This window comes from Bellilinea caldifistulae (genome assembly GCF_001306055.1).
GTDB lineage: Bacteria > Chloroflexota > Anaerolineae > Anaerolineales > Anaerolineaceae > Bellilinea > Bellilinea caldifistulae.
This window is the reverse complement of the sequence record NZ_LGHJ01000010.1, coordinates 1-115,343: the sequence shown is the minus strand read 5'-3', so window position 1 is coordinate 115,343 and position 115,343 is coordinate 1. Positions and strand designations below refer to the sequence as shown.

The 115,343-nt window shown below is 53.2% G+C and carries 108 protein-coding genes, 1 tRNA gene and 1 other annotated feature (1 of these 110 running past the window's edge); of the genes, 52 read left to right on the top strand and 57 right to left on the bottom strand.

The window, feature by feature from the left end; translation table 11 throughout:
- Positions 1–79 carry the beginning of a preprotein translocase subunit SecG gene (gene secG / locus AC812_RS04200; RefSeq protein WP_061914708.1) on the bottom strand. Its footprint begins 146 nt before the window's first position, so only the first 79 of its 225 coding nucleotides appear in the window; its start codon is at positions 77–79; its stop codon lies beyond the left edge, outside the window.
- 65 nt (positions 80–144) lie between these two features.
- Here secG and AC812_RS04195 point away from each other — a divergent pair, with 65 nt between their 5' ends.
- Positions 145–1,272: a CehA/McbA family metallohydrolase gene (locus AC812_RS04195; RefSeq protein WP_061914705.1), complete on the top strand. Its 1,128-nt coding sequence runs from the start codon at positions 145–147 to the stop codon at positions 1,270–1,272.
- The gene (locus AC812_RS04190; protein ID WP_061914702.1) at positions 1,242–1,739 is read left to right on the top strand and encodes a YbaK/EbsC family protein; all 498 of its coding nucleotides are present in this window, start codon (positions 1,242–1,244) and stop codon (positions 1,737–1,739) included. The genes AC812_RS04195 and AC812_RS04190 overlap by 31 nt, the downstream gene beginning before the upstream one ends.
- Here AC812_RS04190 and AC812_RS04185 read toward each other — a convergent pair.
- Both AC812_RS04185 and AC812_RS04180 read right to left on the bottom strand, forming a co-directional pair.
- Positions 1,736–3,187, bottom strand: coding sequence for an RtcB family protein (locus AC812_RS04185; RefSeq protein WP_061914699.1), 1,452 nt, complete (start codon positions 3,185–3,187; stop codon positions 1,736–1,738). The genes AC812_RS04190 and AC812_RS04185 overlap by 4 nt on opposite strands.
- Positions 3,188–3,198: 11 nt before the next feature.
- Positions 3,199–3,606, bottom strand: coding sequence for an archease (locus AC812_RS04180; RefSeq protein WP_061914697.1), 408 nt, complete (start codon positions 3,604–3,606; stop codon positions 3,199–3,201).
- Between the two features lie 34 nt (positions 3,607–3,640).
- Here AC812_RS04180 and AC812_RS04175 point away from each other — a divergent pair, with 34 nt between their 5' ends.
- The 4 genes from AC812_RS04175 to AC812_RS04160 are packed head-to-tail and all read left to right on the top strand — an operon-like array spanning position 3,641 to position 8,367.
- Positions 3,641–4,405: an FHA domain-containing protein gene (locus tag AC812_RS04175; RefSeq protein ID WP_061914694.1), complete on the top strand. Its 765-nt coding sequence runs from the start codon at positions 3,641–3,643 to the stop codon at positions 4,403–4,405.
- Positions 4,371–4,850, top strand: a complete 480-nt coding sequence (locus tag AC812_RS04170) for an FHA domain-containing protein (protein ID WP_061914691.1) — start codon at positions 4,371–4,373, stop codon at positions 4,848–4,850. The genes AC812_RS04175 and AC812_RS04170 overlap by 35 nt, the downstream gene beginning before the upstream one ends.
- A 17-nt stretch (positions 4,851–4,867) precedes the next feature.
- Positions 4,868–5,737, top strand: a complete 870-nt coding sequence (mtnP, locus tag AC812_RS04165) for an S-methyl-5'-thioadenosine phosphorylase (RefSeq protein WP_061914688.1) — start codon at positions 4,868–4,870, stop codon at positions 5,735–5,737.
- Positions 5,734–8,367 carry an FtsW/RodA/SpoVE family cell cycle protein gene (locus tag AC812_RS04160; protein ID WP_061914685.1) on the top strand — a complete coding sequence of 878 codons (2,634 nt, stop codon included), beginning with the start codon at positions 5,734–5,736 and terminating at the stop codon, positions 8,365–8,367. Before mtnP ends, AC812_RS04160 begins: the two co-directional genes overlap by 4 nt.
- Here the strand turns inward: AC812_RS04160 and AC812_RS04155 are convergent.
- On the bottom strand, positions 8,357–9,268 hold the full coding sequence (locus AC812_RS04155) for a TIGR01777 family oxidoreductase (protein ID WP_061914682.1): 912 nt from the start codon (positions 9,266–9,268) through the stop codon (positions 8,357–8,359). The two genes, AC812_RS04160 and AC812_RS04155, sit on opposite strands and share 11 nt — an antisense overlap.
- Before the next feature lie 105 nt (positions 9,269–9,373).
- Here AC812_RS04155 and AC812_RS04150 point away from each other — a divergent pair, with 105 nt between their 5' ends.
- Positions 9,374–9,877, top strand: coding sequence for an HNH endonuclease (locus AC812_RS04150; RefSeq protein ID WP_061914679.1), 504 nt, complete (start codon positions 9,374–9,376; stop codon positions 9,875–9,877).
- A 1-nt stretch (position 9,878) separates the two neighbouring features.
- Here AC812_RS04150 and AC812_RS04145 read toward each other — a convergent pair whose 3' ends face one another.
- The 11 genes from AC812_RS04145 to AC812_RS04095 form a co-directional block, all read right to left on the bottom strand.
- Positions 9,879–10,643 carry an MBL fold metallo-hydrolase gene (locus AC812_RS04145; protein WP_061914676.1) on the bottom strand — a complete coding sequence of 255 codons (765 nt, stop codon included), beginning with the start codon at positions 10,641–10,643 and terminating at the stop codon, positions 9,879–9,881.
- Positions 10,644–10,680: 37 nt separating this feature from the next.
- On the bottom strand, positions 10,681–12,096 hold the full coding sequence (locus tag AC812_RS04140; RefSeq protein ID WP_061914671.1) for a stage II sporulation protein M: 1,416 nt from the start codon (positions 12,094–12,096) through the stop codon (positions 10,681–10,683).
- Positions 12,083–13,027 carry an ABC transporter ATP-binding protein gene (locus AC812_RS04135; RefSeq protein WP_201797700.1) on the bottom strand — a complete coding sequence of 315 codons (945 nt, stop codon included), beginning with the start codon at positions 13,025–13,027 and terminating at the stop codon, positions 12,083–12,085. Before AC812_RS04135 ends, AC812_RS04140 begins: the two co-directional genes overlap by 14 nt.
- A gap of 34 nt (positions 13,028–13,061) precedes the next feature.
- Positions 13,062–13,880, bottom strand: a complete 819-nt coding sequence (gene lgt, locus AC812_RS04130) for a prolipoprotein diacylglyceryl transferase (protein ID WP_082148988.1) — start codon at positions 13,878–13,880, stop codon at positions 13,062–13,064.
- A 23-nt stretch (positions 13,881–13,903) separates the two neighbouring features.
- On the bottom strand, positions 13,904–14,536 hold the full coding sequence (locus AC812_RS04125) for a CDP-alcohol phosphatidyltransferase family protein (protein WP_061914662.1): 633 nt from the start codon (positions 14,534–14,536) through the stop codon (positions 13,904–13,906).
- 108 nt (positions 14,537–14,644) lie between these two features.
- Positions 14,645–16,798 (bottom strand): DNA translocase FtsK, encoded by a 2,154-nt coding sequence (locus AC812_RS04120; protein ID WP_061914659.1) that lies wholly within the window; start codon positions 16,796–16,798, stop codon positions 14,645–14,647.
- Complete coding sequence (locus AC812_RS04115) at positions 16,795–17,745, bottom strand: 30S ribosomal protein S1 (RefSeq protein ID WP_061914656.1); 951 nt, start codon at positions 17,743–17,745, stop codon at positions 16,795–16,797. The genes AC812_RS04120 and AC812_RS04115 overlap by 4 nt, the downstream gene beginning before the upstream one ends.
- A gap of 53 nt (positions 17,746–17,798) precedes the next feature.
- Entirely contained in the window at positions 17,799–19,694 is a 1,896-nt protein-coding gene (locus tag AC812_RS04110; RefSeq protein WP_061914653.1) for a histidine kinase N-terminal 7TM domain-containing protein, read from the bottom strand.
- Between the two features lie 19 nt (positions 19,695–19,713).
- Entirely contained in the window at positions 19,714–20,253 is a 540-nt protein-coding gene (locus AC812_RS04105; protein ID WP_061914650.1) for a GNAT family N-acetyltransferase, read from the bottom strand.
- A gap of 10 nt (positions 20,254–20,263) precedes the next feature.
- Positions 20,264–20,965 carry a hypothetical protein gene (locus AC812_RS04100; RefSeq protein ID WP_061914647.1) on the bottom strand — a complete coding sequence of 234 codons (702 nt, stop codon included), beginning with the start codon at positions 20,963–20,965 and terminating at the stop codon, positions 20,264–20,266.
- 46 nt (positions 20,966–21,011) lie between these two features.
- Positions 21,012–21,854 carry a purine-nucleoside phosphorylase gene (locus AC812_RS04095; RefSeq protein ID WP_061914644.1) on the bottom strand — a complete coding sequence of 281 codons (843 nt, stop codon included), beginning with the start codon at positions 21,852–21,854 and terminating at the stop codon, positions 21,012–21,014.
- Positions 21,855–22,087: 233 nt separating this feature from the next.
- On the opposite strand from AC812_RS04095, the gene AC812_RS04090 reads away from it, so the two are divergent.
- Entirely contained in the window at positions 22,088–23,647 is a 1,560-nt protein-coding gene (locus AC812_RS04090; RefSeq protein WP_061914641.1) for a GGDEF domain-containing protein, read from the top strand.
- Here the strand turns inward: AC812_RS04090 and ltaE are convergent.
- Genes ltaE through lspA form a run of 3 tightly spaced genes read right to left on the bottom strand, consistent with a single transcriptional unit; the run spans position 23,644 to position 26,171 of the window.
- Positions 23,644–24,684 (bottom strand): low-specificity L-threonine aldolase, encoded by a 1,041-nt coding sequence (gene ltaE, locus AC812_RS04085; protein WP_061914638.1) that lies wholly within the window; start codon positions 24,682–24,684, stop codon positions 23,644–23,646. The genes AC812_RS04090 and ltaE overlap by 4 nt on opposite strands.
- 22 nt (positions 24,685–24,706) lie before the next feature.
- Positions 24,707–25,630 carry an RluA family pseudouridine synthase gene (locus tag AC812_RS04080; RefSeq protein WP_061914636.1) on the bottom strand — a complete coding sequence of 308 codons (924 nt, stop codon included), beginning with the start codon at positions 25,628–25,630 and terminating at the stop codon, positions 24,707–24,709.
- Positions 25,623–26,171, bottom strand: coding sequence for a signal peptidase II (gene lspA, locus AC812_RS04075; protein ID WP_061914633.1), 549 nt, complete (start codon positions 26,169–26,171; stop codon positions 25,623–25,625). The genes AC812_RS04080 and lspA overlap by 8 nt, the downstream gene beginning before the upstream one ends.
- Positions 26,172–26,268: 97 nt before the next feature.
- Between lspA and thpR the strand changes: the two genes are divergently transcribed.
- The 3 genes from thpR (at position 26,269) to AC812_RS04060 (ending at position 28,977) form a co-directional block, all read left to right on the top strand.
- Positions 26,269–26,847, top strand: a complete 579-nt coding sequence (gene thpR / locus AC812_RS04070; RefSeq protein WP_082148986.1) for an RNA 2',3'-cyclic phosphodiesterase — start codon at positions 26,269–26,271, stop codon at positions 26,845–26,847.
- 32 nt (positions 26,848–26,879) lie between these two features.
- Positions 26,880–27,224: a ribosome silencing factor gene (gene rsfS, locus AC812_RS04065; protein ID WP_336595953.1), complete on the top strand. Its 345-nt coding sequence runs from the start codon at positions 26,880–26,882 to the stop codon at positions 27,222–27,224.
- A 67-nt stretch (positions 27,225–27,291) separates the two neighbouring features.
- Positions 27,292–28,977: a hypothetical protein gene (locus tag AC812_RS04060; protein ID WP_061914625.1), complete on the top strand. Its 1,686-nt coding sequence runs from the start codon at positions 27,292–27,294 to the stop codon at positions 28,975–28,977.
- Here the strand turns inward: AC812_RS04060 and AC812_RS04055 are convergent.
- From AC812_RS04055 to AC812_RS03995, 13 genes are all read right to left on the bottom strand, one after another.
- Positions 28,964–30,388 carry a sodium:solute symporter family protein gene (locus AC812_RS04055; protein ID WP_061914622.1) on the bottom strand — a complete coding sequence of 475 codons (1,425 nt, stop codon included), beginning with the start codon at positions 30,386–30,388 and terminating at the stop codon, positions 28,964–28,966. The genes AC812_RS04060 and AC812_RS04055 overlap by 14 nt on opposite strands.
- Positions 30,385–30,594, bottom strand: coding sequence for a hypothetical protein (locus AC812_RS04050; RefSeq protein WP_061914619.1), 210 nt, complete (start codon positions 30,592–30,594; stop codon positions 30,385–30,387). Before AC812_RS04050 ends, AC812_RS04055 begins: the two co-directional genes overlap by 4 nt.
- A 12-nt stretch (positions 30,595–30,606) precedes the next feature.
- Complete coding sequence (locus tag AC812_RS17090) at positions 30,607–32,397, bottom strand: heme o synthase (protein ID WP_169787256.1); 1,791 nt, start codon at positions 32,395–32,397, stop codon at positions 30,607–30,609.
- Positions 32,387–33,199, bottom strand: coding sequence for an SURF1 family protein (locus AC812_RS04040; RefSeq protein ID WP_061914615.1), 813 nt, complete (start codon positions 33,197–33,199; stop codon positions 32,387–32,389). Before AC812_RS04040 ends, AC812_RS17090 begins: the two co-directional genes overlap by 11 nt.
- Positions 33,200–33,205: 6 nt before the next feature.
- Positions 33,206–33,727 carry a hypothetical protein gene (locus AC812_RS04035; RefSeq protein WP_061914612.1) on the bottom strand — a complete coding sequence of 174 codons (522 nt, stop codon included), beginning with the start codon at positions 33,725–33,727 and terminating at the stop codon, positions 33,206–33,208.
- 1 nt (position 33,728) lies between these two features.
- Positions 33,729–34,328, bottom strand: coding sequence for an SCO family protein (locus tag AC812_RS04030; RefSeq protein ID WP_061914609.1), 600 nt, complete (start codon positions 34,326–34,328; stop codon positions 33,729–33,731).
- Between the two features lie 19 nt (positions 34,329–34,347).
- Positions 34,348–34,917: a cytochrome c oxidase subunit 3 gene (locus AC812_RS04025; protein WP_061914606.1), complete on the bottom strand. Its 570-nt coding sequence runs from the start codon at positions 34,915–34,917 to the stop codon at positions 34,348–34,350.
- On the bottom strand, positions 34,918–35,121 hold the full coding sequence (locus tag AC812_RS04020) for a cytochrome C oxidase subunit IV family protein (protein WP_061914603.1): 204 nt from the start codon (positions 35,119–35,121) through the stop codon (positions 34,918–34,920).
- Positions 35,122–35,132: 11 nt separating this feature from the next.
- On the bottom strand, positions 35,133–36,980 hold the full coding sequence (locus AC812_RS04015) for a cytochrome c oxidase subunit I (RefSeq protein ID WP_061914600.1): 1,848 nt from the start codon (positions 36,978–36,980) through the stop codon (positions 35,133–35,135).
- A 21-nt stretch (positions 36,981–37,001) separates the two neighbouring features.
- The gene (coxB, locus tag AC812_RS04010) at positions 37,002–38,420 is read right to left on the bottom strand and encodes a cytochrome c oxidase subunit II (RefSeq protein WP_061914597.1); all 1,419 of its coding nucleotides are present in this window, start codon (positions 38,418–38,420) and stop codon (positions 37,002–37,004) included.
- A 134-nt stretch (positions 38,421–38,554) separates the two neighbouring features.
- Positions 38,555–39,211 carry a response regulator gene (locus AC812_RS04005; protein ID WP_061914594.1) on the bottom strand — a complete coding sequence of 219 codons (657 nt, stop codon included), beginning with the start codon at positions 39,209–39,211 and terminating at the stop codon, positions 38,555–38,557.
- Entirely contained in the window at positions 39,208–41,016 is a 1,809-nt protein-coding gene (locus AC812_RS04000) for a sensor histidine kinase (protein ID WP_061914591.1), read from the bottom strand. Before AC812_RS04000 ends, AC812_RS04005 begins: the two co-directional genes overlap by 4 nt.
- Before the next feature lie 146 nt (positions 41,017–41,162).
- Positions 41,163–41,585 carry a c-type cytochrome gene (locus tag AC812_RS03995; protein WP_061914588.1) on the bottom strand — a complete coding sequence of 141 codons (423 nt, stop codon included), beginning with the start codon at positions 41,583–41,585 and terminating at the stop codon, positions 41,163–41,165.
- A gap of 370 nt (positions 41,586–41,955) precedes the next feature.
- On the opposite strand from AC812_RS03995, the gene AC812_RS03990 reads away from it, so the two are divergent.
- From AC812_RS03990 to AC812_RS03975, 4 genes are all read left to right on the top strand, one after another.
- On the top strand, positions 41,956–42,921 hold the full coding sequence (locus tag AC812_RS03990) for an ABC transporter ATP-binding protein (protein ID WP_061914585.1): 966 nt from the start codon (positions 41,956–41,958) through the stop codon (positions 42,919–42,921).
- On the top strand, positions 42,911–43,738 hold the full coding sequence (locus AC812_RS03985) for an ABC transporter permease subunit (protein ID WP_062158799.1): 828 nt from the start codon (positions 42,911–42,913) through the stop codon (positions 43,736–43,738). Before AC812_RS03990 ends, AC812_RS03985 begins: the two co-directional genes overlap by 11 nt.
- Before the next feature lie 78 nt (positions 43,739–43,816).
- The gene (locus tag AC812_RS03980; protein ID WP_061914579.1) at positions 43,817–44,473 is read left to right on the top strand and encodes a carbon-nitrogen hydrolase family protein; all 657 of its coding nucleotides are present in this window, start codon (positions 43,817–43,819) and stop codon (positions 44,471–44,473) included.
- A 112-nt stretch (positions 44,474–44,585) separates the two neighbouring features.
- Positions 44,586–46,007 carry a LysM peptidoglycan-binding domain-containing protein gene (locus AC812_RS03975; RefSeq protein WP_061914576.1) on the top strand — a complete coding sequence of 474 codons (1,422 nt, stop codon included), beginning with the start codon at positions 44,586–44,588 and terminating at the stop codon, positions 46,005–46,007.
- Between the two features lie 135 nt (positions 46,008–46,142).
- Here the strand turns inward: AC812_RS03975 and AC812_RS17085 are convergent, their stop codons facing one another.
- Positions 46,143–46,346, bottom strand: a complete 204-nt coding sequence (locus tag AC812_RS17085) for a TraR/DksA C4-type zinc finger protein (RefSeq protein WP_082148983.1) — start codon at positions 46,344–46,346, stop codon at positions 46,143–46,145.
- A gap of 351 nt (positions 46,347–46,697) precedes the next feature.
- Between AC812_RS17085 and AC812_RS03970 the strand changes: the two genes are divergently transcribed.
- The 4 genes from AC812_RS03970 (at position 46,698) to AC812_RS03955 (ending at position 49,346) form a co-directional block, all read left to right on the top strand.
- Entirely contained in the window at positions 46,698–47,450 is a 753-nt protein-coding gene (locus tag AC812_RS03970; protein ID WP_061914574.1) for an ATP-binding cassette domain-containing protein, read from the top strand.
- A gap of 20 nt (positions 47,451–47,470) precedes the next feature.
- Entirely contained in the window at positions 47,471–48,460 is a 990-nt protein-coding gene (locus AC812_RS03965; protein ID WP_061914571.1) for a SufB/SufD family protein, read from the top strand.
- A gap of 102 nt (positions 48,461–48,562) precedes the next feature.
- Positions 48,563–48,961, top strand: coding sequence for a YlbF/YmcA family competence regulator (locus AC812_RS03960; protein ID WP_061914568.1), 399 nt, complete (start codon positions 48,563–48,565; stop codon positions 48,959–48,961).
- On the top strand, positions 48,894–49,346 hold the full coding sequence (locus AC812_RS03955; RefSeq protein ID WP_082148982.1) for a YlbF/YmcA family competence regulator: 453 nt from the start codon (positions 48,894–48,896) through the stop codon (positions 49,344–49,346). Before AC812_RS03960 ends, AC812_RS03955 begins: the two co-directional genes overlap by 68 nt.
- A gap of 380 nt (positions 49,347–49,726) precedes the next feature.
- Here AC812_RS03955 and AC812_RS03950 read toward each other — a convergent pair.
- Positions 49,727–49,798: transfer RNA gene (locus AC812_RS03950), tRNA-Lys, on the bottom strand.
- Between the two features lie 156 nt (positions 49,799–49,954).
- Between AC812_RS03950 and AC812_RS03945 the strand changes: the two genes are divergently transcribed.
- The 8 genes from AC812_RS03945 to AC812_RS17775 all read left to right on the top strand — a co-directional run bounded on the left by AC812_RS03945 (position 49,955) and on the right by AC812_RS17775 (position 60,209).
- Positions 49,955–51,529 carry an ABC transporter ATP-binding protein gene (locus tag AC812_RS03945; RefSeq protein ID WP_061914563.1) on the top strand — a complete coding sequence of 525 codons (1,575 nt, stop codon included), beginning with the start codon at positions 49,955–49,957 and terminating at the stop codon, positions 51,527–51,529.
- A complete protein-coding gene (locus AC812_RS03940) occupies positions 51,526–52,815 on the top strand; it encodes an ABC transporter permease (protein WP_061914560.1) in 1,290 nt (429 codons plus the stop codon). The genes AC812_RS03945 and AC812_RS03940 overlap by 4 nt, the downstream gene beginning before the upstream one ends.
- Before the next feature lie 6 nt (positions 52,816–52,821).
- Positions 52,822–54,099 (top strand): ABC transporter permease, encoded by a 1,278-nt coding sequence (locus AC812_RS03935; RefSeq protein WP_061914557.1) that lies wholly within the window; start codon positions 52,822–52,824, stop codon positions 54,097–54,099.
- A 167-nt stretch (positions 54,100–54,266) separates the two neighbouring features.
- Positions 54,267–55,172, top strand: coding sequence for an ABC transporter ATP-binding protein (locus AC812_RS03930; protein ID WP_061914554.1), 906 nt, complete (start codon positions 54,267–54,269; stop codon positions 55,170–55,172).
- Positions 55,169–56,371 (top strand): ABC transporter permease, encoded by a 1,203-nt coding sequence (locus AC812_RS03925; RefSeq protein ID WP_061914551.1) that lies wholly within the window; start codon positions 55,169–55,171, stop codon positions 56,369–56,371. Before AC812_RS03930 ends, AC812_RS03925 begins: the two co-directional genes overlap by 4 nt.
- 18 nt (positions 56,372–56,389) lie before the next feature.
- The gene (locus AC812_RS03920) at positions 56,390–57,619 is read left to right on the top strand and encodes an ABC transporter permease (RefSeq protein ID WP_061914548.1); all 1,230 of its coding nucleotides are present in this window, start codon (positions 56,390–56,392) and stop codon (positions 57,617–57,619) included.
- Positions 57,620–57,840: 221 nt separating this feature from the next.
- Positions 57,841–59,115 (top strand): transcription termination factor Rho, encoded by a 1,275-nt coding sequence (gene rho, locus AC812_RS03915; protein ID WP_061914545.1) that lies wholly within the window; start codon positions 57,841–57,843, stop codon positions 59,113–59,115.
- Complete coding sequence (locus AC812_RS17775; RefSeq protein WP_061914543.1) at positions 59,112–60,209, top strand: M23 family metallopeptidase; 1,098 nt, start codon at positions 59,112–59,114, stop codon at positions 60,207–60,209. Before rho ends, AC812_RS17775 begins: the two co-directional genes overlap by 4 nt.
- Before the next feature lie 3 nt (positions 60,210–60,212).
- Here AC812_RS17775 and priA read toward each other — a convergent pair whose 3' ends face one another.
- Positions 60,213–62,732 (bottom strand): replication restart helicase PriA, encoded by a 2,520-nt coding sequence (priA, locus tag AC812_RS03905; protein ID WP_061914540.1) that lies wholly within the window; start codon positions 62,730–62,732, stop codon positions 60,213–60,215.
- Positions 62,733–62,735: 3 nt separating this feature from the next.
- Positions 62,736–63,581: an AmmeMemoRadiSam system protein B gene (gene amrB, locus AC812_RS03900; RefSeq protein ID WP_061914537.1), complete on the bottom strand. Its 846-nt coding sequence runs from the start codon at positions 63,579–63,581 to the stop codon at positions 62,736–62,738.
- Between the two features lie 122 nt (positions 63,582–63,703).
- On the opposite strand from amrB, the gene AC812_RS03895 reads away from it, so the two are divergent.
- From AC812_RS03895 to uvrC, 4 genes are read left to right on the top strand one after another with little or no spacing between them, the layout of a single operon-like run.
- Positions 63,704–64,771 carry a prohibitin family protein gene (locus tag AC812_RS03895; protein ID WP_061914534.1) on the top strand — a complete coding sequence of 356 codons (1,068 nt, stop codon included), beginning with the start codon at positions 63,704–63,706 and terminating at the stop codon, positions 64,769–64,771.
- A gap of 24 nt (positions 64,772–64,795) precedes the next feature.
- Positions 64,796–65,866 carry a selenide, water dikinase SelD gene (gene selD / locus AC812_RS03890; RefSeq protein WP_082148980.1) on the top strand — a complete coding sequence of 357 codons (1,071 nt, stop codon included), beginning with the start codon at positions 64,796–64,798 and terminating at the stop codon, positions 65,864–65,866.
- Positions 65,838–67,502, top strand: coding sequence for a gamma-glutamyltransferase family protein (locus AC812_RS03885; protein ID WP_236839239.1), 1,665 nt, complete (start codon positions 65,838–65,840; stop codon positions 67,500–67,502). The genes selD and AC812_RS03885 overlap by 29 nt, the downstream gene beginning before the upstream one ends.
- Before the next feature lie 17 nt (positions 67,503–67,519).
- Positions 67,520–69,385, top strand: a complete 1,866-nt coding sequence (gene uvrC / locus AC812_RS03880) for an excinuclease ABC subunit UvrC (protein WP_061914528.1) — start codon at positions 67,520–67,522, stop codon at positions 69,383–69,385.
- A 12-nt stretch (positions 69,386–69,397) separates the two neighbouring features.
- Here uvrC and AC812_RS03875 read toward each other — a convergent pair whose 3' ends face one another.
- Positions 69,398–70,426 (bottom strand): lysylphosphatidylglycerol synthase transmembrane domain-containing protein, encoded by a 1,029-nt coding sequence (locus AC812_RS03875; protein WP_169787255.1) that lies wholly within the window; start codon positions 70,424–70,426, stop codon positions 69,398–69,400.
- Between the two features lie 155 nt (positions 70,427–70,581).
- On the opposite strand from AC812_RS03875, the gene AC812_RS03870 reads away from it, so the two are divergent.
- The 5 genes from AC812_RS03870 (at position 70,582) to AC812_RS03850 (ending at position 77,115) form a co-directional block, all read left to right on the top strand.
- On the top strand, positions 70,582–71,424 hold the full coding sequence (locus tag AC812_RS03870; RefSeq protein ID WP_061914522.1) for a basic amino acid ABC transporter substrate-binding protein: 843 nt from the start codon (positions 70,582–70,584) through the stop codon (positions 71,422–71,424).
- 123 nt (positions 71,425–71,547) lie between these two features.
- Positions 71,548–72,351 (top strand): amino acid ABC transporter permease, encoded by an 804-nt coding sequence (locus AC812_RS03865; RefSeq protein WP_061914519.1) that lies wholly within the window; start codon positions 71,548–71,550, stop codon positions 72,349–72,351.
- A 5-nt stretch (positions 72,352–72,356) separates the two neighbouring features.
- Entirely contained in the window at positions 72,357–73,094 is a 738-nt protein-coding gene (locus tag AC812_RS03860; protein ID WP_061914516.1) for an amino acid ABC transporter ATP-binding protein, read from the top strand.
- A 135-nt stretch (positions 73,095–73,229) separates the two neighbouring features.
- A complete protein-coding gene (locus AC812_RS03855) occupies positions 73,230–76,160 on the top strand; it encodes a hypothetical protein (RefSeq protein ID WP_145962526.1) in 2,931 nt (976 codons plus the stop codon).
- Between the two features lie 97 nt (positions 76,161–76,257).
- A complete protein-coding gene (locus AC812_RS03850) occupies positions 76,258–77,115 on the top strand; it encodes an MBL fold metallo-hydrolase (protein WP_061914510.1) in 858 nt (285 codons plus the stop codon).
- 3 nt (positions 77,116–77,118) lie between these two features.
- Here AC812_RS03850 and AC812_RS03845 read toward each other — a convergent pair whose 3' ends face one another.
- Genes AC812_RS03845 through AC812_RS03835 form a run of 3 tightly spaced genes read right to left on the bottom strand, consistent with a single transcriptional unit; the run spans position 77,119 to position 79,128 of the window.
- Entirely contained in the window at positions 77,119–77,859 is a 741-nt protein-coding gene (locus AC812_RS03845) for a glycerol-3-phosphate acyltransferase (RefSeq protein WP_061914507.1), read from the bottom strand.
- 42 nt (positions 77,860–77,901) lie between these two features.
- Positions 77,902–78,312, bottom strand: a complete 411-nt coding sequence (locus AC812_RS03840) for a M67 family metallopeptidase (RefSeq protein ID WP_061914504.1) — start codon at positions 78,310–78,312, stop codon at positions 77,902–77,904.
- Positions 78,313–79,128, bottom strand: a complete 816-nt coding sequence (locus tag AC812_RS03835; protein ID WP_061914501.1) for a DUF5656 family protein — start codon at positions 79,126–79,128, stop codon at positions 78,313–78,315. It lies immediately after the preceding gene.
- Between the two features lie 84 nt (positions 79,129–79,212).
- Here AC812_RS03835 and AC812_RS03830 point away from each other — a divergent pair, with 84 nt between their 5' ends.
- The 3 genes from AC812_RS03830 (at position 79,213) to AC812_RS03820 (ending at position 83,327) form a co-directional block, all read left to right on the top strand.
- Positions 79,213–80,193: a hypothetical protein gene (locus AC812_RS03830; protein WP_145962525.1), complete on the top strand. Its 981-nt coding sequence runs from the start codon at positions 79,213–79,215 to the stop codon at positions 80,191–80,193.
- 69 nt (positions 80,194–80,262) lie between these two features.
- On the top strand, positions 80,263–82,185 hold the full coding sequence (gyrB, locus tag AC812_RS03825) for a DNA topoisomerase (ATP-hydrolyzing) subunit B (RefSeq protein WP_082148977.1): 1,923 nt from the start codon (positions 80,263–80,265) through the stop codon (positions 82,183–82,185).
- A gap of 38 nt (positions 82,186–82,223) precedes the next feature.
- A complete protein-coding gene (locus AC812_RS03820) occupies positions 82,224–83,327 on the top strand; it encodes an Ldh family oxidoreductase (RefSeq protein WP_061914493.1) in 1,104 nt (367 codons plus the stop codon).
- A gap of 6 nt (positions 83,328–83,333) precedes the next feature.
- On the opposite strand, the gene AC812_RS03815 is transcribed toward AC812_RS03820, so the two are convergent.
- Together AC812_RS03815 and AC812_RS03810 are read right to left on the bottom strand one after the other, a co-directional pair.
- The gene (locus AC812_RS03815) at positions 83,334–84,941 is read right to left on the bottom strand and encodes a glycoside hydrolase family 13 protein (RefSeq protein WP_061914489.1); all 1,608 of its coding nucleotides are present in this window, start codon (positions 84,939–84,941) and stop codon (positions 83,334–83,336) included.
- Positions 84,942–84,978: 37 nt separating this feature from the next.
- Positions 84,979–85,830 (bottom strand): alpha/beta fold hydrolase, encoded by an 852-nt coding sequence (locus tag AC812_RS03810; RefSeq protein ID WP_061914486.1) that lies wholly within the window; start codon positions 85,828–85,830, stop codon positions 84,979–84,981.
- A gap of 209 nt (positions 85,831–86,039) precedes the next feature.
- Here AC812_RS03810 and nusA point away from each other — a divergent pair, with 209 nt between their 5' ends.
- The 8 genes from nusA to AC812_RS03770 all read left to right on the top strand — a co-directional run bounded on the left by nusA (position 86,040) and on the right by AC812_RS03770 (position 95,023).
- Positions 86,040–87,980: a transcription termination factor NusA gene (nusA, locus tag AC812_RS17080; RefSeq protein WP_082148976.1), complete on the top strand. Its 1,941-nt coding sequence runs from the start codon at positions 86,040–86,042 to the stop codon at positions 87,978–87,980.
- Positions 87,981–88,010: 30 nt separating this feature from the next.
- Positions 88,011–88,310 (top strand): RNase P modulator RnpM, encoded by a 300-nt coding sequence (gene rnpM, locus AC812_RS03800; protein ID WP_061914483.1) that lies wholly within the window; start codon positions 88,011–88,013, stop codon positions 88,308–88,310.
- Positions 88,311–88,472: 162 nt separating this feature from the next.
- A complete protein-coding gene (gene infB / locus AC812_RS03795) occupies positions 88,473–90,257 on the top strand; it encodes a translation initiation factor IF-2 (RefSeq protein WP_061914481.1) in 1,785 nt (594 codons plus the stop codon).
- A gap of 35 nt (positions 90,258–90,292) precedes the next feature.
- Positions 90,293–90,694: a 30S ribosome-binding factor RbfA gene (gene rbfA / locus AC812_RS03790; protein WP_082148975.1), complete on the top strand. Its 402-nt coding sequence runs from the start codon at positions 90,293–90,295 to the stop codon at positions 90,692–90,694.
- Complete coding sequence (locus AC812_RS03785) at positions 90,681–91,652, top strand: DHH family phosphoesterase (protein ID WP_061914476.1); 972 nt, start codon at positions 90,681–90,683, stop codon at positions 91,650–91,652. The genes rbfA and AC812_RS03785 overlap by 14 nt, the downstream gene beginning before the upstream one ends.
- A 39-nt stretch (positions 91,653–91,691) precedes the next feature.
- Entirely contained in the window at positions 91,692–92,597 is a 906-nt protein-coding gene (gene truB / locus AC812_RS03780; protein WP_061914473.1) for a tRNA pseudouridine(55) synthase TruB, read from the top strand.
- A gap of 67 nt (positions 92,598–92,664) precedes the next feature.
- Positions 92,665–93,594: a bifunctional riboflavin kinase/FAD synthetase gene (locus AC812_RS03775; RefSeq protein ID WP_061914470.1), complete on the top strand. Its 930-nt coding sequence runs from the start codon at positions 92,665–92,667 to the stop codon at positions 93,592–93,594.
- On the top strand, positions 93,584–95,023 hold the full coding sequence (locus AC812_RS03770) for an FAD-dependent thymidylate synthase (RefSeq protein ID WP_061914468.1): 1,440 nt from the start codon (positions 93,584–93,586) through the stop codon (positions 95,021–95,023). The genes AC812_RS03775 and AC812_RS03770 overlap by 11 nt, the downstream gene beginning before the upstream one ends.
- A 1-nt stretch (position 95,024) precedes the next feature.
- On the opposite strand, the gene AC812_RS03765 is transcribed toward AC812_RS03770, so the two are convergent.
- Positions 95,025–95,642, bottom strand: coding sequence for a thioredoxin family protein (locus tag AC812_RS03765; RefSeq protein ID WP_061914465.1), 618 nt, complete (start codon positions 95,640–95,642; stop codon positions 95,025–95,027).
- Between the two features lie 91 nt (positions 95,643–95,733).
- On the opposite strand from AC812_RS03765, the gene AC812_RS03760 reads away from it, so the two are divergent.
- Positions 95,734–96,234, top strand: coding sequence for a ClbS/DfsB family four-helix bundle protein (locus tag AC812_RS03760; RefSeq protein ID WP_061914460.1), 501 nt, complete (start codon positions 95,734–95,736; stop codon positions 96,232–96,234).
- Positions 96,235–96,238: 4 nt separating this feature from the next.
- Here AC812_RS03760 and AC812_RS03755 read toward each other — a convergent pair whose 3' ends face one another.
- On the bottom strand, positions 96,239–96,850 hold the full coding sequence (locus tag AC812_RS03755) for an inorganic pyrophosphatase (protein WP_061914838.1): 612 nt from the start codon (positions 96,848–96,850) through the stop codon (positions 96,239–96,241).
- 112 nt (positions 96,851–96,962) lie between these two features.
- Positions 96,963–97,257 (top strand) — a binding site (T-box leader).
- 47 nt (positions 97,258–97,304) lie between these two features.
- On the opposite strand from AC812_RS03755, the gene trpS reads away from it, so the two are divergent.
- Together trpS and AC812_RS03745 are read left to right on the top strand one after the other, a co-directional pair.
- Positions 97,305–98,354, top strand: a complete 1,050-nt coding sequence (gene trpS, locus AC812_RS03750) for a tryptophan--tRNA ligase (RefSeq protein WP_082148973.1) — start codon at positions 97,305–97,307, stop codon at positions 98,352–98,354.
- 36 nt (positions 98,355–98,390) lie between these two features.
- The gene (locus tag AC812_RS03745; protein WP_061914457.1) at positions 98,391–99,770 is read left to right on the top strand and encodes a TrpB-like pyridoxal phosphate-dependent enzyme; all 1,380 of its coding nucleotides are present in this window, start codon (positions 98,391–98,393) and stop codon (positions 99,768–99,770) included.
- Positions 99,771–99,844: 74 nt separating this feature from the next.
- On the opposite strand, the gene AC812_RS17465 is transcribed toward AC812_RS03745, so the two are convergent.
- From AC812_RS17465 to AC812_RS03685, 13 genes are all read right to left on the bottom strand, one after another.
- Positions 99,845–100,012 carry a hypothetical protein gene (locus AC812_RS17465; protein ID WP_157235403.1) on the bottom strand — a complete coding sequence of 56 codons (168 nt, stop codon included), beginning with the start codon at positions 100,010–100,012 and terminating at the stop codon, positions 99,845–99,847.
- Positions 100,013–100,024: 12 nt separating this feature from the next.
- Positions 100,025–100,723, bottom strand: coding sequence for a cytochrome c biogenesis protein (locus AC812_RS03740; protein ID WP_061914452.1), 699 nt, complete (start codon positions 100,721–100,723; stop codon positions 100,025–100,027).
- Positions 100,724–100,751: 28 nt separating this feature from the next.
- On the bottom strand, positions 100,752–101,435 hold the full coding sequence (locus tag AC812_RS03735; RefSeq protein ID WP_061914449.1) for a heme exporter protein CcmB: 684 nt from the start codon (positions 101,433–101,435) through the stop codon (positions 100,752–100,754).
- A complete protein-coding gene (gene ccmA, locus AC812_RS03730) occupies positions 101,432–102,166 on the bottom strand; it encodes a heme ABC exporter ATP-binding protein CcmA (protein ID WP_061914446.1) in 735 nt (244 codons plus the stop codon). Before ccmA ends, AC812_RS03735 begins: the two co-directional genes overlap by 4 nt.
- 6 nt (positions 102,167–102,172) lie before the next feature.
- Positions 102,173–104,038: a c-type cytochrome gene (locus AC812_RS03725; RefSeq protein WP_061914443.1), complete on the bottom strand. Its 1,866-nt coding sequence runs from the start codon at positions 104,036–104,038 to the stop codon at positions 102,173–102,175.
- Positions 104,039–104,052: 14 nt separating this feature from the next.
- Positions 104,053–104,598 (bottom strand): zinc ribbon domain-containing protein, encoded by a 546-nt coding sequence (locus AC812_RS03720; protein WP_061914441.1) that lies wholly within the window; start codon positions 104,596–104,598, stop codon positions 104,053–104,055.
- A gap of 26 nt (positions 104,599–104,624) precedes the next feature.
- Positions 104,625–105,191, bottom strand: a complete 567-nt coding sequence (locus AC812_RS03715) for a TlpA family protein disulfide reductase (RefSeq protein ID WP_061914437.1) — start codon at positions 105,189–105,191, stop codon at positions 104,625–104,627.
- Between the two features lie 38 nt (positions 105,192–105,229).
- Positions 105,230–105,754, bottom strand: a complete 525-nt coding sequence (locus tag AC812_RS03710; protein ID WP_169787254.1) for a cytochrome c-type biogenesis protein — start codon at positions 105,752–105,754, stop codon at positions 105,230–105,232.
- 5 nt (positions 105,755–105,759) lie between these two features.
- Positions 105,760–107,826: a heme lyase CcmF/NrfE family subunit gene (locus AC812_RS03705; RefSeq protein ID WP_061914430.1), complete on the bottom strand. Its 2,067-nt coding sequence runs from the start codon at positions 107,824–107,826 to the stop codon at positions 105,760–105,762.
- Between the two features lie 95 nt (positions 107,827–107,921).
- Complete coding sequence (locus tag AC812_RS03700) at positions 107,922–108,440, bottom strand: cytochrome c maturation protein CcmE (RefSeq protein ID WP_061914427.1); 519 nt, start codon at positions 108,438–108,440, stop codon at positions 107,922–107,924.
- A gap of 213 nt (positions 108,441–108,653) precedes the next feature.
- Positions 108,654–109,349: a 5'-methylthioadenosine/S-adenosylhomocysteine nucleosidase family protein gene (locus tag AC812_RS03695; protein WP_061914425.1), complete on the bottom strand. Its 696-nt coding sequence runs from the start codon at positions 109,347–109,349 to the stop codon at positions 108,654–108,656.
- 2 nt (positions 109,350–109,351) lie between these two features.
- A complete protein-coding gene (locus AC812_RS03690; protein WP_061914423.1) occupies positions 109,352–110,590 on the bottom strand; it encodes an MGDG synthase family glycosyltransferase in 1,239 nt (412 codons plus the stop codon).
- Positions 110,587–111,111 carry a CinA family protein gene (locus AC812_RS03685; protein WP_061914421.1) on the bottom strand — a complete coding sequence of 175 codons (525 nt, stop codon included), beginning with the start codon at positions 111,109–111,111 and terminating at the stop codon, positions 110,587–110,589. The genes AC812_RS03690 and AC812_RS03685 overlap by 4 nt, the downstream gene beginning before the upstream one ends.
- A gap of 67 nt (positions 111,112–111,178) precedes the next feature.
- On the opposite strand from AC812_RS03685, the gene AC812_RS03680 reads away from it, so the two are divergent.
- Both AC812_RS03680 and AC812_RS03675 read left to right on the top strand, forming a co-directional pair.
- Positions 111,179–112,507 (top strand): glycoside hydrolase family 1 protein, encoded by a 1,329-nt coding sequence (locus tag AC812_RS03680; protein ID WP_061914419.1) that lies wholly within the window; start codon positions 111,179–111,181, stop codon positions 112,505–112,507.
- Between the two features lie 3 nt (positions 112,508–112,510).
- On the top strand, positions 112,511–114,508 hold the full coding sequence (locus AC812_RS03675) for a chloride channel protein (RefSeq protein ID WP_061914417.1): 1,998 nt from the start codon (positions 112,511–112,513) through the stop codon (positions 114,506–114,508).
- A 466-nt stretch (positions 114,509–114,974) separates the two neighbouring features.
- On the opposite strand, the gene AC812_RS03670 is transcribed toward AC812_RS03675, so the two are convergent.
- The coding region (locus AC812_RS03670; protein ID WP_062158777.1) for a transposase at positions 114,975–115,343 on the bottom strand (369 nt) is incomplete at its 5' end.

Below are 115,343 nucleotides of genomic sequence, written 5' to 3'. Positions count from 1 at the left end.
CACCTTTGTTTTGAAAGATCACGCTCGCAATCAACGCGATTGAGATTATAATCAAAGCAATGTCAATGTAATTTACCACGCTCGTTCCTCCTTAATCTTGAACGACCCGATTATACCGTTTCAGGGTGGAAATCGTCAACCATCATGCACGAACTGGTCACCAATCTACACATGCACACGCGTTATTCGGATGGCAGCGGTCTTCACGCGGATATTGCCCGGGCTGCCCTCGAAACGGGTTTAGATGTGGTCATCGTAACCGATCACAACGTACTGGTCAATGGCTTTGAAGGCTATCACCGAAAGAACGGGAAAACCCTGTTGATGCTGATTGGCGAAGAAGTTCACGATCAAGCCCGCCTGCCGCAAAAATCGCACCTGATGGTGCTGGGCTGCAACCGCGAAATGGCCCGTTTCGCAGACGACCCCCAGCGCCTGATTGACCGCATCCGTGAAAACGGCGGGCTTTCCTTCATCGCTCACCCCCGCGACCCGGCGCTAACACTCTTCCACGAGGATGACATCTCCTGGGAGGACTGGCAGGTAACCGGTTATACCGGTCTTGAACTATGGAATGGGTTGAGTGAACTCAAAACTCATATCAAAAATTGGGCGGATGCTATTTTTTATGGCTTTTTCCCCCAATACCTCGCACACGGACCTCACCCGGAGGTATTGGCGCGCTGGGATGATCTGCTGGCACAGGGCCAAAAGGTTGTTGCAATTGGCGGCTCGGATGCGCACGCGCTGAATATTCGGGTTGGGCCAATTCGCAAAACGATTTACCCATATGAATTTCACTTCCGCGCCATCAACACTCACCTCCTCACACCCCATCCACTCAGCGGTGATTTGACCGCCGACCGCAAAATGATTTATCAAGCATTTCAACAAGGGCATTGTTTTATAGGATACGACCTGCCGGCTTCGACGCGGGGTTTCCGATTTACCGCTCAGGGAAAAAATGGCAGGGCGATCATGGGTGATGAATTGATGATGGACAGCGCTATCACGCTCCAAATCAAATTACCGCTGAAGAGTGAGTGCAACTTGTTGAAAGACGGAAAAGTCATCAAGACCTGGACAACCCACGAGGTTTGCACCCATATCACACGTGAGCCGGGGGTTTACCGGGTGGAGTGCTACCTCAACTATCTGGGTAAGCGGCGCGGATGGATTTTCAGCAACCCGATTTACCTGCGCCCGCCACGTTGGCGTACCGTCCCATTCAAGGGGTCACAATGGTCACAAACAACGTTACCCGCCTTCTAACCGCTAAAAAAATCCCCTTTGAAGCCTTTGAATTACCCAATCAAAAAATCAGCGGGATGGAGACCGCCCGATTATTAGGCGTTGACCCGCAATGGATTTACAAAACGATTGTCGTCACCCGAGAAAAAGGCGGCAAGCCTATCCTGGCAGTCATTCCCGCCCCCCATCAAGTTGACTTAAAGGCACTGGCAGCCTTCATCGGGGAGAAAAAATTAAAACTCCCTACTCAGCGCGAAGCCGAGCAGCTGACCGGCTTACAGGCTGGTGGCATTTCACCACTGGCTTTACTGCAGCGTGGTTTTCTGGTAGTCCTGGATGAGGCCGCCCTGCAGCATGAGAAAATTCACATTTCCGGCGGACAGCGCGGGTTGAATATCCGTCTGCCGGTAAAAGCCCTGATTGAATTGACCCGTGCCCGAACCGCCCCCATCAGCACACCCGTCTCGGAAGGCACCGATCAGGATTAGCCCTTGATGACAATTACCGGACGCAGCCGGGCAACTTTTCGGGCAATCCCTGCCCCGCTGACGGTTTCGACCACCTCATCCACATCCTTGTAGGCCATTGGGGCTTCTTCTGCCAGACCGGACATCGAGCCAGCCCGCACGTGAATACCGGACTGTTCTAATTCATTCCGCAACCGCTCGCCACGAAAATCTTTTTTCGCCTTATTGCGGCTGAGCACTCTCCCTGCCCCATGACAGGTTGAGCCCCACGAACGCGCCATGCTGTCTTCCGTTCCAATGAGCACCCAGGAAGCCGTACCCATGCTGCCCGGTACCAATACCGGCTGGCCGATGGGTTTGTAGGCATCCGGCAGTTCCGGGTGACCCGGCCCAAATGCGCGGGTAGCCCCTTTGCGATGCACACAAACTTTCAATTTCCGGCCATTCACTTCATGAGTCTCCACCTTGCCCATGTTGTGGGCAATGTCGTACACCTGATGTAACTGCCAGCGCAGACCGCTTCCGGCAAACACCTCCTCAAAGGCACGCCGGGCGTGGTAAGCCAGTATCTGACGGTTGCAAAATGCGTAATTTGCCGCCGAGCGCATGGCAGCCAGATAATTTTGACCCTCCGGGCTATCTAACGGCGCGCAAACCAGTTCGCGGTCGGGTAGCTGAATGCCATACCGCCTCACGGCCGATTGCAAGTCCTGCACATAATCCGTACAGATTTGATGGCCAAACCCGCGCGAACCGCAGTGAATCATCAGGGCCAACATACCTTCCTGCAAACCCATTGCCGCGGCAGCCTCTCCGTCAAAAATTTGATCAACCACATCCACCTCGATGAAGTGATTGCCCGCTCCAAGCGTTCCCAGCTGAGCCATGCCGCGCTGTTTTGCACGCTGACTGACCTTAGCCGGATCAGCCCCTTCCAGGCAGCCGTTTTCCTCGGTACGGCGTAAGTCTTCCTCACTGGCCATGCCCTTTTTCAACGCCCAGCGCGCTCCCTGACGGCAGACCGCATCCAGTTCGGCAGTGGTCAGATGGATGGATCCCTCACTGCCCACACCACTGGGACAATAATGATTGAGCGCATTGGCCAGATCATCCAAACGTTCTTCGGCTGCTTCTAAAGGAATAGTCGAAGCCAGCAAACGCACGCCGCAGTTGATGTCATAACCAATTGCCCCCGGTGAAATGACTCCGTTTGGGTAACGGGTTGCCGCAACTCCCCCAATTGGAAACCCATACCCCTGATGCATGTCCGGCATGACCACCACCGGTTCAACTACTCCCGGCAGGGTTGCTGCATTAATCGCCTGTTCAATGGATAAATCTTGCAATGCGGCTTCCAGCAGCCGCCGGGTAACAAACAACCGCACGGCTACGCGCATATCTTGCCGATACGACTTTGGAATCTCCCACTCATAATCGCTGATTTTGTTCAGGTCTTGTATTCGAATCATGGCGCACCTCGCTACACATCAAACACCAATCGGGCTTCCAATCCCTCTGCGCTATGTTGCACGACGAGATTGTGAAAGGTGACTGCCTTGATCGGTTTTTCGATGCTGCGGATTGGTTTGCCCCACAATTCGGCATCCAACCTGTTGCCATTTAATTTTAAGGGAAAATCCTCGAACCCGATTCGGTCAATTTCCAGATAGAACAGGATTTCATTCAAAAAAGCAACCAGCAAACTTTCATCGTCCTCGGCGGTCAGTTGAAGATCAACCCGCCGAATGGGTTGGCCTTCTAACTTCAATCCCATCAGGGTGTTCATCCCCATCGCAGCCTGCCGGAACAGCTCGGCCCGGTCGGGCGCCCAAACCCTCAATGCCCAATCTGCAGTATGTTGAAGTTCCTCAAATCCCGCTTTATTCATCTTCTTCCCTCGACTGGTCTTATAATTATAAAGTATGAAATCACGCCTTGATGAAATCGAATCCCGTCTGAAAGATCTGATCGAAAACCGGCTTGCGGCATTGACCTGGCGCAGGGAGCACCCCAATCTTGCGGTTCAAATCGTCGAAGCTTTGCGTGAACAACTGCTGGTAGAAAATCAGGATAACCAGCCCTTGCCAAATGTACTGGTATTTGCCATGCACCCACAAGAAGCAGCCACATGGCAAAACAACCCCGACTGGCTGAACTGGTTGAACCAGGCCTTGCTCGAAACCGTGCGTGAAGCAGGCGCATCCTTTGCTGCACCGCCCGTGATTCAGGTGGTCGGCGACCCACGCCAACCACCCGGCAAACCCCGCATCACCGCTGCCTATCAGGATACCCTGCCGGGTTCCACGGCTGTCTTGCACCTCCCAGTCGAAAGCGAAGCCGATCCTTCCACATTCGCCAGCCGGGCTTACTTGATTCTGCATGGCAGCCGGTTTTTCCCCTTGGATCAACCGGTCATCAACATCGGCAGGCGCAGTGATAACCAGCTGGTCATCGAAGACCTGCGGGTTTCTCGCACACATGCTCAAATTCGCCGCACGAAAAATCAGACCCTCCTTTTCGATCTCAACTCATCCGGAGGGACTTTTGTCAATGGTAAGCGCATCACCCAGACCACTCTTTTCCCGGGTGATGTCATCTCTTTGGCCGGTTTCACTCTGATTTATGGCGAAGATGGCGGAGAATCCACCTCCGTTGGCGGTACATCCCCTGCCCAACCTCCAGTATAATGCCAGCATGAGCGGTATTCTGGTTCTCATCCTTCGCATCCTTTTTACCCTTGCGTTATATGCTTTCTTGTACTGGGCGTTCAGCGTGATCTGGCGCGACTTGCGCGGAAGAACGCAGGAACTTACCCACGAAAGCATCCCCGCCTTATTGATCACCCCGCTTGATGGGCCAGCCGAGGAAGTAACCCGTTTTCAGACCAGTGAGGTCATTCTGGGACGCGATCCGCTTTGCCACCTGAGTGTGCCAGATGAAACAGTTTCTGCCCGTCATGCCCGTTTTACCTATCAACAAAACCAGTGGTGGGTTGAGGATTTGAATTCGACCAACGGGAGTTACCTGAACGGCGAGCGCTTGACTGCCCGGGCAGTGCTCGTTCCCGGTGACGAACTGCGCTGCGGTCAGCTCACTTTCCGAATTGAAATGGAACCAAAAAAATCCAATTGAAGCAAAGGGAGATTAGCATGAGTCAACAAGCCATTTTGGGAATCATCGGCGGCTCCGGCCTGTATCATTTTGAAGGGCTGGAAGATGTTCAATCGGTTGAAGTCACCACGCCTTTTGGCAAACCCAGCGCACCGATCCTGCTTGGCAGTCTGGAAGGCACACGGGTTGCGTTTCTCGCCCGCCACGGGATTGGCCATCACATTCTCCCATCAGAAGTGAATTACCGCGCCAACATCTACGCCCTGAAACAGATGGGGGTGCGTTTTGTGGTCGGCGTCAGCGCCTGCGGATCACTGCGCCACGATTACAAACCCGGCAATTTCGTTATTCCCGATCAGGTGATTGACTTCACCCGTGACCGTAAACGTTCATTTTTCGGAGAGGGATTGGTCGCTCACATCAGCACAGCAGACCCGTATTGTGCCAGTCTCTCCCGTCAGCTGTATGAAGCTGCTCTCAGCACCGGCGTTGAAACTCATCAGGGCGGGACGTTCATCACCATTGAAGGCCCGCGGTTTTCAACCCGCGCCGAATCGCATCTCTTCCGGGCGTGGGGCATTTCGATCATCGGCATGACCACCTGTCCGGAGATCTTTCTGGCACGCGAAGCGGAAATGTGCTACGCCAGCCTGGCGCACATTACGGATTATGATGTCTGGCATCTGGCTGAAGAACCGGTCAATGTCGAAATGGTCATCCGCACTCTCTCCCAAAATACTGCAGCAGCCCAACAGGCCATTCGCACGCTGGCAGCCCGATTGGATGAAAATACCGATTGCGAATGTAGCCGCGCACTGGAAAAAGCGCTGATCACCGATCCCGCTCGCATCCCGCCGGAAACCCGCCAAAAACTGGCCTTGCTGGTGGATAAATACCTCAAACCGTGAACTTTCTCTTCCCTCCGGCTGCCACTTTGCAAAATTCACTGGAGCGCCGGCTGATGGGGATTTCTGCGCTGGCGGTAACTCTCTCCAGCCTGATTCTGACCCTCTCCCCCGCCGTCAGATTGCACACTTTTCAGGTAGGGTACCGCTGGCTGCACTGGATTGGCTGGGCAGGCTGGCTGGTGCTGTTCAGTCTGGCTTACCGCCTTCTCAATCGCCAGTTTGAAGAACACGATCCGTATCTTTTGCCCCTCACCAGCTTGTTGAGTGGTTGGGGATTGGTCACCATTTACCGGTTGGATGAATCTCTGGGCTATCGCCAAACCCTCTGGCTGAGTGTTGGAATCATCTTGCTGATTCTGATCAGTCGCTACCCGCGAGTATTCATCTGGCTGCGGCGTTACAAATATCTCTGGTTGACAATTGGCCTGCTGCTGACCGGTTTAACTTTTTTACTGGGTACATACCCGGCAGGCGAAGGTCCGCGCTTGTGGCTGGGATGTTGCGGGTTGTATTTCCAGCCTTCCGAGCCATTAAAACTGCTGCTGGTGGTTTATCTGGCTGCCTATCTGGCTGAGCGGATTCCTTTTCACTTTCGGCTGCCCGAACTCCTCGCCCCCACCTTAATCATGACCGCCTCGGCAGCCCTGATGCTGGTCCTTCAGCGTGATCTGGGTGCTGCAACCCTGATTTTAGGGATTTATACTTTTGTGATCTTTCTGGCTTCCGGACGGAGAAGGATTTTGATCATCAGCGGTTTGTTCTTGCTGGCAGCCGCACTTGCCGGAACGCTGGTCTTTGACGTTATCCGCCTGCGCATCGAAACCTGGCTGAACCCCTGGGCAGACCCGGTCAACCGCTCTTTTCAGGTTGTGCAATCATTGATCTCGGTTGCTGCCGGCCGATTGCTGGGTACGGGAATCGGGCTTGGCAGTCCCGGGCTGGTACCGGTCGCTCACTCCGATTTCATTGCCGCGGCAATCGCCGAAGAAACTGGTTTGGCGGGGATTCTGGGATTAATCGCACTGTTTGCCCTTCTGACCTACCGCTGTATTGGTATTTCACTTGCGGCGCGCACCACCTTCCAGCGCTTCTTGTCGGCAGGCATCGGGATTTACTTCGCCATTCAGGCTATTTTGATTATGGGAGGCAACCTGCGCCTTCTACCCCTCACCGGGGTTACCCTGCCATTCGTTTCCTACGGCGGCTCATCGCTGGTTACCAGTTTCATTGCCGTGGGAATGCTGCTTTGGGCCAGCCAGCCGCACACCCAGCCGCCGTTGCCGATCCAACAGCCGCGCGCTTACACCTGGGTTACTGCTCTCTTCCTGGCAGGTTTTGCCGCACTTGCCGCCATCGCTGGCTGGTGGAGTATCGTCCGTGCGGATAACTTACTGGCCCGCCCCGATAACAACCGCTGGATGGTCAATTTACGCTTTGTCCCGCGGGGTGATCTGCTCGACCGGCGCAGCGAGAGGATTGCCACCACAACCGGTGAACGCGGTAGTCTTGACCGTGTGCTGCTCTACCCGCCTTTGGGAAACACGATTGGCTACATCAATCCTCGCTTCGGAAAGGCCGGGCTGGAAGCCTCCCTCGATGGTTACCTGAGCGGACTGCAGGGCAACCCCGCTTCGCGCATCTGGCTGGCAGAACTGATGTACTCCCAGCCACCCGACGGACTGGACGTGCGCCTCAGTCTCGATTTGGAATTACAGCGGGTTGCGGACGGTCTGATGGAAAATCACCGCGGCGCAGTTGTTTTACTAAACGCCCGCAGCGGCGAGATCCTGACAATTGCCTCTCACCCTTCCTACGACCCCAATCAGCTCGATGACCGCTACCTTGAATGGCTCAACAATCCGGCTGCACCTTTTGTCAACCGCGCTACGCAGGGTCAGTATCCCACGGCAACGATTGTGGGACCGTTCCTGTATGCCTACTTAAGCGAAAAAGGCAGTCTCCCGGTCTTGCCGCTCAACCTTTCTTATATTCACGACAATCAGATGCTGACATGCGCCCGTCCGCCGCGGACACCGCTCAGCCTGGAAACGGCTATTGAAGTCGGCTGTCCGGCGGCCCTGGTAGAAATGAGCCGCTCGATAAGCACTGCCCAAATGCGTGAACTTTTCACCGCTCTGGGTTTCTTTAGCGCGCCGGAAATCCGGCTGGATGTTGCCCCCCCTTCTCAGGCAGATCAATTGACCAGCAGCCGATTGGCAAGTATTGGGAAAAGCGCGGTCAAAGTAACTCCTTTACAAATGGCACAGGCCGCCGCCGCATTGACCAACAACGGTTCCCGTCCCAGTCCACGCCTTGCCGTATCGGTGGAAACTCCTCATCAGGGGCGGGTCATTTTACCCTCCGGCAGCCCGGTGGTAGTTTTTGGGAATGAACAGTCCGTCTCGGCTGCAGTCAATCGCCTTGCTTCTCAGGATTTTCCTATCTGGCAGGCTGTTTCGGCCCAGCAATACGACTCGACCACCTACACATGGTTTATCGGCGGAACACTCCCCCAATGGGGCGGGACACCCCTGGCGGTTGCCATCGTATTGGAAGAAAACAACCCTCAACTGGCGCAAACCATCGGCGAAACCCTGCTGCAAAATGCTCTTCAGCCGCTCAAACCTTGACCAGTAAATCCCGCAGTGCAGCTTCATGCTCCGAAAATCGAAAAGGATAACCCGCCTCAATCAGCCGTTTGGGGATGGCTCGTTGACCTTCCAGCACCAGTTTACTCATCTCGCCCAGGAGCAGTTTCAACGCAAAGGCAGGCACCGGCAGCCAGTAAGGCCGGCGTAAAATACGCGCCAGAGTTTTCCCAAAGGTGGCATTTTGAACCGGTTGGGGGGCACTCAAGTTGAAAACCCCGGCAAGATTTGGATTTTCAACCAGAAAATCCACCGCTCCGACCACATCCGCCATGTGAATCCACGGCAGCCATTGCTTACCACTGCCCAATGGCCCTCCAACAAACAGGCGGAATGGCAAAAGCAAACGGTTCAACACCTCCGCTCCCTCAGCCAGCACCACACCGGTGCGCAGAACAATCCGACGCACACCCATGAACTCGGCCTCGCGGGTTGAATCTTCCCAATCCACACACAAACCCGCCAGAAAATCCTTACCCGGCGGACTGGATTCATCCAGCACCTGCTCACCGCCATCCCCGTAATAACCAACCGCCGATGACTGCACCAGCACACCGGGTTTTCGCACAGCCTGACGCATGGCTTCAATTAACGCCTTACCGGATTGGATGCGGCTGGTGTAAAAACGTTGTTTGCGCTGCTCTGTCCAGCGCCCCGCTCCAAGGTTCTCTCCGGTCAGGTTGATGACCACATCCATTTCATTCATCAGGTCGCCCCACCCCTTGGCTGATTGGGCATCCCACTCTACTCCTTTAGCACCCGCCGGTAAGACCGCTGCCGATCCGCGCCGACTGAGGATGTAAACTTCCTGCCCCTTTTCCAAATAATGACGGGCCAAAGCAGAGCCAATCAGACCGGAACCGCCCGCAATCAGGATTTTCACCGTTCACCTCCGAAAACGTATCTTTGTACAATATTAACACTTCTTAACCCATTTCTCATAGCGATTGTAGAAAGGTAGTGCTATAATTTTGCAGGTGAGGTCGCAATGGCGGATAATGTGCTGGTACTCAACGCCAATTTCGAGCCAATCAATGTCTGCGACTTACGCCGTGCGGTTGGTTTGATTTTGACACATAAAGCATCCATGGTGATGAATGGACGGGGGGAGATTCACACCGCTGGATCGTCCTTCCCACGCCCCTCGATCATCCGCCTGCAACACATGGTGCATCGTCCGCGCCCCAAGGTAAAGCTGACCCGCCGCGAGGTGTTCCGCCGTGATAATTACACCTGCCAGTATTGCGGTAAGCGTGCAGGTGACCTGACCATTGACCATGTCATCCCGCGCCATTTAGGCGGTCAGCACATCTGGACGAATGTCGTTACCGCCTGTCCGCAATGCAATCACCGCAAAGGCGGCCGCACGCTGGCCGAAGCCGGCATGCAGTTACTCCGTCCGCCTGCTGAACCGCCTGCTTCTGCCCTGTATATTTTCGGTCGCCACCTGACGGAATATACCGAATGGGAGCCTTTCCTGCTCGGCTGGTGATTTAATCACCCTTTGTCAGGTCAATTCCCATAAAGTCTTCACAAACAAAAACGGAACCCCCAAAGACGCTCCGCGCTTCACGGATGAGTTCCTCTTTGGTCACATTGGCAGGATAGTGAATCAGGTACAGACTTTTCACGCCGGCTTTTTGGGCAACTTCCCCCGCCTGGCGCGCCGAAGAATGGCCAATCGAATGCCCGGCCGATTCGTGAATCAACACATCCGCTTTCTTCGCCAGCCTGACAACTGCCTCATAAGGTTCGGTATCGCTCGAATAGACGACTGTCTTATGGATATCCGTGAAGGTAATCCGTATACCAATGGTGGGCAGCAGATGCTTAACCGGCGAGGAGATAATTTCCAGACCATTCATTTCGAGAAGGGCCGCACCTTCTACCTCCGGTATAATGCGGTATTCGAGCGGGAAAAATCCCGGCCAGCTGCGCCAGTCATATAAGTCCATCATGGCTTGCAGGCGAGTAAGGGTGTGTTCCAGGCCGTAAATATACAGCGGTTTTGTACGCCCCAAAAGCCATAAATCCATCAAGAACAGCGGGGCACCTGAAACATGATCGGGATGGAAATGAGTCAAAATCAAATGATGGATCTGTTCCAGATTGACCCCTCCGCGCTGCAGGTGCACAATTGGATTGGCAGCGCAGTCCACCAGAATTGCTTCGTGTTCATGGCGGATGAGCAGATGGGTATTCTCCCGACCGATAGCGGGAATGGCGTTTGCGGTACCCAGAAAAACAATTTGATCCATGCGTTTGCCCTTCCAGAAAGAATGATTCGCAGGTAAATCAGCCAAATAAGCGTAAGATCATCAGCGGCGTAATCCAGGATTCGATCACGGCTGCCAAAAGCAGCAAAGGCACAACCAATCCAACCATCACCTGCATCCAACCGGCAATCGCCATCAAAAATACTTCACCCACCGTCTTGTCCTTCATCGGGGTGGCCAGTAAAAAGCCAATTCTCAACACCGCCGCCGTTGAAAGCAGGATTGCCGGTACCTCGACAATTCCGTGAGGCACCACTCCCGAAAGGATGATTTGAGCGGCAGGCAATTGATTAATTTCCATAATCCGGGTGAAATACCCCAACAAACCAAGGGTTGCAAACAGAGGTAGTGTGCCCAATACCCCGAAAGAAAACAAGCCCAACAACAGTCCAATCACCAACGCGCGCACATTCTGGAAAAAGATTTGCTGAACGCTCCCAATTCCACCTACCGGCAGGTTGAAGCCCAATTCGCGAACGCGTTGCTGAAAATCTCCCTCCGGCAAGATCAAAAGAAAACGGTCGGCTTGCTGGGCGCCCAGAATAATCACAATCACGGCCAGCAAGACGGCAGCCAGTAAGCTACCGCGCAGATCAAGGAGAGTCTTACCCAGCACATTCCGGTACCAATCCAAGACATTGCGAGCCCCACCGTGAAAACTACCCCACAAGATCCGCCAGATCCAACGGATATTGAGCACATCAATCTCTCTACCCAGCAGTTCTTCGCGCTGAAAATGCGCCAGCCCAATCCGAATGAGAAGCACCGCCAAAACCAGCAGCCCAAACACAATCCACCACAACGAAAGCGTATCCCGTCCCCAGAACATCACCACCGCTTCGGCTTGAATCAGCAGCGCCATGGGGATGATGATAAAACTGGCAAGCAGGTTGGCAGCCCGCACCGAAGTCGCCTGGGTGGAAACCACCACCGCCCCACTGACCATCACCACCGCCTGGGTAATCGTCAGGACGATGATTTGGAGCAGGGTTTCTGCATCCGGCAACGGGATGCGGTTGATGAGCAACCCACTAATGTAGACCGACATACCCAGAAAACTGCCCACCAGCGGCGGCACCGTTGAAGAGAGTAATTTACCCAGATATAGCTGCCAGTCAGCCAGCGGAGAAGTTAAGAGGGGTTCAATGCTGCCACGTTCTTTTTCTCCGACAAAACTTTCCAACGCAATCACCAGCGAAACACTGATCGGGAAAAAGCCCGTAATCAGCAACAGAAATGGGATCAAGCGTTCACCAACCAGTCCTGCTCCATATTGATTGACAAAATTAAGCAGCTGACGCGCCGTGAAATTCATCAAGAACGGGAAGAACAGGGTCAGAAACACAATCGGGAAGATGATCCGCCAGTCGCGGAATTGATCGCGTACCTCTCGCTGAGCAATAATCAATGCTGGGCGAATGTCAATTGCTTCCATTGCCGTTTTCCTCATGCAGGCTGACAGCCCTCAAATACGCCTCTTCCAGGCTGCGTGGCACAGGCGCGCAGGAAAGTACCGGTAATTGTTGGTCCAGCAACCGTTTCAGCAGCAGCGGAATTTTTTCTTCCGGCTGATCAATCCGAAAAACATAACGGCCGTTTTCCTGCCTGCTCACCACAACCCCCAACGGCAGGACTTCAGGAGGAACGCCCGCCCCATTCCGCAGGGTGATTTCGTACTCTTCCGGTCCGAGAAGCAACTGCTTAAGCCGCTCCGGCACATCATTCAAGATAATCCGGCCGCGGCGGATAATGGCAATCTGATCGGCGAGCATTTCAGCCTCGGCCAGATTGTGGGTGCAAAGAATCACCGCCCGCTGGTCCGAACGCAGAGCACGGATGGCATCCCGCACAATTCTGGCACTCTCCGGATCCATGGCCGAGGTTGGCTCATCCAGCAGGAGCACTGGCGGGTTGTGCAGTAAGGCGCGCACCAGAGCCAGCTTTTGGCGCATTCCTTTGGAGTATTCCCCCAGTTTCTTTTTACGCGCCTCCCCCAATCCAAATTGCTCCAACAATTCCCTCTTGCGGCGCTCGATCAACGAATCCGGCATTCGGTAAAGGCGTCCATAAAAAGTCAGGTATTCATCGGCATTCATACGGCTGTAAAGACCGTGATGTTCCGTCAAAACGCCCACCGATGAGCGCACCTTTTCGGCTTCTTCAACCACATCATAACCGGCAATTCTGGCAATTCCGCTGGTAGGGCGCAGCACCGAGGTTAACATGCGCACGGTCGTCGTTTTACCGGCGCCATTTGGCCCCAATAAGGCCAAAACTTGCCCGGCCTGCACATCCAGATTGATCCCCTGCACAGCCACAAAATCGGCAAAGTGCTTGGTCAAATTTTCTGCGTAAATCATCTTCATCCCCTCAAACCCGCTCAATCCACAAAAAAAACCGCTATCCGCTGACAGTTTGGGGAGAGTTACTGCCTTTACGATGCCGCCAAAACAGCCCCACTGCCGAACTGATCGCAATCACTGCCATTAATGTTTGATTGACATTCAAACCTGCCAACGGAGAAGGGTCCAAGCGTAAAAATTCGAGGAAAAATCGCCCAACCGGGTAAATAATCAGGTAAAGTAAAAAGATGTCACCCTTCTTCAGGCGGTCGCTGAATTTTCGCCCTGCCCACAGCAGGAACGCCATATTGAGCAGGTTATAAATTGACTCATACAAAAACAAGGGGTGGTAGTAGGCTACATCCTTGAACTCAGGCAGGCGGTGAATCGGGTCAATGAAAATTGCCCAGGGGAGATTGGTCGGTGCGCCGTACAATTCCTGATTGACAAAGTTACCCCACCGCCCAATTGCCTGCGCCAGCGCTAAACCGGGGGCAATGATATCCGTCCACTCAGCAAAACTCAATCCCTTTTTACGGCAGTAGAGGTACAATGCCAATGCGCCGCCCATCACAGCGCCGGGAATGCCAAGCCCGCCGTTCCAGATTGCAATCGCATCCAGAGGGTGGGTCAGATAGTACCAGGTTGTAATACCGCGTTCAACCATCGAAGCCGGCGGTGTTAAGATGTGCCAGAGACGCGCACCAACTACGCCGGCGATTAACAACCACGGCAGCATATCCCATACCAAATCGGGGTTCAAATTTCGCTGCTTGACCTGGCGGGCGGACAACCATGCCGCCATGATCGCCCCGAACATAATAATGACACCGTACAAATGGATGGTTATCGGGCCTATACTAAAACTATTCGGCATCCTCTTTACACCTCATTAAGAAATCATACCTTTGGCAAATCTTCTTCTTTGCGGCTTTGCTGATATACCAGCCATAACCGCTGTAAAGCAGTAAAGTTTCCCAATACTGCCAGAATCCACAACGCCAGTAACGGCTGACCGAGAATGAGCAACGGGATGAGAACCAGAAACCGCTCCACACGGGTCAATAACCCGCCTTTGACAACAAACCGGGCTGCCTCAGCGCGCGCTTTGACATAGGAAACCATCAATGATCCGCCAGCCGCTGCATAACCCAAAAAAACCGGCAGCCATTCATTTTGCTGCAGATAATAAAACACCAGACCGCCAATTAAGATAATCTCTGCAAAGCGGTCAACCACCGAGTCAAGTACACCCCCAAATCGGGTAGGGTTTCCGATGAGACGCGCCATCGTGCCATCTAACGCATCCAACGGCGCCATGATCAGCACCACCACCCCGCCCCAAAAAAATTGTCCGCGCGCCAGGAAAACTGCCGAAACACCTATTCCCACCAGCCCCAGGAGGGTAACCCAATTCGGAGTCAACCCCAACCGTATGAGAAAAGCCCCAATGGGGTCAAGCACTCCCTTGAAACGAGCGCGCAAGAAGTCGGTAAAAGTTCCTTTTTGGGGTTGTTTTTCTGTCCGAACCACACTTCACCATGATAAAAGTGGTTGCTGTTGCGGAATTGTTCCGCAACCATTCTGGTTTGTATCCTATCTTACCTGATGCAAACTGTCAAGCAATCCCCCGCCCAAAGATTAATCATCATCCTCAGCAGGATCATCATCCAACGGGTCAATTAACACCTCGCGGTCTTTTCCGCCCCCTTGTGCCGGTCCAACAATTCCTCTTTCCTCCAATTCATCCAGCAGACGGGCAGCACGTGGAAATCCAATCCTCAAGCGGCGCTGCAACAAACTGGCACTGGCTCGTTGAGTACGGCGTACCAGTTCAATGGCTTTTTCAATTAAATCATCCCCGTCGTCATCTTGATTGACCAGATCCTCCCACGGGGCTGTCTGCTCGACCTGATCGGTTAATCTTTCCTGCCAGAAAGCAATCACCCGTTCGATTTCTTGATCCTGCAGCAAAACGCCCTGCGCCCGCAAGGGTGTGCCGGCTTCCGGATTGAGAAAAAGCATGTCCCCCCTGCCAAGCAGCGACTCAGCCCCATTGACGTCCAGAATGACCCGCGAGTCGATGGACGAGGCTACACTGAATGCCACTCTTGCTGGAAAATTGGCTTTAATCAAGCCGGTGACCACGTCCGTGCTCGGGCGCTGGGTAGCAATAACCAGATGAATGCCCGTTGCCCGTGCCATTTGGGCGAGCCTGACCAGACTGTGCTCGGTCTGATCAGGGGCTGACATCATTAAATCAGCCAATTCGTCAATCAGCACTACGATACGCGGAAGGGGCATCATTCCGCGTCGCTCGGCCTTACGGTTGTAGGCGGTTAAATCACGGGCTGCACTGGCTTCAAACAAGCGGTAACGCTGTTCCATCTCAACCAGTGTCCAGCGCAGCACCGCCAGCATCCGCTCGATTTCGGTTTCCACCTTGCCCAATAGGTGTGGCAAGCCGGAGAATCGAGCCAGTTCGACCATTTTTGGATCCAGCACCACCAGCCGCAGGGTAGCCGGTGAATTATTCATCACCAGGCAGGTGATGATCGAAGCCAGACAAACCGACTTGCCCGAACCGGTCGTACCCGCCACCAGCAAATGCGGCATCCGCGCCAGATCCGCTACCACCGGCTGACCGGAAACATCTCTCCCCAGTGCGATTGCCAGAGGGGATTGCAATTTTAAAAACTCGGGGGATTCAAGAATCGGACGCAGCCTCACCAGCGTCGTACTGCTGTTGGGCACTTCGACGCCCACGTAAGAATGCCCCGGCACGGGGGCTTCGATGCGCAAACGCTCTGCAGCCAGTGCCAGCGCTAGATCCCGCGAAAGAGCGGAAATCTGGGCAACCCGCACCTTCTGGCGAATCATCTTCCCGTCCGCAGCCGGTTTTTCGACATAACCGGGCTCCACCGCAAACTGAGTCACGGTCGGGCCCTTGCGGTAACCGACGACCCGGCTGGGCACCCCAAATTCTGCCAAGGTTTTTTCGATCTGGCGGGCAATCGCCAGGATACGTTCCTCGTCCAGACCGTTACTTTCCTCGTTAGCCAACAACGAAAGCGGCGGCAGGTTTTCCTCGCGCCGATAGGCAACCACCGGAACAGGAACGCCTTCCTCACGGGGAATATCGGGGTTGCTCTGGCTTCGATCGGTTGGCCTCAGGGGTGGTTCAGGAAGTTGCTCCACCGGCAGGGATTCGATCCACGCCTGAATACGCCGGCCAACCCAACGGTGAAATCCGGTTGCGCTCGATAAAAACCAGATTCCCAGCAAAACCAGCACAAGACTGCTCCACGGGAGTGGTAAAAATTGGGTGATCAGATAAGCCAACCCCCAGCCGATCACCCCCCCATCCAAACCGGCTTCGGCCCGCTCCACCGAGACCCCGCCCAGCAATGCCAAAAACGCCATGCCGGTAAAAATCAGCCCTTCCAGCGCAAGGATACGGCCCAACGGAAAACGGCGGTTTTCGGCTGGATTGCTTCGCAGTAAAGATACCCCGATCAAGGCGGTTAAAATTGCCAGAGGAAAACTGGCAATCCCCAGCCAGCGCCTCAGCCAATCTCCATAAGGGGAAATAAAGGAACCACTCGTCCATCCCACCAGCACCATCAAGGTGAGCAAACCGAGGGCAATCAACAAAACACCCGTAATATCGCGTCCGTAGCGTTCCAGACGCACCATAACCCGCCCCACCCCTTCTAACAAGGAGGAAGCCCTCAGTTGATTTTCGGAATAAGTCTTTTGGACGGATTTGCCCGCCTTTTTTCGGGAGGAACTCATTCGGTTTGCACTAATCCCAGACCCAGACGGCGGCGCTCCGCATCCAGATGCAGGATGCGGACATTCACTTCCTGCCCAACAGTGAGGTAATGATGGATATTTTTACAATGAGGGGGTAGCCGAATCGAGGAGACGTGAATCAACCCCTCCACCCCTTCCTCCAATCGGGCAAAAGCCCCGAATCTGGTCAATGAAGTGATCCAACCCCGAACGACATCGCCGGGCTTGTACCGCACCGCCAGCGTTTCCCACGGGTTGGGCTGCAGCCTCTTGAGGCTGAGAGCAATCCGTGAGGTATCTTCATTTACCTGCAAAACCAGCACCTGAACTTCCTGATTGATGCTCAAGAGATCGGCCGGGTCCTGCACCCGCCCCCAGGAAATCTCGGAAACGTGAATCAGCCCCTCCACCCCGCCGAGATCCACAAACACACCAAAATCGGTGATGTTGGTAATCCGCCCATTGACCACCGCACCCTCTTTCAAGGTGGAAAACAAAGCTCGACGTTGGCCCTCACCAGCCAGGGCAGCTCGTTCGGAGAGGACAACCCGTTCACAGCGTGGCTCGCACTCGATCACCTTCAGGCGAATGAGGCGGTTAACATAACCCGCCAGGATGTTGCGCCGTTCCTCTTCGCTTGCATCGGTCGGCATCTCCACCAGATGGGAAATCGGTACAAATCCCTGGATGCCTTTACCCTGAACCAGCACTCCCCCGCGGTTGAAGCCATGCACCTTCAGAGAAATGATTTCATCCTGTTCAAAAATCCGCTGGACATACCCCCAATCGGTCGGAGTAACCACTCCCTGGTTTACTCCGCCTGAATTTGCTCCTTTTTTGGAGGGTGCATACATCTCCTCCTCCGCAAGGACCGCCGCCCACCACCCCTCATCAATCGGATCTGCCTGCTGTTCCCCCAGATCCACTTCTGTTTTTTTGGCAACCATCCTGTTTACCTCCCTGCAATAAATACAAATAAGGTTGATTTATTGTATATCAATCACTCCGATTTTGGCAATTCGTTCGTGTGCCCATTTTGGGATTCCATTTCCAGAATTGCCCTGGCAACTGCCTCAATGGCTACGCGTTGTTTGCGGTACAAATCTGCTTCGGACATCGCCAGCCGCATAGCAATTTCTCGTACCTTTTTGCCCTCCAAAAATTTCATCTCTAAAATATTATACAATACCCATTCCCCTGTGAAGCGTCGTTCTCCCTCCGGTCGGACGCGTTCAATCGCTTCTCGTAAAATTGCTCGCAGCGCATTGGAAGTATTGCCATCATAGCGATTCAGCATGGCCTGCACAATTTTCAATTTCGTTAACGGGCTCTCGGTTAATTTTGGGCCACCCCAATAATGGGTAAGGGCATCCTTCACCCATTGGGAAAAATCGGCTGCTGCCAGCGGAATTTCATCCCTTAACAGACCGGATTGATCATAACGCCCGGCGGCCTGCAATTGCTGAATGTAAGCCGTTTTAGTAGTCAATTCACTGATCGAACGGAAAACCCCTTCCTGTAAGCGGCGATCCTTGAGAGCCAGCAAGACCCTTTCTCTAAAACTGTTAATCACCTGAATCTGGTCCTCATCCAGGCTCGTGCCGGCTGCACCGCTGATTCCAAGTAAACCGATCAAATCAGGAGCGCCCTCCTCGTTTTGATCCACCAGCGGTATGAGAAGATCGTCGCCCCAGTTGAACATTTCCAATGAAAGATGATTGGCACGAATCACACTTTCCAGTTCAGCAGGATTTTGATCTTCATCGAAAAAGGTCTTCCCAACCCGCACGACAATCTCAAGACCTTCGGATTTGAGCGCAACCACATAAGCACCCTTTACCTGCAGCCGATCGCACACCGCCGCAAGGATCATCTCTAAAAACTGGCGTAAATCGTTGCGGGTGATCAACCGTTGTTCCAGATTGCGCAGAATTTCGATCTCGTCCTTATCATTCCCATAAAATAGCCAGCGTTCCAGCATTGGGAAGGTCAACGTGACCAGATATTGCCCTGTCAATATGGAGGCAACCATGACAATGGGCACCAGCGCATTGTAGGGAAGGCCATATAATTCGCCCGCCCGGCGGACAATCGTCGTCAAAGCCAACGTGATCGAAGCCGTCACCGGTCCGCGTAAAATCCACTTGAAAAGCCGGCTTTTCACAGTTCGGTCGGGCAATGCAACCCCGAAAAATGCCACCGAGTAAGCCATCATCACCACCAGCCCGCCCACCAGAAAATTGGTCAGCACAGAAATCACCCAAAAGATCAGGCGGTGCTGAGCGGCGAAATTGGATGAAAAGAGCAAAAACGGGAAAGACCCCAGTACAGGAGCAATCGAGCCGACCAGCAAGTATCCAATCCGGCGTTTACTGGTACTGGTAGTGGAACGGCGAAAGGCCCGAACAAAGTTGTACCACGCCATCCCAATCGAAACAAAATACACCAGCATGAATAAATCGGTACCCAGGGTCGGTTTGAGGTAAGGGGCAGGCTGAGAGTCGGCTGCCAGACCTCCCACCAGCAAGCCCAAAGGCAGCATTATTAAAAATAAAACCGCTAAAGCATACGAAAGCCGGATCGCCCAACGCCGTTTTCCCCGGCTGGGTTTTCCGGTGGTTGCCAGTAACGCATCCGAAAAATGCAGGTAAGCCGAAGGCAGGAAAACAACGCCTACCCATTGCAACCGCAGCCATAATTCCAATTCATCCGGGCGGGGCGCAACACTGGCAAGTGACTCGGCCGAGTAAATGATTACCAGGCAAAACAAAAGCATCGCAAACGAGCGTGCCACCCGTTCCCGCAGGTTGAAGGTCAACGAATACAGCAGCAGTGAAAAGGCTGTAATCGCTACCCCCGCCATGAGAATCTGGTTGATGGTAATCAAGACTCCCATTAAGACACCACCGCTCTCATCATCTCAACATATTGCTAAAAAACAGCGCAATATCCTGATTGGCGTAATATTGATCATTGTAACCGCTAAACTCAAAGCCCAGTTTAAGTGCCATGCGGATCGCCGGCGCATTTTTAGAATGGGTTTCCAGAATCATCCGCCGCAATCCCCGCCGGCTTGCCCATCCCTGCGCTGCCAGAAGTAAAGCACTGGCTATCCCTTCGCGCCGGCAGCGTGCCGCCACTGCCAGATGAGCCACCCAGGCAGTTCGCGTTCCAATTCGTTCCTCTACACCAATATATCCTACCACTTCACCACTTAAGACCGCTGCCAGTAAAATGGTTTGCTGACGTAAGCGTTCCGGCAGACTTTCCATGCTGTACGGATATTCCACCTTCACCGAACGCGGTAAACGCACCTCGCGGAAAGTAACCGAGAGTTGAGTTTCCTCAACCATTCGCTCCATTTGCCAGACGTAATCACTCTTGCCATAATGTTCAAGGGAAATTAAGAGCGGTATTTCAGTGAGCTGTGCGGGTCTTACTTCAATTTCAGGCATAATCCTCCAATCAAGGTGCAGCTATTCTCACGGGAATAACACAGGCCGGAAAAACATTATTGACGTTGTCGGTTACAACCAATCGCAGGCGGTAATCACCGGGGGTCAGTGTCGAGGTATCCCACTGTCCGCTGCCCTCTCCGCCCAGCGGTTGATCCACGATCACCCGATCTCCTGCGGCGATAGTTACCCACAGGTTGGATGCCTGCTCACTGTATTCATATTTATAAAACCCCAGGTTGGGAACGCTGACCGTTCCCCGCAGCGTGACCACTCCCTTCAGCGTTTCGCCTGCCTTCGGGAAAGTCCACTCAATGACACCCGGTATACAGCCATCCTGATCGGTTACACTCAGAGTTGGAATGCCAATTTCTTCAAGTTGAGGCGTTTCTACCGGGATCGGCGGCAGGGTAGCCGTGGGGGTCGAAAGCAGATCCGCCGTGGGGGTTGCCATCGCCTGAACATTGGGAAAATCAGGGAAGACAATCGCAGTCAACACAAATTCCGACACCCCCAACAGCAAGACAAATATGAACACCGATAGTGATGAGCGAAAACGACGCTGCGCGCTTTCTTTTTCCAACCCAAACACCGCCGTTCGCAATTCCTGCAAGGCTGCCAGCATTCGACGCACAGCGAACAGGCCTGTCCCTGCCAGAAGCAGATAAATCCAGGGTTCGTATGTTTTTAAAAAGCGGAGAACTTCCTCCATATTCCGACTTTATCTAGCCGCAGGATTCAAGACTTCATCCGTGGAATCACGCCTTCATCTGCCGCAAAACACCCCGAATCAGGGCAGACAGTTTGGGAACCAGAATTTTACCGGCTTCTAAAACCTCTTCGTGGGTGGTAACGGTGCTACCGTCTAAATTGGCCTTATTTGAGATGCCCGAAATGCCAAGAACGCGCATTTTTCCGTGGCGGGCAACAATCACCTCAGGAACCGTGGACATGCCGACTGCATCCGCTCCGATGGTGCGCAAAAAGCGTAATTCGGCCGGTGACTCGAACGAGGGACCAGCCAGCCAGACGTAAACACCTTCACGGAGGAGAATACCGGCCTGGCTGGCTGCCTGCCGGCAAAAGTCCATTAAGTTGCGATCATACGGCTGGCTCATATCCGGAAAACGTTCGCCAAATTCATCCAGATTTGGCCCCCGCAGAGGATTCATGCCTGCCATGCCAACCAGATTGATGTGATCTACAATCAACATCACATCCCCCGGCAAATAATCTGGATGAATGGCTCCGGCTGCATTGGTCACGATCAGCCCATCCACACCCAGGCGCTGCATGACCCGAATAGGAAAACCAATCCTGCTGATTGGATAGCCTTCATAAAAATGAGCGCGGCCCTGCATTACCATCACCGGTTGGTTTTCGAGCCGTCCCACGATCAATCGTCCGGCATGACCATGGATGGTTGAAACCGGCCAATGCGGAATTTCGGCGTAAGGAATAACTGCCGCATCTTCAATCTGTTCAGCCAGTTCTCCTAATCCTGATCCTAATATGATCCCGGTTTTGGGCTGAACATGGATGTGTTTTGCGATGAAGCCAGAGGCTTCGTCAATTTCAGCCAGTGTGATCCATTCAGACAATTTCGCACCTCCGTTGAAGCTGGATTGGTTCCCTCCTGTATTATAACCGCAGTTTGCGCTGGCATGCTTTCACTTTAATCACCACAGCCTCAGGTTTTGAGCAGCCGAGCCCCTGGGTTTTCAAAAACACTCGTTTATCGAACCCTGAAACGCCTGTGTATAAACTGTAAACAAATTGTATAGCGAGTTTCCTCAAGAAATTTTTATAATAGGCGAAAATACAACATATAGCGATGAGAACTCTGCTTTCGATTCCCGCCAGACAAAAACAGGCGCTGGTTTTTCCGGCCGTCCTGACTGCCTTCATTCTAAATCTTTTATTACTGGTGTATTCTCCGATTGCGGGACTCAATTTCATCGAGAATCAAGTCAGCCTGGCAACCGCTTTGCTGAAAATAGCCTATCTAACTATTTTTTATCTCCACCTCATCCCCTTACTCGATCAGTACCCCAAGCGCGATTGGGTGATTCTGGTCTTCAACACAATCGTAGCCGTTTTTATCGAATTTATCGGTCACCTTTTACCCTTAGGGTATTCATTCATCTGTATCATTCTGATGACCGCTGTTTCTGCCCTCATCTTCAATCGCTGGTATACCTATGCGTTTCTTGCCTGCGCCTCGTTTGCCCACATCGTTACCCTAGGACTCAACAGCCAAAATGTCACCGATTCGGTTTTCCTGGATCTGTTCTTCTTACCTTTGTTGGGAATTGCCACTACTGAGACTCTGCTCAAATTGCAAAGTTCTCTCCAGTGGGAGATCAACCGCCAGCAAATCATTAATAAAGTCTCGCGTAGCCTGTCTTCCTCGCTGGAAATTCATCAGGTCATCACGATGGTGACCACTGCCGTCCAAAGTGCGCTGGATGCGGATACCTACTACTTCGGTTTAATTGAGGAGGACACCGTCCATTTAGAATTGTTCTACGACGATGGGGAATTTTTTCCATCCATGAATGTACCGATTGAGGGCACGCTGGCAGGGCGGGTCATTCAGACCCGTCAACCTTTGCTCATTGTCGACCTGCCCGAAGAACGCAAAAAACTAAACATTGACTTCAAACTGGTCGGCAAAAATAAGGTCAGCCTTTCTTGGTTGGGAGTACCGCTCATCTCCGGCAAGGAAGTTTTGGGAATTATCGCGGTTGCCTCTTATCAAAAAGCGGCATTCGATCAGCGCGATCAGGAATTACTTGAAAATATTGGCCAACGGGCGGCAATGGCGCTGGACAACGCTTACCATCACCTTGAAGTCGAGACTCGTTCCCAGATGGACAGTCTCACAGGTGTACTCAATCACAACACGTTTCTCGCCCGTCTGGAGCAAATGGTTCAAACTACGCAGGTTTGCGGTCAGCCTGTCTCTCTGATTATGCTGGATATTGACCACTTCAAGCAATACAACGACACCTATGGTCACCTGACGGGTGATAGGGTGCTGATCGAGCTGACCCAAACGATCCGTCATCACATAAAAAAGGATGATCTGGTGGGGCGCTGGGGCGGTGAAGAGTTTATCATTGCTTTACCAGACACCCAACCCGAACAGGCTTATCTGGTGGCAGAACGCATCCGTGCCGCCTGTCAAAAAATTATCATTTTAGACCGGGACAAGAAAGTTATCCCGGCTCCCACCATCAGTCAGGGAATTGCCTGCCTTCCCAGGGATACTACCGTGCTGGAAAAATTGATTGACATTGCCGATCAGCGTCTTTATGTTGCGAAAGAACGGGGCCGCAATCAGATTCAAGCCCACACAACGGTCAACGATTCTTTAGTTTCAAAAAATTAACTCAACACTGCCCGAAACGCTGCAATGGTCTCTTCAACATCCTCATCGCTGATCCAGTAGTGTAAAACCAGCCGAAAAGTTTTGGAAGCAGTCACTCCAACCCGGATTCCCCGTTGGGATAGTTCTTCAGCAACCTCTTTTGCGGTTTTGGCAATCTCCTCCCGCAGGGAAACAAACACCATGTTGGTTTGGGGCATCCCAAAAGCGGGCTGTAAGCCCGGTATTTGGAACAATCCTTCGGCCAGTCGGCGCGCTCGGCGGTGATCCTCCTCCAAGCGCGCGGTCATCTGTTCGAGCGCTACAATGCCGGCAGCCGCCAGCACACCCGCTTGTCTCATGCCGCCGCCCAGCATCTTCCGAACCCGGCGCGCTCTGGCAATAAAGTCCCTCGAACCGCACAATACCGACCCAACCGGGGCGCAAAGCCCTTTGCTCAGGCAAAAGGTGACTGAGTCGGCCGCATCGCTCAACTCGCTGGGCGGCACATGCAGAGCCGCCGCTGCATTGAAAATGCGTGCCCCGTCCAGGTGGAGTTTCAACCCATGGCGGTGGGCTAATTCCCCCACCCGACGGGTATATTCCCCATCCAGCACCGTCCCCCCGCAACGATTATGGGTGTTCTCCAGAATGATTAACCGGCTGATCGGTTGATGAATATCGGCACCACGGATGGCGTTTTCCAGATCGCTCAGGGCAATGCTGCCATCCGGTTGGTTAGGCAGGGTATTCACAAAAACTCCCCCCAATGCCGAAACCCCACCTGCCTCAAAAAGGAAGGTATGTCCCAAATGCCCCATAATGGCTTCTTCACCGCGCTGACAGTGTACCAGTACTGCAATCAAATTTCCCATCGTACCCGAAGCAACAAACAAGCCGGTTTCCTTGCCCATTCGTTCGGCTGCCATTTCTTCCAGCCGGTTGACCGTCGGATCTTCACCATACACATCGTCGCCCACTTCCGCGCGTGCCATTGCCTCGCGCATTGCCGGGGTTGGGTGAGTGACAGTGTCGGAGCGCAAATCAATGATTTTTTCCATGCGGTTCACCTTTTTACAAATTTCAAGATTTACGCAATTGCTGCAGAATTTGTTCCAGTTCGGGAGGCAGAGGGGATTCAAATGTGCGCGGCTGTTTTTCACCGGGAAGCCGGATGGTCAGCTGCGCCGCATGTAAAAAATGGCGATTCAACGGCAGGCTGACCTTCCGTCTGCCATAGACCGTATCACCAGCAATGGGACAGCCGATGAACGCCAGATGCAAACGGATTTGATGAGTTCTGCCGGTCAAAGGATGGGCTTCGATAAGCGTATGCTCGGAAAACGATTCGCGAGTGAAGTATTCCGTGACAGATTCCCGCCCTTTGACGTCCGGCACGATTGCCATTTTTTTTCGATGCGCCGGATCGCGCCCAATGGACGCTTCAATTCGGCCATTGGGTGTAGGCGGTTTACCGTCCACCAGCGCCAGATAAACCTTTTTAACCTGCCGTAGACGGAATTGATCCTGCAAAAACCGGTGAGCGCGTTCGTTCTTGGCAATCAAGATCAAACCCGAAGTATCTTTATCCAAACGATGAACGATCCCCGGGCGAAGTTCTCCTCCAATCCCCTGGAGGTCGGGCACCAATCCCATCACCGCATTAACCAGCGTGCCGCTTTCATGTCCGGCAGCCGGGTGAACTACCAGCCCGGCCGGTTTATCAATCACAATCACGTCGGGATGATCGAAAATCACCTTCAAAGGGATCGCCTCGGCTTCCACCTCAATCGGTTGGACAGCCGGTAAATGCACCTCAATCGTCATACCGCTTTCGACCGTGAAACCGGTTTTGCTGACCACCTTTTGATTGACCTGTACAAAACCATCCCGAATCAACCCCTGCAACCGTGAGCGGGAATGTTCGGGAAATCGTGCTACCAGGACTTTGTCAAGGCGCTCGTTGCTCTCCCCATCAAATACAAAGCGAACAATCTGTTCACTCATTGGCTTTGCTAAAATTCACCTGTTCGCCGGGATGATCTTCGGCAGTACTTTGCTGCCCTCTGGTTCGTTTTTCGCGGCGTTCCTGCAGCCACACACCCAAGATCAAGACCAAAACTCCAATTGTAATGCTCGAATCGGCAATATTGAAGACCGGAAAAGTACCCACCGAGATAAAGTCGGTCACATGCCCCACCGTCAACCGATCAATCAGATTACCCACTGCCCCGCCCAATTGCAGTCCCATGGCTGCGCGCAGCGTCCAATCCTCCGCCGGGACACGGGGGTAATAATAGATGATTCCCAGGGCAATGACAATCGCCAGAATTGCAAACCACTCACCGCCGTTTTGAAACAAGCCAAACGCCACCCCACGGTTGTACCAGTGAACGATGCGAGCATACGGCGCCAGCCATTCCAACGGCATCCACGATTCGCCCAAAGCCAGATTCTGGCGGATGATTGACTTGGTCCACTGGTCCAGGGCGATAATAGTCCCCGAAACCAGAGCAAGAATCAGATAATCTCGAAAAAACTTTTTCAAATGTGAACCTCCCGGCAATCAACCTGCCCCCATTTTACCTTATTTCTGGCTAATTCAACTTGACATGCTTAAACCCTCTCGGTATACTGACCGGTGAATGATGTTAATCCGTGCTTTTATTGCCGTCGAGTTACCCCCCCACATCCAGAAAGAACTGGAAATCATCCTGATCAACCTGCAAGAAAGCGGTGTGCGCAGCGTAAAGTGGGTAAACCCCCATGCCATTCACCTCACCCTGAAATTTCTGGGCGAATCATCTCCGCAAGAACTCAGCCAAATCGCGGATGAAATCCGCAAAATAGCAGCCACTACCGCTCCGCTGGAAGTACAGGTGCAGGGAATTGGGGCTTTTCCCAACCTCAAACGCCCACGGGTAGTTTGGGTGGGGTTAAAATCCCCACCGGGGTTGTTCCGTTTGCAGAAGGCACTGGAGGATGCGGCTGAACAGATAGGCTACCCCCGCGAAGAGCGCGAGTTTTCACCACACCTGACTCTGGGGCGTGTCAAGCGGGAAGCCTCCCCCACTGAATTGACCCTCTTAGGGCAAACCATTGCCCAAAAATCGGTTGGTACGCTGGGGACTATGATGATTAATCAGCTGGTCTTATTCCGCAGCGATCTCAAACCCGAAGGTGCCATTTATACGCCACTGGCACACTTTCCATTGAATGGATAAAATAAACACAAAATTAACTGGAGAGGTGAAATCTGAAACCAATTGAACTTGCCCGCAGTATTATCAACACCCTTGAGGATAAAAAGGGTGAGAACATCCTGTTGATGGATATCCAGGACATTGCCACATTTACCGATTATTTTATCCTTTGCTCAGGCAGCAGTGAGCGAATGATTGAAAGCCTGGCCGATGCCGTGCTGGAAAACGCCAAAAAAGAATTTCAAATGATCGGCAAAAAAGAAGGCTATGCACAGGGCGGTTGGGTGCTGGTGGATTTAGGGGATGTGATCGTTCACCTGTTCTCGCCTGAACAACGTGATTATTACCGCCTGGAAGAACTTTGGAGTCAGGGTAAAATTTTACTTCGCCTGCAATAATCTCTTTCCACGACTCCGGGGGGAGGCGGGTAAGAGGTCTGAGAAAGTCCACCTTTGGGGAGGATAGATGAGAGCCAATTCTACACGATTGCTGGTTTTTGCCGCTCTGCTCGCGCTCGGACTGCTGGCAGGTTGCACAGATTCTACACCATCCAGACCTGCACCTACCGTTCCGGTTGTTGGGGTGGAGACCGGTCAACTTCCCCGTCTGCGCGGGGATTTTTTCTCGGCTTCTGGCGAATGCGGGTTTTGTCACACGGCTTTGAAGGACAATGCTGGAAAGGATGTTTCCATTGAAACCGCCTGGCGCGCTTCCATCATGGCCAACGCTTCCCGTGATCCGTATTACCGGGCTTCGGTGCGGTCTGAGGTGCTCCAGAAACCGGAATATGGCGAGGCAATTCAGGAAAAGTGTGCGGTCTGCCATCTACCAATGGCCTTTCAGACCGCCATTCTCAAGGGCGAATCACCTGCCTTCCTTCCCGATACGGGATACTTCAATCCCGCTCACCCGCTTTACCCGCTGGCGCTGGATGGTGTTTCCTGCACCCTCTGTCACCAGATCAAGGGGGAGAATTTTGGGACAATGGAAAGTTACAGCGGTGGCTATCGGTTTGAGACAGAGCCGCTGCCCGGTCAACGACCGGCATACGGACGTTTTGCGGTGGATGAAAACATGGCGGCCGTCATGCGCAACGCTACCGGATACCAGCCGGTTCAATCCGAACATGTCACCCAATCCGAATTGTGCGCCGTTTGCCACAATCTTTACACACCCTATTTCACCAACCAGGGCAAACTCAGCACGGACCTGTTCCCGGAACAAACGCCCCATCTCGAATGGCTGGCTTCTGAATTTTCCAACACCGCTTCGTGTCAAACGTGTCACATGCCGGCTGCCGAAGGTGAAGCAGCCATAGCCAACACCGGCAGTCCCAAACGCAGCCCGCTGATGCAGCACACCTTCATCGGCGGAAACCGCTACATGCTTGAATTACTGGCCGCCAATCCGGATGCTTTGAACACCTCAGCCACACCGGAGCAGTTGGGACAGGCTCGCCTGTTCACCCTGCAGCAGCTACAGCAAAATACTGCCCGTCTGAGCGGAAACGCCCGTCAAGAGGGCGACGAGTTGATCGTCGAGGTTCAGGTTGAAGTTTTAACCGGCCACAAGTTTCCCACCAGTTTCCCTTCACGCCGGGCCTGGCTGCACCTGACGGTAAAAGATGCTAACGGAAAGACCGTGTTTGAGTCGGGCGGTTGGCGGGCTGATGGCTCGATTGTGGGCAATGAAAATGACCTCGACGAGCACCTTTTTGAACCGCATTATCAGACCATTACCCAAGTGGATCAGGTGCAGATTTACGAACCCATCATCGGTGACCCGGATGGAAAAGTCACCACTACCCTGCTGCGGGCTCAACACTATTTGAAAGATAACCGCTTACTGCCGCGCGGTTTTGACAAAACTCAGGTCAGCCCGGATATTGCTGTGTATGGCGAAGCCGCCAGCGACGAAGATTTTATTGGCGGGGGAGATTCCGTTCAGTACCGCGTGACAACCGCGGGTTTCACCGCCCCCTTCAAAGTGGAAATCGAGTTACTCTATCAATCCTTTGGTTATCGTTGGGCAGAAAAATTCCGCAGCCAAACCGATAACCCGGAAGCGCTGGAATTCTACCGTTACACCGATAAACTTCCGAATGCGCCTTCCATAATCAGCTCACTCTTGTTGACGGCTAGCGAGCCCTGAGCAGGTCTGTCTTTTGGAAAGCTTTTTCAATAAGGTGCACCGATAACAAAGTCAGCGAAGCCGTACCCAGTACAATGATTCCATCTACAAAACCATAGGTGGGTATAGATTTCGTTCGCAGAAGAATTACCACAACCTCTCCCGCCAAAATTGAGAGAATGGGCGCTATTTTATGGATTTGAGGAAAGTACAAGGCTGCTAGTGTGGCAGGGGTAAGGGCGATCAAACCCGCAAAAGTGGTTTGGGTTAACAAGGTGAAAATTGGAATTTGCGGGTTCAAGCCGCTCAACAAAAAAAGCGCAATCAAAACACATAAACCAAGCGCTAACCACCGTCCTGCCTGAATTGAATTTCGAGCAATCCCCAAATCATGCGAGAACATGGTTGCCAAGGCCAGCAACTGCGAATCGGCAGTGGACATTAGAGCCGCCATCGCCCCCACCATTACAAATACATACACCCAATCCGGTGCATAATTCAAAACCATCGCCGGCAAGATCATATCCGGGTTGGATATGGTCAGCGATGTTCCGCGTGCCCACACGCCTATGGTAACTGGTGCCAGAAACAGAAAACTGACCAGTAAAGGATACAACCAGGTAACTTTCTTGAGAGAATCGGGTGTTTTTGCCGTGTAAAAACGCGAAAACACCTGAGGAAACAACGGATTGACAAATGTCCACAGGAGCAAGTAAGAAAACCAGGTCGTCACCTGAAAAAAATTTTCCGGTCCAGGCCGGGAAAAATGTTCCGGCGAAGCCCGAAAGGCTGCTTCGCCGGCACTTTGCCAACCTCCCAACCCCATACTCACAAAGATCACTGCCAGTACCATTGCCAGGATCATCAAAAAACCCTGCAGAACATCTGTCCAGGCCGATGCTTTCATGCCCCCGAATACAACGGTTATACCGACGGCCATAATGGTGACCGCTCCGCCCATTCTTAACAAATCCATGTTGAATAAAGAGGAAAGCAGGATACCCGCGCCGACAGCCTGAGTAAGCAGGTATGGAAGAGTGAAAATCACCATTACAATCATCACCAACCCGCGCAGAAAGCGGCTCTTAAACTCACCGCCAATCAATTCGGGCGCGGTGAGATAACCTTTTTGTCTCCCGAGTTTCCAAACCGGCCATCCAATCACAAAAAACGCCAAGGGAACCAGCGCCGTACCTACACCCATAATCCCATACTGCCCAAAGCCGGTTTTCCACGCTGCTCCGGCAAAACCGAGAAAAAAGAATGCCGAGAAATTAGTGGCAACCACACTGAAAAACAAGACCACCAAACCTAAAGAACGGTTAGCAAGGAAGTATCCCTCCGGCGTTTGAGGAATTTTGCGCCTTGCTAAAACTGAAAGGGCAATTAACCCAATTAGATAAGAGAAGAGAATAATCACCTTGACGGTCATTTATCCTCCCATTGATGCCGACTGAGAAAACCAAATATCAAACTGGTCAGGAGGATTAATCCAACCTCAAACCAGACCCAATCCGGCATTCCCAAAATCAGGCGTGGAACTTTTCCCCAATTATAAAAATCAACCCCAAGAAGAATTATGGCAAGCCATCCGGTCAGCCACAACTGAATTTTTGGCTTTGTGTTTTTATGGTCCATAATGTTGGAAAATTATAGCAGCACATCCACCACCAATGCCAGAAAGATGAACGCCAGATACATGGAGGAATAACGATACATGCGCCAGGCCACTTTATTGCCCGGCTTACGCAACACATTCCAGGCGGTATGAATCAACCACAAACCCAAAACCACTGCCGAAATTAAGAAGATACTTCCTCCCACTTTGAAAACCGGCATAAGCAAAGTAAGGGCAACCAGTTCGAGGGTGTAAATAAATATCTGATTACGGGTCTCTTTCTCGCCGCGCACCACTGGCAGCATCGGTACACCGGCACGGGCATAGTCTTTGGCTCGCACCAGCGCCAACGCCCAAAAGTGAGGAGGTGTCCACATGAACACGAGCGCAAACAGGAACAGTGAGGGAATATTCAAACTGCCGGTTGCGGCTGCCCACCCAACCAGCGGGGGTATCGCCCCTGCACCCCCGCCGATCACAATGTTCTGCACTGTTAAGTGTTTGAGCCAGATGCTGTAAATCAAAACATAATAAATCATTCCGGCAACCGAAAGCAGCGCTGCCAACAGATTGACCGTTCCTGCCAGAATAAAAAACGCAGCCAGACAGGCACTTAACCCGTAAGCCAGCCCTTCGGCGGGGGTTAAAACGCCGGACGGGATCGGGCGTTTAGCCGTTCGCTGCATTGCCCCATCAATCTGGCGGTCAATGTACTGGTTGATGGCGCTGGATCCGCCTGCCGCCAGAGCTCCCCCCAGCAACGTCCAGAGAGTCAACTCCACCGATGGAATGGACTTACCGCCAACAACCATGCCCGCGTAGGTAGTCACCAAAAGCAGCGCGACGATGATGGGTTTATTCAGCATGAGATAGGCTTTCAGACGCTGTTTTCCACCCACTCGCATGGTGAGAGCCGCCAGACGCTCATCCGCCTCACTTTTACCCAAACGGAGAGCGGCAACAAACAAAATCACTGCCGCAACCCACACAGCAGCCGTGATTGCTGCATGAACCACCACCAGATCCGGCGGAAAGTTTTGCTGGACTTTCATGGCGCCAATAAATGCCTGACCGACAAACAGCACCATCAGCGCGCTAGCGGAACTTAACACCAATGGCTGGTCGAAGTAGGAACGGTTCACCCGGAAGAATGTCCCCATCACAGCCAGCCCGGCCAGTAAAGTCAACAAGCGGTGACCCATGGCCAGCCAACCCAAGGTGGTTGAAGGCAGCTCGCCGTTGCACAATGGAAAACCGGCACAGGCACTCCCCGCGTCCAGCCGGGCAACCAGCACACCGGAAATCATTAATCCGAACACCAAAAGCAGGGTTGCCGTTGAAAAACGCCTTAAAGATGAGCGAAAAAATGGCGAATTTTGTTGCGGGAAGGGGCCTGAAAGAAATGACTGCGTCACAGCCCCGCTGAGCAAAGCCATGCTGGAGAGCGCCGCCGCTAAATGGGCCGTGGAAAGCCAGACCGCCCCCACGCCTCCTGCCAATCCGGCTCCCAGACCGGCCTGAACAAGAAACAAGACCGAAGTGATGGTCAGGCTAAATTTCAACCCTCCACCCTGCCGTTTTAGCCACATCCAGCCGGTCAAAGACAGGGTGATCAATCCGCTGATTGCTGCGATTAAACGATGGGCAATTTCCAGACGAGCCGCTGATTCGGCCGGAATCGTCCATTGACCGAAACAGGTCGGAAAATCCGGGCATCCCTGTCCGTCCGGGTTGAAACGCATCCCATACCCAATCATCAGCGAGAGAAAGGTGAGAATAGCCACCGCCAGCAGCCAGTAACGCGGTCGTTGTTCAATGCTCATAAATTTCCTCCCCGGTATGCAAGGTATCTTCATCGGATTTTCTACGGTTAGTTTCAGTTTTGAGTTCCAATTGTTTACGCACAAAGAAGGGATAGCCAAGCGCCAGAATCGCCGCAAAGGAAAACCATTGCAGGGCATACCCGAAGTGCGGCCCTTCGGTGATTTCAATTTCCGGCAAGGAGGGGTACGGCAGTCGTGAGGGCGTCCCCTGGGGAGCCTCCTGAACCCACATCGGCAGCAAATTGAGACCGGTTTCGGTACGCCAGCGCTCCAGATCAATCCAATTCCAGGCGTCCGGGACGGGTTGATTCGAAGCAGGCAGCGGGTCTGCCACACCGCCGATCGCCGGCTTGGGAATCGGCCGGCGGAGCATCCCGCTCAGTGTGACCGTTCCATCCCGGCGGTATTGCAGCCGGCTTTCGGCATCTGCTGCTCCCAGCGGGATCCAACCCCGGTTGACATAAATGACCCAATCGCTCCCCTCGATACGCAAGGGGGTGAACAGATGATACCCCGGTTGATTCTCCCAGACCTGATTGCGCCAGAGAAATTCGTGTTCATAATCGTAAATACCGCTGACCTGGATCATCCGATATTCCATTTCGAACAACTCCGTCACCGGTACGTCCTTGTTCAAATCCAGGGGTGGGGCATTCAGCTGGCTCAAAATGCGCTGATTGAGATCCCGCCGCCACTCCAACCGATCCAATTGCCAGAACCCCAGCCGAATCATGACTGCCACGGCCATCATCACCAGCAAGGTGGTTAAAATCCAGCGCGGAGTTAACAACTTGGCGGTCATCAAAATTTAGCCAGCCTCGCTCAACATCTTTTCATTTTCACTGCCCGACAGCGGTTTTGCCACCAGCCAATAAAGCCAGAGTAAAATCCAGGTCGGGAACCCAACCGAGATGATTCCAAAAATTCTATCGGAGGTTTTGGCACGGGGCAGCACATCAATCCCTAATGAACGGGACTGCTGGAAACTGCATTCCATGGTGTACTGACTGGGACGGTCAAGCGTCAGCCGGCTGGAAGAACCCGGCAATACCCATAACGGCCCCAACTGATGAGAAACCTCATCCAGATTGCGGACAAGCAGAGTGTCACCCTCCACAAACCGCATCTCCGGGAGGGTGGGGCCTTCATCACCATTGGCGATCTTTGCCGCAGTGCCGGCCGGGATGAGAATTTCAACCGTTTGCGGCGGACGCTCACTGCGATCTTTGACCAGTTGATAGGAAACTTCACTGACCACGAAGGCAAAAATCGAACTGATCAGCAAACTCCACCACAAACGCCGCAAAGCTGCCTGAACCGCCGGGGACATCCTACTTCTCCTTTAGCACCTGACGAATATCTGCGGCGATATCCTCTGGGGATGTTCCATAGGCAAAAGTCAGACGCAGATTACCAGCCGGGTCAATCAAATAGACACGGGTTGAATGATCTACCAGATAACCCAAAGCCGTTTGACCCTCTTGAATCTTGCGGTAGACCCCATAAGCCTTCCAGATCGGCGAAAGTTCCTCTTCACTGCCGGAGAGACCGATGAATTGCGGATCAAAACCGGCCGCATAGGATTGAATCCGCTGCGGATTATCCCGCTGAGGATCCACCGTGATAAAGACCACATCCAAACGATCCGCATAGGCGGACAAATCGGCTTTGACCCGCTTTATTTCGGCCATTGTGGCCGGACAAAAATCGGGGCAGGTAGTGTAGCCAAAAAAAAGCAGCGTAACTTTTCCGCGTTGATCACTCAATCGGTAGAGTGATCCATCGGCACGGGTAAGTTCAATCGGCGGGGCAGCCATCGGCGGTTCAATCAACGACCCATGATAGGAATACGGCTGAGCAAAGGCCAGCAGCCACACGGCGATTAAACCAGCCAGAACAGCCATCCCAATCAGCCAGATTGTCCGCTGCATTATTCCTGCTCCTTTTCTTTCAAAGTGAACCAATCAGGTACAGGGCCGGGTAGAAGAAAATCCAAACCACGTCCACAAAGTGCCAGTAGTTAGCAGCGGCTTCAACCGCCCAGTGTTTTTCGGGGCTGTAATGTCCCTTCAAGCCATTGCGAAAGACGATCAACAAGAAGATGACACCCGTCAGTACATGGAAGGCGTGCATGCCGGTCATCATGAAGAAGACAGCGCCTTCCACGCCATCGGCCGGGCCAAACGGCGCCAGCCGCCACTCAAACCCGACCACACCGACCAGAAAGGCGATTCCCAAAAGCATGGTGATCAGGATGCTGGTCAGAAAGCCTTTGCGGTTGCCTTTGGAAATTTGTACTTCTGCCCGGTTGGCAAAAAACGAACTGATCAGGAGTACAGAGGTGACAATCAAGCCCAATTCCTGCTCCAGATGCGGGCGTTTGTCACCCAGCAGATAAAAGCGGGTTACCAGCAACGCCGCAAACACAAAGGAGTCGGACAGGATAAACAACCAGAGACCCAGCCGATTGTTGGCTAGCTTTTGTCGGTAAGTCGTCAGGGCTGCTTCAGGCGCGGTCATTTAGTGTTCTCCTTCCGAGCGAAAAACCCGCCCAATGTGCATGAAGTAAACCAGCACCAGTCCGGCTTTTAAAAGCGCTACAACCCAAAGGAAAATTGGAGCGGCTTCATGGGTACCAAGGTAGTATTCCACTACCGTCAGAACCGCCAATCCCAAAAAGACCAGTACACCGCGTTTGAGTTCATCAATTTTTGTGGATTGCATCATTCTCCTCCTCAATCACCCGCCTGCTGAGGCAAGACTTCAACATAGCGGGCACCTTTCAAGCCGTAATCATACGGATCACCCACCACCCGGATCGGCTGCGGATAATTGTGCATCGGTGCCGGCGTGGGCAGCACGGTCCATTCCGGTGAACGAGACTGCCAGACATTCTCCGTGACCACCTCACCGCGTTTGGCGCTGACAAACATGTTGATCAGGAAAATCAACACCGATAGGGCTACCATGAAACCCGCGATAGTAATAATGAGATGAGCTGTCTCAAAACCCTGAGCCGGGTCATAATCCGCAATACGGCGGCGCATTCCCAACAGTCCAACCTGCATCTGCCCAAAGGACATGATCAGGAACCCCGGAGTAAGTAGATAGAAATGAATTTTTCCCAGCAGGTCATTCATCTTCCGTCCAGTCACTTTGGGATACCAGTAATAGACGGCAGCAAACAAGGGAAAGATGAAACCGCCAAACATGGTCGCGTGGAAGTGACCGACCACAAAGTAACTGTCGTGCATGTGGAGATTGGTCGAAACGGTTCCAAGCGGGGGACCGCTCAAACCGCCTATTAAGAACACGATGATCGCACCGATAAGGAAAAGCATGGGGACTTGAAAACGAATGCGTCCCATCCACATGGTCGCCACCCACGAGAAGAACTTGATGCCGGTGGGGACAGCTACCAGAAGGGTTGAGTACATGAACGGGACGCGCAGATATTCCTCCATACCGGAAGTAAACATGTGGTGCGCCCACACCAGAAAACCCACCAGTGCAATCCCAAGCGAGGACATGGCGACCCATTTATAGCCAAACAGGGGTTTACGCACGAATACCGGCAGCAATTCGCTGATGATTCCCAAACCGGGCAGGACGAAAATATAGACTGCAGGATGAGAATAAAACCAGAACAGGTGCTGGAACAGAATGGGATTGCCGCCTTTGGTAGCATCGAAAAATCCCATCCCGAACAAACGCTCAAAACTGACCATTTGGAAGGAAGTACCGATCAATTGAGTGGCCGTTAAAGCGATGATGGAGGTTGCCAAAGTCGCCCATGCAAAAATCGGCATACGGAACATATTCATACCGGGCGCACGCATCCGCAAAATGGTCACAATCAGATTCAACGCCCCTAAAATGGAGGACCATCCTGCGAAGAACACGGCCACAAAGAACATCTGCATTCCCATTGGGGCGCGAAGGCTGAGCGGCGGGTAACCGGTCCAGCCCGTATCAAAACCGCCGGTGAAAATTGCCGACACCAACACCAGCGAAGCCGGCACCGCCAGCCAGAAAGAAAAAGCGTTCAGGCGCGGGAAGGCCATGTCTCTGGCACCGATCAAAAGCGGCACGGCGTAGTTTGACATCGCCGAAATGCCCATCAGGATCGAAACGATCAGCGTCATGCCGTGCATTCCGATCAGGGTATTAAAGAAATTCAGTGAAACCCATTGCATGCCGGTCTGCACCAGCTCGACACGGAAGATGAGCGCAAATGAGCCTCCAACCACCAGCAGAAAGAGGGAAAGAAATGCATATTGAACACCAATGACTTTGTGATCCAGACTGAACCCAAAGTAGCGTTTAACTCCCGGCTCTTCCTGAATTTCCTCCGGATCAGGGGTCTCTTCGCCCTTTGCCCAGGCAAACCAGTCTCGGAATGCCCCAATCCCGATCAAGAATCCAATGACCCCGAAGGCCGCCCCCACTACCCAGGCCGGCTCAGCCTTGTAGGCAAGCCCCATCAGGGCACGGATTCCGGTGACCAGACCAATGCCGGCTGCCCAGCCCACGATCTGACCAATCAGCCCCCTCACAATTCCGTAAGAAAAAATACCTTTCATAAGTCTGCCTCTCCTCATTGATTATTTGAGCGACTTGATGTATTCGATGATCTCCAGGATTTGCTGCTCCGGAATGGTGTCCTTGTAGATCTGCGGCATCACTCCCGGTGCAAAACCCTTCGGCACCTGAGCATTCGGGTTGACGATCGCCGTCAGCAAGTATTCATCATCCACGGTGACTACCGAGCCATCCGTGAGTTCGTGGGTAAGCCCGTACAGGCCTTTCCAGGTTGGGCCGACATTCGGGGAGCCGTCCACAGAATGACAGGAAAGGCAACCATTATTCCGCGCCCAAACCTCGCCACGTGCCACCGGGTCGGTGCCGATGGCAGCCAGTTGATCCTGCACCCACTGATCAAATTCGGCTTGCGTAACCACCCTGACCGGCGACTCCATATAAGCGTGGGAGGTACCGCACATTTCGGCACAACGCACCTTGAATTCTCCCAACTCCGTGGGGGTTAACCGTAATTCACGCACCAGATTTTCTCCCGGCAAGGTGTCCTGCTTGACCCGAAATTCCGGCACCCAGAAAGAATGAATGACATCCAGCGAGGTCAGTTTCAACAGAGCCTGCTTGTTAACCGGCATTACCATTGTGTTGGAGACAATCCCGTAATCAGGATACTCAAACCGCCAGAACCACTGCCCGGCCACTACTTTAATTTCAAGAGCTTGCGGATCAGCCCGGCGTGTTTCAGCCAGTGAGACCGAACCCAAATAGGCAAAATAAATTACGATTCCCAACGGTATGACCGTCCAGATGATCTCAAGTGGATTGTTGCCCTTGATATAGGCACCATCCTCTTCTTCTCCCGGTTTATGGCGGAAAACAACCAGACTGTAACCGAGAAAGACGACAATCAAAGAGAACAACAACGAGATCATGAAGAAGTGCAGGTTGAACAACTGGTCAATAGGCTGCGCCTGCGCACTGGCCGCAATCGGCAACAAGGGGATATTGCTCAAAAGAAAGTAAATCAAGGCAGTAAAGGCAGCGATGAGAACACCAACAATCACAAAATGCTTCATAGATGATCTCCTCTGTTTGGGGGGATACTCGCTGGTGGTTTGCGAAAACTTTGGTAAATTCAACCAATCTTCGGCCTGGGCAGGCGTCAGGGTGCGCCGGTCATATACCACCACCGCCCCGCTGGATTTCAAAGACACCAGCATAACCTGCATGGGTTGATCGCCGGCTACAAATTCCTGTAAAAATTCAGCGCGGGAAATGGCTTTGTCGTCATAGTCCAGAATGATCAGATCCGGCAACCAGTTTTGCATCTCACTGAGGACGGCTTCGTTGGAAGCCACCCGCCGGATTTCCAGTTGTGGATTTTTCCACTGGCGCTGAATCATTTTTTCCAATCCCTGTCCGAAGAGTGGATTGGCTGAAGCAATTAAGACTCGCTGATAAGGCGCATTCGTTTCCGGATTCATATAAATTCCCGAAAATTCAACTCCCAAAAATACCCACGTATAATTTACACAAAAATTGTCCGATTTTCTACACTCGGACAATTTTTTACAGGTTAAAATCAATTTTCTGTTAGGGTGATTTTCAGCTCACCCGCTCATCCGTCTTTTTTATGAATTAACCCCAATTGCAATCCCTTACTGACGGCTTCGGTGCGGTTGGAGGCTTCTAATTTTTCGAGAATGTGGCGCACATGAGTTTTAACCGTGTTTTCTGAGATAAATAAATGAGCCGCAATTTGACTGGTGGTTTGACCGGCAGCCAGACAATCCAGAACTTCCAGTTCGCGGTCGCTCAACAACGGTTGAGATTTGATTTCCCCCTGCTGCGCTAACGCGCGCAGGACAATCCCGGTAACTTCCGGGGAAAGCGCCCCATCCCCTTCGGCAACCCGCAAAATGGCTTTACGCAAATCCTCCGGCTCAATATTTTTGAGCAGATATCCATCCGCCCCCAAGCGGATAGCCGAAAGTAAATCGTCTTGCTCTTCCGAGATGGTCAGCATCAATACGCGCACCGGCAGATTCATCCGGCGAATTTGATCCACCGTCTGAATGCCGTCCATCTCCGGCATATTCACATCCAGCAGGACCACATCCGGTTTTTCCTGCTGAATGACTTGCAACGCTTCTCGTCCGTTGCCGGCTTCGCCGACTACCTGAAAACCGGGCAAATCATTAATCAGGCCGATCAGCCCGCGTCGAAAGAGCGCATGATCATCTACGACAACCAATCGTACGGGAAAAACAGTCATACCGGGGCTTCCTCTTGCTTTAAGGGTAAGTGAACTCGGATGGTCGTCCCTGCCTGAGGTTTACTGATTACCTGAAAGTCTGCGCCGATTAATTCAGCCCTTTCGCGCATGCCGCGCAAACCATGCCGCGAGAATTCGGGTACATCCTCGGCGCTGAATCCCACCCCATTATCGCTGATTTCCAATATCAGCACGCCTTTCCAGTTACGCACTTCAATGCGAACCTGACTTGCCTGCGAATGCTTACGCACATTACTGAGGGCTTCTTGCACAATTCTTAATAACTGCGCCTGAACCTCAGGCTCAATTTTCGGCAGTCCGGCCTGGAAGAGACGTTCGACCCGCATACCACTATTTTTTTCAAATTCGCGGGAAAGTGGTTCCAGCCAGAGAATCATATCTTCACCCGGACTCAATCTCAAACTGTCTATGACCTGACGGGTTTCCAGATAAGCATCTGCCAGAGCCTGATGGGACTGATGGATCATCTGTTCAAGGCGCTGTAACTCTCCATGTGCCAGTTGCGTTTGCATTTGAGCCACGGTCAATTTAAGGTAAGCCAGTGTTTGGGCCAGACTATCATGAATCTCTCGCGCCAGCCGAATGCGTTCCTGTAACACAACCCGATATTCCCGCTCCTGCTGAAGCCGTTCGCTTTCAACCAGCATTGCCAGTTGCGTAGCAATGATCCTCAGTAATTCACGCGTTTCGTCCGAGACGGGTTGAGCCGAGCGGCTGATGAACAGCGCCACCCCAATCACCACGTCCCCCGGCAGACAGCAAGGCAGAGCCACTACAACTCTCTCATCAGCGACAGAAACGTCTCGAAGGACACAGTCTGCCGCTCGAACGGTATTCAGCATTTCTCGCATCCAATCGTCTGCCGCTTGGGATTGTATCCACGCATCTTTACCCGTCATCAGTTGCATTCCCCGAAAATGCGGCAGGGATGGTTTGACTTCCAGACGGGCTGCGCTAAAACCCAAAACCGCACATAGACGATCCAGTAAGTTTTGAGCGTAGTTTTCAATGGAGGAATGCGTGACCTGAGGAAAGTGAAGCTGGCGTAAGGCGGCCTGCTCCTGCGTTTTCAAGCGAATGACTTCCAATGCCGAAAGCATCTCGCGCAGCAAAGTCGTGAGAAATTCATGCATCTCGCTGTCTAATCGCTGGCTGGGTGGCAGGTAGATATTTAACATAGCCAGGGTTTGAGTTTCCCGTTGCAAAGGCAGGCAGTAAATCCGTACCGATTGATCGAAAGGCGCTTCCAGCAGCGGACAGGATTCGCCGACAGTTGTCTCTAACTTCTGGCAGACGCGGCAACGGTTACGCACACGCGGCTCGCTTAAGTGTTCTGCCCAGGCCTTCAACACCGGCGCAGGGTAAGCCCCGTGCGTCAGGGCATTCAGCGGTTGTCCCCATTCGTCAAACGGCATGAAGGAAACCCCAACTGCGCCGGTCATTTCGCTGATGATAGAGAGGGAACGTTCAATCAATTCCTTCTCGGTTTGCGCCTCTAACCACACTTGATTTAACCGCAGCATGCCGTGCAGGCGGCGTTCTAAAGCGCTACCCACTTGACGGGTATCCTGCAAGCGTGATTCCAGCATCTCCTTCTGTTTCCGCCCCATCCACCAATCCGCCAAAAGCCAGGAAATTGCTGCCGCAAGCAGCACTGCCGGTATCCAAAAACCCCAGTCCGCCGGCTGATTTTTGAGTATTAATTCCAACCCCAGCATACCGATGAAACCAGCCAGGAGAATGATTACAACAGCGCGGTCCACTGATTTGAGACGCTTATTCATCAAAACAAATTTTACCCCGAAAATACCAATGTATCATATTTCGTATAACTTTATTGGATAATCTGCACCTCTTAAGAGGGTTGGTTAACAAAAAAGAGATGGGCAATTTTTGGAATTGCCCATCTCTCGTGATTAGAAAGGATGGTTTATTTGAAGGTTTTGATGTAGGTAACCACCTGCCAGATTTGCTCGTCGGTGAGGATGCCCTTCTGAGCTGGCATGGAAGAGTTGAACGGCGCCATTGAGCCACCTTCAGCAATCCGCCAGAAGAGATAATCATCTCCGGCCGTGCCCACCACCTCATTGAGGTGAGCCGGTTTGGGGTCTAAACCGGCCGCTGCCGGGCCATCTCCCGCACCGCTGGGGCCGTGGCAGGATGCACAGCGTTCTTCATAAATGGTCTTTCCGGCCGCAGCAGCATCGCTGCCGAGTGGGTTGGTCTTACCGGCATATTCAGCCGGCACAGCAGGCTTCTCAGAAGTGGATTGTCCGCCACCTCCGCCGCAGGCTGCCAGAACGAGTGCACTCAGCACAAATACGATCAGAATCATTGGAAAAACTTTTTTCATATAATCCTCCTTTGGTGTAGTGAACCTCTTCACAATCCTTATTATAATATGCAAGAGTGGAAAATAAAGCCCCTGTACAGGTTACCAACGGGTGATTTAGCGAGTGATAATTGATTGAAATTTTTTTACAATTTTCTTGTTTTTGAGAAACCAAAATTCCTCTCGTTGATCGTGCCTGAGGATTGATATAAGTTTCTTTATGTCTCTCCATCAATAATCCACTTTTCATGGGCTCCAATATCAAAGACCTTGAGCCTTCATGATAATCGTCACCTGTACATTTGACTAAGTAGCATCTTACCCATCGTACTGATGTCAATCACGAAAGTCTCCTTTATCCTTATGATCAGGGAATAATGAGGAGACGAACATGAGCTTTAATGATACCTTGGTCATTGAAACAAAAGGTTTGGAAAAGTCTTTCGGTAATGTAAAGGTCTTACAGGGCGTTGATCTAAGTGTAAAACAAAACTCCATTTTTGGTTTTCTCGGCCCCAATGGCGCAGGAAAAACCACAACCATGAAAATCCTGCTAGGGTTGATCCGTCCAACCGGTGGGAGCGGAAGCATTTTTGGGCGGGATATTGTTCAGGAAAGTGTAGCCATCCGCGAGCGGATTGGCTACCTGCCTCAGCAGCCACGTTTTATTGAGTATATGAGCGCCCGGGAAAACCTTGAATTTACTGCCGCGTTTTTCTACACAGGACCAAAATCAAAAATTCGGATGCGATGTGATGAAATGCTCGAGCTGGTGGGCTTGACCGATAAAGCAGAACGCCCCATCCGTACCTTTTCAGGTGGAGAGAAGCAGCGTCTTGGCATTGCGTTGGCACAGGTCAATTACCCCGACCTGCTTATTTTGGACGAACCCGCCTCAGCCCTGGATCCACTTGGGCGCCAGGAAGTGCTTGAAATCATGCAGCGCCTGCGTAAGCATACATCCATTTTCTACTCCACCCATATTCTGGATGATGTCCAGCGAGTCAGCGATTCGGTAGCCATTTTGAACCATGGGAAGGTGGTAGCCAGTGGACCCATTGAATTGATCCTCAATGGCCAGGGGAGTATTATCTACTGTATGACCATCAAGGGTGAACCGGAAGGATTGGGAGAAAAGTTAGCCAATCTGCCATGGGTAACGCATACCTCCGTATCGCAGCACAACGGCTCAAGCCTGTGGCAAATAAGCGTAAATGACGAAGTCGAGGCCGAAACAAACCTCTTACGTTATGTACTCGCTGATGAAATGATTACTGTTACGGAATTCAATCGAAAAAAATACGAGCTGGAGGAAGTGTTCATGGAAGTTATCAAAGGAGATGGAAATGGCCGATAGTATCCAACTGAATCATGTCAAAGAATGGAGCGTTCTGCGAGGTTTTACCAATTTGCTTCATAAGGAGAGCCGCGCCTGGTGGGGCACCCGTCGCTGGTGGATTAATGCCATTTTGTGGCCGATCCTTTTATGCGGTTTGATGGCAAACATGCTGTTTGTTCCAGCCATAGCAAATTTGGCCAGCGAAGCTGAAATTTCTCAAGCTGGCAGCCTGACCGCTTATGTCATTCAGATGGGTTTAAGTGTTTTCTTTGAGTTTGGAATGATCGCTTTGGGAATCGGAGCGATCATCTTACTCCAGGATTCAATCATTGGTGAAAAACAAAGCGGCACGGCAGAATGGTTGCTATCCAAACCGGTTGTTGCTCGCGCTTATGTATTAGCCAAATTTGTTGGCAACACCCTGGCCATCCTTAGCCTCATGTTAGGCGGACCGATCATCATTGCCTACAGTATGTTATCCATTCGTTTAGGGGAACTCTTTCCAGCCCGACCTTTTCTCCTCGCGGCCGGTATCATGACAGTTCACACCCTGTTTTACCTTGCGCTTACCTTGATGCTTGGAACCATTTTTAACACTCGCGGCCCGGTTTTGGGAATCGGGCTGGCCTCAATTTTAGGCGGCAATCTGCTGGGCGGATTGTTTAAACCATTGTTCTATGTCACGCCTTGGATACTGCCAAAAACGGCTTCTCTGTCTGCATCTGGATTATCTCTGCCACCTGAAATGGGGATCATCCCATTAACAACAACTTTTATTTGGATCCCCATTTTTATCCTGCTCGCGATTATAAAATTTGAAAATACAGAATTATGACTCGATATTACCCTTTCCCATCCTGATAACCCATTTTCAAATATTCTGGTGCTCTATATACATTTTGCGAGAATCATAATGAAAATTTCATTGCTCCAACCGCATATCGAACGTGGTGACATTATCAACAACGCCAAACACATTCAAGCCCTGATCAATCAGGCAGAGGGCGATTTGCTCGTCCTTCCGGAATACAGATTGACCGGATCTTTGACGCTTGCAAACTCCCCTGACCCCTTTGTATGGGCAGAAAAGTGCGCGAGAGAAAAAGCAGAGTTCAAAATTCCGGCAGGAAAATTTCTCATGATCAATTCACTGGTGATGTTCGCTGATGGCTTACGCAATTGTTGTGAATTAATCCCAACATCAGATCACTACTGCAAGCTTTTCCCTGATGAAACGGAACAAAAAGCGGGGATTCTTCCCGGCGTAGAGTATAAGGTCTTTTCACTGGGAGGAAAACGTTTTTCGGTGTTGATCTGTTTCGATTTAGCGAATATTTCGAATATTCCAATCCCAAAACTGGATTTTCTTCTTTTCATTTTCCACTTTACGCCCCAAAACATTGTACATGTTATGGAGGAGGTACAAGCGGCATCCCGTTCTCTAAACTTGCCAATACTCGTCAGTAGTTTGGTCAGTGATTACAATCATGGTCACAGTGCCTATGTGGATCAAAATTTGGTGATTGCTTTGGGTGGACAGGCAGGAATTTTAGAAGTCAATCTCGAATGAAATATTTTTACACCGAACAGGTTCTACTTTTCTGAATGCAGTCTTTTTCTCCAAAATATCAGCCGAATTTTCATCCCCCTCAAATCCGTAATTTTCCCTTTATAATTACCCTATGCCATCCCACAAGCTCACGGTGATCTTTCTGCTGACCATTTTTCTGGCAGGGTTGCTGCCATTTATGCCTGTTCAGGCTGCTAGCTTGTCAGAAAATCTGCACGATGGCGAAGTAACCGCATACGACCTTATCCTCGCGATGAATACTCTGCGAGTTTCAAACGGTCTTCCCCCCCTCGTCGAAGACCCGATTATCAACGCAGTAGCCCAGTCCACCGCTGAAATCATGGCGGCCAATCAAATGTCCTGGCACATTGGGAATGTATCCGGTCGTCTGCAGGCGGCTGGTTATGGGGGCGGAGCCAAGGTGTGGGCAACCGAAAATTTTGCCGTTGGCACCAGCTTTAGCATTGACCAGATCATGTTAGTCTGGGCCGATCCGGATCACATGATCCCGGCAGTAAACCCGGCTTACTGTCATGTGGGAGCCGGTGTTGCCAAAGCCGCCAATGGAATGACTTACTATGTACTCCAAGCCGCGTATATTTCGGGCAAAGCCTGCGGTGATTATAGTCCTCCAGCCAACTTTACACCGCAACCCGGCAGTAGTAACCCCAACCCCATCGTCCCGCAAATTATCGTGCCGGTTAAGGTGGCTACTCCCGATGAAGAAGGCAAAGTTTTTCATGTTGTTCAAACCGGACAATCGCTTTGGGCAATTGCTGTTGCTTATCAGGTGACCATCCGGGATTTGGAAGTTTGGAACAATATTTCTCGTTTAAAACCTCTTCAAGTTGGCCAGAAATTATTTATCCCCTCCAGCAACACGGAAGGTTATGCCACGCCTACGCCAGTGGGGATGGTCAAGGTCGCCACCCCTGACGCGGACGGAAAAATTATTCATGTGGTAGAACCCTATAACACCCTCATCACGATTGCCAGTGCCTACGGCGTAACCGTTGATACGATTTTGAAATTAAACGGCATTCAGGCTGACTGGCCTCTCCAAATCGGGCAGAAACTGATCATCTACCCCGGTAACATCACCCCCAGCCCCACACCCCGCCCGCTCACCCCGATAGAGAAGCTCACACCAGCCGGTGATGGCCGTTATTATCACATCGTCCAGAGTGGGGAAACGCTGGTGTGGATCGCCAAACTGTATGAGGTCAGCCTCAACGACCTGATGGCGTGGAATGGCCTCACCGGCAATTCGATTATCCACCCGGGAGATCAAATCCTTTTACAAGTAACCCCGCCCATGCCTCCAACAATCACACCCAGCCCCACCCTTCCGCCGACCAACACCCCCACACTTCCCCCAGCGACACCCACACCCACAGCAACCATCGTATCTGCGACGGCTACCCCACCCGTAAGTGAAACAACGCAGGGCACTCCTGCTCTCCTGTTTCTCTTTGTTGGGCTGGCCTCCACGGGCACAGTGGTGGCGGTGTTCTTTTTGAAAAAGAAGCGGTAAGCAGCATTGCCTTCGGACAGGCTTTGCTTACCTTAGCCGTTCTCTCACATCACCTGCGCAAGTGATATCTATCTCAACCAGCCATCAACCAAATTACAAAAAGCATCGCACTGGCAAAAAGGATATAGGGGTTTGTCAACCCATGGGTTGGCTTAACCAAACAGGATTGAAGAGCGGGAAACTTTCTTCTTCATGTTCTACTTCATAATAAGATTCACCGGCACAGGCTCGGCAAAGGGTTAAATTGCCCAGAAATACTTCGCGTTCATTCATGATCTCCTCCCCACAGCGATCACAAACTGCCCGCTTACCCGGCTGGCTGATTAACGCCTGAATCATTGATATTTTTGACCAGACCCTGAATCACAACAGGCGCTGGTTCGGTCTAAGGAGGCTTTTTTGGACACTGGTAGGCACTTCCACAGTGCGAGCGGCACTTTTTACACATCGGATTACTCGTTTAAGATATTCAATTATTTGAATATTATTTTATCCTTTTCTTGTCATGATGAATAGTGATGATTATCACTTTTGTTTTTCGAATATTTGGCGTATTATGATATTCAAATTATTGAATATTAAATCGCGCTTACTGGTGGCTCAGCCTACCCCCCGCGGGCAAATCCACGCCCCTATATGCTCCATTCTCTATGCCACAGGCGCTTCAAACATTTGTTGGTGAGGAATTCAATGACCCAACCATTCTTTGTTGTTGAAGATGTTTGCTTGAAAAAAGACAATCGCCCCATTTTGAACCACATCAACCTGTCCCTATCAGAAGGACAAATCCATGTTCTGTTGGGAGTCAATGGATCGGGCAAATCGTCGCTGGCCTACACCCTGATGGGATGTGAAGGTTATACTTCCGAGAGTGGGCGTATTTTACTGGACGGCAAGGATATTACCCATACCCGAATCACCGAACGCGCCAGAATGGGTATTTCTCTCGCATGGCAGGAACCTGTCCGCTTTGAAGGATTGCCGATTGGCAAATACATCGAATTAGGCGCAAGCGAATCCAAGCGCGAAAAAGTTATCGCTGCCCTGGAAGCCGTTTCGCTGTCACCAAAGAAGTATGCCTACCGTGCTGCCGACCAAACCCTTTCTGGTGGAGAGAGAAAACGAGTGGAACTGGCTGCTATTTATGCAATGCAGCCGCGGCTGGCAATTTTAGATGAACCAGATTCCGGGATAGATGCCCTCTCCATTACCGATATTGCCCGGTTGATCTGCGAAATGGCAAAGCATAACAGCGCCGTTTTGCTGATTACCCACCGCCCAGAGCTGGTTGAGATGGCCGATAGCGCTTCGCTGATGTGTTTTGGCAGCATTATTTTCAGCGGCAGTCCCCGCGAAACCAGCCAGTACTATCAAAACCGCTGTGAGCCACATTTAAATATTCTGGGATCACAGCCGTGGCAAATTTCGTTGAATAATTCGTGACTGAACGGAGAAACGGTCTCATGGGCAATCCAATCAAATCACATGCTTTTGAACAGACCTCACCCGCTTGGGCCGGTGAATTGCAATCACTGATGGAAGCTTACCAGCAAGCGGGAGGCGATCCGGCTTCCTTCCAGATGCCGGAGGTGGCCACATTAGCAGTTAGCGGAGATCAGGTACTGGTTTCCCATGATATTCCCGGTGTTCACCTGTATTCTCAGCCTTTAGAACATGGGGTTCGTGTATCGGTCGTGGTGGATGATGGCACTTTGGTGAAGCACCCCGTGCATTTATGTTTTGGGGTGTTACCTATGGAAGGTATCCAACGCATTGAAGCCGACTACCAGATCGGAAATGGCGCTCAGGTACAATTTTTAGCTCATTGTTCCTTCCCAAACGCAGTCCGGGTTGAACATCGTATGAATGCTCGCATTCACATCGGACGGAATTCCAGCATGAGTTATAAAGAAGAACATTACCACGGCCTGGAGGGCGGAGTTGAAGTTTATCCCTATTCCGAAGTGACTATTGAGGAAGGCGGGCAGTTCACCAGCAACTTTGCGATCACGCGCGGGCGAGTGGGTACATTGATGATGAATTACCACATTGAGGCTCAAAAGGACGCCCTGGCCGAACTGGTGACCAAAGTATTTGGTAGTGGAGATGACCATATCCGGGTGGAGGAGACCATTCACTTGAATGGTGAAAATGCCCACAGTATGACGAAAACGCGAATCGCCGTGAAAGACAAAGCCATCAGCGAGGTAACTACGATTACAGAGGGTAATGCGCCGCGAGCACGTGGACACATGGATTGTACCGAGATTGTTCGGGATCAGGCTTTGGCAGCCAATAACCCGATTGTCAAGGTTTCCAACGCCCAGGCACAGGTGACCCACGAAGCAGCCATTGGCACAGTAAACCGCCGCGAGTTGGAGACTTTGATGGCGCGCGGTTTGGATGAGGAGGAGGCAGTAGATCTCATCATCCGCGCCATGATTCGCAGCTAATTTATCGAGAGGATCAGTCCGGTCGTCAAATCACCTCAAATGGAAAAAAAGCCCGATTGTTGATCGAGCCATCCTGATTTTAGAAAATGGAGATACAAACTCATGGAATTCTATAACGAATTGGAATTGGCACCCGCCTCAGTGGTGCTTGAATCGGCCCGGCAGTATGCAGAAGCCTTCACCAACACACCCCAATACCAGAATTTTGTAAAAGCCTATAACGCTTTTCTTGAGGATGATTTGGCTCAGGGAATTCTTAATCAACTGCGCCAAAAGCAGGAACAAATGCATAATCAGCGTCTTTCCGCTCCAATTAGTGAGGAAGATCAAGCCGAGGTGAAGCGGCTTAATCAGGCTCTGTATGAGCAAGCAACTGTCAAAGTGTATCTGGCTGCCCAGAACGAATTGGTGACTTTGGCTCAGGAACAGGGAGATGCCCTTTCTGAAGCACTGGGATTGGATTTTGCTGCTATTTGCCGGACAGGAGGATGCTGTGGATAATCCGATTTTGCAAAATGACACGCCTCAAACAAATGTCAATTTCCTTTCAGAGGCTCTTCAAAACCTGATTGATCACCTAACCCATTCCGAAGCATTTATTCGGTTTCGCAACGCAGAGCAAGCCTTGATGAACGATTCGACTGCCCTGGATTTATTGAATCAACTGGCTCGTCTTCAACAAACACTCAAAACTCAACAGCGAAACAATCAACCAACAGAGGAAACTCTCGGACATCTCCGTCAATTACAACTACAGGTTGCCGAACATCCCTTAATTCAAGATTACGAATATAGTCGTGAAACTTACATCGCTCTGATCCGACAGGTCAATCAGCAAATCAGTCAGCTGATTAGATTGGATTTTGCGGCGCTCACTCGTCGTTGAGAGTAAACAAACCTCCATTCGAAAAAGCCTCACACCGCATACTCTCACTTCTTCTGTAAAAAAAAACAACCCCACCCCAGGTTAGAAGACCTCTTTTTCAGGGCCAAAAAACAATCCGCGGCGCCATTTGGATCACTTACCAACCCAAAAAGAGGCTTTTCTGGGCAGTTTTTGACCGTTCTACGTCTAACAAAATTGATATACGGCTAGTTGGTGCAGCATCCAAAGGGTAACAAAACCCCCCTGCGGCAGGTAAGCAGGGGGGCTGTTCGGCTTGCTGAGCATCCGACCAGAAGATAGAAGACTAAGTGCCGGTAAGAGATTACCGGAAAGGTAGCCAAACATCACCCTCTTACAGGTAATCTCATTCCAAGAAAAAGTGAGCGTGCAGGGGCTCGAACCCTGAACCAATGGCTTAAAAGGCCACTGCTCTACCATTGAGCTACACGCCCGCGCTCAACATTTTATCACGCCCTTGCGGGTACGTCAACAAATTTTTTGCCAAAAATCATACCCTTTCAGGAATTCTTTCCTCCTCCTTCATGGTAAAATACCTTATCTCACACCTCTCCCACCTGGGACTTTTCTTGAAATCCCTGGAGAAAAATATGACACCTGTACTGGAACTTCGCGGGATTACCAAACGCTTCCCCGGTGTACTGGCCAACGATCATATTGACCTCACGCTCGAACAGGGGACAATTCATGCACTTTTGGGGGAAAACGGCGCCGGCAAAACCACCCTGATGAATATTCTTTACGGGCTTTACAAACCCGATGAGGGGGAAATCTTTGTCAACGGCGAACCGTTCCAGGTTCGTTCGCCCTCAGATGCGATTGCCCGCGGCATCGGCATGGTTCACCAGCACTTCATGCTCATTCCCGTTTTTACCGTCACCGAAAACGTAATGCTGGGGGAAGAAAGCCTCAAACCCGGGGGCTTTCTTGACCGGGAAACCGCTGCTAAACGCATTCGCGAAATCTCAATCCAATATGGCCTGGAAGTCAACCCAGATAGTTACATCAAGGACCTGCCGGTTGGCGTCCAGCAGCGTGTCGAAATCATCAAATTGCTTTACCGCAATGCCAATATCCTCATTTTCGATGAACCCACCGCGGTGCTGACCCCCCAGGAAGCAGATGAATTGTTCGAGATCATGCGCTCCCTGACGGCCCAGGGCAAATCCATCATCTTTATCACCCACAAGTTGCGAGAAGTGCTGGAAGTGGCCGATATCATCACCGTCATCCGCCGCGGAAAGGTCATTGGTTCGGTGCTGCCCTCCGAAGCAGACCAGAGCAAACTGGCCTCCATGATGGTTGGGCGAGAAGTGAAGCTGGAGCTGGAAAAGGAACCTGCCAGGCCCAAAGAAACTATCCTCAAAGTGGAGAACCTGATCGTAACCGATGAAACCCATCAAGTTGCTGTGGATGGGGTATCGTTTGAAGTCCGCGAAGGGGAAATTCTGGGTATTGCCGGGGTACAGGGCAACGGGCAAACCGAACTGGTGGAAGCCGTCACCGGCATGCGGGATGTAGAAGACGGTAAGGTGTTTCTGATCGGGAAAGAGGTTACCCACGCTGTTCCACGCAAATTTACCGAAGCCGGCACGGCTCACATTCCAGAAGATCGCCAGCGGGATGGTCTGGTGTTGCCCTTCCCCGTCATGGAAAACCTGATGTTGTGCACGTACTACCAGCCTCCGTTTGCCAAAGGTGCGATTATTCAATGGGAATACGTGATGCAGAACGCAACCCGCCTGGTGCAGGAATACGACATCCGCACGCCATCCATTTTCACGGCGGCTGGTTCTCTTTCCGGGGGAAATCAGCAAAAAGTGATCGTTGCTCGCGAACTTTCCCGTCCTATCCACCTGCTGGTGGCTGCCCAGCCCACACGCGGGCTGGATGTCGGTTCAATTGAATATATCCACTCTCAAATCCTGAAACGGCGCGACGAAGGGGTAGCCGTGCTGCTGGTTTCCACGGAACTGGATGAGATCATGCAATTATCCGATCGGATTGCGGTAATGTATCGGGGCAAAATTACAGCCACGGTCTCGGCTGAGGAAGCCACCAAAGAATTGATTGGTCTTCTGATGGCGGGCGTACCGCTGGAAGAAGCCCGTCTGCAAATTCACAAACAGACCACACAATCTGAAACGATCGGGGGTGCGAATTGACCAGCAATTCCGAAGAACCCAAAAAACCCGGCGTTGGACAAATTTTTCTCGAAGAATTAAATAATCAATTTAAGCCGCCCAAAAAGGACGATAAGAAAAAAGGCGTTGCCAGTCAAACCCTTTTGATCCCCCTCCTGGCGGTGATCACCGGTTTGATTATTGGCGGTATTTTTATCATCCTCACGACTGAACAGGTCTATGCCGCCTTTGGACAATCCTTCGGCGCGGGTCTGGCAGCCGCCTGGGATGCGGTTTCAAAAGCCTATTCCGGTTTATTTACCGGGGCTTTTGGCGATCCTGCCCGCATGATTGCCGCCCTCCAATCCGGCGATTCTCTGCAAATCCGCCGCGCTTTCAACCCGATTTTGGAAAGTCTGGTGACATCAACCCCTTACATATTTGCCGGACTGGCTGTCGCGCTGGGATTCCGTGCTGGCGTTTTCAACATAGGCGCCGAGGGCCAAATTTTCATTGGTGCGATAACCGCAACCTTCGTTGGCTACTCGGTCACCGGCTTGCCGGGCATCATTCATGTTCCGCTGGCACTGTTAGCCGGGGCGGCCGGCGGGGCGATGTGGGGGTTCATTCCCGGCTGGCTGAAAGCCAAAACCGGCGGGCATGAGGTGATTAACACCATCATGATGAATTACATCGCCTTCCGCTTGAGCGACTTTTTGCTGACGGGACCGATGAAACGCCCCGGTTCTTTCAACCCGGTCAGCCCCGAAATTTTGCCCAGCGCATGGCTGCCGCGCTTCTTCCCCGACCCGATCCGTTTTCATCTCGGATTCTTCATTGCCTTGGGAATTGCCTATCTGGTGTACTGGTATCTGTTCAAAACAACCTGGGGCTTCGAACTGCGCACAGTGGGAACCAACCCTAACGCTGCTAAATACGCCGGGATGAATGTGACCAAAAACATTGTTCTGGCGATGAGTCTTTCGGGTGCACTGGCCGGCCTGGCAGGCGCCAATGAAGTACTGGGCGTCAACCGCAATCTGGCAATGGCATTCTCATCCGGTTACGGCTTTGACAGTATTGCCCTGGCTCTGCTGGGTAACAATCATCCGCTTGGAGTGGTACTTGCTTCGCTCTTGTTTGGCACCTTACGCAGCGGGGCAACACGGATGCAGTTGACCGCCGGTATTCCCAATGACATCATTTCCATCCTGCAAGCCGTCATTTTGGCTTTTATTGCGGCTCCGGCGATTATTCGTACCATCTACCGCCTGCGCAAGCCAACCGTTGAAGAAGCAGGTGTAACTATTCGTGGGTGGGGAGGTTAAACAATCATGGCATCTACCACCAACAGTCAAATGTTCCATAAAACGTTTGTACGCGAATCTCCCGTCCGCCAGCGGGTCATGGGAGCTTTCTTCCTTTTACTCGCCCTTGCCATCTGGTTCTTTTTCGCCCGCTCAGTGGATGGCGGCGCCATCTCCAGTTTTGGTTTGAGCACCTTTCAGGCAAAGACCCAGCTGGATCCGTGGGAGCTGCCCACCCTCAACACGCTGTATGTTTTAGCGATTGTCTGTGCCGTATTCGGTGGCATCCAGTTATCGCGCGGGTTCAAGAAATACACCAACGCGGTTTTGGCGGTGGTCGTTGCCATATTTGTCTTCGGTTTTCTCGTTTGGGCCACCGCTGGTAAATCCCTCAATCTGGTCGGGTTGTTTAACACTACTTTGAGTAAAGCCGTACCGATCACCCTCGGAGCTCTCTCCGGTATCCTTTGTGAGCGCTCTGGGGTGGTCAACATCGCCATTGAAGGGATGATGTTGAGCGGTGCAATGGTTTCGGCGCTGGTCGGCAGCCTTACTCAAAATGCGTGGGTCGGCTTGCTTTGCGCCGTACTCACCGGCGCTTTACTGGCATGGGTACATGGTGTTTTCTCGATTAAGTACAAAACCAACCAGATTATCTCAGGTACGGTCATCAACATATTTGCCACCGGTTTAACCTCCTACATCTCGGCAAAATTTATGCAGGTTTATCCGGCCTTGAACAATCCCCCCACATTCGGGGCAATTGCCATTCCGCTGCTGGCAGATATTCCCGTCATCGGCGAAATCTTTTTCGTCAACAATCTGTTCGTCTTTGCCATGTTCATCTTTATCATCATTTTGCAAATTGCCCTCTTTCAAACCCGTTGGGGATTACGGGTTCGGGCAGTTGGTGAACATCCCAAAGCCGCAGATACACTCGGTATTGATGTCTTCAAAACCCGTTACACCTCCGTTATTTTGGGCGGCATGATGGCTGGCTTCGCCGGTGCTTACTTTACGCTGGGTTCCGCCGGCCGCTTTGATGAGGTAATGACCGCCGGCCGCGGCTTTATCGGTCTGGCAGCCATGATCTTTGGCAACTGGATTCCCACAGGCGGATTTGCTGCCGGCCTGCTGTTCGGCTTCGCCGATGGGCTTGCTTCCCGCATGGCCATTCTTGGCATCACCATCCCCTCTCAATTTCTTTTGATGCTGCCCTACATTGCCACAATGATTGTGCTGGCTGGCGTCATCGGCAAGGGTCATGTGCCGGCTGCCGACGGCATCCCGTACGAAAAGGAATAAAATCCACTCGGTGGAGCTCGGTTTAAAAAAGGCAAAACACCGCTCACAGGTGGTTTGCCTTTTTTGATTTGTTATAATTTATTCCGCTTCACCTTGTTTTGGCGCAACTGCGCTTCAATTTTTTACGTAAATAAATTGTGCACGAATTCCAATAAGGCGGAAATCTTATGTCTTCAATCAAAGTAAATCAAATCAGCAAACGCTTTGGAAATCAACAGGCAGTTGATCGGGTTTCTTTTGAAGTCGAACCCGGTGAAATTTTTGGTCTGCTGGGTCCAAACGGCGCTGGTAAGACTACCAGCATTCGCATTATTCTGGATATTTTCAAACCGGATAGTGGCGAGGTTGAAATCCTCGGTGGGAAGATGACCGATGAAAAGAAAAACCAGATCGGTTACTTACCCGAAGAACGAGGATTGTATCAGGACATCACTTTGGAAGTTTGCCTGAATTATCTGGCCCGTTTGAAGGGGTTAAAACCGGCTGAGGCTGCTGCACGCGTCGAACAAATGATGAAACGCTTTGACCTGTATGATCACCGCAAAAAGAAGGTCAAAGAGCTGAGCAAAGGGATGCAGCAAAAAGCCCAATTGATTATCACCCTCGTCCATGATCCTCAATTGGTCATTATTGATGAGCCCTTCAGCGCACTTGACCCGGTCAACACCCAAATGGTCAAGGACTTGCTCCGCGAAGAACGGGATAAAGGTAAAACGATTGTGATGTGTACGCATCAGATGCATCAGGTCGAGGAATTGTGCGACCGATTGGTGTTGATTAACCACGGGAAGGTGATGCTGTATGGAAAACTGAGCGACATTCGCCGCCAGTACTCCGGTCAGGAAGTTATTGTTCATCCTTTGAACGAATTACCAGCCCAGATTCCCGGCGTTAGCCGGATTGATCGCGATAACTCCGGTTACATCCTGCATCTGGCGGATCAAACGACCCCTCAGGCGATCCTGAAAAATCTGGTGGAACAGGGTATCCCCCTCGAACGATTTGAGGTGGCTTTGCCTACACTGGATGAAATCTTCATTCAGGTGGTTACATCCCGCGGAGAGGTCTCATGAACAAATTCTGGATTGTGTTCAGCCACGAGTACTTGCGGCACGTCAAGCGGAAAAGGTTTATCCTCGGTTTGATTTCCATCCCGCTTTTTATGGCGGTTATCATGGGAGTCAGTATACTGGCAGCCGCTTTGAGTGAAGATAACCGCCCGGTGGGGTTTATTGATCAGTCCGGCTTATTTAAGGATGCCCAACCCCAACCTGCCAAACGTTCCGGTCTCTTCGTGACGCATGTTAAGATCGTGCCTTTTGCAAACGAGACAGAAGCACGTAATGCCCTGGATGATGGGGAAATTCAGGCTTTCTATATCATCCAGCCAGATTATTATGCGACCGGCAACGTCAAGATGATCGCCCAAGATTCAGTTGATTCAGATATTCACCGAGACTTTTCAGAATATTTACTGGCACATCTGTTGAAAAACGAAAACCCCACCATCCGTACCCGCATTCTGGAAGGTCCTGAACTGGTCCTGCGAACCTTTGACAGCGACCAGCAATTCAACAGCCGCAATCCGTTCGGTTTTCTGATTGCAATTTTCTCGGGTGTGATCTTCATGCTGGCAGTCAACACCAGCGGTGGTTATTTGCTTCAGGCCGTGGTGGAGGAAAAGGAAAACCGCACCATGGAAGTCGTTTTGACTTCGCTTTCCACCGACCAATTCATGGCCGGAAAAATTTTCGGAAATTTGAGCGTCGGTCTGACCCAATTGTTGTTTTGGCTGCTCATGGCCGGTGTTGCGGCGCTCTTTGCCTTGCGCGCATTTCCCGACCTGAGGGACGTGGGTATCGGGTTTTCCTTTTTCAGTTTGATGGCGTTGACTTTCCTGCCTGCATTCGTGATGATTGCCGCTTTGATGACGATGGTTGGCTCAACCGCCACCGAATCGCGCGAGGCTCAGCAGATTGCCGGCCTGTTCAGTTTACCGATTGCCATCCCCTTCTGGTTTATTGCTGCCATCATGGAAAACCCCAACGGCCCTCTGGCAATCGGCTTCAGTTTTTTCCCTTTCACCGCCCCCATGACCCTGCCACTGCGCTCGATGTTAACCAATTTGCCTGCCTGGCAAGTTGGACTTTCAATTGGCATATTGATCCTTGCTGCGGCAGCATCAATCTGGCTGGCAAGCCGGGCATTCCGTCTGGGAATGCTCCGCTACGGCAAAAAGCTCACCCTGGCAGAAATCCTGCGTCCGCGCTAACCTGTTGAGGTATTATCAATGAATAAAACCTGGCTTGTCCTGTCACACGAAGTCGAAACAATTGTCCGCAGTCGTTCATTCATCATAACGCTGATTGTAGTGCCGCTGGTCGGTTTTATCATCCTGTTTGTGGTGGGCATTCTTCAGCGGAATAACCCCAGCCCGGATGTAACCAGCCTGCTGATTCCCGAAAGGCCATCTCTTAAGGGTTTTATAGATCACAGCGGTATCATTCAGGATGTACCCGAACAATTAGGAGATATCGTTCAAGCCTATCCCGATCAGGAATCTGGACTGCAAGCTCTAAGAGAGGGTGAAATTTCGGTTTTCTATGTCATCTCCCCGGATTACCTTCAGACCGGCAAAATTGAAATGTACGCCCAACAAATCAACCTGCTGGAAGACACTGGCAGCGCCTATCCGGTGGACTGGTTGATCGAGTACAACCTGCTCAAGGATCAGCCCCAACTGCTCGATCGGGTTGTTCAGCCGCTCAACCTGAGCGTAGAATTCATTGCCGCTGAAAAACCGCCCAGCAATCAGAACGAGATGCTTACCTTTTTCGTCCCTTACGGGATCACTCTCTTCTTTTACATTTTCATCCTCGGTTCCGCCTCGCTCCTGCTGAGCAACATCACCACCGAAAAGCAGAACCGCGTCATGGAAATCCTCCTGACCTCAGTAACCCCCACGCAGATGATGACCGGCAAAATCATCGGCCTGGGACTGGTTGGTTTGCTCCAGATGGTAGTCTGGCTGGTTTCGGCACTATTCCTGCTTCAATTCAGCGGAAGAACGTTTACAGCCCTCCAGGGCGTCGAAATTCCACCCACCATCGTGGTATGGGGCGTCCTCTACTTCATTCTGGGTTACACCATTTTCGCCGCGCTCATGGCAGGCATTGGCGCATTGGTACCCAATTTACGTGAGGCATCTCAGGCCACTTTTCTGGTCATCCTGCCTTTGATTATCCCGCTCATGTTTATCTCGCTGCTGATTAACCGTCCTGATTCGACCATCGCGCTGATCATGAGCCTGTTCCCGCTCACCTCACCGGTTGCCATGATGACCCGCCTTGCCGCAACGCCGGTACCCTTCTGGCAGCTGGGACTGGCTGCCCTCCTGCAAGCCCTGACAGCGATTTTAATCGTCCGGCTGGTTTCGGGCATGTTCCGCGCTCAAAACCTGCTTTCCGGTCAGCCCTTCAGTCTCAAGGTTTTTCTACGGGCGCTGGCTGGCCGTGCTTGAGAGGAAGTTGTCTGATCCAGTGATAATGGATGGCTTGCATCGTGTATTAGGGAATGTTATAATTTGTGCAAGCCAGATACAGGGCTTGTGGGTTTTCGTTCAATTCGCCGGAAAGATTTTCTTCCCTTTTTTTCAAAAAATTTTTCCCCAACTTTGAAATCAGGACAGCGCTCCTGTTGGTCTGGCTTGACCCCATCCCAAACGACCACGGAAGAGAATACATGGAAATTCTCGAACTCGAAAAAGCCCCTCTGGCGACTCTGCGCGAAATTGCCAGAGAGTTGGAAGTACCGAATGCCTCGCGTCTGAAAAAAGAAAACCTGATTCTGCGCATCCGCCAGATGCAAGCCGAAAAAGAAGGCCTGGAAGTGCGCGGCGGTGTGCTGGAAATTTTACAGGAAGGCATCGGTTTTTTACGCGCCAATTATCAAATTGGGCCGGAGGATGTGTATGTCTCTCAGGCTCAATTACGCCGCTATGAACTGCGCAGCGGCGACCTGGTGATCGGTGTCGTGCGGCCGCCCCGCGAAGGCGAGCGTCATTATGGCCTGTTGAAAGTTGAAACAATCAACGGCATGACGCCGGAAGAAGCCCGCGATCGGCGGGTTTTTGAACGCCTGACCCCGATTTTTCCCGACAAACGCTTTGATTTGGAAACCGACCGAAACATCCTCTCCACCCGCCTGATCAACCTGATTGCACCCATTGGACGAGGACAACGCGGGATGATCGTATCCCCCCCAAAGGCCGGTAAGACAACCATTCTCAAGCAAATCGCTAACGCCATTTCGGTTAAGAACCCGGATGTGCATTTGATTATTGCCTTGATCGGCGAACGCCCGGAAGAAGTGACCGATATGGATCGTTCGGTGGATGCCGAAGTGGTGGCTTCCACCTTTGATGAACCGGTCACCGCTCATATCCGCGCTGCCGAAATCACGCTGGAACGCGCTAAAAGATTGGTAGAAATCGGACGAGATGTGGTAATATTGATGGACTCATTAACCCGGTTGGCACGAGCTTATAATCTCGTGGTAAATCCCTCCGGGAGGACCTTATCAGGCGGTATGGACCCATCGGCCTTGTACCCACCCAAGCGCTTCTTTGGCGCGGCCCGCAATCTGGAAGAAGGCGGTTCGTTGACCATCATTGCCACCGCTCTGGTGGATACCGGCTCACGCCTGGATGATGTTGTGTATGAGGAATTTAAAGGTACCGGCAACATGGAACTCCATCTTTCACGCCGTCTGCAGGAACGCCGAGTTTACCCGGCTATTGACATCGAACGCTCCTCAACCCGCCGGGAGGAATTGCTGCTCGGCCCGGATATCCTGCAGCGAGTGTGGCTGATGCGGCGGATGTACCTGCAGATGATCTCTCCGCCCCCGCAGGGAGCGGGCATGGACCCTGCAGTCGCCACCGAAGCGATTCTGCAGCGCATGGCAAGAACCAAGAACAATGCGGAGTTCCTCGAAAGCCTGACGGAGGATATGTGAATCGAACCCAACCAGAAACCCCAGCCGGCGGGGCATCCTCCGCTGCTGGATCTGGATTTACCTCAATCCTTCTCTGGTTCTTAGCGGTGGTCATGGTCGGTTTTGCCGTTTTCATGGCTTACCAGCGCTTGTTTGACCGCCGCAGCAGTGCTGGCGTTGCGGTTGCCAACGCTCCACTGGAATTGCCCGCTGTCCCCCAGCAGGTCAGTCTGCCTGTATTTCAACCAGAATCTCAGCCCGTCACTTTGCATCGGCGGGCAAACCTGCGTACCATCCTCCCCACCCGCCCGCGCGAACAGGAAATCGTTTACCGCGTTCAGGCCGGCGACTCGGTATTTGGGATTGCCCAGTCGTTCAACCTGAAGCCCGAAACGGTGTTGTGGGCAAATTACGATATCCTCAACGATGACCCACACATGATCTCGATTGGCCAGGAATTACTCATTCCGCCAACCGATGGTGTGCTGTATAAGTGGAAAGAGGGTGATACCATTGAGAAAGTCGCTGCCACTTTCAAGGCAGATCCCCAGGAAATTCTGCTCTATCCCGGCAATAAGTTAGATTTAGCCAACCCCGTTATTGAACCCGGTACCTTCATTATGATTCCGGGTGGTTCACGGGAATTTCGCACATGGGTTGTGCCGACCATCCCGCGCGGCCCGGCGGGTGTGAATAAATCCATCTACGGCCCAGGTGCTTGCGACACCAGCGCCGGCGGCGCATTTGGCACCGGCACCTTTGTCTGGCCAACTCGCAACCGGGTGCTTTCCGGTAATGATTATTGGCCCGGGCATCTGGCAATTGACATTGCCGCCTACACCGGTGACCCGATCTACGCTGCCGATAGCGGTGTGGTGGTCTACGCCGGCCCGGTTGGTGGCGGCTATGGCAACATGGTCATGATTGACCACGGAAACGGCTACCAGACCCTTTACGCTCATCTTTCCGCGTGGAACGTTCGCTGTGGCGCAAGTGTTTCGCAAGGCCAGGTGATCGGTCAGGCTGGCAGCACCGGACGCTCAACCGGCCCGCATCTGCACTTCGAGGTGCGCTATCTGGGTGGATTTGTCAATCCGTGGTACGTCCTGCCGTAGCGCTTACAGCAAGGAATACGGGTCCACTTCAACCCGCCAGTCGCCCCAATCCTTTCCACGCAAAACACTGGCAGGATCCATCCCACGCAGGATGATCTGCCAGCGGTATTGCCCGCCTTCTTTGGCAAAGAAGCACGGCACAGGTCCGATAATTTCGGTTTGCGGGTAAGAACTGAGCATAATCCAGTCCGCTACCCGTTGAGCCATTTCTTGAGCGGTGGTTTCGGCTACTTTGGCATTCGAGTGACGGTATTCCATACGCACCAGACGGGCAAAGGGTGGGTAACCCATTTTTCGGCGTTGTTCAATCTCATATTGGTAAAAACCGGCATAATCATGGCGCGAAGCCGCCTGAATGGCATAATGCTCCGGCTGAAAGGTCTGAAGGATCACCCGGCCGCCCAGTGGACTGCGCCCCGCCCGCCCGGCAACCTGCATGAGCAGTTGAAAAGTTCTCTCGGCCGCACGAAAATCGTCCAGATTCAGACCGGCATCTGCCAGCACCGCTCCTACCAGAGTGACCCGTGGTAAATCCAGCCCTTTTGCCAGAATTTGAGTTCCAACCAGAATGTTGGCTTTTCCCTCTGCAAAGGTTTCCAGAATCGCTTCATGAGCGCCTTTCCTACGGGTGGTTTGCGAATCCCAACGAAGCACCTTTGCCTGCGGAAAGTGCTGATGAACTTCCTGCTCCACCTTTTCCGTGCCGGCACCAAACTGACGGATGTGGGAACTGCCGCATTGAGGACAGGTACGCGGCATCTGCCGCCGGTAATTGCAGGTGTGGCAAATCAGCAAATGACTCGATTCATGGTAAGTCAGTGAACGATCACAGCGTGGACAACGCACCGAAGCGCCGCAATCCCTGCAAAAGACATAGGTTGCGCTCCCCAGACGGTTAAGGTACAGGATAGCCTGCTGATTGCGTTCCAGTACCTCGCCCAGGGCTCGTTGTAAGGCGCGTGAGAACATCGAACGATTACCGGCCTTTAATTCCTGCCGCATATCCACCACTTCAACCGGTGGAAGTGGCAGGAAAGCCGTCTCACCCTCTCCTTCCACAGGCAACAGCGAAGAATGACCGCCGGTCATGAACGGTTGAACCGCCTGACGATGGGCCATGATGCGCTGCGGCATCTCTAAAACCCGCCAGCCAGCCCGCCGGGCTTGGTACATCAAACCGATCTCCGGTGTTGCCGATCCCAGGATGACACCCGCGCCGAGGATTTCGGCATACCGAATGGCTGCTCGAACAGCGTGATACACCGGTGTCGGCTCGGACTGGTAATATGAAGGATCGTGAAACTCGTCCACAACCAGCAACCCGATATTTGGCAAAGGAGCAAATAAAGCGCTGCGCGGCCCAACAATGACCCGCAGCAAACCCGCCCTTGCCCGCTGCCAAGTGTCGTATCGTTCCCCCGCCGAAAGCCGCGAATGAATCACCCCAACCCGACCGGGGAAACGGCCCTGGAAGCGCTGAATGGTTTGTGGTGTCAGGGCAATTTCCGGCACCAGCACAATCGCCTGCTTGCCCTGTTCAAGAATGTGCTGCACCGTCTGCAAGTAAATTTCGGTCTTGCCCGAACCGGTAATACCGTGGAGGAGGATCGGTTTTCGGTTTGAGTTGTTTGGGCTGCTCAGATCAGACAGGATGGTTTGCAGAACCCGCTGCTGATCATTCGTCAACAGTGGTGGCGGTAACGCTTCAATGTTCAATTCTGCCAGCGGATCGCGCCAGGTTTGGACGGACTGGAACGCAATCAGCCCCAGCGTCTCCAGTTTTTTCAAATCCTCCAGGGATGCACCGCTGGCTGCTGTAATCCAGTGAACAGCCACCGGCTGCTGTTCATTGGCCAGAAATTGGAGCGCCTTCTTGCGCCGCTCACGCGCCGGGCTGCCGGCCCTCCCCAGCAATTCTTCCGCCTGCGCAATTTCTTCGACCGCGATCGCCAGCCGTGCCATGCGTTCGATGCGCGGGCGCACACCCGTCTGCGCCAGATAAGGCTGGCTCACCACCCAACCGCGCCGGATCAAGCCCTGCAAAGCGGGCTTCCAGTTGACCCGGCGAAAAGCTGCCTCGATTTGCCGGCCACGCAGCTCACCGCGTTCACTCAACAATTGAACCAACCGCTTTTGCAATGGGCTTAATCGCTCCTGCTCGGCGGAACGGGCCGGATTCAGGCGCACCAGTACATCCGCAGTTTGAGCCAGTCCGGGTGGGAGCATTAAATCCAGACAAACCCCCAGCGGTGAAAGGGTCTCATGGCTTAACCAACGCGCCAGTTCGATTTGCGCACCTGTCAGCACCGGCGAATCATCCACCAGTGATTCTACCGGCCGTGTTTCGGGAACGCTGGACTGATTCAGGCAGCGCAGAACTACCCCCTGCACCCGTTGTCCGCCCAACGGCACCACCACAAGGCTACCTGCCTGAACTTTTCCCTCCAAAACAGCCGGCAGGTGATAGTCCAGCGGATTCAAACGCCCCGGAATCAGTGCGGCTACTTCAACAAATTGCGTCAATCTCTAATCCCGTTTCAGCACAACTGCCGCGCCGTAGCCAACCACGGAGGAAGGATCCATTGTTTCATCGGCGGAGGTGCTGTAATGGAGTATTTTCACCTTGTTCCCGCCCAATTCACGCGCCGCAACCAGTACTGCCGCAACAGCACCGGCGCCACAGGCAAAACCAGTACCCGCTTCTTCTGCCTGCAGTACACCCTGCGGTGAAAACGCCTCAATCAGGCTCAACATCTCTGTGTCAAATTGATTGGCAACCGGTAAGGGGTAAAAATGGGAAAGATCAGTACTGGCGATCAGCAGCGCATTACGGTGCTTCAACACCCTGGCAAGCGCAGTTCCCAGAATTTGCGCCATCCGCCAGTCCTTGCGGCGCACCATCACCGGTAAAAGGTTGAAAGGCTGACTCAACGCTCGCTGCAGAAACGGGAGCTGGATTTCCAGCGAGTGTTCATCATCGTTAGCAATCGGCGTCAGACCGATGGTTTCTTCCGCTAATAGTTCTGCCAGTTGATCGGTTGACTCCTGGTCAATCGGCACTTCTCCCAGCGGCGTGTAGTAACTGGCATGGGCGCTGGTCAGCACGGGTGCCGGATAATAAGCGTGCAGGGGCGACACAATCGCCACGAGATCAAATGCCCGACCGAGTACGGTCTTATAGGCGTGTGCGGCGGTACGCCCGGAATAGCGATGGCCGGCGTGGGGGGCAACTAACGCAACAACTTTACCTTGCAACGGCGGAATTTGAGCCTCTGCAAGATACTGGTCAATTTGCTGCGCCAGTTGTTGTGGATCAGCACTGTACCACAAGCCGGCAATCGGTGAAGGTCGTATCGCAGAAATCTTCCCCATTCCGATCACTCCTTTCCCTGAATCTCATTATACAACCAACCCGCCGATTAAAAAATTCCCCCCGCCAGCAAATTGCTATTGAGTATAATACAAATGGTTTGACATATTTCAAGGAGACCATGATGAATATCGCCAATTTATTTCAGGGATTTGCCACACTTGCGTGGTTGTTGTTCTTTGGTGTGCTGGTATTGGTACTGGTGCGCGCCAGCCGCAATCGGCCGATCAAGAACGCCTCGGTAACATTAATCAGTGTGCTGGTTTTAGCCGTTCTTCTCACTGTCGTTTCGGCCGGCCTGGTGTTCATCGAGCCGCAGGAGCGCGGGGTGGTTATCTCCGCGCTTTCCCCCACAGGCTATCGCGAACAAGCCCTTGAACCCGGTCTGCGCTGGATCATTCCCTTTGCCGAAAGGGTCGTGCGTTATCCCATCTCCCGCCAGACCTACACCATGTCCATCGCTGCGCAGGAAGGCCAAATCTACGGCGATGACTCCATCACCGCCCGCACCGCCGACGGTCAGGAAGTCTTTATTGATGCCTCGGTCATCTTTGAAATTGACCCTGCCAAGGTCGTCGAAGTACACATCCGCTGGCAGGACCGTTACGCTAGCGAACTGGTACGCGCATTGAGCCGCGGCATTATCCGTGATGCAGTCTCCCAGTACGGCGTTGAAGAAGTGTACAGCACCAAACGCGGTGAAATGACCCAGCAGGTATTCGATGCCCTTTCCATCAAACTTTCCGAAAACGGCTTAAGATTGGTGGATTTCGTGCTGCGCAACATTACCTTCTCGCCAGAATATGCCGCCTCAATTGAACAAAAACAGATTGCCGAACAGCAAGCTCAGCAGGCCCGTTTTGTGGTGGAACAAAAACGGCAGGAAGCCGAGCAAGCCCGGCAGGTAGCGCAAGGCCGTGCCGATGCGGCTGTCATTCAGGCCAAAGGCGAAGCCGAAGCCCGTCTGATTGAGGCCGAAGCCGAAGCCAAAGCCTTGCAAGTAATCTCCGAAGCCCTCAAGGACAAGCCGGAGTTACTCACCTATCAGTACATCACCAAACTTTCACCCAACATTCAGGCGTTACTGCTGCCCAGCAACGCTCCCTTCCTTTTCCCCTTGCCGGAATTGAATAACCCCGGGGCAACTCCAACCCCTACCCCACAAGGGATTGAACCAACCCCAACTCCCTGAGAGAGGAGAAACCATCATACTCAGATGACCTCGCAACCCGCTAATCCGCCTTCTGGCAAACAAATCCGTCTGACGAGCCTGTCTTCCTGCGCTGGTTGAGCGTCGAAACTGCGCGCTGAGGCGCTGGCGCAGGTTCTGCGCCCGGTTCAGGATATTTTTCAGCCGGCGGATTTTCCCAATCTGCTGGTGGGTTTAGATTCACCCGATGATGCGGCGGTTTGGCGGGTTGATGATCAGCGCAGTCTGGTGCTGACCACCGATTTCTTCACACCGGTCGTAGATGACCCCTATGATTACGGGGCGATTGCCGCCGCCAATTCGCTTTCGGATATCTATGCCATGGGAGGTACACCCTTCCTTGCCCTCAACATCGCCGCTCTACCGCCCGACTTGCCGGCAGAAATTTCCAGTGAAATCATCCGCGGCGGGGCGGAAAAGGCTCGCGAGGCCGGCGTGGTGATTGCCGGCGGCCATACCATTCAGGATAAAGAACCGAAGTACGGACTGGCTGTTTTGGGTTGGGTTGACCACGCCCATCTGCTCACCAAAGGCGCCGTTCAACCGGGCGACAGGTTGGTGTTAACCAAACCACTCGGTTTTGGGGTGACCACCACCGCCCTCAAACGGCAGATTGCGGAAGCGGAAGATGTAGAGGAAGTGGTTAACTGGATGAAGAGACTGAATTCCGGCGCAGCTCAACTGGCGCACGAGTATGGCCTGCGCGCCGCAACCGATATTACCGGTTTCAGCCTGTTGGGGCATGGCCTGGAAATGGCACGCACCAGCGGCTGCGGATTACGTCTTCATTTTGAGGAGATTCCGTTCGTTTCCTGTGCGCGCAAGTATGGCGAAAAATGGACCTTCCCCGGTGGAGCAGCCGATAACCGCCTCTATTTCAGCGAGTGGGTGCGCTTCTCCCCGGCGCTGGATGAGGTCAGTCAAATGCTGTTGTTCGACCCGCAAACTTCCGGCGGTTTGCTGATGGCCGTACCGCCTGAAAAACTTAAGGATCTGCTGGAAAGTGCCGAACGGCTTCACCAACCGCTTTGGGTGATTGGAGAGGCCGTTGAAGGAACGGGCATTGAAGTTGTTTGAATTCACCGGTCTCAACGAATTAACCTTCAAATCCCGCCGCTCACCCGTCGTGGGTCGGCAGGGGATGTGTGCTTCTTCACAGCCGCTGGCGACCGCCGCCGGACTGGAAATCCTCAGACGAGGCGGCAATGCGGTGGATGCCGCGATTGCCATGGCAGCGGCCTTGAACGTAACCGAACCGGGTTCTACCGGTTTGGGCGGCGATTGTTTTGCATTGGTTTACGAAAGTCGCAGCCGTTCGGTGGTGGCCCTGAACGGCTCCGGCCGTGCTCCAGCCGCCCTGAACCTGGAGCGTTTACAGCGCGAGGGGTTGGGAGAGCATCTCCCGCCACTGCACCCCTACACCATCACCGTCCCGGGCGCCTGTGCCGGCTGGTGCGACCTGAACGAACGGTTCGGACGTCTGCCGCTTGCCATTCTTTTTGAACCGGCTGTCCGGCTGGCTGAAGAGGGCTTTCCTGTAGCGCCATTGACCGCTTATTACTGGCAGCGCGGCGCAGAAAAATGTCTCAATCTAGCCCTGAATGGCAAGGAATTGACGATTAACGGACGGGCACCCCGAGCCGGGGAGATTTTCCGCAACCCCGGCCTGGCTCGCACGCTTAAAGCTATTGCCGAAAATGGAAAAAAGGTTTTCTATGAGGGTGAAATTGGACGGGCAATCGTTGCCGCCGTGCAGCAGGCTGGCGGTTGCCTGAACGAAACCGATTTAGCCACCCATTACAGTACGTGGGAAAATCCGATTTCCATTGAATACCGTGGAATGCGGATTTGGGAATGTCCGCCCAACGGACAGGGACTGGCTGCCCTGCTGGCGTTGAACCTCCTTGCGGGTTTCGATCTCGCTTCCCTGCCGCCGCTCAGCGCTGACCGCCTTCACATACAAATTGAAGCCATGCGGCTTGCCTTTGCGGATGCCTTCCGCACCATAGCCGACCCCGCTTTTACCAGCATTCCCTTGGAAACCCTGCTCAGTGATGCATACGCCGACCAGCGTCGTAAACTCATCCATCCGCAGCGGGCTGCCGATAGTGTGCGGCACGGGTATCCACTTTCGACCAGCGACACCGTATATCTATGCGCAATTGATGGCGAAGGAAATGGCTGTTCTTTCATCAACAGTAATTACATGGGATTTGGCACCGGCATCGTCCCACACGGCTGGGGTTTTTCGCTTCAAAATCGCGGTCATAATTTCAGCTTAGACCCCACCCACCCAAATGCACTGGCGCCCGGCAAACGGCCCTACCACACCATCATTCCGGCGCTGGCTACCGATCCCAATGGTGAGCTTTTCGGAGTCTTTGGCGTGATGGGCGGTTTTATGCAGCCTCAGGGACATCTTCAGGTAGTTTCTGCCCTGCTGGATGACCATCTCGATCCGCAAGCTGCGCTCGATCGGCCGCGTTTTTGCATTCAAGCCGACCGCAGCCTGGCCGATGTGGCTTTGGAAGACGGCATACCGCCGCAAGTGCTTCAAGAACTGCAAAGCAGGGGGCATCGGGTTGAACAGGTTGGCGGGCTGGGGCGCGCTCTGTTTGGCAGAGGCCAGATCATTTTGCGGGATGGCGATTCGGGGGTTTTATGGGGCGGCAGCGACCCGCGTGCGGATGGTTGCGCAATGCCGCTTGGCTGAAGTAAAATATAGAACAAATGGTTGAATTGAACGCCCACCTTCAGGGAGTTTTAGACACCCTGCCGACCAAGCCCGGCTGCTACCTGATGAAGGATGCCGAGGGACAGGTGATTTATGTCGGCAAGGCAATCAATCTGCGCAACCGCGTGCGCTCTTACTTCCACAGCGGACAGGATCAGGATCTCAAAACCCGCCAGCTGGTTCAGCGCATCCGCGATATTGAGTGGATTGTGGTTGGCTCCGAACTGGAAGCCCTGATCCTTGAGATGAATCTGATCAAAAAATATCGGCCGCGCTACAACATCCGCCTTAAAGATGATAAGCGTTACCCCTACATCAAGGTACACTGGGCCGATCCTTTTCCAAAAGTAACCGTCACCCGTCAAATGGTGCGGGATGGATCCCGCTATTTTGGACCCTACACCAGTGTCTGGGCTGTGCATCAAACCCTGGATGTGCTGCGGCGAATTTTCCCTTACCTGACCTGCGACCGGGTCATTACCGGTAAGGACGAGCGCCCCTGCCTGTACTATGACATCAAACTGTGCAGCGGGCCGTGCATCGGTGCGATCAGTCAGACATCCTACCGTCAAATGATCAGCGACCTGTGTGAATTTCTGGAAGGTCGCACTGCCCCAATTGTCGAGCGTCTGCGCAGCGAGATGGAACAGGCCGCCGAAGAACTCCATTTCGAACGGGCGGCTGCCCTGCGAGATCAGATTTTTGCCATTGAACGCGTGGTGGAAAAACAGAAAGTCATCAACAACGAGCAAATCGACTCGGATGTGATTGCAATTGCCCGCGATAATGGGGAAGCCTGCGTTCAGGTGTTCTTCATTCGTCAAGGAAAGTTGATCGGCCGCGAGTATTTCATCCTCGAAGGGGCGATGGGCGAGCCTGACAAAGAGGTCATCGAGGAATTCATCAAACAGTTTTATTCCGAAGCTGCCAGCATTCCCCAGCAAGTTTTACTGCCTCAAGAAGTAGAAGAAGCCCAAATTATCAGCCAGTGGCTTCATAACCGGCGCGGCGGTGAAAAGGTTGAATTGATTGTTCCGCGCAACGGGCCGCCCCAGGAATTGCTGCAAATGGCCACCGAAAATGCCGTGGAGACCTTGCGGGCACTAAAAGCTCAGTGGGAAGCCGATACCAACCGCCAATCCCAAGCGCTGGCCGAATTGCAGGAAGCCCTCGGACTACCAGAGCCGCCCAATCGCATCGAATGTTACGACATCTCCAACACACAGGGAACGGCAGCCGTGGGCAGCATGGTGGTCTTTGAACAGGGCATTCCTCGTAAGTCGCTTTACCGCCGCTTCAACATTCAAACAGTCAGCGGGCCGGATGATTTTGCCAGCATGGAGGAGGTGCTCACCCGCCGTTTCCGGCGCTATCTATCTGCTCAACAGGAACGTGAAGCCCCCGGTAGTAAACTGGACCCGGCTTTTGCCTTCCTGCCGGATTTGTTGATAGTAGATGGCGGCAAAGGGCAGCTTTCCCGGGCGGTAGCCGTCCTGCAATCTTTTGAATTGGAAGATAGAGTTACGGTCGTTGGTCTGGCTAAACAGCAGGAGGAAATCTTTCGACCCGGCCAAAAAGAATCGCTCTTACTGCCGCGTCACTCGCAGGCTTTGTTTCTGATTCAACGTATTCGGGATGAAGCCCACCGCTTTGCGATTACCGCCCATCGCAACCGACGCGGTAAAGCCGGGCTGGCTTCGCGGCTGGATGCCGTTCCCGGCATCGGTCCGGCGCGGCGAAAAGCCCTTCTGCAAAAATTCGGCAGCATCGAAGCCATTCAGCAGGCTAGCCTGGAAGAATTGATGAGCGTCAAGGGCATTAATGAAGAAACCGCCCTGGCATTGAAAACCATGCTGGATTGAAATCAAAGCGGATTACTCCACCTCTGCAACCCGATTGGCGGGCAAGGCTGGTTCTTCCTGTAAATTGAGCAGACGGGTGGAAAATGCCCAGGTAATCAGGCCAAGAGTCACCCCAAACCACAGCGTGGCCAGACGGATGATCACCGTTGCGGCTGAGGCGATAGCCGGTGCCGCTCCACCGACCAGAACCAGCATACCGGCTATCGAGGCTTCCGAAGCGCCCAAACCGCCCGGCAATGCGGATACTGCCCCAACCACCGTTGAAAAAGCCAGTATGAAAACCGCATTCGAAAAAGTGTCCAGATTGGCGGGCATCCCTAATCCGGTCAGGATGAAATAAAAACCAATTCCCTCGCCAAACCACGAAATCGTTCCCAATCCCACCCCCATCAGGGCTGCTTGTGGACGAAAGAGGACGAAACTGCCCTCATAAAACTCGCGCAGTGCCGGTACGGCCTTGCCGATCAGCGGCAAACGCTCGGCGAAAGCTAAAATTCCCAATGCCAGCGGTCGAATTTGAGAAATGATAATCCCTGCCAGCAGAATACCAAAAATCACGCCAAATGCCGGCCAGTATTGAGGATGCGCGATTACCCCCAGAACTGAGAGCATTAACACCGCCAGACCGTCACTGACCCGCTCCGCAACAATCAGCGAAACGCCGCGCGCCACCGGCAGGCCGGTCTGCTGCTCCAGCCAGATGCCTTTGAAAATCTCTCCAACCTTGCCGGGAGTTACCGCCAGCGGAAATCCCGCCACAAAAATTTGCAGACTACGCCGCCAGTTGAACTCCCGCACCCCAACCTGATGCAGATAATACTGCCATTTCAGAAAACGCAGGGTGTAATTAAAGAGCGTAAACAACAACGCCAGCGGAAAAATCCGCCAGTCGAAGGCCTGTAAAAGCGCACCGACCTCCCGCACATCTCCCAGCAGCGTCAGGACAACCATGACCACAATCCCCAACAACAAACCGGGTACCATTTTCCGGACGACCGAGGATTTACTGGTTGAAAGGTTTGGACTCGTTTTACCGGACATGCCCCCGATTATACCTGAACAATTCATCAATCAGCAGGGGCAGCAGAGCCAAATCAGGGGCATGGTATAATAAAAAAGTAATTGATGGCGATTGTGTGAGTCAAAAACACGCTCAAGCCAAGATCCCCACATCAACAATTTGCAGGAGGAGAAACGTGAAACGCTCAGTTTATTTGATTCTGTCCGCATTGTTTCTGGCTGCTCTGGTGCTAGGCGCCTGCCAGCCATCACCCACCCCCACCCCTGCTCCGCAGGAAGGGTATCCGGTCGAGCAGCCACCCCAGCCAACTGCCCCGCCGCAACAGGAAGCCTATCCCGCCCCATCCACGGCAACGATCCGGGTAGCGACCGACGCTACTTTCCCACCCTTTGAGATTGTGGATGAGGCTACCAAGGAATTGACCGGCTTTGATGTAGAGTTGATGAAGGCTATTGCCGAAAAAGCCGGCTTCCAACTCGAATGGAGCAACCTGCCGTTTGATTCGGTGCTGGCCGGGCTGGCGCAGTGCCAGTTTGATCTGGCAATTGCTGCCATTACCATCACCGATGATCGCAAGCAGCAAATGCTCTTTTCCGATCCCTACATCAACGCCGGTCAGATTGTGGTCATCCGTAAAGGGGATGAAACCATCAAATCCAAAGACGATTTGGCAGGCAAGACCGTCGCCGCTCAACTGGGAACAACCGGCGAAATTGAAGCCCGCAAGATTGCCAATGTCAACTACAAACCGTATGACACCTATGATCTGGCCTTCCTCGATCTGGCGAACGGTCAGGTGGATGCCGTGATAGCGGACTACCCCACTGCCCTCGGATTCATTGGTCAAAATCCGGAAAAATTGACCACCGTCGGCGAAGTCTTCACCGATGAATCCTACGGAATCGCGATCTGCAAGAACCGTGAAGACCTGATTGCGCCAATCAACGCAGCCCTGGCTCAGCTCAAAAACGAAGGGGTTATTTCCGAACTTGAAATGAAGTGGCTGGTGGGTGAATAGCCCCCATCTATGGTGAAATTGATCGGCACGGGCAGATGGCAGGATTTTTCACAACCGCCGCTGCCCGTGCTTTGTTGAACTCCCCCATGAAATTGGATTCGTTTTTCGAGGAGATACCCCAGCATGCAAACGGCTAACCCCTCCCAGGCAAGCCCAAACGCACGCAAAACCAGCATAGACCAGTGGTGGCTGCTGGTATTTGCCGTCATCGCTTTAATTGTGATTCTGGTCATCGCTCAACCCAATCCGTATCAGCGTATTCTCATTTTTGTTCAAGATGGGGTGTGGGTCACCCTGCGAACAACGATGATTTCTTTCGTGCTGGTGCTAATTCTGGGACTGGTGGTCGCACTGGCGCGCTTATCGAAATTATGGTTATTGCGCGGCATTTTCACCATTTATGTGGAAATCATTCGCGGCATTCCGGTGCTGGTACAGCTGCTCTTCTGGTATTTCGCCTTCCCTCCCATTATTCAAAATTTGGGAACTTCCCTGAACAGTCCGGCGTTAATCAACTACAAAGCCGACCCAAATTTTATGGCAATCCTCGGTTTGACCATCTGTTATGCTGCCTACATGAGCGAAGTGTACCGGGCCGGCATTCAGAGCATTCCCAAAGGTCAGATGGAAGCCGCCCGCAGTTTGGGAATGACCTACTTTCAAGCCATGCGTTACGTCATACTTCCGCAAGCCATCCGCGTCATCCTGCCGCCGGTTGGAAATGAATTCATCACCCTGCTGAAGGACACCTCCCTGATCAGCGTGGTTGCCGTCTCCGACCTCACCCGCCGTGGACGTGAATTCATGGCATCCAATTTCATCCCGATTCAGCCGTGGATCATGGTATCTTTACTTTATCTGGTGATGACCCTTATTTCGGCGCGGGTTGTTCACTACATTGAACAAAAAACCAAAATCGAGAGGTAAGCCTGATGACCTCTGAACCCATCATCCACATTGAAAATGTTCACAAACGCTTTGGGAATGTCCACGCCTTGCGCGGCGTCAATCTGGATGTGTACAAAGGCGAAGTGATCGTGATCATCGGCCCTTCGGGGTCGGGGAAATCCACCTTGCTGCGCTGCATTAACCGGCTGGAAGAATTCGACGAAGGCAGGATTGTGGTGGACGGCATTCCTCTGGATACAGCCGCCAACATCAACGCCGTCCGCACAGAGGTGGGCATGGTTTTCCAGCAGTTCAACCTCTTTCCGCATCTGACGGTGTTGGAAAATATCCTGCTGGCTCAGCGGATTGTGCGCAAGCGCAGCAAAGAGGAAGCCACCCGCATTGCGCTGGACTTGTTGCACAAAGTCGGCATCCCCGATAAAGCCCACAACTACCCGATTCAGTTATCGGGCGGACAGCAGCAACGGGTGGCAATTGCCCGTGCGCTGGCGATGAACCCGAAAATCATGCTGTTTGATGAACCCACCAGCGCGCTTGATCCGGAGATGATTCAAGAAGTACTGGATGTCATGCTTGCCCTGGCGCGTGAGGGCATGACCATGGTGGTCGTCTCCCATGAGATGGGCTTTGCGCGTGCTGCCGCTCACCGCGCCATCTTGATGGATGATGGCCAGATTGTCGAGGAAGCCCCGCCGGATGTTTTGTTCTCCAATCCCAAACAAGAACGCACCAAAGCCTTTTTGAGTAAAGTCCTTCACTGAGGCCGCAGAGGTAATTTCCAAAAATACCTCCATGAAAAATCTCACGTTGATGGTTTGATTTTTGTACAATGGGAACGGTATAATCAAAACAATTCAACCCCGCCCAGCCGATTATCCTTTTTTTCAAGGCATTTGATGAACATCTTTTTCAACCCCGACTCGCCCTTCCAGCAGACCCATCCGCGTGGTTTCGTCGTGCGCTACCTGCTGGTTGCAGTCGCCTTTTTGTTCATCGTCAGCCTGCCGCAATCAACCCGCGCCCAATCCATTCAATCCACCAGTTTAACTCTGCAAGCACCGGCCGCCTGTCCGCCGGCTGGTTGTGCCGCCGGGCAGACCCTCAATGTGCGCGCTTCCTTTGACCTGACCGCCTACCTGCCTCCACCAGATACCAACGTACAAGTCTGCCTTTATACGCCGATTAACTGGTCGGCTGCAGACTTACGCATCGGGTTGACCGGTGGTGTCACCGGCAGCCCCTATCAGAGCAGTATCACCAACTGTACCATTGCCCCGGCAGGTTACACGCTGCTGGGGGGAGCCCAGGCGACCTTAGATGCCGGCGCATTTGGCGACTGGCTGGATTTTTCCTTTCGGATTGGCAGCACGGCAACTACCAGCGGCTCTGTGTTGGTGCGGGCATTGGAGCGGACGACGGGGGGCTGGCAGCAAACCAGTCAGGCGTTTTTGGGCATCAGTGTCACCGCCACCGCCGATGTGATTTATGTAGCCAACGATGCGGCTGCTTGCGGGGCCAGCTCACCCTGTTACATTAATTCCGGGGAAGATTTGCCCACCGGACTTGGCACCGGATTGAAGGACGCTATTGACTCCCACCCATTGCCGGCCCAGCCTGCAACCATTTTGATAACCGGCAATTACCTGATCAAGAACAATGCGGTGCTGGTGGACAAGCCCCACACGATTCAAGGGGTGAATGACGCTCAAATCACCTATCTCGGAGCAACCTGCACCCAGCCAATGCTTCGGATCAGCGCCGGAGCTACCTTGCGGGACTTGAACATCAACGATGGCACTTGTACCAGTACCAGCCGTACCCTTGTCCAGGTTGAAAGCCCCCAAACCGTCTCTTTGATTTCCAATGATCTGACCGGTGGTCAGGATGCGGTCAGAATTCTGGACAACAACGGCGATGTGATTCTTCAATTCAACCACATCACTGCCAATGCCGGTTACGCCGTTTGGCGGCAGGCCGGCACCGGCAGCGGCACCGTTCAAGCGGGTGCCAACAACTTTTACGCCAATCGCAGCGGATTTCAAGTAGAGTGCAGTACCAAAGGCCAGGTGGATCATAATTTCTGGGGCTTTGGGGTTGACCCGCTCACGGCCATTTCCCAATGTACGTTTACCGCCGGTAAACAACTGGGTGCGCCGGCCTTGCCACGCAGCAATGCCCCGGGTGTAAGCGCGGAAAAAGTGACCGTCACTTCTGCAAAAACATACACCAGCAATGGCAAAGTTGCATTTCAACACGCCCCAAGCGACAGTGATTTTGCCCTCTTCGTGGTCAATCACGGTTCTGGAAGCCCGGACAATGTGCCCTTCACTGGCGGTATGCCGGGCAGCCTGACCGCCTGCTCGAATTATTACGACATTTTTCTTTCCAGCGATGTGATCACGCCACCCACTTTGGTGGATTTGTTCTTCCGCTATGATTCCACCAGCGGCTGTACGGCTACCGTGGAAAGCACTGCTTATTGCGGCAGCGGCAACCCGGCTTTGATTCCGCTGTGGTGGTACGATCCAATCGGCAATGTGACGGATGGTTGGGATACCACCGGTCAAAACCCGGCTGGCAGCGGTGCGGGCGGAGCAACAGGTCAAACGACTCTTTGTGACCCCATCCTCAAAGAAATTCAAGTTTCAATTGACGGCAGCGGCCGGCCGAACAGCAGTAATGATTTGAACTTCACCCCGTTTGTGGTTGGTTTACTGCCGCTGCCTTCCAGCGTCATTTTCAGCCAGTTCACGGCGATAGCCGGAGATACTCAGGCGGCCATCCAGTGGACAACCGTCAGCGAAGTGAACACCACCGGTTTTTACCTGCTGCGCAGTCAGAGTGAAAGCGGTGGCTTCAGCCGGGTCAGTCCCTTTATTGCGCGGCGCGGCTCCGGCATTGGTGGAGCATTTTATGAAGTTGTGGATAGTGGTTTGACCAACGGTACCACCTATTATTACCGGTTGGAAATTATCAGCACTACCCAGGAATCCTCCTTCAGCGGTGTGATCAGTGTAATACCGCAGCAAGTCACCCCTACCCCGACAGCCACATCCACTCCCACCGCCACATCCACTTCTACCCCTACCCCGACAGCCACGTCCACTCCCACCGCCACATCATCCCCCACACCCACCGGGACGGGTACTCAATTCACTGCCAGCCCAACACTTTCGCCAACCGCAACCCTGACCTTTACTCCCACCATCACCCTGACCGGCACCATCACCCCCACCCGCACGATAACCTTTACCCTCATTCCCACCCGCACGCGCACCCGTACACCGGTCATCTACCCGACGGTGGTGTACCGCTCCCCCACCTTGCCGCCTACCCGCACCCGCTTCCCAACCCGCACCTTCACTCCTTTTGGCGGCACGCCGGGCACCACCACCCCCACCCTGGAAGGCTACCCCGCACCGTTAGGCACCGGCAGCATAACCCCCAACCGAAGCCTGACCCCACAATCCACTCCACCCCCACAAGATGGTTACCCGATCGGTGAAGGCACGCCCACCCTTCCAGCCGGGGAAGGTTACCCGCCTCCCGAACCCAACCCGACCCAGTCCACCGCCATAGGGGAAACACTCACACCTCAAACTACATCCTCCCCTGTGACCGCCACTGCCACCGGTTCCACCACCTTACCGCCATCCGAAGGCACCAGACCACCCTTCGCGTCATCCTGGGCACGAAAGTACTGGCCATATTTTGCAGGGGCTTTGCTCGCCGAGATTTTGATTCTTGTGGCGGCAGGTATTTACCTTTACCGCAAAGGACTGTTGCGCTTCCCATTGATCCACAAGAAGAATCAGGGTGAGCAGTAAACCTTCATTCCATTGCCGCGGGAATTTTGACATTTGATCTTTTTTATGCTATTCTTTGCACCTGTAACACCCATCCAATTCAACACTTGGAGCAGGTATGCAGCGCGAGCGCATCTCCGAAAATGTTTACTGGTTTCAAAGTGAAATCTACGCTCAGGTCACAGCGGGGGCAATAACCGGACCTCAATGGGCTGTGGTGATTGACACATTGGCAATTCCCGAGGAAACACTTGCCATGCGTTCGTTTATTGAAGAAACCCTCGGTGTACCGGTGCGTTACATCATCAACACCCACCATCATGCCGATCACACCTGGGGCAATTGTTTCTTCCCGGGCGCAACCGTAATTTCTCACACCCTCTGCCGCGAATTGATGGAATTGCGCGGCCCGGCATCCCTGGAATCTGCCCGGCGACAAAACCCTGCCTTCAAACAGGTTAAACTGGTTTATCCGCACCTCACATTCGAAGGCGGTGACCTTTCTTTGCGGATTGGTAAAAAGAATCTGATCCTTACCCACACCCCCGGTCACAGCCGCGACGGCATCTCAGTGCTGGTGGAGGAAGACCGTGTTTTGTTCGCCGGTGATGCCTTCCTGCCTTTGCCCTATGTGGTGGATGGTGATCCGGATGTACTCAGTGAAACGATTCGCCGGATCGGAAAAATGGGGTTGGAAAACATCATTCAGGGCCACGGCGACATCATCCTGCGCGGAGAAATTGACGACGCCGTCCAGGAAAACCTCAATTATCTCAATAACGTGCGAAAAGCCGTCCGCGCCGCCGTCCGGCGAAAAAATCCACTGGAAGTACTTGCAACGATTGATATTGAATCCTGTGGCAAGAGCCGCGTCTATCTCGGCGGCCTCGCCGAGGAATTGCACAAACGCAATGTGCGCTTTCTTTTCAAGCAAATCGCCGCAGAGGAAGGGGTTGTCATCACCCCGGCCGATTAAGGTCTAAAGTCCTTTTCGGGCGTGTTCCTGTTTTGGACGGTTCGCTTTGAGCGAGCCGTTTTCATTATTTTCGCTTTGCTGAGCTTTGCGTTTTTGCAAATAAGCCCGCAGACCAACCGCCCGTTCTGTGCCGTTGCGTAACCGCTCAATATTGGGACGTAGTGACCAGATCACCGCCGCCAATGCGCCCACCCCAAAGGCAACATATTCCCACGGGGAAAGACCTTGCAATGCCCGCACCAGAAAGATGATCGTTGCAAAGAAGGCAATGCTCATTGTTGTGACGGAAGCATAGCCAATTCCCACATACACCAGTACGCCTAACGGGAAGATGATCAAGGCTGCCGGCGGGAAAAGTGCCAGCGTAGCCCCAAAAGCCGGCGCGCCGCCTGCCCCACCGCGCAATCGAATACCGCCCTTCGCGCGCGATTCGATCAGAAATACGGAATAATTGTGACCGAGAATCGCCAGTAAGCCGGCCGCTGCCCGCACCCAAATCTGCTCCGGAAACACATACGCTGCCAGCCAAACCGCCGCCGAACCTTTAAGGACATCGAAAATGGCCGTAAAAAGCCCCGCCAGAAAACCAGCGGCTCGCATGGCGTTGGTACCGCCTGTCCGGCCGCTTTCAATCTGACGCAAGTCTTTACCGCGGGCAATCCAGACAATCACCAGTCCAAACGGCACCGAGCCGATGATATACGCCCCCAACAATACCAGTCCTGTGGTCAACCATCCTTCCATCACTCTTCCTCCAGCGTTTATAACCCGCAACCCTTTATCAGGTTACGATTCTAACAAGATTAAGCCAATTTCGCGATACCCGGCAGCCTCAATCATGAATCCTCGGACGCCCCAGCGCTGTTCATCCACTGGTGACCAGATCAGCACGGCAGTGCCGGGGTAGGCAAACTCCTGAACATCGCTTTCCGATGGATGTAACGGCCCCATCGGATGAGAGTGAAATGTGGCAATCATTTCCATTTGATTTTCTTCCAGCCAATCAAAAGCTCTTAACATTTCAACCGGGTTCATGTAGAAACGAACCGGACTGTGAGCCTGATTGGTGATGGGAATGACCACCTCTACCTGATCGCCCCTCCCGCCCAGCATTCCGCAGGCTTCTTCGGGCAGGTTCTGAAAAATGTGGTCTTGCATTTGTTGGAAATGGTGAGCGCGCAATTTTAAATTTTTCAATTAAACCCTCACAAGCAGGGAAACCCCAACCAGTAAAACCGCCATAACCAGCGGTTCAACCCACACAAAACGTAATCCCCGGCCTTCTTCTAAACCGGCTGCCAGACTGGTGAGCCCATAAGCGGCTGCCAGTAAAAGCAAACCAAACCGCAACGGCGTAAGTGGCAGGTAATGCAACCCAACCGCCAGCTGGCTGACCACCAGCGTGATCCCTGCTGCCCATGCCGGATACCACCTTCCACCGCTACGCAAATAAAGAGAACGCAGACTGATCAGGAAAAGGGTTGGTGCAAGCGTCAAAATCAGCGTGTAAAGCCGTAAACCGGCTGCATGTACACTCACCGCCAGCACCAGATATAAGGCAAATGAAACAGCCGTCAGGCCGATCGAAGCCGGTGCGTGGCGAATATCCTGCGTATCCACCACAATGTATTCGGCCAGCACAACCATGAGGAAAAGCACACCGCCCAGCGTAAAAACCACCCACCACTCCACTCCAACTTGCAGGGTGGTCAGTGGCACACCAATCGCCCATGCCGTCAGAGCCGGCAGCAACCAGTGCGGTAAACGGACTTTGCCCTCCAGATGAGGATGAGTTTGAATCAACCAGTCGGTGCCAGCTGCGGCAATGAGGGAAACCAGAATGGCCACCAGGGTGGAAAAATTCAGGCGCATCTCGAAGAAAAACCCGGGCAGTTGCAAACTAACCAGGCGTTCCGGCAGAGAAACAAAGGGAGTCAGGGCATACCCCAGCAGAATGACGGCTGCCACCACGCTCAGCCGGTCGGCATCGGGTAAGTGACGGTGGGATTGCATAATTTGATTTTACCGCCGACGGGCAATCCCTGCCAGAGAGGATGAGTATGGTAAAATAAACCTTGTATGGCATCAGAAGCAGATATGAATTTAATCACCCCGCCTCGCCTGATACCAGCCCTCAGCGCGGGGTTCAATACCGTTGCCGGCAAAGTTTATTTGATAATTTTACCGGTGTTGCTGGATGTGTTTTTGTGGCTCGGTCCGCAATTCCGCATTGACCGGTTGTTCACTCCTTTGTTGACCGAATACGCCAATACCATCAGCCGTTTTGCATCGGCGGAAATTGCCCAACAGGTCAACGACCTCACCGCGCTCTGGATTGAAAGCCTGAAGACTTATAATCTTGCCAGCGCATTACAGACTTTTCCAATCGGTCTGCCGAGCCTGATGGCAAACCGCATGAGCGACTTAACGCCGTTTGGTCAGCCCGCCGTGTTAGAGATCAACTCCTTCTCTTCCGCATTTGGCTGGTGGGTTCTCTTTCTCGTCATCGGTTTCCTGATGGGCTGTCTCTTCCTGAATACACTGGCGCGTTCCTCCGGCGAAACCCCCATTAAGTTTGAATTCAAAGCTTTCCTGGTGCAATCGGGATTATGCGCTGTTTTTATTCTGACAATCCTTTTCGCGGTCTTTCTGATCAGTCTGCCCGCTTCGGCGATCGTCTCCCTGCTGGCAATGATCAATGCCAGTTTAGGCAGTATTGCTCTGTTGGCGGTTCTGTTCTTACTGATCTGGCTCTTTATTCCATTGATTTTCACGCCGCATAGCATTTTTCTCGGTCAGCGCAACCTGCTGGTTTCCGCATTGACCAGCGTCCGTCTGGTGCGCAATCATCTGACCGGCAGCAGTCTTTTTCTGGTTGCTGCAATTTTGATTGCTCAGGGCATGGATATTCTATGGAAAATCCCGCCCACCAGTTCGTGGTTGACCCTGGTCGGTATTTTGGGACATGCGTTTATTTACACCAGTTTGCTAACCGCCAGTTTTATCTATTTTCGGAGCGGTTTGCGCTGGTTGATGGAATTAATCAAACAGCAAAGTGCAAGAATGGTGCAGGCATAACCACTCAAATCCTTCCCTCCGCAGATTCAGGGGGAAGGTCAAGGTGTTAAGTTCTTTGGAGGATTATCCGTGGCTCAATCAAAAGACCTCTCATCCTATGGCGCAAAAGACATTCAGGTGCTGGAAGGCCTTGAAGCCGTCCGCCGCCGTCCGGGTATGTACGTTGGCGGTACCGACCTCAAAGCCCTTCATCATCTGGTTTATGAAGTAGTAGACAACTCAATTGACGAAGCCCTGGCTGGATTCTGCAATCGGATCATTGTGACCATTCACCCCGATAGTTCGGTGACCGTCGAGGACAATGGCCGGGGTATCCCGGTAGATATTCACCCCGAAAAGAAAAAATCGGCGCTGGAAGTGGTCATGACCACTCTCCACGCCGGCGGCAAGTTCAGCCATTCCAGTTATAAAGTTTCCGGCGGTCTGCACGGTGTGGGTGTTTCGGCAGTCAACGCTCTCTCGGAATGGTGCGAGGTGGTCGTTTGTCGGGATGGGCAAAAGTATTTCCAACGCTACGAGCGCGGCATCCCCCAGGAGGCAGTCAAGGTAATTGGCAAATGTGAGCCAAACCGCACCGGAACAATAACCACTTTCAAATTTGATCGCGAAATTTTCAAAGACGATGTGGATTATAAATTCGAGACCCTCAGCCAGCGTTTCCGCGAGATGGCTTTCGTCACCCGCAAGGTCTTGATACGATTGGTGGATGAGCGCAGCAACCGCGAGACAACCTTTTTCTTCGAGGGCGGCATCATTTCTTTCGTGCGATACCTCAACCGCAACCGCACCACGCTCCACCCGGTCTTTTTTGTCGAAAAAGAAGTGGATAATATCGGCATTGAAGTTGCTGTCCAGTATACCGATGCCTACGCCGAGTCGGTTTATTCATTTGCCAATACCATAAACACCATAGATGGCGGTACGCACATGACCGGTTTACGCACTGCCATCACCCGCGTGATCAACGACTACGCCCGCCGCAACAGCCTGCTGAAAGACGCCGACCCCAACTTCACCGGTGATGACACGCGCGAGGGCATGACCGCCATCGTCAGCATCAAGCACCCGGACCCGCAGTTTGAAAGCCAGACCAAGGTCAAGCTGATGAATCCGGAAGTCCAGACTTATGTCCAGCAAGTCGTTGGGGAGGCATTTTACGCCTTTCTGGAAGAAAATCCCTCCGCGGCGCGCGCCATCGTTCAAAAATGTCTCACCTCGGCTCGCGCCCGGGATGCAGCCCGCAAAGCGCGCGATCTGGTCATCCGCAAATCAGCCCTGGAAAGCCTGACCCTGCCCGGCAAACTGGCCGACTGCTCCGAGCGCGACCCCAACAAGACCGAGCTGTACATCGTTGAGGGTGAAAGCGCAGGTGGTTCAGCCAAGCAGGGACGCGACCGTCACTTTCAGGCCATTTTGCCGCTGCGCGGTAAAATCCTCAACACCGAACGCGCCCGTCTGGATAAAATCCTTTCCAATAATGAAGTCAAAGCCCTCATCTCCGCCTTGGGCACCGGCATTGGGGAAAACTTCGATTTATCCGGGCTGCGCTACGGCCGGGTCATTATCATGACCGACGCCGATGTAGACGGCAGCCACATCCGCACCCTGCTGTTAACCTTCTTCTTCCGCTATATGCAGCCGCTCATCGAAGCTGGCCACCTCTACATTGCCCAACCGCCGCTTTACCGCATCGCCTATAAAAATCAGGTCAGGTACGTCTATACCGAAGCCGAAAAAGACAAGGTACTAAAGGAATTGGGGGTTTCGGCGGATAAGGTTTCCATCCAGCGTTACAAGGGTTTGGGCGAAATGAACCCTCAACAATTGTGGGAAACCACCATGAACCCCGCCAACCGCACCCTCCTCTCCGTCAGCATTGAAGATGCCGCGGCTGCTGACCGTACCTTTGACATGCTGATGGGCGAAGCCGTCCCTCCCCGCACCCGCTTCATCACCACGCATGCCCGTAATGTCCGTAATCTGGACGTGTGATTGCAAATCAAATTTCGCCAAATTGGAGGAGTCCGATCATGCCGCTTGCTCAATTATTCCGTGTTGAAGACCTGAGAAACTACATCATCCGCTTCTTCACCCGTTTGAATGTCACCGAAGAACACGCCCGCATCGCAGCAGACGTGTTGATTTCAGCCGATTTACGCGGGGTCAGTTCTCACGGCATCATCCGCCTGCACAGTTATTACGGCAGCCGCATCCTCAAAGGGCTGATTGATCCGGCTTCCCCCTACCAGATCGTCCGCGAAACCCCCACCACCCTCCTGGTGGATGGTGGCAACGGTTTGGGCATGGTGGTCGGTTACCACACCATGCAGCGCGTCATCCAAAAAGCCGGGGAAAACGGTGTTGCGCTGGCTTCGGTACGCAACAGCAATCATTACGGAATTGCCGGCTATTACGCCATGATGGCCTTGCCGCATGACATGATCGGGATTTCCTTCACCAACGCCCAGCCGCTGGTGGCTCCCACTTATGGACGCACCCGTATCCTCGGCACCAACCCAATTGCAGTGGCAGCCCCCGCCTTGCACGAACGACCTTACGTACTGGACATGGCAACCAGCATTGTCCCCATCGGCAAGATCACGGTGTACGACAAAGCCGGCGAAAAAATCCCCGAAGGCTGGGGAATTGACCAAAACGGCCAGGTGACCACCGATCCGAAAGCCGTGCTGCAAGGCGGTGCCTTACTGCCGTTAGGCGGTACCGACATCATGCGCGGTTATAAAGGTTACGGTTTAGCCTTGTGGGTGGATATCTTCTCCGGGGTACTTTCCGGTGCAGCCACCGGGCCATTTGTGGGCTCGGTCGGTAAAGATCAACCCGCCAATGTCGGGCATTTCTTTGCCGCCATCCGCATTGACGCCTTCCGCGACCCGCAGGAATTCAAAGCCGACCTGGATCGCCTGATTCAAACCCTAAAAAATGCCCCCAAAGCCGAAGGGCAGGAACGCATCTACATTCACGGCGAAAAAGAGTTTGAGCTGGAGGCTTTGAACCGTCAGAGAGGCATTCCCCTGCTGGTTGAAGTGGTAAAAGGCTTACGCGAAGCCGGCGAGCAGGTCGGTGTGCCGTTCGATCTAGAAGTGTTGGGAGAAACCACAGGCGAAGAAGAATAAAGCCAATCAGGCTTCTTGCAGCAGAATCAAGACTTCGTGGCCTTCCAGCGGAAGCAACAAACCGTCCTTCAACGGCGGCAAATGGTCGCGTCGGTTGGACAAAAGCAATTTCCAACTTGCGCGCCGCACCATGCCGCCCAACGCCAGGCGTACCGGGCGTTTACCAAAATTGAGCGCAACCAGAATGGTTTGGTCGGCATTTTGACGCAGGTAAGCCAGTAACCGCTGGGGTTCAAACGTCAGAGGCTGGAAGAAACCATTTCTCAACACCGGGTATTCCTTGCGCAGCTGAATCAACTTGCGGTAAAAGTGGTACAGGGAATCCGGTTGATTTTGCTGAGCTGAGACATTGCGTTGCCGGTAATTGGCGTGGACGGGCAACCACGGTTTTCCGGTGCTAAAACCGGCATTGGGGCTGTCATTCCACTGCATCGGCGAACGACACCCATCGCGCCCTTTATAAAGCGGCCAAAAACGCTTACCCACTGGATCTTGTACCATTTCACGAGTGATGGGAATGTCACGCATCCCAATTTCCTCACCGTAGTAAAGAAAAGGCGTCCCATGTTGGGTCAGGAGCAGGGCGGCTGCCACTTGCAGGCGGTTGTCATCCTCACCCTGGCCGTAACGAGTAGCTGATCGCGGGTTGTCGTGATTATTCAGCACGTAGGTTGGCCAGCCCTCCTGCTGCAAGGCCTGCTCCCAATCCTGAATCGCCTTCAAAAAGCGTGCCGGCTTCCATGGGGAATGCAGGAAGGTAAAATCGAAGGTGGTGTGCAGCAAGCCAGCAGCGCAGTAAGATGCTGCTTTCTGGGGGGTAGAAAGGAAGGTTTCCCCGACGGCAAACCGCTCCGGATATGAATCGAGGATGGCGCGAATCTCCCGTAGCAGGGGAAACATCTCCGGCTGATCACAATCGTAAATGTGCTTTTGGCGGTCAAAACCGCGTAAACCCACCGCCGGCGGATTATCCGGAAAATCAGGATGCTTGAAATACATATTGAAAACATCCAGCCGGTAGCCATCCACCCCGCGGTCGCACCAAAAACGGAATACATCCAGCAGCGCCTTGCGCACTGGCGGGTTTCGCCAGTTGACATCCGGTTGTTCTTTGTAAAACATGTGATAGTAGTACTGGCCGGTTTGAGCATCCCATTCCCATGCACTTCCGCCAAAAATGGATTGCCAGTTATTGGGAGGGCCGCCATCCGCAGCCGGATCACGCCACAGGTAATAATCCCGAAAGGGATTATCCCGGCTGCTGCGCGACTGAATAAACCAGGGATGCTGATCCGAGGTGTGATTCAGCACCAAATCCAAAACAATCCGAATGCCGCGCCGATGCGCCTCATCAACCAGCGCATCAAAATCAGCCAGCGTCCCGAATTTCGGATCAATATCGAGATAATTACTGACGTCATAGCCAAAGTCCACATCCGGCGATGGATTAATCGGCGAAAGCCAGATAGCATCCACCCCCAATTCCGCCAGATAATCCAGACGGCTGCGGATGCCGTTCAAATCACCAATTCCATCACCATTGCTATCCGCAAAGGAACGCGGATAAATCTGATAAATGACCCCATCTCGCCACCAAAGATACTGATTGTCCATTTTATTATCCTGTTCTTTTTTGGAATGGTCGGATTGATCAGGAAGTTTGCAGAAAATCCAGCAAAATCCGATTAAACTCATCCGGTTTTTCGCGCTGCGGCCAGTGCCCGCAAGCCGGTATGACCTCCAGCCGCGAACCGGGGAGCCTGGCGTGGGCTTCTCGAGCACACTCCACCGGCACCAAACGGTCATTTTCCCCATGTATGAATAACGTTTCAGCCTGAATTTCCTTCAAGCGATCCAGATAACAGGTACGCACACCGTCGCGAAGAACTTCATGACGCTGAAAAGAACGAAAGGCCATGCCTGCCCGGGGACGTCGGATCTCTTCATACACCTCGTTGATCAGATCATCGGACAGGGCATTTGGGTCATACATGATTTGCTGTAAGGACGCACGGGTTAAAGCCCGGTTGCGTCCCAGCAACCACCACGAAAAGCGGTTCAGCCACTCCATCCGTACCAGGTAATATCCCCATAATCCGCCCGGGTATTTGCGCTGGATACCGTAACTATCCACCGGCACCAGCCGGTTGACTCGCTGGGGGTGTGCCAATGCAAAACCGATAGCAATTCCGCCACCCATCGAAATTCCTGCCAGCGTTGGCCGCTCCACATCCAATTGATCCAGCAGCCGTCTTACGAAGTCAATGTAGTAATCCAGTGTGTAATCAATTTGTGGAGTATCACTCTTACCGTAACCGGGCAGGTCGGGAGCAATCACCCGAAAGCGAGTGGAAAGCGCCAGAATGACCGGCTGCCAGGAAAGCCAGGCCGAATCAAGACCACCGCCATGCAATAATACAATTGTTTCACCCTCCTCACCGGCAGTATAGAGGTGAATGTTCAAATGATCAACTTTGACCCAGGTATCTTCGATGATTGTCATGGATCCCTCCCGTGTGTAATTTAAGGATACCCGAGAGAATGGTAATTTGTCAAAAGTTTTAATCGAATCATTAAGTAAAATTTCTTGCCTGTTAACAAAACCTGTGATAAAATCAAAGTCGCAAGGCAAAAGAAAGAGGACCGCATCGAAAAGTGGGCAACCCCCACTTTTCTGCTTAGTAACCGCAACTATCTGGAGAAAGTTGAAGCATGAAGAACGAATTTACCCTGGCGTTCAATGAAGTCCTGGAAGAAAAACAACTTCCAAAAGAAGTGATTCTCAAAGCGCTCGAATCGGCGATGGTTTCGGCATACCGCCGTGCGGTGAATGCTTCCAACGCCCAACATGTCGAAGCCAAAATAGACATTGAAACCGGTAAAGTAACCATCTTTGCCGAAAAAGAAATCGTCGAGGAAGTGGAAGACCCGCGCACCGAGGTAAGCCTTGAAGAAGCCCGTAAAATTGACCCAAATGCGCAGCTGGGCGGCATGATTGTTGTCGAGACCACCCCGCGCGATTTTGGGCGTGTGGCTGCACAAACCGCCCGGCAGGTGATTCAGCAGCGTATCCGCGACGCCGAACGTCAGGCACAGTTGAATTATTACCAGAAACAACTGGGCGAAATTGTCAGTGGCGTGGTGCAGGCCGTCAGCGCGCAAGGGCTGACCATTGGTCTGGAAATGAAAGCCGAAGGCACCATGCCTCGCAAAGAAATGATCCCCGGCGAGCGTTTCCGCATTCACGACCGCGTGCGCGCCCTGGTGGCCGAAGTCAAGGACAACAACCGCGGCCCACAGATCATCCTTTCGCGCACTCACCGCAATTTTCTGCGCCGACTGCTGGAAAACGAAGTCCCCGAAATTTACCACGGCGTCGTTGAGATTCGCTCGATTGCCCGTGAACCGGGTGAACGCGCTAAAGTTGCTGTTTCGGCTACCCAAAGCGGCATTGACCCCGTGGGAGCCTGTGTCGGCATCCGCGGTGTGCGTATCCAGGCCATCGTCCGTGAACTGCACGATGAAAAAATTGACGTCATTGAATGGAATCCCGACCCGGCCGTTTTCATCGCCAAAGCCATCAGCCCGGCCCGCGTCAGCGGGGTTTACCTCAACGAGCAGCAATCCAGCGGCAAAACGGCTACCGTCGTCGTGCCCGAAGACCAGTTAAGTCTGGCAATTGGGCGAGATGGACAAAATGCCCGGCTGGCTGCCAAATTGACCGGCTGGCGCATTGATATCAAAAGCCTGCCCGAAGCCGCTGCCGATGCTCTCTACAAACTGCAAAAAGACGAAAGCCTTGCCGAACTGGCCGCTCAGGAAGCCGAGACGATGCGCAAGGTGGAAGATATGCTTGCCCGCAAAGCAGAAGGACGTCCCTTGCAGCCGGAAGAATACGATTTGATGGCGCGCTTTGTTGACCGGGTAGAACGCCGCATGACCCGCCGTCCCGAGGCCGAAAAGGTCAGCGAAGACCTGTTTTCACAGGCCAAAGCGCAGGTGCCCGCCGACTCCTTCAACATCAACATTCTGGACAGCGGTTTACCGGAGCATGTTGCCTACATCCTGCAGGAAGCCGGCTACAGCACGGTTGGGGAAATGGCTGTTCAGATGAAGATTGCGCCGGATGAGATCCTGCGTTTGAACGGCATTGGCCCGCGTGCCATGCAAGAAATCCACAAACTCATGGAAAAACTGGACGCCCAAATGGAAGCCGAGAAGGCCGCACAGGCAACCGTTGAAGAAGCGCCGCAGCCGTTGCCGGAAACCATCGAACCTGCCGAAGAGATCGTAACCATCGCAGAAAGTGCCCCGCAACCTCTTGCGGAGGTGGAGCCGTTCATCGAGGCAATTGAACCAGAATTGGAAGTCGAGGCTGCCAGGGCAGAAACCGAAACTGAATCCAGGTTTGAAGAAACCACCGAGGAAGAAGAACCGTCCTTTGAACAGATCTTCGACCTGAAATTGACACCCGTGGATGAAGCCCTCTTTGAGGATGAGGAAGAAAGCGAAGGAATTTCCACCCGCAAAGAGAAGAAAAAGGGTAAAAAGAAAAAGAAACACACCCAGATTGAGTATGACCCCGACCGCGATACAATCATCATCCGTAAAAAGCACCGCCGCGGAGATGGTGGTTGGGATTGGGATGAATAAAACGGTGCAGATTAAATTAGAGTAGGAAAGGTGGCCAGGAAACCAGTCCAACGAACGAAACACATTCCCCAGCGCACTTGTGTGGGCTGCCGTCAGGTGATGGCAAAAAGAGCGCTTATTCGGATCGTCCGTACCCCGCAAGGCGTGCAGATTGACCCTACGGGGAAACTTGCCGGTCGAGGCGCGTACGTCCACGAGGATCGCCAATGTTGGGAGCGCGCTCTGAAAGGAGCTCTTGCCCACGCCTTAAAAACCGAGTTGACCGAACAGGAACGGGTCTTTCTTACCGAATACATGCAATCCCTGCCGGAAGAATACCATGTAGCCTGATCCCGTATCCTGTTTTAGAGGAAAGAGCAAAACAGAAGGCTGATGTAAGGCGACCCTTCTACCGCTCAAAAACCCAGGCCCTTTCCCCGGTCAACACACTCACCCAACAGAGGCAACGGTCCACAGGGGAAGCAGGGAGAAACTACATGAAAGAGGTGCACTATGAGCGATAATGGGTCCAAAACAATCGAACTGCCAGCCAGTATCACGGTTCGTGACCTTGCGCAACGAATGCAGGCCAGCCCCATTCAGGTCATCAAAATCTTGATGTCCAACGGGGTGATGGCCAACATTAACCAGCAAATTGATTTCGACACCGCTGCAGTGGTGGCTTCCGAATTGGGTTATGAGGCTCAGCCGGAAGTTTATGAAGAGGTTGAAGAAAAAGAAGTCGGCGAAATTCCGCTATGGCGGCAATTGATTGCCAAAGAGAAACCGGAAGCCCTGCAGGATCGCCCGCCGGTTGTGACGATTTTGGGTCATGTAGACCACGGCAAGACCACCCTGCTGGATGCCATCCGGGATACCAACGTTGCCGGCGGTGAAGCAGGTGGTATCACCCAACACATTGGTGCCTATCAGGTTGAACACAAAAACCGCCTGATCACCTTTTTGGATACCCCCGGCCATGCGGCCTTCACGGCCATGCGTTCGCGGGGTGCTCAGGGAGCCGATATTGTAGTCCTGGTGGTAGCCGCCAACGACGGTGTAATGCCGCAAACCCGCGAAGCCATTGCTCATGCCCGCGCCGCCCGTGTGCCAATTATCGTTGCCATGAATAAGATTGACCGCCCGGATGCCAACCCGGATTTTACAAAAAAACAATTAGCCGAAGTAGGATTGGTGCCGGATGATTGGGATGGCGATACGATGGTAGTGCCGGTATCGGCCAAGTTGCGTAAAGGAATTGATGATTTGCTGGAGGCCATCCTCCTCGTGGCAGATACCCTCGATATCAAAGCCAATCCCGAAGGACGTGTGTTCGGTACGGTGATTGAAGCCAAAGTGGATCGTGCCAAAGGCGTGGTGGCAACCTTACTGGTCTATAACGGCACACTGGAAACCGGCGACATCGTCGTTGCCGGAAAGGCATACGGACGCATCCGCGCCATGTTCGACTTCCGCGGGCGGAAATTGCGCAAAGCCGGCCCTTCCACCCCGGTTCAAATTATGGGATTGAACGATGTGCCGGATGCCGGTGAGCTTTTCCTTGTTTACGAGAATGAACGGGAAGCCCGCACAGTAGTGGAAGAACGCCTTCAACAGCAGCAGAAACGCCTGGCTTCTGCCCCCAAAATCAGCCTTGAGGAACTTTTCAACAAGGTACAATCCGGTGAAGATCACGAATTGCGGCTGATCATCAAAGCCGATGTGCAGGGCTCTCTGGAGCCGATTATCTCCTCCTTGAATGAGTTGGGCAAAGGTGGGGAAATCCGCATCAACATTTTACACGCTGAAACGGGGAATATCAGCGAGAATGATGTGATGCTGGCGGCTGCTTCGAACGCCATTGTCGTTGGCTTCAACGTGCAGGCCGATGCCGCTGCGCGTCGGTTAGCCGAAAGCGAAGGTGTTTCCATCCGGCTGTATGACATCATCTACCGCCTTACCGAAGACATTGAAAAAGCCATGAAAGGCTTGCTGGAACCCGAAGTAAAAGAGGTGATCATCGGCCACGGTAAGGTGCTGGCTACTTTTCGTATTTCCAAAGTCGGCGTGGTGGCTGGCTGCCGGGTGTTGAGCGGTGAGTTTCGGCGTAACGCCAAAGTCCGCCTTCGCCGCGAAGGAACGATCATTTATGAAGGTGAATTCGCCTCTCTTAAGCACGAGAAAGAGGATGTTCGTGAAGTCCGCGCCGGTTTTGAGTGCGGTGCCGCTTTCAAAAACTTCAACGACATCGCTGTCGGTGATGAAATTGAATGTTACATTTTTGAAAAAGGGAGTTGATTTTAGAATCAACAGCCCGACGAGGTAAGTAAACAATGCCCTCCAATCTTCGACTCCAACGAATTGCTGACCGAATTCGGCAAGACCTCTCGGAGATGCTGGTCATGGGTCAAATCCGTGACCCGCGCCTGAGCGGTATTACTGTTACGGATGTAAAAGTCGACCGCGAACTGGCATACGCCGATATTTACGTTTCAGCCGTGGAAGGCAGCCAGCGCGCGCAGGAAATCCTCGACGGATTACAGAGCGCGTCCGGTTTCATCCGCCGCACGCTGGCGGATCAAATCGAATTACGGGTCTTTCCGCGCCTGCGTTTTCATTGGGATCCCACCCCGGAACGCGCCGACCGCATCGAACGCCTGTTAGCTTCGTTGCGCAACGAAAACCCAACTGCCAGTGAATCCTCCCAAGAGGAAGAAGAAAATGATCATGAATGACCCGCAAACCCTGATCGCCATGCGCGAGACACTCCAGTCCGCCCAGCGGATTTTGATCACATCCCACATCCGTCCGGATGGAGACGCAATCGGCTCGATGCTGGGGTTTGGGCTGGCTCTTCGTCAGGCCGGGAAAGATGTGGTTATGGCGTTGAGTGATTCCGTGCCACCGAACATGCTCCATTTACCGGGCAGCCGGGACATCGTCCGCGCACCGCAGGGAAAATTCGACACCTTCATCGTCGTGGATGCTGCTGACATCAAACGAATTGGGGCGGCATTCAACTCCCACCAACCGGATATACAGGTGGATCATCACATCACCAACCCCGGTTATGCCCGACTCAACTGGGTAGATCCCGAAGCGGTTGCAACGGCCGCCATTCTGGCGGAGATTCTTCCGCAATTAGGGCTAGAAATCAGCCTGCCGGTTGCGGAAGCGCTGCTGACGGCCATCATCACCGACACCATCGGCTTCCGCACTTCCAACATGAACCCGAAAGCCCTGCGCATTGCCGCCGATTTGATGGAAAAAGGCGCCAACCTGCCCGAATTATATTACCGCGGACTGGTGCAGCGCTCGTTCGAAGAAGCCCGCTACTGGGGAGTAGGTCTTTCGACCCTGCAAAAAAAGGGACGCATCATCTGGTCAACCTTAACTCAGGCAGACCGGCGCACAGTCGGGTATAATGGCAATGATGACGCTGATCTGGCTAATCTGCTTTCCAGCATCAGTGAATGTGACATCGCCATTCTGTTCAACGAACAAAAACACGATCATGTGAAGGTTTCGTGGCGCGCCCAACCGGGTTGGGATGTTTCCAAACTGGCGGCACAATTTGGCGGTGGCGGTCATCCGGCTGCAGCTGGCGCAGAAATCAACAGCAGTCTGGAGGAGGTTCAGGCGAAAGTGCTGGCTGCCACAGAGGACTTCATGAGCGGTAATTCAAACTCCTGACGAACAAGGGGAAAGATTTTTCGCAAGGATTTGCAAAAGATGAACGATACCATAAACCCGAATAACACCATCTCAGGCGTCCTGGTCGTGGATAAACCGGTTGGTTACACCTCACACGACATTGTTCAGATCATCCGGCGGGGAACGGGCATTCGGCGGGCAGGTCACACCGGTACGTTGGATCCGCGAGCCTCCGGCGTGCTGGTCGTCCTGTTAGGCCCGGCCGTCCGGCTTTCTGAATACGTTTCTGCCTCAGATAAGCGCTATCAAGCGGTCATCCAACTGGGTACCACCACCGATACTTACGATGCAGATGGACAGGTTTTAACCAATAATCCGGTCAATATCACCGAAGAACAGTTTGTAGCAGCTTTGCAGTCGTTCATCGGAGAAATTGAACAGGTACCGCCACCCTACTCCGCCGTAAAAGTAAAGGGACGAAAAGCCTACGAAGCGGCCCGCGAGGGTGAAGAGTTAGATCTTCAACCCCGCAAGATCAGGGTGTACAGTCTGGAACTACTGGAATGGGCGCCGCCCGAGGCTGTGATTGATGTGTACTGCTCCAGCGGCACATACATCCGCTCGCTGGCAAACGATTTGGGCAAGATGTTGGGATGTGGAGCCCATCTGGTCGGCCTGCGGCGCACAAAAAGCGGGCGCTTTACCCTGCGGGATGCCGTCCCGCTGCGGAAGCTCAAAGAAGCCTTTGAACAAGGCAACTGGTATCAATATGTCATTCCGGCTGCCGAAGCCCTTTCTGACTGGCCATCGGTGGAACTGACCAGCGAACAGGTGGACGCTGTGCGTCATGGTCACCGCATCCCCGGCAAAGCCGGCATCGGGAAGATGGCCCGCGGCATCAGCGAGCAGGGAGAACTGATCGCTTTGCTGGAATTTGACCCGGCAACCAGCGAATGGCAGCCCAAAAAAGTGTTCTACCAATAAGCCGGAAGATTGGTGATTTCAGCCTGTCTGCCCGACTACGGCTTTATTCAGCCTTCTACAGGTGAACATGCAGCATCTTTCCTCCATTGAAGAAGCCCCTTCAACGCCGGTCTGGTTGACGATTGGGGTGTTTGACGGCGTCCACCTTGGACATCAAACCATCCTGCGCCGACTCGTTGAAGGTGCCAAAAGGGATTCGGCCAGCAGTCTGGTGATTACTTTTCACCCCCACCCGGCCGTCGTCCTTGGTAAAATTGACCAACCCCGCTACCTGACCTCACCGCAGGAACGCGCCCGCTTGCTGGGAGAATCCGGTGTAGATCTGGTGATTACGCTGCCCTTCACCCTCCAAATGGCCTCCCTCAGCGCTGAGGAATTCATGCAGTGGCTTTCCTCCCGTTTTAAAATTCGGCAGCTGCTCGCCGGGGCCGATTTCGCCCTCGGTCGAGGCAGAGAAGGCAATCTCTCACGCCTACGTGAGATCGGCCAACAAGTGGGTTTCGGCTTACAGGTGATTGATCCGGTTACCCTGGAAGGTGAGCGGATTTCCTCCAGCCTGATTCGCGATCACTTACAAAAGGGCGAAGTACGCCAGGCAAGCCGTCTGTTGGGACGCTATTACCGCATCACCGGCAAGGTGATTCATGGGGACGGGCGCGGTAAACAACTGGGTTTTCCAACCGCCAACCTGAAATTCTGGGAGGAACAGCTGCTGCCAGCCGGCGGTGTGTACGCCACCTGGGCATGGGTCGCCCATCGGCGTTACCCCTCGGTTACCAATCTCGGATTCCGGCCGACCTTTGACCAGCACAGCCTGCAGCCCCATCTGGAGACACATTTACTCAACTTCCAGCAAAATCTTTATGATCAAACCATTGAATTGGAATTTGTTCAGCATTTACGTTCAGAAATTCGCTTTGCTTCCGTAGATGCGTTGATTGAACAGGTCAACAAAGATAAAAAAACGGCGGAGGAGGTGCTTGCCCATGCCCCCTAAACGACAGGTGTATCTGCTCGACCCTAAAAATCTACCCCCCGAAACCATCGCCGTTACTTTTGCCAAAACTTCCCGCTCACCCCAACGTTTTATCGAAATCGCCGCCGAGTTGACCGATGAAAAAAGCGCCGAGTTCCATGAGAAGTGGGTAGTCGGCTATGGTCATGCCTCCGTTGCCGAACATGCCGTATTGCACATTGCCGTTGAAAACATCTCCCGTCTGGCGGTTGAAAGCCTCGAATCGTGCCGGCTGGCATCCTACACTGAAAAATCAACCCGTTATCAGAAATGGACGAAAGAGGATTATCATTTACCGGCTGAGCTGGAAAACCATCCCTTGCAGTCGCTGTATCAGGAAACGGTATTGGGATTGTTTGAGGCTTACGAAGAGGCTTTACCCAAAGTCCGCGCCCTGATTCAACAACAATACCCCGCCCGCGAGGGAGAAAGCGAAACTGCCTGGGAACGGCGCATCCGTTCAAAATACGTGGATATTGCCCGCTTTTACCTGCCGGCAGCCGCCCTTGCCAACGTCGGAGTTACAATAAACGCTCGCGCCCTTGAACATACCCTCTCCAAAATGCTCAGTCACCCGCTCAGCGAAGTGCGACAGGCTGGTGAGGAGATCAAAAGTGTGGCTCAGGCCTGCGTGCCGACGCTGGTCAAATACGCCAACCCCCTCCCCTACTTGCAAAATACCTCCCGGCAATTGCAAAGACTGGCCGAACAAATCCTCCCAACTTCACAACCAACCGACTGGTGCAGCCTGATTTTCTGGGACACAGAAGCCGAGGATCACATCCTCGCAGCGGCACTTTACCGCTTTGCTTCCCTTGACTATGCGCAGTGCTTGCGGACAGTCAAGACGGCGGATTCCAACCTTCGCCGCCAGATTGCCGAAACCCTGTTGGGCGGCTTGGAAAAGCACACCATCCCCCTGCGCGAACTGGAATTTTCAACGTTTATCTTTGACCTGTACCTCGATCAGGGGGCTTATTTTGAGTTGAAACGCCATCGTATGATGACCCAAACCGCCCAGCCCCTCTCCACCCATCTGGGTTATGCACTTCCGCGCGGGATTGTCCTCGCCGGCATGGAAGACCACTTCCGGCAGGCCATGCAAATGGCACACCGGGCTTACCGGCGGCTGGCAAATTTCAACCACGAAGTGGCTGCCTACGTCGTGCCGAATGCCTACAACCGCCGTGTTTTACTGCAAATGAATCTGCGCTCCGCCGATCACTTGATTTCCCTGCGTAGTGCGGAAAACGCTCATTTTTCACTACGGCGGGCTGTCCAGCGCATGGCTGATCAAATCAAAGCCGTCACGCCTTTATTTGCGCCCCTGCTGCGCAATAACCCTGCCGAAACATGGCAGAGCATTGAGCAAGACTATTTTCACGATACCTGTGTGAGGCTGGAGGAATAAATCAGATTCCGCTACCGACCGACTCCAACCCCAACAGTTCCAAAATCTCCCGCACGGTTTCGGACTGCAATTCTTCAGCGTACCACTCTTCCATCTCGACCAGCAATTGGTCGAGCACCTCTTTAAGCAGTTGCCGTTTTTCTTCCGAAGAAAGATCTGCCCGCCGGCGGATTTGTTCTACCTCCGGGTGCGCCAGTTTCCACTCCGCCAGCCGATGATGCGCCGCTCGCGGCCGTTCGATCCAGGTGACCAACGGCTGAAACTGATCGTCCAGAAATGTGGCAACGGGAATACTGGGGATATCCTGACTTTGATAAAAAGACCGCAAAGCCGGCCATTCCCGCCGGATAAACACCTTCACTTCAATTTTTCCGGATGCCTGCGCCAGTTTGACCAGAATGGGCAGCACCATCAGGCAGTCGGAACACCAATCCTCCGTCATCACCGCCAGATAAAGGCGTCTGTCGAGTTTCTGAATTTGGGCAATTTCCTGCGGTTGAAGCCTCACCTGCTCTAATCGTCGCCGCATCGGTTCTTGATGTTGGGTCATGCTCTCCACAAATTCCTCAACAGTTAGACCCTTCTGCCAGGTTTCGCGGTCAATTGGAAAGTTGGACACAAACTGCCTCCGTCATGAATCTCTCTGTGATTTTAACCGATAATCAATGCTATACTGGAAAATACTTGAAAATCCCATAAGGAATGATTGCATGAATATTCAACGCATTGATCCACAGGACTTAATTCGTTCACTCAAAGAAAGCCATCAAGCCATGCTCAATTTTGTGGAAGGGCTTACTCCGCAGCAGCGTTTACAGGCCGGTGCGTGTGGTTACTGGTCAGTCAAGGATGTTTTGGCGCATCTTTTATTATGGGAGTCGGAAACCATTAAGTTACTGTTTCAGGCCCGCCAGGGAGTCAAACCGTCCACCGTCCATTTCAAAAAGATCAGTGCCGATGAACAAAACGCACTCTGGTACGCCCAATTCAAAGATCGCCCTTTTGAACGTGTATGGAGTGATTACCGAATCATCCGCGATCAAACCATTCGGAGGATCAACGAATACTCCTCCGACGAATTGAACAATCCCACCTTGTTCTCGTGGCTCAAAGGAAAAAATACGCTGGTGATGATCCTCACCAGCGACATCCTTGATCACGAACAGGAACACCTGCGCGGATTAATCGAGTGGCAAAAAGCCCTTTCCTGAATGGTCAACTGCCGTAGGCTTCATCATAATCGGCAATCGCGGCCTCAATAACTTTCATGGCGTGTTCGGCGTTATAGACCGAATGAATGAAGGTCTGGCTCTCTTTGCCGGGCACCAGTTTGTAAGTGCTGAAATAGTGACGCAGCCGTTCCACCAGCACATCCGGCAGGTCAGTCACATCCTGAGCATTTTCCCAAAACTTATCATTGTGAAGTACGGCGATGATCTTGTCGTCCGCTTCGTTGTTGTCAATCATCAACAACCCCCCCACCACCCGCACGGTCAGGATGACTTCGGATTTTGTGATCGGCCGTTCGCTGATCACGCAAATATCCAGCGGATCGCCATCGCCACGGGCAGCCATGGGTGTCAGATCACCGACTCGTTTTCCGCAGTATGTGCGCGGGACAAAACCATACAGCGTGGGCGGCTGGGACGAACTGCGCTGCGGCCTGTCCACTTTCAGATAACCGGTCGTTTTCTCAACCTCGTACTTTACCAGATCGAAGGGGGTAATTTCGATGTAGGCATGAACCAGTTGGGGAGGATTTGGACCAATCTCCAACCCATGCCAGGGATGCGGACGCCAGCGGTAAAAAGGATTTGGGAATGTCAAGGGATAACTCCTGCGATAAAAAATTCTATTTTCTTCTTTCTTCCAAATTATAACCCCCAAATTCATGCTTGACAAACTCCATAAAATCATTATAATCTTCCAAAACACATCCAAAAAGACGATGAAGAGGACGAGTAATCGCCGAAATGGCGGTACAGAGAGCAGGAACAGGTGAGAGCCTGCCCGTACAGCGGCGATGAATGGACCTCGGAGTTGCAGGGCGAACGGGTTAATCCCCAAGTAGTCTGAGCCGGAGTTGCCACCGTTATCAGGGCAAAGGGTATCGCCAAATTGGCCGTACCCGCAACGAGTGAGGCTGGCTTCTTTCCCCTGTGTGCATCACCGGGGAATTTTTTTACCGGCAGCCTAACCGGGGTGGCACCACGGACCTGTTGTTCGTCCCCACGAACACAGGTTCGTTTGTTTTAAGTCGAGAAGTAAGGAGGTTGAAAAGATGACCGTTAAAACCCAGCGGATTCTTACCGGACACCGTCCCACCGGCCCGCGTCACCTTGGGCATCTGGTTGGCACCCTTCGGAATTGGGTGCGCTTACAAGACAGCCATGAATGCTTCTTCCTCGTGGCCGATTTGCATGTCCTGACCACCGATTACCAGAATCCCGAACGAATTCGCGCCAACACCCTCGAAGTTGTAGCCGACTGGCTGGCCGCCGGCATTGACCCCGAACGCAGTACGCTTGTGCTGCAATCGGCCGTGCCGGAGCACAGTCAGTTAGCTCTGCTGTTGAGCATGCTGGTCAGTGAATCTCGCCTGCACCGTGTTCCAACGTACAAAGAGCAGGTCAAACAACTTGGCATTCAACCCTCACTTGGCCTGCTGACCTACCCCGTTTTACAGGCAGCTGACATTCTGCTCTACAAAGCCTCGGTCGTACCGGTTGGCGAGGATCAACTGCCGCACATCGAACTGACTCGTGAGATTGCCCACCGTTTCAACAGCCTGTATGGGGATTTATTCCCCGAACCCCAAGCCCTTCTTTCCACCATGCCGCGCCTGCCGGGCCTGGATAATCGCACCATGCACACCTCATACGGGAACGCCATCTTCTTGCGTGATTCCGAAGAAGAAACCACCCGCAAAGTGATGAACCTGTTCACAGACCCCCATCGGATTCACCCAACCGATCCGGGTCGGGTCGAGGGCAACCCCCTGTTCATCTATCTGGAACAGTTTGACCCCGACCGCGAACAAATCGAGGAGTATAAAAACCGCTACCGCCAGGGTAAAGTTGGCGATGTCGAAATCAAGCAATATCTGGCAAAGAAACTCAATCAGAGCCTGCAACCCCTGCGCGAACAGCGCGCCCGCTTCATCTCCCAACCAGCCTATCTGCGTGAGATTCTATATCACGGCAGCAACCGCGCCCGGCAAATTGCCCGCCAAACTCTCGAAGAGGTGTTGACCGCCATGGGGCTGACCCTTGGGCTGGCGTTGCAGCCCGAAAACGGGCAAAGTAGCCCGTCTGCCGGGGCTTTTTGCTAATTTCCACCTAATCTAACCACACAAGGAGGTTTAACCATGTCTGAATCAACCCGTTACCTGCTCAATGAAAGTGACCTGCCGCGCTACTGGTACAACGTGCTGGCCGACAGCCCGGTGAGTCTGCCGCCGGTGCTGCACCCGGTAACCAAAGAACCGGTCACACCCGATTTTCTCAGCGCGTTGTTCCCGATGGACTTAATCCTGCAAGAAGTCAGCACCGAGCGGTATATCGAAATTCCCGAAGAAGTGCGGGAAGCCTACAAACTTTACCGCCCCACTCCCCTGATCCGCGCCCGCCGGCTGGAAAAAGCGCTTGGCACACCCGCCCACATTTACTACAAATACGAAGGCGCCTCCCCATCCGGCAGCCACAAGTCCAACACCGCTCTGGCTCAGGCGTTTTACAACAAAGCAGCCGGCACCAAAGCCCTCACCACCGAAACAGGGGCCGGGCAGTGGGGGTCAGCCCTTTCAATGGCATGTGCCTTTTTTGATATGGAACTGGAAGTGTACATGGTCAAGGTTTCCTACAATCAAAAACCTTACCGCCGCTTTCTGATGGAAACCTTTGGCGCCAAAGTTTTCGCCTCCCCCACCAATCTGACCCAGGCCGGCCGCGCCATACTGGCACAAGACCCTGACAGCCCCGGTTCACTCGGCATCGCCATTTCCGAGGCAGTCGAAGTGGCGGCAACCTCCAACGGGACAAAGAAGTACTCGCTCGGTTCAGTACTTAATCATGTTTTGCTCCACCAGACCGTCATCGGTGAAGAAGCCCTCAAACAGATGGATATGGCCGGAGAATACCCAGATGTGGTAATCGGCTGTGTGGGCGGCGGGTCGAACTTTGGCGGGATCGCCTACCCCTTCCTGCGCGAAAACCTGCGCAACGGGCAGCGCACCCGCCTGCTGGCAGTCGAACCCACTGCGGCACCTTCCCTGACCCGCGGCATCTACGCCTTTGACTTCGGTGATACGGCTCAAATGGCCCCAATTGTCAAAATGTACACGCTGGGTCACTCGTTCATTCCGCCTTCCATTCATGCCGGCGGTTTACGCTATCACGGCATGGCGCCTTCCATCTGCGCCCTCTACGATGCCGGTTTGATTGAGGCGGTGGCTGTTCCGCAACGGGCGACTTTTGAAGCCGCGGTGTTGTTTGCCCGCCATGAAGGGATTGTACCTGCCCCCGAATCGGCCCACGCCATCCGCGCCGCCATTGATGAAGCGCTGCTTGCCAGGCAGCAGGGTGAAAAGCGGGTAATTCTGTTCAATTTATCCGGCCACGGTAATTTTGATCTGACTGCTTATGACGCCTTCAATCACGGGCGACTGGAAGACTATCAGCTGCCGGAAGAAGCCATCCAATCCATCCGCGAACGCCTGCCACAGGTGCCGGAACAAATTGGGGCATAGACTGGACGGTTTTCTCGTTCCTTCTCCTCCCTGAAAAGTCAGAGGTGCGCCTTTCTCGCGCACCTCTGACAGTTTTACTCCTTTGAACCACCCTCTTTTTGATCCAGTTCATTCAACAGGGCTTCATCCTGCTTCAAATTGCGCCAGCGGATGATCAAGCTGGCGAGGTAAACAATCATCACCCCAAAGATGACACCATAACCGGCGATAAAATAAGACAATGTGTTGGCGGGTTGTTCCATTGCTCACCTTCCTTAGGCTTGTAACTTAAGCCGCAGGCTTTCCACACGCTCGGCTAATTTTCCCAGCCGAATGCGGTGCCACAGCAGGTCAAAATAGACAATTGTAAAGGCTAACAGACTGAAGAGGAAAACCTGAGTCATGCGCGGGGTCATGTCGAAGGCACCCATGGCACCTGGATCGTTGCTGCCGATCACCACCGGATGGATGGTGCGGAACAGGCGGATCGAGAAGAAGGTCAACGGCACGCTCAGGAACCCGATAATCGCATACACTGCCCCAAAACGGGCGCGCCGTTCGGGCTCTTCAATGCCGGAACGCAGCATCAGATAGGCAAAGTAAACCAGTTCCATGATGGTCGCCGTTGTCAGACGCGGATCCCACGTCCACCATGTATTCCAGATTGGACGAGCCCAGATTGCCCCGGTGACGACATTGATCAAAGTAAAAGCAATGCCAATTTCAACCGCCGCAACCCCCACCGAGTCCCACTTGAGGTCTTTGCGTATCAGATAGATTACGCCGACAACCGCCGCCACCGCAAAACTGAGCATCCCCACCCAACCGGAGGCAACATGAAAATAAAACACTTTTTGGACGGCGCCCATCACCCGTTCAAGCGGGGCATAAAAGAATACCAATCCCGTCGCTGCCAGAAACGAAGCAATCGCAGCCACATCCAGTACCGTTAATAATTTGGGTTTTTGAAGCATACTCCACCTCCAAAACAGTTATTTAAAATTACTCCTCAACCACCGAATCGAACACCATAAACGCCACCGAAGTGAAGATGACGTCATACACAACCAGCAGTGTAAACCACGGCTGGATTTCTTCCCAGCCCAACCCGGCGAGATAGCCACCGGTAGCCTTAACCGCCGAAACGACCACCGGCACCGCCACCGGAAAGAGCAAAATCGGCAGAAGAATATCGCGGGTGCGCGCCTGAACCGCCATGCTCGAAAGCAGTGTACCGACGGCGACATACCCCTCACTGCCCAGCAAAATCACCACCAGCAAACCGGGGATGAGCAGGTTGGTATTGTACAAAATGCCATAAACCGGCAGGACGATCAACGCCACCAACAGCATGAAAAGCAGGTTGGCAAAAGCTTTGCCCAGATAAATCGCCGCCCGGTCCACCGGCGCGAGCAGCAGCCCATCCAGACAGCCACGGTCTTTTTCAACCGCCATCGAACGATTCAAACCCAATGTTCCAGCAAACGCCAGCGTAACCCATAAAACGCCAGAAGAGATGCCCGCCCGCACATTCGGCTGTAAATCCAGTGCAAAGTTAAAGATCAGAATCACCAGCAGTGCAAACACCAGCATGGCAGAAATGACCTCGCGGCTGCGCCATTCAGCGCGTAAATCCTTCCAGATGACCGCGCTCATCGCGCTGATAAACGGGGTTAATCCGCTCATCGGGTTGCTCCCTGCAGGCTGCGCTGGCTTTCGAGTGCCTGCCGGTAAAAAGCCAGCAGGCCGTCGCGCGGCAGCCCGTCCGCCGGCTGGCTGGCCGTGATCCGCCCACCGGTCAGCACATCAAAGCGCGAAGCAAGGTCTTCTACCCGCGCCAGGTCGTGACTGGTCATCACCACCGTGCGACCCTGACCGGCAATCTGGCGTAACACCCCATCCAGCATGTCGCAGGCATCCTGATCCAGACCAGTATGCGGCTCATCCAGCAGTAACACATCCGGATCGTGTAAAATTGCCCGCCCGATTGCCAGGCGCTGCTGCATCCCCCGCGAAAAGGTGCGCACCAGATCCCGTCGGCGCGCCACCAGACCGACCAGTTCCAGCACCTCGTGGATGCGGGCTTCAAGGTCCTTAACCGCGTACATGCGCCCGTAGAACCGCAGGTTCTCTTCGGCGCTCAAATCCCCATACAACAAGGGCTGATGACTGACAACTCCCAAACGGCGGCGGACGTGGGCAGCCTGCTGGGGAAGCCGGAAACCAGCCACCCACACCTCTCCAAGCGAGGGGCGCGCCAGTGATGCGAGAATGCGCAAAAAGGTAGTCTTTCCGGCCCCGTTCGGCCCAAGCAGGGCAACAAATTCACCGGTTTCCACGTGAAAATTCAACTGGCGCAGGACAATTTTTGCCCCAAACCGCTTGACCAGCGAACGCACTTCGATCAAAGAACTCATCCCGTTTCAATCCATCAAAGCACGCAGGCGCTCTTTCAGCTCGCTGCGCCGCTGCTGGTACGATTCTTCGCTCAACTGACCGGCTTTATACAGGTCATCCAGCGCGATGATGGCATCCATCAAAGCTTCACGGCTTTCGCCCTCAACCGGCGGCTGTTCTTCGGACGGAGAGGCCGATTTCTGTTGACGCAGGTACCAGTAGGCTCCCCCGCCTGCCACCAAAACCAGCGCCAGCGCACCGGCGATCAAAGCCCCGGTCTGTCCGGTTTGCAGATTGATCGGGCTGCTCATGCGCCCGCTGAGGGTCATTTCCAGGGTACTGCCGGCCTGTAAATCGGTCGTACTATACAGGTCCAGTGTGACCCCTTGAATCTGACGCTGCCCCATCGGCTGTAATTGACTGCTTTGCAGAGTCATACTGCCCTGTGGAATCATGACGATAGCCGCATCCACCGGTAGATTGATCGGGATTCGCACGGTTGTCCGGCGAGAGAGCGGCAGATCGTAGGCAAACAAAATCTGGCTGCCGGAACCCGGCGGAATCGGCTGAGTATCGGCAAAACCCTTTTCGGTCATCACAAATCGTCCGCCAACCGCCCCGCTCTGGAATTGCAGATTGGACGCACCTTCCGGCAATTCAAACTCAATCACCGGTTGTCCGGGGGCCTGACCGCTGATGACCTTGCTGCCGGTATTGTTCAATAAGAACAACTCCGCCACCTGAATCGCATCGGGATTGGTGAAATCAAAGAAAACATGCAGGCGATCTACCCGCAATGCGGAACTATCCGTCGTGGTGTCATAGACCGTTACCGGCAATTCGATCGGATTGCTCAGCGGTTCGCCAAGATTATGAAACACATCCGAATTGAAGGTAAAACCCTGATAATTGACCGATACGATAAAGGCGCGGCCGGGAACAATTTCCACATCTGGGAATGTGTATGTGCCGTCTGCCGCCACCTCAGCTTCTGCCCCGTATACCTGAACCATGCCGTCATAACCGGCCAGCTCGGCGGTCAGACCGGGCGGCAGTGTGCCGCCTGAACCGTTGATCACCTTCCCTTGAATGGCAAGCCGCAACTCAGCCCCCGCTTGAGACGGTTCGCTTTGATTTTGGTCAGCCGTCCCAGGGGCGATCTGGTCAAGGGCAGGGCTTTGAACGGAGAGGGAACTTTCAAAACTCAGCGTGCGGGAGAAGGCTGCCAGCGCCAGAATCTGGGAGTCGGTAAATTCGCCTCCATAAGCGGGCATGTTGCCTTTTCCACCCCGGATGACACTGCTCATTTCAGCCAGCGAAAGGGAAGCCAGCCGGGAAGTATCTTCCTGCCAGCCGGGCGCCTGCGCACTGCCCTGCCCTTTCGCACCGTGACAATTCTGGCACTTTTGCTGGTACAGCTCAGCCCCTTGCGTCAGTAAATCATCACTGAGGGAAAGACTCAACGCGTAGGCAACCACATCCCAGCGCTGCCGTTCATCCAGTGAACGGAAGGGCGGCATGAACCGCTCAATGTTACCGTTGGTCACAATCTGGTACCATTCCACCGGTCTGGCGCCCTGTGCCAGCGATAAATCTCCCAGCGGCGGAACCGGTACGGTCAATTGAGAGGCCTGCGGACCGTCCCCCATACCGCGTTCACCGTGACAGGCGGCGCATTTCTCGGCGTAAATTTGAGCGCCACGCTGGGGATCAGGCGGAATTGTGGGATACAGCACCTCACTGGTGGCTGATGGTTGTTGAGCCACAAAGGACTGGGCGTTGGGCGGCGGGGTAACATCGGCTGCCAGTGAAACGGAACAACCGCTTAAAACCGCCCAAACTACCCAAACAAGTGTAGTCCGCAAGTAGTTAAAATGCCGATTTCGAAACATGCTCTTCCATTCTTCTATGATTTTTCAACAGGATTTCCGCACCGCGAGCAAAAGCGGTCTAGTTCGGTCACCGGATTGCCGCATTTCGGACAAAAGCCCGCCGGACGAGCCTGCTGCTGCCGCTTGCGTTCCAGAATGGCCAGTTCAACTTCGTCCAGATTGGCAGCCACAACCGGGCGACCGCCGGCAGCATCCGCCCGCCGCGCAGCCACCGCCGCTTCAATCCGTTCCTCCGCCGTTTTTTGCCTGCCGTTGGTCGGCTGCAAGGCATCCAGTTGACGGAGGATATCCGCGCCGTGCTTTAGCAAAGCCGCCCGTTCGTGGGGGTAATCTTCAGCAGGAATTTTCCCCAACGTGTAATCAAATTCCAATTCCTGCAAAGCAGAAAGAACCCGTTCCTGCTCGGCAAGCAGTGCAGAACGGAGATGATCTTTTTCCTGAGAAGTTTTACGCTCCTGAATCAATTTTTCGGTTTCCTTGATTCGCATAAAAGGCTGTGTCAAAATCATTCCTACCAGCAACGCCAGCGCAAGGATTAGCAGAACAGAGCCTACATCCATGAAATTGTTTCTCCTCGCATCAAAGTTTATGGCAGCAGCGGGTCAACTGCGCCGCGAATTTCGGTCACGGACAGGAATGGCCCTTTTTTGACGAACGCCAACCGGCCTTCACGGTCAATGATGTAGGTTTCAGGCACGCCCTGAATCCGGAACATCTGCGAAATGCGTGTGCGTAAATCTGGGCCATTGGGGTAAGTCAGCCCAAATTGCTGAATGAAGGCTTTGGCTTCGGGTTCGGTATCTACGTAATCCACACCTAAAAAAACCACATCACCGCGCGGTTTGTAGAATTGCCAGGCTTCTTCCAGCTCAAAGGCTTCCTGCTCGCAGGGTTTACACCACGAAGCCCAAAAATTAACCACAATCACTTTACCCTGCATTTGCTGAGTGTGATAGACTTCTCCATCAAAGGTCTTCAATTCAAAATAAGGCACTTTCTGACCAATGACGATGGGGCCTTCCTGAGTACGGCGTAAACCCAAGCCGATCAGCACCAGAAAGCCGATCAAAACTGCGAACACCAGACCAACGACCCAGCGCGGCAAGGTCTGGCGATTCGTTTTCTCTGCGTTGTTGATACGCTCCTCAACCATTCAAGCTTCTCCTCATCTCATCCCTCGAAGGGAAATGCTCATCCGCCTTCGCGCTCGCGCCGGCGCAGCTCTTCTTCAATTTTTGCCACATACGGGTCTTCAGCAACGCTCGGTGTGGGTGTGGTTTCGAGGGAAGCCCCCGCATTTTCTGCCGACGGTTTGACCATTGAACGGAAAACCCGTGCCACAATCCACACCCCGCCTGCGATGAACAAAGGTGGCAGCACATACACCAGCCAGTTCAAGCCCCGCGCCGGGGGAACATCCAGCACGCGGTCGCCGTATTGTTCGGCAAAGTACTGGCGAATCTCTTCATCCGTCAACCCTTCGGAAAGCTTCAGGCGGATCAGCTCACGCCATTGAGCGCAGGCCTGGGTCGGGCAAACATCCAGCGGAATATTTTCACAAACCGGGCAGTACATTTGCTTTGCAACCCGGTTAACATCGTCATCCGAGGGGGTGGGCTGCTGAGCCGAAACCGGCTCAACTGCAACCGCTATCAGAATGCCCGTCAGTACCACCAGCCATGCCAAACGCCGCAATAAACCTGTTTTTCCTATCATAAACATCAATCTCCGCTCGAACGGCTGGGTATGGCCTGACCACGCCGCACCGCAACCGGTACCGGCTGTGGATCCTTATCCGGCCAGGCAGCCACCAGCATGCCGAGGATAAACACGAAGCCGCCTATCCACAACCAGTTGATCAGAGGATTGTGGAAAACCTTAAAGGTTACCCCTGTGGAGGAGATTGGCTGCCAGTCCACCAGCAGCACATACAGGTCGTCCTCAATCGTGCTTCTGACGCCAGGAATGGTCATCGGCTGCATCGAGTCAAAGTACAGGTCGCGGCGGGGATGCAGCTCACCCACCATCCGCCCGTCCTTGCTGACCAGCACGGTTGCACGGGCTACATTGCGCCCATCGTTGGCATCGAAAATGTCCAGGCGGGTGAAAGTGACCTCATAACGCCCCAAACGCAGAGACCCACCCGGCGGAATGGTCCCCTGAGTTTCGGTCTGGAACATTTCAATGCCGATTATCCCAAGCGCCATTAAAACCACACCAAGATGAATGATGTACCCGCCATAACGCCTCCGGTTGCGCGCCATCAGGTTGAAAAGGGCAGCCAGCCAGCCTTCGCCCGTCCGCCGGCGACGGGCGGTTACACCGCGGAAGTACTCGAACAGCGTGATAAAGATTACCAGCGAAACCAGCAGAAAACCAAACAGCGCCCAGCCATTACGGATTCCACCGGCGAAGGCAGCAATCACAACTGCCAGAGCCGCAAGTGCCGGTTTCCAGAGCGCTTTACCCAGCGTTTTTACGGTCGAGTGTCCCCACGCCGAAAGCGGGGCAATCCCCATCAACAGCAAAAGCGCGGCAAACAAGGGGCCAGTCGAGCGTTCGTAGAAGGCCGGTCCAACCGTCACTTTTTGCCCGGTGAACAATTCGGAAATCAGCGGAAAGACCGTTCCCCAAAAAACCACCACAAGAATGCCCATAAACAGGAGATTGTTCAACAGGAACAACGCTTCACGGGAAAGCAACGAGTGCATATTGCCTTCGGCGTGTAAAATCTGCCAGCGCCAGATCAGAAGCCAGACCGAGAAAATCATCGAAAGCGCGATGAAACCGAAGAACATTGGACCAATGGCGCTTTGGGCAAAAGAATGAACACTGGAAAGCACCCCCGATCGCGTCAGGAAAGTGCCAAAAATGACCAGCGCATACGTCAGAATGATCAGGATCATGTTCCAGCGTTTGAACAAACCGCGTTTTTCCTGAATCATCACCGAATGCAGGAAGGCCGTCCCGGTCAGCCAGGGCATAAAGGCTGCATTTTCAACCGGATCCCAGGCCCAGTAGCCACCCCAACCCAGCACATCATACGCCCAGCGGCTGCCCAGCACCAGCCCGAGTGAAAGGAAGAGCCAGGCCACCAGCGTCCATCGGCGGGTGATGCGGATCCAGCGGTCATCCGTCCGACCGGTGACCAGTGCCGCTACCGCAAAGGCGTAGGGGATTACAAATGAAACAAATCCAAGGTAAAGCATCGGCGGGTGGATGATCATGCCGGGATGGCGCAGCAGGGGATTTAACCCGCGCCCATCAGCCGGAATCAGCGGGGCTGCGCCAGCCGGTGGGAACATCGAAATGACCTGATTTCCCGCTGCGGTCACCCAAAAGCGCACAAAGGGATTTTCAAAGAAAAGGATCAAAGACAGGAAAAAGGTGAGTGTGACCAGTCCAACCAGAATCACCCATGGCAGAAATTCGCGGTCACGTTCCCACTTGCGCAGGGTCACCGCGGTTGTAAACGCCGACATCAGCCACGCCCAAAACACCAGCGAGCCGGACTGGCCGCCCCACAGGGCTGTGATCTTGAGGTAGAGCGGCATGGTACTGCTGGTGACGTTATACACATACTGCACCTGATACTGCCCGGTTACCAGCAGCAGAATGATTGCCAGCGCCACAATTGTGATTAAGGGAAAAGTGATCTGCATGGCTTTACGGGCACTTTCCACCCACGCCAGTGAATTTTTACGCACACCGATGATCGAGGCGATGATCCCGTAAAGTGAGGTGATGAAACTCACAACCAGTACACCAAAACCGATATTTGCGAGCATATTCTCTCCTCGTAATGTCCTAAGCGTAAACAGCAAAGAGCCGGGGAGAAGCTAACCCGGCAGAAAAATCATAATTCCTTCGAGCCGCTTCCGACTCAGCCATCCATCGCCTGATCGGGAACGGCTTCCTCATAACGGGTGGGACATTTGAGCAATAATTCCTCGGCATAAAAAACACCATCCTGCCCCATTCTGCCCGTCACAATTGCCTGGGCTTCATTGCGCATCAGGTCGGGCATTACGCCGGTGTAAACCACCTTCAAGCGCGGTTGGGAAGGGTCGTTGACCGCCGTATGAAGCACGGCCGCCAGGCCACCCTGGGCCGTAATCTCTTTCTGGTCACCGGGAATATGAGCAATCACAAATTCCAGCCGCAGGGTACTGGGATCATATTGAATTGAATCACCGATGACGGCTCCCGAAATGCGCAATTCGCGGTCGCCAATTTCAGCCACTTTTTCTTCCAATTCTGCCACCGTCATAAAGTACTGAGCACTGGCCTGCATGGATGAGGCAATTAAATAAACTACTGCCGCAACGATCAGCAGCCCACCGATTAAAAATTTGACTCGGCTTCCTGAGGACGTGCGTGCAGTGGATTGAGAATCGTTCATCTTACCTCCTGTAAAGATCACTCACAATGGATGAAACATGCTCCGTTTTCAATTTTCCATGAAAACATTAATCGAAAATGAGAAATACCGAAAACAGGGATGAGAATGTAAAACCTCAGGTGAAAATTGGCACAATCTGATTGTAGGGTATTATAACCGGTTTTGTCGGATTTCAGTTTGCGCCAGCACAAACTTGACTTTTTTCTGGTTGATTCATGACAATTGACAGCACAACAGCCATGCCGGTAAATGCTGCCACAGGTTGTTCATTACGTTGCGGGTTGCCTGAGCGAAGACATCCCAGCGTCCGTACGCTTCTCCATCGCAGTCATCCACCAAATCGGTGACGCCGCGTAAAATCAGACAGGGCGTGTGGTTACGCTGAGCCACCCAGGCAATCGCCCCGCTTTCCCAATCCCCGGCAATCCCATTAAATTTTTCCGTCAATAGCGGTATCTCTGCCGGATTAAGATCACGGTCTGCCGAGAGCAAAGCCGCCCGGCGTACGGGTTGGGGATAGGGTTGAACCAGCCAGTCAAGATTCAGGCGAACGTGGTAGGCTTCCAGCGCCTCCCAGCTATCCGCCATCCGCTCTTCGATGTCGTACATCCACGTTTCTTCAACCAGAATGATCTCACCGCGCCTTACTCTGCCTTGAAATCCGCCACAAGTACCTAAGTTAATGACCACTTTCGGCTGCCAGCGTTGAATGGCGTACTGCGCCGAAGCTGCCCCTGCCGTTTTACCCCACCCGCCGTGGAGAATCACCAGCGGTTTATTTTGTATCTGGCAGAAAAGATACTCCCCAAAGGGGGAATTATGCCGGGCAATCCCTTCAAAATGAAGGCTGAGCGCTTTCCATTCTTCATTTGCAGACAGGATGACCACTCCCCAAACATCTGAATCCATGCTCAATCCTCGGTGAGGGGTTCGTCTTCTCTTGGGAAAATCTGATTACTGGTCAACAAATCCAACAGCGATTTTCGGCGGGGGGTTTCCAGCCGGCGAATGCCGGTTTGGGCCGCCTGCCAGATCCACTCAGCCGCTTCATAAGCGGCTCTCGGCTTGCCAAGCCGGCGCGCCTGAGCAGCCCGCTTTTTCAGCAGTGCCTGCTGGTTGATCCACAGGTGAGAAAGGGCTTCTAACATTTCAATGGGCGTTTCTACCCGCTCGCCAGCGCCGTTATTGACCACATACTCCATATTGCCGGTTTCCTGCCCGGGCAGTACGTCCACCAGAATCATCGGCAGACCGCACGCCAGGGATTCGGTCACAATCAGCCCGCCCGCCTTGCAAACGATCAGGTCTGAGGCGCGCATGAACGAAGGCATCTCACTGGTATATTCGTACAAATGCACTGGCACATGCCAGATCACCTCGTGAAGTTCGCGGAAAGTATCGTGGTCTTTACCGCACACCACCACCAGTTGGAGCGGTGCACCAAAGTGGTTAATCACATGCAGGGCATCCATTAATCCGCTCACCCGCCGGCTGCCCACCGCCAGAATGGTGAAAAGATCCGGCTGCCACCCTAGTTGAGTTCTCAATTCCAGCGGTGAGCGTTTTTCTTCCGCAATTTGCGGATGCACGGGTATGCCGGTAATGTGAATCTTCTCCGGCGCCACGCCAGCTTCAATCGCCAGTTCGCGCACTTCCTGGGTCGGTACCAGCAGCATATCCACATTTGCGTGAAACCAGAGCCGGTGCACCGAAACCAGATCCGTAATCACAGTAATCAGCGGCACGGAGGTGCGGAAAATTGTAAATACGGCCGAAAGCGGCGCCTGATAGAGCGGATAAGTGGTCACAATCACATCCGGTTTGTGTTTGCGGAGCAATTCCCGCAGGACTTCAAAGAGCATGACGGTCAGCGCACTTTCCAGCAGCAGGCTGGTAATGGTGGTGTCGGAAGCATCATAGCCCAACTTGTACAATTCAGGCGCTTTGCGCACCAGCAGATCGTAATCCGATTGGCTTTCGCGCAGTAAGATGGGAGTCTTCCTGTCATCCAGCGGATTAATAATCTCCACCTGCACCCGGTCACCGTACTGACGCTGCAAAGCGGCTGCCACGGCATTGGCCGCACTGCGATGCCCAAACCCGGCGTCAGCGGTTAAAATCAAAACTTTTTTCTGGCTTCCCTCACTCATTTTTCACCTTGCTTTTCCACAAACAGAGTCCCTTCAAGATAAGCCTTTAAGGCTTGCATGGCACAACGGGCTGAAAAGGCTTTATTTTCCTCCCGGCTGCCCCGCCCATAAAAATCGGCTGCCCAACCGCCCTCGGCAGCGCTCAGCCCAATCCACACCAGGCCGACAGGTTTACCCGGCTGAGCGCCCCCCGGCCCGGCAATCCCGCTGATGGCAACTCCCACCAAACTTTCTTCCGCCACCTGAGCGGCAAAAGCCCGCCGCACACCTTGCGCCATTTCCAGCACCGTATTGCGGCTGACCGCGCCGTACCGCGTCAGTGTTTCCGGCTGCACCCCCAGCAGCAACTGCTTGGCTTCATACGAGTAGGCGGTAATGCCGCCTAAAAAATACTCCGAACAGCCGGGTACGTTGGTGATGAGGTGACCCAGCAACCCGCCGGTGCACGATTCAGCCACCACCAGTTTCAGGCGGCGTGCCAACAACAGCTTACCAATCTGGCTTTCAAGGGGTTCTTCCATCACTCAGATTATAACCGAGTATAATTGGGAGCAGCCGTATCCGTGAATTCGTGGAGGGAAATCCATCATGCCGCAAGCCACCTATCACTTTCCCAACGGATTTTTGTGGGGAACTGCCACTTCTTCTCATCAGGTAGAAGGCCAAAACACCAACAACAACTGGGCAGCCTGGGAGGCTGAAGAAGGGCGCATCAAATTCGGGCATAAAGCCGGCCTGGCCTGTGACTGGTGGGGTGGGCGATGGAAGGAAGACTTTGACCGGGCAGCAAATACCGGGCAGAACGCCCACCGCCTTTCCATCGAATGGAGCCGCATTCAGCCCAAACCGGACATGTGGGACGAAGAAGCGTTGAATTATTACCGCGAGATGATTCGCGGTCTGGAACAACGCAATATGACTCCGCTGGTCACTCTCCATCATTTCAGCGATCCGCTCTGGCTGGTAGAAATTGGCGGTTGGGAAAACCCGGATGTGCCGGCCTTGTTTGAGAAGTACGTGGCCAAAGTTGTTGAGGCGCTCAAAGACTACGTCACGCTGTGGGTAACCATCAACGAACCCAATGTTTATGCTTACGGCGGTTATCTGGGCGGCGGTTTTCCACCCGGTAAAAATGACTTAAAGGCAGCCTTTGCCGTTTTGAACAACATGGTACGCGCTCATGCCCTGGCTTACCGCACCATTCACCGCATTCAAAAACAAGCCCGCGTCGGAATCGCCCTCAATTACCGCAGTTTTGCTCCAGCACGTCCTGCCTCACCCTTTGACCGCTGGATGGCTGCCTTTTTACACCGCAACTTCAATCTCTCCTTCATCCGCGCCATCAGCGATGGCACCTTCCGCTTTGCCCTTCAAAAAACAACCATCCCCGAAGCCGCCAAAACGCAGGATTATGTGGGAATCAATTACTACTCGCGCGATCTGGTCACTTTCAAACCGCTGGGTTTCAATTCGCTCTTCCATAAACTTTCTTACCCCCACAACGCCGACCTGAGCGATACCGGCTTTATCGCCAACATCCCCGAGGGGATGTTCGAAGCGCTCCAATGGGCTAACGGGTTCAAACTGCCCATCCTCGTCACCGAAAACGGCGTCGAGGATGCCGACGATCACCTGCGCCCGCGCTACACCATTCAGCACATTCATCAGGTCTGGCGGGCGGTCAATTTCAATTACCCGATCAAGGGCTATTTCCACTGGTCCCTGGTGGATAACTTCGAGTGGGAACGCGGCTGGACGCAGCGCTTTGGCCTGTGGGGACTGGACCCCCAGACGCAGGTACGCACCCGCCGCACCAGCGTGGATGTGTATGCCGAAATCTGCCAGCGCAACGGAATTGCCTCCGAAATGGTGGAAAAATACGCCCCGGAGGTGTTTGCCACACTTTTCCCGGGTTAATTGATGAAACATTTTCCCGTTAAAAGTCGCTTCCCGATCCGCCAGGAACCTATTTTGTTTGCCCTCGCTGCGGTTGGTGTCGGCCTTGCAGCTGGTGGTGGTATCTGGCTCTTTAAAGCGCTGATCGAAGGAGTTCATCATCTGTTCTTTGTGGAAATGAGGCAGAGCCTCGAAAACCTATTGCCGTTTGCAGTCGTCATTCTGCCGGCGATTGGCGGTTTAGTAGTCGGCTTAATCATGCACTGGCTGGTTGGAGAGGAGCGGCACCAAGGTGTCTCCGGTATCATCGAAGCAGTTGCCCTTGCGGGCGGACGATTGCGGTATAAACGCATCCCCCTGAAGGTGTTGGCTGCTGCGCTCTCAATCGGCAGCGGTGCATCCGTCGGACCGGAAGATCCCTCGGTTCAACTCGGTGCCAATATCGGCTCAATGGTAGGGCAAAAATTCAATCTTTCGGAGGAGCGCATCCGAACTCTGGTAGCAGCCGGGGCTGCTGCCGGTATCGCAGCAGCTTTCAATGCCCCCATTGCGGGAATCTTCTTTGCACTTGAAATCATCATTGGGGAAATTGGGCATTCTTCGCTGGGGATCATTGTAGTTGCTGCGGTTTCATCCTCCATATTGACCCAATCCATAGCCGGAAATCAACCGGCTTTTCGTGTCCCGCCATTCGGTTTTCATAAAATCGCCGAACTGCCTTTTTACTTTCTGTTAGGGATATTGGCTGGGCCAGTCTCCGCCTTGTATGTGCGTTTGTTAGGCTCGATGAAGGAAATTTTCCGGAGGATTGCTCTCCCTCGCTGGGCTAAACCATCTCTTGCCGGGTTGGCGGTGGGCATCACAGGCCTGTTTCTACCCCAAGTGTTTGGGGTCGGCTATGAAACCATTGAAAGCGTCCTGAATAATCAGCTGATCTCTTTCTCATTCCTCATGGTTTTGCTGACTGCTAAATTGATCTTAACTCCGCTAAGCATCGGCGGTGGATTTGCTGGCGGGGTTTTTGCACCCTCATTGTTCATTGGTGCAATGTTGGGGGGGAGTGTGGGCAGTGTAGTTCAATCCCTGTTTCCGAGCCTCAACGTTGTGCCAGCCACCTACGCCATGGTTGGCATGGCGGCCGTCCTGGCCGGGTCAGTACATGCACCTTTGACGGCTATTCTCTTGCTATTTGAAATGACGAATGATTATCACATCATTCTTCCGTTAATGTTCGCCGTTGCCGTGAGCCTGGTGATTTCCCGCACTTTGAACCCGGATTCGGTCTACAACGCCGAGCTGGCCCGCAAAGGCATCCGCCTGGAACGCGGACGAATCCTGGACGTGCTGGAGTCCATCCGCGTAGCGGAAGTCATGCAAACCAACCCGCCCATGATTGATTCCCGAAAGACGGTTGAAGAAGCCGTTCCCCTACTTTTGCAGAAAAACACAAATTTTTCATTGGTTATGGAGGAAGGCAATCGTCTGATGGGAATTGTAACCCGTGAAGATATCCGAAAAATTGATCCACAGCGGTGGAAAGAAACCACCCTGGGTGAAGCCTGCTCCAAGAAGATTCTCTCGGCCTACCCCGATGAGAAAATCAGTGACGCCCTCCGACGGATGAGCCTCCAGGACATCGGTCAACTCCCGGTGGTAGATCGAGATAATCCCAACCGGCTTTTGGGGGTATTGAGACGAACCGACATTCTTCAGGCATATGATGCGGCTCTCACCCGGCGGGCTTTGTACAAAGACCAGATCACGGAAAATCAACTGGATGCGTTGACGGAAGAGAACGTAAAGGTTTTTGAATTATCTCTTCAACCTGGCAATCCGAACATCGGAAAGCGAATCATGGACATCCCCCTCCCCCAAGGCACATTAATTGTCCGCGTCAGGAGAGGAAAAAAGTTTTGGATCCCCAAAGGAGATACCATCCTCAAAGAAGGGGATCGTATCCTGGTGATTTGCAATTTCGAGAATCAGGAACAAGTCAGGGAAACCTTGAGTGGAAATTATTGAACGGTGGTTATCGAGGCTTAGGGTTTCCGCTCAGTAAACATGATCAATGGCAGCCTTTGCCGTTGTAAACAAGATAGATGCGCTCTTTCTCTGACTTGATGCCCACTCAGCGCATTCAAAAACAGACCCGCCTCCGGAATCACGCTCGACAACTATTGTTTTGCTGCGACACGTCTCCTCTCAACCTTCGACCATTGGGGGGTGCAATCTGACTTCCAAAGATTTTTGATCTATAACCTGGAAGTCGGAATGTTTTTTATGCAATGACTGCAAGATTTTTTCTAGATTGAGAGAGTTGAAAAATCAAGCGTAATACGCCGAGCAGGCTGTTTGAGGGGTGGAAAAGCCGCACCCGATGGGGTATCCACCCTAAAATAAAGGGGCTGTGTATCTTGATTTGACCTCTTCACTTCCATTTTTTCTGGATTTTTGACCACCAGCGACACTTCACCCTCCGCATGGGAGTTCACCCTTGGATGGCGGCCCCAGCCGGGGTTTTGAACCCGACGCCAAACAGGAGCTTGACCATTCGTTTCAAGTTGAGCGCTATCGCCGTCAAAAAGGCTTGCACCGCAAAGCCCATTTTTCCCAAATACCGGCAGCGTCCCAACCCATGCCACTGTTTGGCTTCCCCAAATTTGCGTTCGATTTTGTAGCGCTGTTTCAAGCCTTGACGGTACGGTTGGGTCTGCTCCAAGGCCAGCCAGCTGTCTTTGTTGGCGTCTTTCTTCTGCGTGCGCGTCTTTTTCAAGCGAATTGCCGAGTGTAAGCCGTGCAGTTCTAAATAGAAGTGATTGTTGCCGTCATCATAGCCTTTATCCGCCGCATAGGTCTC

Excerpts from the sequence above, each read along its gene's own strand:
- AC812_RS04090 (WP_061914641.1), top strand. The coding sequence starts at position 22,088 with ATGAGAACTCTGCTTTCGATTCCCGCCAGACAAAAACAGGCGCTGGTT.
- AC812_RS03860 (WP_061914516.1), top strand. The coding sequence starts at position 72,357 with ATGACCTCTGAACCCATCATCCACATTGAAAATGTTCACAAACGCTTT.
- AC812_RS04185 (WP_061914699.1), bottom strand. The coding sequence starts at position 3,187 with ATGATTCGAATACAAGACCTGAACAAAATCAGCGATTATGAGTGGGAG.
- AC812_RS03830 (WP_145962525.1), top strand. The coding sequence starts at position 79,213 with ATGAATTTAATCACCCCGCCTCGCCTGATACCAGCCCTCAGCGCGGGG.
- AC812_RS04005 (WP_061914594.1), bottom strand. The coding sequence starts at position 39,211 with ATGACTGTTTTTCCCGTACGATTGGTTGTCGTAGATGATCATGCGCTC.
- AC812_RS03960 (WP_061914568.1), top strand. The coding sequence starts at position 48,563 with ATGGAATTCTATAACGAATTGGAATTGGCACCCGCCTCAGTGGTGCTT.
- rbfA (WP_082148975.1), top strand. The coding sequence starts at position 90,293 with ATGCCCTCCAATCTTCGACTCCAACGAATTGCTGACCGAATTCGGCAA.
- AC812_RS03710 (WP_169787254.1), bottom strand. The coding sequence starts at position 105,754 with ATGATAGGAAAAACAGGTTTATTGCGGCGTTTGGCATGGCTGGTGGTA.
- AC812_RS03675 (WP_061914417.1), top strand. The coding sequence starts at position 112,511 with ATGAAACATTTTCCCGTTAAAAGTCGCTTCCCGATCCGCCAGGAACCT.
- AC812_RS03895 (WP_061914534.1), top strand. The coding sequence starts at position 63,704 with ATGAATATCGCCAATTTATTTCAGGGATTTGCCACACTTGCGTGGTTG.
- AC812_RS17465 (WP_157235403.1), bottom strand. The coding sequence starts at position 100,012 with ATGGAACAACCCGCCAACACATTGTCTTATTTTATCGCCGGTTATGGT.
- AC812_RS04040 (WP_061914615.1), bottom strand. The coding sequence starts at position 33,199 with ATGACCGCCAAGTTGTTAACTCCGCGCTGGATTTTAACCACCTTGCTG.
- AC812_RS03700 (WP_061914427.1), bottom strand. The coding sequence starts at position 108,440 with ATGAACGATTCTCAATCCACTGCACGCACGTCCTCAGGAAGCCGAGTC.
- AC812_RS03725 (WP_061914443.1), bottom strand. The coding sequence starts at position 104,038 with ATGTTTCGAAATCGGCATTTTAACTACTTGCGGACTACACTTGTTTGG.
- AC812_RS03935 (WP_061914557.1), top strand. The coding sequence starts at position 52,822 with ATGGCATCTACCACCAACAGTCAAATGTTCCATAAAACGTTTGTACGC.
- AC812_RS03810 (WP_061914486.1), bottom strand. The coding sequence starts at position 85,830 with ATGACAATCATCGAAGATACCTGGGTCAAAGTTGATCATTTGAACATT.
- AC812_RS03745 (WP_061914457.1), top strand. The coding sequence starts at position 98,391 with ATGTCTGAATCAACCCGTTACCTGCTCAATGAAAGTGACCTGCCGCGC.
- AC812_RS03695 (WP_061914425.1), bottom strand. The coding sequence starts at position 109,349 with ATGGATTCAGATGTTTGGGGAGTGGTCATCCTGTCTGCAAATGAAGAA.
- AC812_RS04020 (WP_061914603.1), bottom strand. The coding sequence starts at position 35,121 with ATGCAATCCACAAAAATTGATGAACTCAAACGCGGTGTACTGGTCTTT.
- AC812_RS04055 (WP_061914622.1), bottom strand. The coding sequence starts at position 30,388 with ATGACCGTCAAGGTGATTATTCTCTTCTCTTATCTAATTGGGTTAATT.
- AC812_RS03930 (WP_061914554.1), top strand. The coding sequence starts at position 54,267 with ATGTCTTCAATCAAAGTAAATCAAATCAGCAAACGCTTTGGAAATCAA.
- AC812_RS03985 (WP_062158799.1), top strand. The coding sequence starts at position 42,911 with ATGGCCGATAGTATCCAACTGAATCATGTCAAAGAATGGAGCGTTCTG.
- AC812_RS03720 (WP_061914441.1), bottom strand. The coding sequence starts at position 104,598 with ATGGATGTAGGCTCTGTTCTGCTAATCCTTGCGCTGGCGTTGCTGGTA.
- AC812_RS03920 (WP_061914548.1), top strand. The coding sequence starts at position 56,390 with ATGAATAAAACCTGGCTTGTCCTGTCACACGAAGTCGAAACAATTGTC.
- AC812_RS04060 (WP_061914625.1), top strand. The coding sequence starts at position 27,292 with ATGAGAGCCAATTCTACACGATTGCTGGTTTTTGCCGCTCTGCTCGCG.
- AC812_RS03845 (WP_061914507.1), bottom strand. The coding sequence starts at position 77,859 with ATGGAAGGATGGTTGACCACAGGACTGGTATTGTTGGGGGCGTATATC.
- AC812_RS03980 (WP_061914579.1), top strand. The coding sequence starts at position 43,817 with ATGAAAATTTCATTGCTCCAACCGCATATCGAACGTGGTGACATTATC.
- AC812_RS04140 (WP_061914671.1), bottom strand. The coding sequence starts at position 12,096 with ATGGAAGCAATTGACATTCGCCCAGCATTGATTATTGCTCAGCGAGAG.
- AC812_RS04035 (WP_061914612.1), bottom strand. The coding sequence starts at position 33,727 with ATGTCCCCGGCGGTTCAGGCAGCTTTGCGGCGTTTGTGGTGGAGTTTG.
- AC812_RS03820 (WP_061914493.1), top strand. The coding sequence starts at position 82,224 with ATGCCGCTTGCTCAATTATTCCGTGTTGAAGACCTGAGAAACTACATC.
- AC812_RS03850 (WP_061914510.1), top strand. The coding sequence starts at position 76,258 with ATGCAGCGCGAGCGCATCTCCGAAAATGTTTACTGGTTTCAAAGTGAA.
- AC812_RS03855 (WP_145962526.1), top strand. The coding sequence starts at position 73,230 with ATGAACATCTTTTTCAACCCCGACTCGCCCTTCCAGCAGACCCATCCG.
- AC812_RS04015 (WP_061914600.1), bottom strand. The coding sequence starts at position 36,980 with ATGAAAGGTATTTTTTCTTACGGAATTGTGAGGGGGCTGATTGGTCAG.
- AC812_RS03995 (WP_061914588.1), bottom strand. The coding sequence starts at position 41,585 with ATGAAAAAAGTTTTTCCAATGATTCTGATCGTATTTGTGCTGAGTGCA.
- AC812_RS03775 (WP_061914470.1), top strand. The coding sequence starts at position 92,665 with ATGCAGCATCTTTCCTCCATTGAAGAAGCCCCTTCAACGCCGGTCTGG.
- AC812_RS03740 (WP_061914452.1), bottom strand. The coding sequence starts at position 100,723 with ATGCTTCAAAAACCCAAATTATTAACGGTACTGGATGTGGCTGCGATT.
- AC812_RS04180 (WP_061914697.1), bottom strand. The coding sequence starts at position 3,606 with ATGAATAAAGCGGGATTTGAGGAACTTCAACATACTGCAGATTGGGCA.
- AC812_RS04115 (WP_061914656.1), bottom strand. The coding sequence starts at position 17,745 with ATGGTTGCCAAAAAAACAGAAGTGGATCTGGGGGAACAGCAGGCAGAT.
- coxB (WP_061914597.1), bottom strand. The coding sequence starts at position 38,420 with ATGAATCCGGAAACGAATGCGCCTTATCAGCGAGTCTTAATTGCTTCA.
- AC812_RS04135 (WP_201797700.1), bottom strand. The coding sequence starts at position 13,027 with ATGAAGATGATTTACGCAGAAAATTTGACCAAGCACTTTGCCGATTTT.
- trpS (WP_082148973.1), top strand. The coding sequence starts at position 97,305 with ATGACCGTTAAAACCCAGCGGATTCTTACCGGACACCGTCCCACCGGC.
- AC812_RS03680 (WP_061914419.1), top strand. The coding sequence starts at position 111,179 with ATGCCGCAAGCCACCTATCACTTTCCCAACGGATTTTTGTGGGGAACT.
- AC812_RS03760 (WP_061914460.1), top strand. The coding sequence starts at position 95,734 with ATGAATATTCAACGCATTGATCCACAGGACTTAATTCGTTCACTCAAA.
- AC812_RS04175 (WP_061914694.1), top strand. The coding sequence starts at position 3,641 with ATGAAATCACGCCTTGATGAAATCGAATCCCGTCTGAAAGATCTGATC.
- AC812_RS03690 (WP_061914423.1), bottom strand. The coding sequence starts at position 110,590 with ATGAGTGAGGGAAGCCAGAAAAAAGTTTTGATTTTAACCGCTGACGCC.
- AC812_RS03965 (WP_061914571.1), top strand. The coding sequence starts at position 47,471 with ATGGGCAATCCAATCAAATCACATGCTTTTGAACAGACCTCACCCGCT.
- AC812_RS04190 (WP_061914702.1), top strand. The coding sequence starts at position 1,242 with ATGGTCACAAACAACGTTACCCGCCTTCTAACCGCTAAAAAAATCCCC.
- rho (WP_061914545.1), top strand. The coding sequence starts at position 57,841 with ATGGAAATTCTCGAACTCGAAAAAGCCCCTCTGGCGACTCTGCGCGAA.
- lgt (WP_082148988.1), bottom strand. The coding sequence starts at position 13,880 with ATGCCGAATAGTTTTAGTATAGGCCCGATAACCATCCATTTGTACGGT.
- AC812_RS03785 (WP_061914476.1), top strand. The coding sequence starts at position 90,681 with ATGATCATGAATGACCCGCAAACCCTGATCGCCATGCGCGAGACACTC.
- uvrC (WP_061914528.1), top strand. The coding sequence starts at position 67,520 with ATGGTTGAATTGAACGCCCACCTTCAGGGAGTTTTAGACACCCTGCCG.
- amrB (WP_061914537.1), bottom strand. The coding sequence starts at position 63,581 with ATGGGGAAGATTTCTGCGATACGACCTTCACCGATTGCCGGCTTGTGG.
- AC812_RS03990 (WP_061914585.1), top strand. The coding sequence starts at position 41,956 with ATGAGCTTTAATGATACCTTGGTCATTGAAACAAAAGGTTTGGAAAAG.
- ccmA (WP_061914446.1), bottom strand. The coding sequence starts at position 102,166 with ATGAGTTCTTTGATCGAAGTGCGTTCGCTGGTCAAGCGGTTTGGGGCA.
- nusA (WP_082148976.1), top strand. The coding sequence starts at position 86,040 with ATGAAGAACGAATTTACCCTGGCGTTCAATGAAGTCCTGGAAGAAAAA.
- AC812_RS03705 (WP_061914430.1), bottom strand. The coding sequence starts at position 107,826 with ATGCTCGCAAATATCGGTTTTGGTGTACTGGTTGTGAGTTTCATCACC.
- AC812_RS04050 (WP_061914619.1), bottom strand. The coding sequence starts at position 30,594 with ATGGACCATAAAAACACAAAGCCAAAAATTCAGTTGTGGCTGACCGGA.
- AC812_RS03925 (WP_061914551.1), top strand. The coding sequence starts at position 55,169 with ATGAACAAATTCTGGATTGTGTTCAGCCACGAGTACTTGCGGCACGTC.
- AC812_RS03865 (WP_061914519.1), top strand. The coding sequence starts at position 71,548 with ATGCAAACGGCTAACCCCTCCCAGGCAAGCCCAAACGCACGCAAAACC.
- AC812_RS03970 (WP_061914574.1), top strand. The coding sequence starts at position 46,698 with ATGACCCAACCATTCTTTGTTGTTGAAGATGTTTGCTTGAAAAAAGAC.
- AC812_RS03945 (WP_061914563.1), top strand. The coding sequence starts at position 49,955 with ATGACACCTGTACTGGAACTTCGCGGGATTACCAAACGCTTCCCCGGT.
- AC812_RS03770 (WP_061914468.1), top strand. The coding sequence starts at position 93,584 with ATGCCCCCTAAACGACAGGTGTATCTGCTCGACCCTAAAAATCTACCC.
- AC812_RS04145 (WP_061914676.1), bottom strand. The coding sequence starts at position 10,643 with ATGGATCAAATTGTTTTTCTGGGTACCGCAAACGCCATTCCCGCTATC.
- thpR (WP_082148986.1), top strand. The coding sequence starts at position 26,269 with ATGATGTTAATCCGTGCTTTTATTGCCGTCGAGTTACCCCCCCACATC.
- AC812_RS04100 (WP_061914647.1), bottom strand. The coding sequence starts at position 20,965 with ATGGAGGAAGTTCTCCGCTTTTTAAAAACATACGAACCCTGGATTTAT.
- infB (WP_061914481.1), top strand. The coding sequence starts at position 88,473 with ATGAGCGATAATGGGTCCAAAACAATCGAACTGCCAGCCAGTATCACG.
- AC812_RS03835 (WP_061914501.1), bottom strand. The coding sequence starts at position 79,128 with ATGCAATCCCACCGTCACTTACCCGATGCCGACCGGCTGAGCGTGGTG.
- AC812_RS17085 (WP_082148983.1), bottom strand. The coding sequence starts at position 46,346 with ATGATTCAGGCGTTAATCAGCCAGCCGGGTAAGCGGGCAGTTTGTGAT.
- AC812_RS04150 (WP_061914679.1), top strand. The coding sequence starts at position 9,374 with ATGGCGGATAATGTGCTGGTACTCAACGCCAATTTCGAGCCAATCAAT.
- AC812_RS04105 (WP_061914650.1), bottom strand. The coding sequence starts at position 20,253 with ATGCCTGAAATTGAAGTAAGACCCGCACAGCTCACTGAAATACCGCTC.
- AC812_RS03685 (WP_061914421.1), bottom strand. The coding sequence starts at position 111,111 with ATGGAAGAACCCCTTGAAAGCCAGATTGGTAAGCTGTTGTTGGCACGC.
- ltaE (WP_061914638.1), bottom strand. The coding sequence starts at position 24,684 with ATGGAAAAAATCATTGATTTGCGCTCCGACACTGTCACTCACCCAACC.
- AC812_RS03715 (WP_061914437.1), bottom strand. The coding sequence starts at position 105,191 with ATGGTTGAGGAGCGTATCAACAACGCAGAGAAAACGAATCGCCAGACC.
- AC812_RS04000 (WP_061914591.1), bottom strand. The coding sequence starts at position 41,016 with ATGAATAAGCGTCTCAAATCAGTGGACCGCGCTGTTGTAATCATTCTC.
- AC812_RS04030 (WP_061914609.1), bottom strand. The coding sequence starts at position 34,328 with ATGCAGCGGACAATCTGGCTGATTGGGATGGCTGTTCTGGCTGGTTTA.
- truB (WP_061914473.1), top strand. The coding sequence starts at position 91,692 with ATGAACGATACCATAAACCCGAATAACACCATCTCAGGCGTCCTGGTC.
- AC812_RS03735 (WP_061914449.1), bottom strand. The coding sequence starts at position 101,435 with ATGAGCGGATTAACCCCGTTTATCAGCGCGATGAGCGCGGTCATCTGG.
- AC812_RS04120 (WP_061914659.1), bottom strand. The coding sequence starts at position 16,798 with ATGAGTTCCTCCCGAAAAAAGGCGGGCAAATCCGTCCAAAAGACTTAT.
- AC812_RS04110 (WP_061914653.1), bottom strand. The coding sequence starts at position 19,694 with ATGGGAGTCTTGATTACCATCAACCAGATTCTCATGGCGGGGGTAGCG.
- AC812_RS03815 (WP_061914489.1), bottom strand. The coding sequence starts at position 84,941 with ATGGACAATCAGTATCTTTGGTGGCGAGATGGGGTCATTTATCAGATT.
- AC812_RS04080 (WP_061914636.1), bottom strand. The coding sequence starts at position 25,630 with ATGAGTGAACAGATTGTTCGCTTTGTATTTGATGGGGAGAGCAACGAG.
- AC812_RS04195 (WP_061914705.1), top strand. The coding sequence starts at position 145 with ATGCACGAACTGGTCACCAATCTACACATGCACACGCGTTATTCGGAT.
- AC812_RS17090 (WP_169787256.1), bottom strand. The coding sequence starts at position 32,397 with ATGAGCATTGAACAACGACCGCGTTACTGGCTGCTGGCGGTGGCTATT.
- AC812_RS04025 (WP_061914606.1), bottom strand. The coding sequence starts at position 34,917 with ATGACCGCGCCTGAAGCAGCCCTGACGACTTACCGACAAAAGCTAGCC.
- AC812_RS03975 (WP_061914576.1), top strand. The coding sequence starts at position 44,586 with ATGCCATCCCACAAGCTCACGGTGATCTTTCTGCTGACCATTTTTCTG.
- AC812_RS03875 (WP_169787255.1), bottom strand. The coding sequence starts at position 70,426 with ATGTCCGGTAAAACGAGTCCAAACCTTTCAACCAGTAAATCCTCGGTC.
- AC812_RS03955 (WP_082148982.1), top strand. The coding sequence starts at position 48,894 with ATGCCCTTTCTGAAGCACTGGGATTGGATTTTGCTGCTATTTGCCGGA.
- mtnP (WP_061914688.1), top strand. The coding sequence starts at position 4,868 with ATGAGTCAACAAGCCATTTTGGGAATCATCGGCGGCTCCGGCCTGTAT.